At 61.0% G+C, this 100,492-nt stretch carries 74 protein-coding genes, 1 other RNA gene and 14 pseudogenes; 42 read left to right on the top strand and 47 right to left on the bottom strand.

Going from position 1 to position 100,492, the window contains the following annotated elements; all coding sequences use genetic code 11:
- The 8 genes from MFF40_RS15590 to MFF40_RS15555 form a co-directional block, all read right to left on the bottom strand.
- Nucleotides 1-1,247 (bottom strand): family 16 glycosylhydrolase (locus MFF40_RS15590; RefSeq protein WP_238261228.1); only part of this gene is annotated, 1,247 nt, incomplete at its 3' end.
- An 877-nt stretch (nt 1,248-2,124) separates the two neighbouring features.
- On the bottom strand, nt 2,125-2,391 hold the full coding sequence (locus tag MFF40_RS15585; protein ID WP_238261226.1) for a hypothetical protein: 267 nt from the start codon (nt 2,389-2,391) through the stop codon (nt 2,125-2,127).
- A gap of 155 nt (nt 2,392-2,546) precedes the next feature.
- On the bottom strand, nt 2,547-3,221 hold the full coding sequence (locus MFF40_RS15580; protein WP_238261224.1) for a DedA family protein: 675 nt from the start codon (nt 3,219-3,221) through the stop codon (nt 2,547-2,549).
- A gap of 128 nt (nt 3,222-3,349) precedes the next feature.
- Nucleotides 3,350-4,387 carry an NAD-dependent epimerase/dehydratase family protein gene (locus tag MFF40_RS15575; RefSeq protein WP_238261222.1) on the bottom strand — a complete coding sequence of 346 codons (1,038 nt, stop codon included), beginning with the start codon at nt 4,385-4,387 and terminating at the stop codon, nt 3,350-3,352.
- The gene (locus MFF40_RS15570; RefSeq protein ID WP_238261220.1) at nt 4,384-5,067 is read right to left on the bottom strand and encodes a hypothetical protein; all 684 of its coding nucleotides are present in this window, start codon (nt 5,065-5,067) and stop codon (nt 4,384-4,386) included. The genes MFF40_RS15575 and MFF40_RS15570 overlap by 4 nt, the downstream gene beginning before the upstream one ends.
- Before the next feature lie 329 nt (nt 5,068-5,396).
- Nucleotides 5,397-7,781 carry a glycosyltransferase family 2 protein gene (locus MFF40_RS15565; RefSeq protein ID WP_238261217.1) on the bottom strand — a complete coding sequence of 795 codons (2,385 nt, stop codon included), beginning with the start codon at nt 7,779-7,781 and terminating at the stop codon, nt 5,397-5,399.
- Between the two features lie 98 nt (nt 7,782-7,879).
- Nucleotides 7,880-8,365, bottom strand: a complete 486-nt coding sequence (locus tag MFF40_RS15560) for a hypothetical protein (protein WP_238261215.1) — start codon at nt 8,363-8,365, stop codon at nt 7,880-7,882.
- A 455-nt stretch (nt 8,366-8,820) separates the two neighbouring features.
- The gene (locus MFF40_RS15555; protein ID WP_238261213.1) at nt 8,821-9,930 is read right to left on the bottom strand and encodes a DegT/DnrJ/EryC1/StrS family aminotransferase; all 1,110 of its coding nucleotides are present in this window, start codon (nt 9,928-9,930) and stop codon (nt 8,821-8,823) included.
- Nucleotides 9,931-10,319: 389 nt separating this feature from the next.
- On the opposite strand from MFF40_RS15555, the gene MFF40_RS15550 reads away from it, so the two are divergent.
- Nucleotides 10,320-10,556, top strand: coding sequence for a hypothetical protein (locus MFF40_RS15550; protein WP_238261211.1), 237 nt, complete (start codon nt 10,320-10,322; stop codon nt 10,554-10,556).
- A gap of 69 nt (nt 10,557-10,625) precedes the next feature.
- On the opposite strand, the gene MFF40_RS28855 is transcribed toward MFF40_RS15550, so the two are convergent.
- Nucleotides 10,626-10,760 (bottom strand): hypothetical protein, encoded by a 135-nt coding sequence (locus MFF40_RS28855; RefSeq protein WP_283206107.1) that lies wholly within the window; start codon nt 10,758-10,760, stop codon nt 10,626-10,628.
- Nucleotides 10,761-10,857: 97 nt separating this feature from the next.
- Here MFF40_RS28855 and MFF40_RS15545 point away from each other — a divergent pair, with 97 nt between their 5' ends.
- Nucleotides 10,858-11,094, top strand: coding sequence for a hypothetical protein (locus MFF40_RS15545; RefSeq protein WP_238261209.1), 237 nt, complete (start codon nt 10,858-10,860; stop codon nt 11,092-11,094).
- Nucleotides 11,095-11,276: 182 nt separating this feature from the next.
- On the opposite strand, the gene MFF40_RS15540 is transcribed toward MFF40_RS15545, so the two are convergent.
- Complete coding sequence (locus MFF40_RS15540; RefSeq protein ID WP_238261207.1) at nt 11,277-11,936, bottom strand: acetyltransferase; 660 nt, start codon at nt 11,934-11,936, stop codon at nt 11,277-11,279.
- Nucleotides 11,937-13,034: 1,098 nt separating this feature from the next.
- A pseudogene (locus MFF40_RS15535) lies at nt 13,035-13,393 on the bottom strand (IS630 family transposase); the annotation flags it as partial.
- Between the two features lie 353 nt (nt 13,394-13,746).
- On the opposite strand from MFF40_RS15535, the gene MFF40_RS15530 reads away from it, so the two are divergent.
- Both MFF40_RS15530 and MFF40_RS15525 read left to right on the top strand, forming a co-directional pair.
- On the top strand, nt 13,747-14,415 hold the full coding sequence (locus MFF40_RS15530; protein WP_238261205.1) for an FkbM family methyltransferase: 669 nt from the start codon (nt 13,747-13,749) through the stop codon (nt 14,413-14,415).
- A 703-nt stretch (nt 14,416-15,118) separates the two neighbouring features.
- Nucleotides 15,119-15,934 carry a glycosyltransferase family 2 protein gene (locus MFF40_RS15525; protein WP_238261203.1) on the top strand — a complete coding sequence of 272 codons (816 nt, stop codon included), beginning with the start codon at nt 15,119-15,121 and terminating at the stop codon, nt 15,932-15,934.
- A 376-nt stretch (nt 15,935-16,310) separates the two neighbouring features.
- Here the strand turns inward: MFF40_RS15525 and MFF40_RS15520 are convergent, their stop codons facing one another.
- The 3 genes and pseudogenes from MFF40_RS15520 to MFF40_RS28920 all read right to left on the bottom strand — a co-directional run.
- Nucleotides 16,311-20,105 (bottom strand): rhamnan synthesis F family protein, encoded by a 3,795-nt coding sequence (locus tag MFF40_RS15520; protein ID WP_238261201.1) that lies wholly within the window; start codon nt 20,103-20,105, stop codon nt 16,311-16,313.
- Between the two features lie 784 nt (nt 20,106-20,889).
- Nucleotides 20,890-24,720, bottom strand: coding sequence for a glycosyltransferase (locus MFF40_RS15515; RefSeq protein ID WP_238261198.1), 3,831 nt, complete (start codon nt 24,718-24,720; stop codon nt 20,890-20,892).
- Nucleotides 24,721-24,972: 252 nt separating this feature from the next.
- Nucleotides 24,973-25,629: pseudogene (locus tag MFF40_RS28920) on the bottom strand (glycosyltransferase family protein); the annotation flags it as partial.
- Between the two features lie 24 nt (nt 25,630-25,653).
- Here MFF40_RS28920 and MFF40_RS15500 point away from each other — a divergent pair.
- Entirely contained in the window at nt 25,654-25,797 is a 144-nt protein-coding gene (locus MFF40_RS15500; RefSeq protein WP_238261197.1) for a hypothetical protein, read from the top strand.
- Between the two features lie 66 nt (nt 25,798-25,863).
- Here the strand turns inward: MFF40_RS15500 and MFF40_RS15495 are convergent, their stop codons facing one another.
- Entirely contained in the window at nt 25,864-27,270 is a 1,407-nt protein-coding gene (locus tag MFF40_RS15495) for a glycosyl hydrolase family 28-related protein (protein WP_238261195.1), read from the bottom strand.
- Nucleotides 27,271-27,812: 542 nt separating this feature from the next.
- Here MFF40_RS15495 and MFF40_RS15490 point away from each other — a divergent pair.
- From MFF40_RS15490 to MFF40_RS15475, 4 genes are all read left to right on the top strand, one after another.
- A complete protein-coding gene (locus tag MFF40_RS15490; protein WP_238261193.1) occupies nt 27,813-28,016 on the top strand; it encodes a hypothetical protein in 204 nt (67 codons plus the stop codon).
- Nucleotides 28,017-28,020: 4 nt separating this feature from the next.
- Entirely contained in the window at nt 28,021-28,206 is a 186-nt protein-coding gene (locus MFF40_RS15485) for a hypothetical protein (protein ID WP_238261190.1), read from the top strand.
- 313 nt (nt 28,207-28,519) lie between these two features.
- Complete coding sequence (locus tag MFF40_RS15480; protein ID WP_238261188.1) at nt 28,520-28,657, top strand: hypothetical protein; 138 nt, start codon at nt 28,520-28,522, stop codon at nt 28,655-28,657.
- A gap of 227 nt (nt 28,658-28,884) precedes the next feature.
- Nucleotides 28,885-29,898 (top strand): STELLO glycosyltransferase family protein, encoded by a 1,014-nt coding sequence (locus tag MFF40_RS15475; protein WP_238261186.1) that lies wholly within the window; start codon nt 28,885-28,887, stop codon nt 29,896-29,898.
- On the opposite strand, the gene MFF40_RS15470 is transcribed toward MFF40_RS15475, so the two are convergent.
- Complete coding sequence (locus tag MFF40_RS15470) at nt 29,883-31,349, bottom strand: glycosyltransferase family 2 protein (protein ID WP_238261285.1); 1,467 nt, start codon at nt 31,347-31,349, stop codon at nt 29,883-29,885. The two genes, MFF40_RS15475 and MFF40_RS15470, sit on opposite strands and share 16 nt — an antisense overlap.
- A 9-nt stretch (nt 31,350-31,358) precedes the next feature.
- On the opposite strand from MFF40_RS15470, the pseudogene MFF40_RS15465 reads away from it, so the two are divergent.
- Nucleotides 31,359-31,610, top strand: a pseudogene (locus MFF40_RS15465) (IS630 family transposase); the annotation flags it as partial.
- A gap of 12 nt (nt 31,611-31,622) precedes the next feature.
- Here the strand turns inward: MFF40_RS15465 and MFF40_RS15460 are convergent.
- Together MFF40_RS15460 and MFF40_RS15455 are read right to left on the bottom strand one after the other, a co-directional pair.
- Complete coding sequence (locus tag MFF40_RS15460; RefSeq protein ID WP_238261278.1) at nt 31,623-32,627, bottom strand: IS481 family transposase; 1,005 nt, start codon at nt 32,625-32,627, stop codon at nt 31,623-31,625.
- A gap of 70 nt (nt 32,628-32,697) precedes the next feature.
- Nucleotides 32,698-32,877, bottom strand: a pseudogene (locus tag MFF40_RS15455) (IS630 family transposase); the annotation flags it as partial.
- Nucleotides 32,878-32,942: 65 nt separating this feature from the next.
- Here MFF40_RS15455 and MFF40_RS15450 point away from each other — a divergent pair.
- Nucleotides 32,943-33,953 (top strand): IS110 family RNA-guided transposase, encoded by a 1,011-nt coding sequence (locus MFF40_RS15450; RefSeq protein ID WP_238261184.1) that lies wholly within the window; start codon nt 32,943-32,945, stop codon nt 33,951-33,953.
- A 244-nt stretch (nt 33,954-34,197) separates the two neighbouring features.
- Here the strand turns inward: MFF40_RS15450 and MFF40_RS15445 are convergent.
- Nucleotides 34,198-34,988, bottom strand: a pseudogene (locus MFF40_RS15445) (IS630 family transposase); the annotation flags it as partial.
- A 256-nt stretch (nt 34,989-35,244) separates the two neighbouring features.
- Between MFF40_RS15445 and MFF40_RS28975 the strand changes: the two are divergent.
- The 7 genes and pseudogenes from MFF40_RS28975 (at nt 35,245) to MFF40_RS15415 (ending at nt 41,296) form a co-directional block, all read left to right on the top strand.
- Complete coding sequence (locus MFF40_RS28975) at nt 35,245-35,601, top strand: IS66 family transposase zinc-finger binding domain-containing protein (protein ID WP_368858853.1); 357 nt, start codon at nt 35,245-35,247, stop codon at nt 35,599-35,601.
- A 437-nt stretch (nt 35,602-36,038) separates the two neighbouring features.
- The gene (locus MFF40_RS15440) at nt 36,039-37,058 is read left to right on the top strand and encodes a glycosyl transferase family 90 (RefSeq protein ID WP_238261182.1); all 1,020 of its coding nucleotides are present in this window, start codon (nt 36,039-36,041) and stop codon (nt 37,056-37,058) included.
- A gap of 906 nt (nt 37,059-37,964) precedes the next feature.
- Nucleotides 37,965-38,660, top strand: coding sequence for a class I SAM-dependent methyltransferase (locus MFF40_RS15435; protein ID WP_238261180.1), 696 nt, complete (start codon nt 37,965-37,967; stop codon nt 38,658-38,660).
- Between the two features lie 416 nt (nt 38,661-39,076).
- Nucleotides 39,077-39,681: pseudogene (locus MFF40_RS15430) on the top strand (transposase family protein); the annotation flags it as partial.
- Between the two features lie 191 nt (nt 39,682-39,872).
- Nucleotides 39,873-40,085: pseudogene (locus MFF40_RS29070) on the top strand (IS66-like element accessory protein TnpA); the annotation flags it as partial.
- Between the two features lie 71 nt (nt 40,086-40,156).
- Nucleotides 40,157-40,959, top strand: a pseudogene (gene tnpC / locus MFF40_RS15420) (IS66 family transposase); the annotation flags it as partial.
- Nucleotides 40,960-41,002: 43 nt separating this feature from the next.
- A complete protein-coding gene (locus tag MFF40_RS15415) occupies nt 41,003-41,296 on the top strand; it encodes an IS66 family transposase (RefSeq protein WP_238261178.1) in 294 nt (97 codons plus the stop codon).
- 313 nt (nt 41,297-41,609) lie between these two features.
- Here MFF40_RS15415 and MFF40_RS15410 read toward each other — a convergent pair whose 3' ends face one another.
- The 7 genes from MFF40_RS15410 to MFF40_RS29065 form a co-directional block, all read right to left on the bottom strand.
- Nucleotides 41,610-45,389, bottom strand: coding sequence for a glycosyltransferase (locus MFF40_RS15410; protein ID WP_238261176.1), 3,780 nt, complete (start codon nt 45,387-45,389; stop codon nt 41,610-41,612).
- 4 nt (nt 45,390-45,393) lie between these two features.
- Nucleotides 45,394-46,167, bottom strand: a complete 774-nt coding sequence (locus MFF40_RS15405) for a hypothetical protein (RefSeq protein WP_238261174.1) — start codon at nt 46,165-46,167, stop codon at nt 45,394-45,396.
- A 97-nt stretch (nt 46,168-46,264) separates the two neighbouring features.
- On the bottom strand, nt 46,265-48,760 hold the full coding sequence (locus MFF40_RS15400) for an FkbM family methyltransferase (RefSeq protein ID WP_238261172.1): 2,496 nt from the start codon (nt 48,758-48,760) through the stop codon (nt 46,265-46,267).
- A gap of 243 nt (nt 48,761-49,003) precedes the next feature.
- Nucleotides 49,004-50,434 (bottom strand): mannose-1-phosphate guanylyltransferase/mannose-6-phosphate isomerase, encoded by a 1,431-nt coding sequence (locus MFF40_RS15395; RefSeq protein WP_283206106.1) that lies wholly within the window; start codon nt 50,432-50,434, stop codon nt 49,004-49,006.
- A 16-nt stretch (nt 50,435-50,450) separates the two neighbouring features.
- Entirely contained in the window at nt 50,451-51,431 is a 981-nt protein-coding gene (locus MFF40_RS15390) for an NAD-dependent epimerase/dehydratase family protein (RefSeq protein WP_238261170.1), read from the bottom strand.
- Nucleotides 51,432-51,435: 4 nt separating this feature from the next.
- Nucleotides 51,436-52,419 carry a GDP-mannose 4,6-dehydratase gene (gmd, locus tag MFF40_RS15385; RefSeq protein ID WP_238261168.1) on the bottom strand — a complete coding sequence of 328 codons (984 nt, stop codon included), beginning with the start codon at nt 52,417-52,419 and terminating at the stop codon, nt 51,436-51,438.
- Between the two features lie 214 nt (nt 52,420-52,633).
- Nucleotides 52,634-52,984: a hypothetical protein gene (locus tag MFF40_RS29065; RefSeq protein ID WP_438804100.1), complete on the bottom strand. Its 351-nt coding sequence runs from the start codon at nt 52,982-52,984 to the stop codon at nt 52,634-52,636.
- Here MFF40_RS29065 and MFF40_RS15375 point away from each other — a divergent pair.
- The 3 pseudogenes from MFF40_RS15375 to MFF40_RS28970 all read left to right on the top strand — a co-directional run.
- Nucleotides 52,928-53,845: pseudogene (locus MFF40_RS15375) on the top strand (IS3 family transposase); the annotation flags it as partial. The gene MFF40_RS29065 and the pseudogene MFF40_RS15375 overlap by 57 nt on opposite strands.
- A pseudogene (locus MFF40_RS15370) lies at nt 53,797-54,069 on the top strand (hypothetical protein); the annotation flags it as partial. The pseudogenes MFF40_RS15375 and MFF40_RS15370, both read left to right, overlap by 49 nt.
- Nucleotides 54,070-54,709: 640 nt before the next feature.
- Nucleotides 54,710-55,015: pseudogene (locus tag MFF40_RS28970) on the top strand (DUF11 domain-containing protein); the annotation flags it as partial.
- On the opposite strand, the gene MFF40_RS15365 reads toward MFF40_RS28970, so the two are convergent.
- Nucleotides 54,898-55,239, bottom strand: a complete 342-nt coding sequence (locus MFF40_RS15365; protein ID WP_238261166.1) for a hypothetical protein — start codon at nt 55,237-55,239, stop codon at nt 54,898-54,900. The pseudogene MFF40_RS28970 and the gene MFF40_RS15365 sit on opposite strands and share 118 nt — an antisense overlap.
- 28 nt (nt 55,240-55,267) lie before the next feature.
- On the opposite strand from MFF40_RS15365, the gene MFF40_RS15360 reads away from it, so the two are divergent.
- Both MFF40_RS15360 and MFF40_RS15355 read left to right on the top strand, forming a co-directional pair.
- Nucleotides 55,268-56,170: a Hint domain-containing protein gene (locus MFF40_RS15360; RefSeq protein ID WP_238261164.1), complete on the top strand. Its 903-nt coding sequence runs from the start codon at nt 55,268-55,270 to the stop codon at nt 56,168-56,170.
- A gap of 70 nt (nt 56,171-56,240) precedes the next feature.
- A pseudogene (locus MFF40_RS15355) lies at nt 56,241-56,845 on the top strand (transposase).
- A 134-nt stretch (nt 56,846-56,979) separates the two neighbouring features.
- On the opposite strand, the gene MFF40_RS15350 reads toward MFF40_RS15355, so the two are convergent.
- Nucleotides 56,980-57,507, bottom strand: coding sequence for a hypothetical protein (locus tag MFF40_RS15350; protein WP_238261162.1), 528 nt, complete (start codon nt 57,505-57,507; stop codon nt 56,980-56,982).
- Between the two features lie 1,163 nt (nt 57,508-58,670).
- On the opposite strand from MFF40_RS15350, the gene MFF40_RS15345 reads away from it, so the two are divergent.
- The 3 genes and pseudogenes from MFF40_RS15345 to MFF40_RS15330 form a co-directional block, all read left to right on the top strand.
- Nucleotides 58,671-62,597 (top strand): glycosyltransferase, encoded by a 3,927-nt coding sequence (locus MFF40_RS15345; protein ID WP_238261160.1) that lies wholly within the window; start codon nt 58,671-58,673, stop codon nt 62,595-62,597.
- Nucleotides 62,598-62,643: 46 nt separating this feature from the next.
- Nucleotides 62,644-63,438, top strand: coding sequence for an ABC transporter permease (locus MFF40_RS15340; protein WP_238261158.1), 795 nt, complete (start codon nt 62,644-62,646; stop codon nt 63,436-63,438).
- A gap of 391 nt (nt 63,439-63,829) precedes the next feature.
- Nucleotides 63,830-64,476 (top strand): annotated as a pseudogene (locus MFF40_RS15330) (IS5 family transposase); the annotation flags it as partial.
- A gap of 384 nt (nt 64,477-64,860) precedes the next feature.
- Here the strand turns inward: MFF40_RS15330 and MFF40_RS28850 are convergent.
- Together MFF40_RS28850 and MFF40_RS15325 are read right to left on the bottom strand one after the other, a co-directional pair.
- Nucleotides 64,861-64,992: a hypothetical protein gene (locus tag MFF40_RS28850; RefSeq protein WP_283206105.1), complete on the bottom strand. Its 132-nt coding sequence runs from the start codon at nt 64,990-64,992 to the stop codon at nt 64,861-64,863.
- Nucleotides 64,993-65,535: 543 nt separating this feature from the next.
- The gene (locus MFF40_RS15325; RefSeq protein ID WP_238261156.1) at nt 65,536-66,618 is read right to left on the bottom strand and encodes an SGNH/GDSL hydrolase family protein; all 1,083 of its coding nucleotides are present in this window, start codon (nt 66,616-66,618) and stop codon (nt 65,536-65,538) included.
- Nucleotides 66,619-66,721: 103 nt separating this feature from the next.
- Between MFF40_RS15325 and MFF40_RS15320 the strand changes: the two are divergent.
- Both MFF40_RS15320 and MFF40_RS15315 read left to right on the top strand, forming a co-directional pair.
- A pseudogene (locus MFF40_RS15320) lies at nt 66,722-67,118 on the top strand (transposase); the annotation flags it as partial.
- Nucleotide 67,119: 1 nt separating this feature from the next.
- Nucleotides 67,120-67,539 carry a hypothetical protein gene (locus MFF40_RS15315; protein WP_238261154.1) on the top strand — a complete coding sequence of 140 codons (420 nt, stop codon included), beginning with the start codon at nt 67,120-67,122 and terminating at the stop codon, nt 67,537-67,539.
- A gap of 141 nt (nt 67,540-67,680) precedes the next feature.
- Here the strand turns inward: MFF40_RS15315 and MFF40_RS15310 are convergent, their stop codons facing one another.
- Nucleotides 67,681-67,893, bottom strand: a complete 213-nt coding sequence (locus MFF40_RS15310; RefSeq protein WP_308447708.1) for a helix-turn-helix domain-containing protein — start codon at nt 67,891-67,893, stop codon at nt 67,681-67,683.
- Nucleotides 67,894-68,003: 110 nt separating this feature from the next.
- Here MFF40_RS15310 and MFF40_RS15305 point away from each other — a divergent pair, with 110 nt between their 5' ends.
- The 8 genes from MFF40_RS15305 to MFF40_RS15270 all read left to right on the top strand — a co-directional run bounded on the left by MFF40_RS15305 (nt 68,004) and on the right by MFF40_RS15270 (nt 77,721).
- Nucleotides 68,004-68,303, top strand: a complete 300-nt coding sequence (locus MFF40_RS15305; protein ID WP_238261150.1) for a hypothetical protein — start codon at nt 68,004-68,006, stop codon at nt 68,301-68,303.
- Between the two features lie 13 nt (nt 68,304-68,316).
- Nucleotides 68,317-68,541 carry a hypothetical protein gene (locus tag MFF40_RS15300; protein WP_238261147.1) on the top strand — a complete coding sequence of 75 codons (225 nt, stop codon included), beginning with the start codon at nt 68,317-68,319 and terminating at the stop codon, nt 68,539-68,541.
- A gap of 438 nt (nt 68,542-68,979) precedes the next feature.
- Nucleotides 68,980-70,197, top strand: a complete 1,218-nt coding sequence (locus MFF40_RS15295) for an HNH endonuclease signature motif containing protein (RefSeq protein WP_238261146.1) — start codon at nt 68,980-68,982, stop codon at nt 70,195-70,197.
- Nucleotides 70,198-70,224: 27 nt separating this feature from the next.
- On the top strand, nt 70,225-70,665 hold the full coding sequence (locus MFF40_RS15290) for a hypothetical protein (protein WP_238261144.1): 441 nt from the start codon (nt 70,225-70,227) through the stop codon (nt 70,663-70,665).
- Between the two features lie 667 nt (nt 70,666-71,332).
- The gene (locus MFF40_RS15285) at nt 71,333-73,480 is read left to right on the top strand and encodes a tetratricopeptide repeat protein (RefSeq protein WP_238261142.1); all 2,148 of its coding nucleotides are present in this window, start codon (nt 71,333-71,335) and stop codon (nt 73,478-73,480) included.
- A gap of 325 nt (nt 73,481-73,805) precedes the next feature.
- On the top strand, nt 73,806-75,233 hold the full coding sequence (locus MFF40_RS15280) for a phosphohexomutase domain-containing protein (RefSeq protein ID WP_238261140.1): 1,428 nt from the start codon (nt 73,806-73,808) through the stop codon (nt 75,231-75,233).
- A gap of 744 nt (nt 75,234-75,977) precedes the next feature.
- On the top strand, nt 75,978-76,658 hold the full coding sequence (cysC, locus tag MFF40_RS15275) for an adenylyl-sulfate kinase (protein ID WP_238261138.1): 681 nt from the start codon (nt 75,978-75,980) through the stop codon (nt 76,656-76,658).
- A 352-nt stretch (nt 76,659-77,010) separates the two neighbouring features.
- A complete protein-coding gene (locus MFF40_RS15270; protein WP_238261136.1) occupies nt 77,011-77,721 on the top strand; it encodes a hypothetical protein in 711 nt (236 codons plus the stop codon).
- A 253-nt stretch (nt 77,722-77,974) separates the two neighbouring features.
- On the opposite strand, the gene MFF40_RS15265 is transcribed toward MFF40_RS15270, so the two are convergent.
- The 3 genes from MFF40_RS15265 to MFF40_RS15255 all read right to left on the bottom strand — a co-directional run bounded on the left by MFF40_RS15265 (nt 77,975) and on the right by MFF40_RS15255 (nt 80,850).
- On the bottom strand, nt 77,975-79,219 hold the full coding sequence (locus tag MFF40_RS15265; RefSeq protein ID WP_238261134.1) for a KpsE/RkpR family capsule polysaccharide export protein: 1,245 nt from the start codon (nt 79,217-79,219) through the stop codon (nt 77,975-77,977).
- A gap of 646 nt (nt 79,220-79,865) precedes the next feature.
- Nucleotides 79,866-80,303 carry a response regulator gene (locus tag MFF40_RS15260; protein WP_238261132.1) on the bottom strand — a complete coding sequence of 146 codons (438 nt, stop codon included), beginning with the start codon at nt 80,301-80,303 and terminating at the stop codon, nt 79,866-79,868.
- 31 nt (nt 80,304-80,334) lie between these two features.
- Nucleotides 80,335-80,850, bottom strand: coding sequence for a GAF domain-containing protein (locus tag MFF40_RS15255; RefSeq protein ID WP_238261130.1), 516 nt, complete (start codon nt 80,848-80,850; stop codon nt 80,335-80,337).
- A gap of 927 nt (nt 80,851-81,777) precedes the next feature.
- Here MFF40_RS15255 and MFF40_RS15250 point away from each other — a divergent pair.
- Nucleotides 81,778-82,971 carry a flagellin N-terminal helical domain-containing protein gene (locus tag MFF40_RS15250; protein WP_238261128.1) on the top strand — a complete coding sequence of 398 codons (1,194 nt, stop codon included), beginning with the start codon at nt 81,778-81,780 and terminating at the stop codon, nt 82,969-82,971.
- Between the two features lie 805 nt (nt 82,972-83,776).
- Here MFF40_RS15250 and MFF40_RS15245 read toward each other — a convergent pair.
- From MFF40_RS15245 to MFF40_RS15235, 3 genes are all read right to left on the bottom strand, one after another.
- The gene (locus MFF40_RS15245) at nt 83,777-84,100 is read right to left on the bottom strand and encodes a hypothetical protein (RefSeq protein WP_238261126.1); all 324 of its coding nucleotides are present in this window, start codon (nt 84,098-84,100) and stop codon (nt 83,777-83,779) included.
- Between the two features lie 1,200 nt (nt 84,101-85,300).
- Complete coding sequence (locus MFF40_RS15240) at nt 85,301-85,561, bottom strand: hypothetical protein (protein ID WP_238261124.1); 261 nt, start codon at nt 85,559-85,561, stop codon at nt 85,301-85,303.
- Between the two features lie 7 nt (nt 85,562-85,568).
- Nucleotides 85,569-85,886 carry a hypothetical protein gene (locus tag MFF40_RS15235; RefSeq protein WP_238261122.1) on the bottom strand — a complete coding sequence of 106 codons (318 nt, stop codon included), beginning with the start codon at nt 85,884-85,886 and terminating at the stop codon, nt 85,569-85,571.
- A 285-nt stretch (nt 85,887-86,171) separates the two neighbouring features.
- Here MFF40_RS15235 and MFF40_RS15230 point away from each other — a divergent pair, with 285 nt between their 5' ends.
- Nucleotides 86,172-86,384: a hypothetical protein gene (locus tag MFF40_RS15230; RefSeq protein ID WP_147909739.1), complete on the top strand. Its 213-nt coding sequence runs from the start codon at nt 86,172-86,174 to the stop codon at nt 86,382-86,384.
- Between the two features lie 320 nt (nt 86,385-86,704).
- Nucleotides 86,705-86,947: a hypothetical protein gene (locus MFF40_RS15225; RefSeq protein WP_238261120.1), complete on the top strand. Its 243-nt coding sequence runs from the start codon at nt 86,705-86,707 to the stop codon at nt 86,945-86,947.
- Between the two features lie 598 nt (nt 86,948-87,545).
- Here MFF40_RS15225 and terL read toward each other — a convergent pair.
- From terL to MFF40_RS15210, 3 genes are all read right to left on the bottom strand, one after another.
- Complete coding sequence (terL, locus tag MFF40_RS15220; RefSeq protein WP_238261118.1) at nt 87,546-89,177, bottom strand: phage terminase large subunit; 1,632 nt, start codon at nt 89,175-89,177, stop codon at nt 87,546-87,548.
- The gene (locus MFF40_RS15215; protein ID WP_238261115.1) at nt 89,170-89,667 is read right to left on the bottom strand and encodes a DUF5681 domain-containing protein; all 498 of its coding nucleotides are present in this window, start codon (nt 89,665-89,667) and stop codon (nt 89,170-89,172) included. The genes terL and MFF40_RS15215 overlap by 8 nt, the downstream gene beginning before the upstream one ends.
- Before the next feature lie 342 nt (nt 89,668-90,009).
- Nucleotides 90,010-91,464 (bottom strand): DNA modification methylase, encoded by a 1,455-nt coding sequence (locus tag MFF40_RS15210; RefSeq protein WP_238261112.1) that lies wholly within the window; start codon nt 91,462-91,464, stop codon nt 90,010-90,012.
- Between the two features lie 496 nt (nt 91,465-91,960).
- Between MFF40_RS15210 and MFF40_RS15205 the strand changes: the two genes are divergently transcribed.
- Nucleotides 91,961-92,209, top strand: coding sequence for a FitA-like ribbon-helix-helix domain-containing protein (locus MFF40_RS15205; RefSeq protein ID WP_238261110.1), 249 nt, complete (start codon nt 91,961-91,963; stop codon nt 92,207-92,209).
- Nucleotides 92,206-92,631, top strand: coding sequence for a type II toxin-antitoxin system VapC family toxin (locus tag MFF40_RS15200; protein ID WP_238261108.1), 426 nt, complete (start codon nt 92,206-92,208; stop codon nt 92,629-92,631). The genes MFF40_RS15205 and MFF40_RS15200 overlap by 4 nt, the downstream gene beginning before the upstream one ends.
- Before the next feature lie 377 nt (nt 92,632-93,008).
- Here MFF40_RS15200 and MFF40_RS15195 read toward each other — a convergent pair whose 3' ends face one another.
- The 7 genes from MFF40_RS15195 to ssrA all read right to left on the bottom strand — a co-directional run bounded on the left by MFF40_RS15195 (nt 93,009) and on the right by ssrA (nt 99,473).
- Nucleotides 93,009-94,310, bottom strand: coding sequence for an LLM class flavin-dependent oxidoreductase (locus MFF40_RS15195; RefSeq protein ID WP_238261106.1), 1,302 nt, complete (start codon nt 94,308-94,310; stop codon nt 93,009-93,011).
- Nucleotides 94,311-94,350: 40 nt separating this feature from the next.
- Nucleotides 94,351-95,685, bottom strand: a complete 1,335-nt coding sequence (locus MFF40_RS15190) for an MmgE/PrpD family protein (RefSeq protein WP_238261103.1) — start codon at nt 95,683-95,685, stop codon at nt 94,351-94,353.
- Complete coding sequence (locus MFF40_RS15185; RefSeq protein WP_147856064.1) at nt 95,685-96,479, bottom strand: amino acid ABC transporter ATP-binding protein; 795 nt, start codon at nt 96,477-96,479, stop codon at nt 95,685-95,687. Before MFF40_RS15185 ends, MFF40_RS15190 begins: the two co-directional genes overlap by 1 nt.
- Before the next feature lie 17 nt (nt 96,480-96,496).
- Nucleotides 96,497-97,228 (bottom strand): amino acid ABC transporter permease, encoded by a 732-nt coding sequence (locus tag MFF40_RS15180; protein ID WP_238261274.1) that lies wholly within the window; start codon nt 97,226-97,228, stop codon nt 96,497-96,499.
- Nucleotides 97,229-97,275: 47 nt separating this feature from the next.
- On the bottom strand, nt 97,276-98,019 hold the full coding sequence (locus tag MFF40_RS15175) for an amino acid ABC transporter permease (RefSeq protein WP_147856062.1): 744 nt from the start codon (nt 98,017-98,019) through the stop codon (nt 97,276-97,278).
- Between the two features lie 16 nt (nt 98,020-98,035).
- Nucleotides 98,036-98,884, bottom strand: coding sequence for a transporter substrate-binding domain-containing protein (locus MFF40_RS15170; protein ID WP_147856061.1), 849 nt, complete (start codon nt 98,882-98,884; stop codon nt 98,036-98,038).
- A gap of 417 nt (nt 98,885-99,301) precedes the next feature.
- Nucleotides 99,302-99,473, bottom strand: a transfer-messenger RNA (tmRNA) gene (gene ssrA, locus MFF40_RS29060).
- A 229-nt stretch (nt 99,474-99,702) separates the two neighbouring features.
- Between ssrA and MFF40_RS15160 the strand changes: the two genes are divergently transcribed.
- Nucleotides 99,703-100,492: CHASE3 domain-containing protein (locus tag MFF40_RS15160; protein ID WP_238261101.1), on the top strand; the 790-nt coding region annotated here is incomplete at its 3' end.

Here is a 100,492-nt window from a genome sequence, read left to right as displayed (position 1 = left end):
CGGTCCAGAAAGAACCCGCTGCCCACCTGATCCAGCTGCGTCGCCCCAAACGCTTCAATGGTCTTGGGCACGACCCCGATCTGGCCGTCGTTGTTCAGATCCTGTGCGAAGCTCTTTTCCAGCCGGAGCAGGGACGGGTCCGAACCCGACACCATGTTGAGGGCCATTGCGGTGTAGTTGCCGTTCGCGTCGGTGTTCCACACCGTGAACTGGTCCGCGCCCGTCAGCTTAAAGGCCACCTCGTAGCCGGTAGCCGTCTTTTCCGCTCCAATCGGGGTCCAGCTGCCGAACTGAGCCGCGGTCACGGCAGATCCGTTAAGTTTAAGCGAGGGACCCGACCCCGTGCTGTCGTCCAGAAAGAACCCGCTGCCCACCTGATCCAGCTGCGTCGCCCCAAACGCTTCAAGCGCGTGTGAGTTTGCACTAGTTGCGCCGTAGAGGCCCGGATCAGTGCCGTCGGGAGCCGAAACGGTGCCCTGGGTGACCGCTACCGCGTTCGAGCTTTTGGAGTACGCCCTGATGTAATCGATCGAAGAGGAGATCGGCTTGCCCGCCGCGTCCGCATCACTCTGCGTGGCGAGGTTGGCCACCAGGTACATCGGGCCGGTCATGTCGCTCGGCGTGGCCTGCGAGCCGACGAACTGCCCGTCGACGTAGAAGCTGATTTTATCCTTCTGCCAATCCATCCCGTAGGTGTGATAGCCAGGCGCGTTCGCCAACTCGCTGTAGACTTGCCGGTTCTGCTGCCACGGAATGTTGGGAGTCTGATCTGTCGTGTGAATCGTGCTGTAGACGCCCTTGTCGTTGCCTCCGTAGTGCTCGACCACGTCGAGTTCTTGCCAGCCTGGTAGATTGTTGGGATTGGCAGCTGGCTTGTCGGGTAGCAGCCAGAACGCGTCCCAGGCGCCCTTCATGGCAGAGAAGTCGGCACGAATCTCGAAGTACCCGTAGGTTTGCGAGAAACTACCTTGTGTAGTGATCAGCCCTGACTCCCAGCTCCCGGGATAGCCCGAGGTAGTCTTATCGGGAACAGCGGTGATAGTCAGCGCACCGCCCGAGACCTTGAATGGATCGTAGCCAGAAGCAGAGTCGACGAACGAGGAGTGTCCGAACCCAATATCAGAATTTGCGTCGAAGCGCCACTGTGAGCGAATATCACCCCAGGTCGTGCTACCCGCTGCCTTCGAGATGCTGCGCGTGTTAAACTCGTCATCAAACGTCAGCTTGTAGCCTGTCAGGTCAAGCATTCGTGTCCCCATGACAACGCACTGCCAGCTTTATATTTTCGCAATTATTGGAGTAATGTAAATTTTCTTCGCGTCCGCAATGAATTAGTTCATGCATGTTAATTAATTGCTAACATCGCGAGCAATCAGCAATAGATATGCAAAGCTATATTTCGAGAAAGTTTATGCTTAAATTGAATTTTGTTTTTACAATAGAGCGGCATCCGAGCGGGATGAAGCGTGTGGCGAGCTGAAGGTTTGATCGGCGCAGGCGGGCGCCGATGTCTTTAGCTTTGTCCAACAAACTGCGTCAGCGCGTGGTTCATGCGGTCGAGACCGACGCCTCGCGACGCCAAGCAGCGGAACGCTCTGGGGTCAGTCTGGCAAGTACCCGTCGCTGGTGCAGGCAATTTGCTCGTGCGGGTCACGTCGCGACTAAGCTGATGTACGGCGATCAACGCTTGCACCGGATCGAGGCACAGGCCGACCTGATCGTCTCCCTCTACGAGGCGCAGCCCGGGATTTACCCTCGCGAGCAACAGACCACCCTGGCCGAGCCCAGCGTCTGCGTGGCGCAGAGCAACCTCTCGCGCTTTTTCAAGCGTCATGGCCGCTCGCGAACAAAACGTATGGCCCGCCCCGTTTGCAAGGTGGTCGATGGAGGCGTCCCTGTCCGGTCTGCACACACGTATCCAGCATGTCGGCGCAGTGGCCGCCGCCAAGATGGAGAGCCGCACGCCCCAAGCTTCATAAGCACGTTGGGCTCGAAGAGGCGCTCTTTTTGCCAGGCTTCTGGAGCGCTGCTCGACCGTCACGCCATCTTCACTGCCCTCCCGCTGACCTCACGGACCTGCGCCGGTCACTCACGCTCCGGTCAGGGCCGACCCGTTGCAGCGTCTCAGGCGCGGGCCAGCTCCGGCTGGCGCTCGAAGCTCACGCCTTTCCGCAGCGTCGCCCATGCTACCTGGGCGAGCTTTGCAGAGAGGGCGACGATGACCGCAATGATAGACCGGTCGCGTCCGGCGGCGAGACCTGCACCCGGTAAAGCTGTGTCGAAGAGGGGGTTCGGATTGATAGTCGAGGTCCAGCTCTCGGCGGCGTAGGCTGCCGTATCGGTGCCACGCCCCGCGCCGTAGCGCCGGACCACGGAGCTCGCGTCGAACATCCAGTTAAATCCAGATGTATGCCGGCGTCCGTCCCACTCGGCGAGCCTGATGACTCGGCACAGGGCGGCAGGACGTGTGGCCGCCCTGGCCGGCGCGCTCGAGGCCCGTTGAGCCTATGCGCGGCATGGCTTCTCGCATAGCGGGCCGGGCCTGCCTACCCCGTGACCGCCTGCGGTGCGATCGAGCCCTCGACCAGCGGGCCGGGGATCGCAGCCTCGGCATCGACCATCAGGCGCGCCTCGTGACGGCGCATGAACATCCACAGCGCCACGGCGCCGAACAGCACAAGGGCCAGGAGTGCGAGGCCCACGGGCCCCATGACGTTCTCGATGGAGCGTCCGCATAGATACGCGCCGAAGCCCATGATCGAGGCCCAGGCAACGCCGCCCACGGCGTTGAAGAACATGAAGCGGCGGGCATCGAGCTTGTTCACGCCGGCGAGGACTGCCGCGTAGGCACGCAGCATCGCGGTGAAGCGGCCGAAGAACACGATCTTCCCGCCGTGCCGGCGGAATAGGTACTGGCCGAGCTTGAGCCGGCCGTGATCGAGGCCGATCATATGACCCTTGCGCAGCAGCAGGGGCAGGCCCCAGCGTCGTCCGACCCAGTAGCCGGCGTTGTCGCCGAGGATCGCGGCGGTCGCGGCGATCGCCACCACGAGAGTGATGCTTAGGTTGCCAGTGCTGCCGGCATAGGCCGCCGAGGTGAGCAGGACCGTCTCACCCGGGAGCGGCAGGCCCGCGCTCTCCAGGGTGATGATGACGAAGATGGCGATGTAGCCGTAATTGGCGATCAGGTCGGCAATGGGCAGATCGTGCAGGAAGGACATGCGGTCTCCTCGCGGATCGGAGGTCTGCCCTGTCGGCGAGAAACATGGCCGCTCCGAGGCGAAGACGGGATCAAACTTTGCCGATCCGGCTCGTCGAGCCGGACGCGGTCCCGTCGGCGTGGTGCGTGTTAGGTTGGATGCGGTCCCGCGCCTTCAGGTCGGAACTCCGCCAGATGGGCGCGCACCCAAGCGATGGTGCCAACAAGGCCCTCGCGCAGGGCGACGCGGGGCTGCCAGCCCAGTTCGGACCGGATCAGTGCGGTATCGAGCACGTTTGCCGGCACATCGGCTGTGCGGCTCGGCTTGTGCACGCACCGCAGGCGCTGGCGCCCGAAGGCCCGCTCCAGCTCGGCGATGATCTGGTTGACGCTCAAGCCCGCACCGCTGCCGACATTCATTACCTTGTGCGGGCCGTCATACGCGATGGTGCTTAGGAAGGCGTCGCTGACATCGTCGATGTGAAGAAAGTCGCGCACGATCTCGCCGGTGCCCCAGACCTCGAGCGGTAGGTCGGTAAGCACGCGGTGGATGTAGTTGCCGATCAGACCCTGATGCTTATTGCCGAGTTGGAACCGGCCGTACGGGTTGGCAATCCGCAGGATCTGGTACTCGATTCCGTGGAGATGCCGGTACAGATAGAGCGACTTCTCGATCATCAGCTTGCTGATGCCGTAAGCCGAGATCGGGTCGGTGGGCGCCTGTTCCGGGATCGGGATGGCGTGCGGGATCCCGTAGATCGCACCGCCAGAGGACGCGAACACGAGCTTCCTGATCCGAGCCGAGCGGCAGATCTCGAGCAGGTGTAGAGTGGCAATCGGCGCGGCGGCGAGTTCCGCGGAGGGGTCCCGGTTCGAACTCTCTGGGATTGATCCGGCGATGAGATGGAAGACGACGTCCTGACGCTCGACCGCGTTGGCGATGGCGAGACGGTCGGAGAACTGTCCGGTTACCCGGGCGACGCGCCGGTCGAGGACCTCGGCTTGCGGGTGGCTGCGGCTGAAACAGGTGACCTCGGCGCCGGCTTGCGCGAGGCGGTTGCACAGGTTCAGCCCAAGAAAGCCAGCACCGCCCAGCACGAGGCAGCGAAGCCCCGCGAGGGCAGAGTTCGGTTGGCCGGATCCGGCGGGATCGAAAGGCGGTCCGTGATGCCCGTCGGCGCCGATCATGGTCGGCGCTCGGTCACGCCCGAGTTCGGCGTCGAGGCAACGGGCGCTCCGGGCGAGGACGCCTCGCGCATTGCGATCATGCGCTTGACCAGGGCGAGGGCAGCGTCCTGGAGCATGCGGCGCGTCGGCTCAAAGGGGGCTTTCCCGTAAGCCCGGGCCCCCGCGTAGGTGGCCGCGTAGGCGGCATCCCAGCCGGCGGCGAGGATCGGCGGACCCGCGGCTTCCAGAGCGTCCCGGACGGTGATCCAGGCGGCCTGCTGTGCGGCATCCCAGGCCGCCGCTCGGACCGCGGAACCGGTCTGCCGCAGGGTCAGGTTCGCGACCGCTGCCCGCTTACGCGCGCGTTTCAGGTGATCGCACAGGGTAGCAAGATCGGAGATGGCCTGCAGCTCAGGCAGGTCAGCGAGTTCGTCCGCCTCGACATTCAGCTTAGCGAGATGAAACCACGCCGGCAGATGGATGCGGACGAGCCAATCGGCGACCAGAACCACGCGCCGGCGCTCCAGCGCGTCCGAGCCGTGTGTGCCGACCAGGTGCGGGAGCAGGGGGAGGATCAGACCGTCACGCTCGGCCTGAGGCAGGCCGTCGCTCCAAGTGCGGATGAACGCCGCGATGCTCGGGGAGGCGCATTCCGGGTGGTCCGAGGGGGGCTCGCGCGCGATGTAGGCCACCGCCTCCATTGCGCACATCGCGCCGCCGCCCTCCGGGTGTCCGCCCGCGGCCAGGGTGACAATCTGAGCGAGGCGATCAGGATCGATCGCCGGACTAGCGCTCCGGACCATGGCCAGCCTCCCTTTACCTCAATGTCGGGCTTGTGAGGGATGGACGAACTTCGGGACCAAGCCCTCGCCCGACCGATCCCGCTGACCAACATCCCAGGACCTTCAATCAAGCCGATCAGTCCGGCGCATCCGAATAGCCCTGTGCCCGAACAGGCTACTGAACAGGTCCTCGCGACGTTGCGAGCGGAGCAAAGACGCGAATTGGCCAGCGTCTCTGAAGCGGCCTGCTAATCCGTCTTTTTCACACGGTGTGTCAGGATGATGGAGAGCCAGGGTACTACCGCGTGCGCGACCTCGATCTGCAACAGCACCTCGAGGTGCAGCGCGTAGGGAAGGACGAACTGGAAGCCACAGCGCGCTTCCTCCATCGTCGTCGGCATATCCCCCAGGACCGCCGCGATGACGTCCGGCCGATGGATGTCGACGGGGATGCGCAGCACCTCACCGCCGACTTCGGCGATGAGCGTCGCCTTGTCCCGGTTTGCAGCGACGATCCAGCCCGTGAACACGACCTGCCCATCCTGGATCTCGGCCCAGACCCGATCACGAGGCGATTCGAGATTCGCCCGGGCGAAGGAATCTGGCAGCTCGCCATCGAGTTCTGCGACGGTGCAGCCGACCTCGTATTTCTCGAATCCGCGCCCTTCCCCAAAGATCGTCGCAAACCGCTTCTGGTACTGGCCGACGAGGAGGTTCTTGATGGTCTCGTCAAGTCCGGACCACTGCCCCTTGGTCTGGATCGTGTAGACCGACAGGATCTCGCGCAGGAACGCGATGCGCCCCTTGTCGGCGATGTACAAGTTCATGAGCCAGTCGGCGGCGCCCTGCTCGTCGTAGAACGCTTCCGGGACGCGGCGGAGGGCGTCAGCCCGATAGAAACAGGCTGAGAAGTTCGCCGTGAGCGGCGCCCTGGCGAGCATCGGGAAACTGATTGTCCCGGTCTGGTAGCGGCCTTGCTCCTCGTGCGGCATGAAGGATCCGTTCGCGACGTGGTGCAGCAGGACCCAGTTGAAGCACATGTCGAGCGATGGATCAGTCCGCAGCATGCGCAGCTGCAGGCCGATCTTCCGATCGGAGATCCAATGATCGTCCCCCTCGCAGAACGCGATGAAGCGGCCCGTGCAGGCGGCGATGCAATCGCGCATGTTGTGCAGCATGCCGAGATTGCGGTCCCTGGATCGGACAATGATTCGGTCCGGATGGCGGAGGCGGTACTCCTCGATGATCTCCGCGGTGCCGTCCGTGGACCGGTCATCGCCCACGACCACCTGCATCCGGAACAGACCGCGCTGGCTGAGTACCCCGTCGAGGCAGCGCCGGATATAGCCGGCATGGTTATAGGCCGTGACGACCACGCTGACAGTGAGCTGATCCTCGATCCACACTCGCAGAGCCTCGGCGTCCTGCCTCGGCCGATCTGCGCCGTCGAGTCCCATCTCTTTTAAGGTCGCTTCAGCGATGTCCGGATGATCCGCGATCAGCTGCGCGAGGCGTTCCGGATCCTCCTCGTCGAGATACGCCTCGCCCAGGCGCCGGAAGATGCGCTTCTGCGTCGCCTCGTACTCGGAGGCGTAGCGGCCACCGAAGTGGCCGCGCAATTGCCGGTAGAACTCGATCTCCGACTTGCCGAGCCGCTTGTGACGTGCGAGCACGGTGTCGAAGGCGGCCCACATGCCGCCCGCGTGCTTGCGGTACACGGCCATGACCTGCGGGAGGAACCCGATCCGACCGACCTCCGCGTGCATCAGGTGGATGTACCAGTCGGCCGGAATGATGCCGCGGCCGATTTGAAGTGTCTCGCTGCCGCGATACCGCCAACGGTAGAAGACGCTGTTCGTTTGGATGAAATTGTGCGCGACGAGGTCCGACAGGGACGGATGTGGGTCGGGGTGCTCCGGGTACTGCTCCTCAACAGCCGGCATGTCCTCGTAGACGACCTTCACCGGATGGTAGCACAGCGTGTATTCCGGCCGCTGCAGCATGTAATCGAGCTGACGTTGCAGCTTGTCAGGGTCGATCCAGTAATCGTCGCCCTCGCAAATGGCGACGTACTCACCGGAGACGCGCGAAGCGATATCGTCTAGATTATTGACGACGCCGACGTTCTCGGCCCTCAGAATCGCGACGATGTTTGAGTGGCGCGCGGCGTACTCTGCGATGATTTGCGCGGTGCCGTCGGTTGATTTGTCGTCACCAACGATCAACTCGAACGGGAAATCGGTTTTCTGGCTAAGAATGGAGTCCAACGTCTGCCGTATAAACGCCTTTTGATTATAAGTGATGCATAGGATCGAGACGACCGGTCTGCCACTCTCCGTCCCGCCGGAGGCGTGATCTTGCTGGCGCAGCCAAGCCGCGAAAGGGTTGATGTAAGTCCCGTCCACTGCCTTGTCCGGCGTGCCCGAAAAGTCCGGCCGCGGCTGTCGCCCGAGCCGGGCGCCGTACTTGACGTAATGCTCGAGCGGCGACAGCTCGGTCAGGCCGACATCCGGGTAGCGCGCGGCGTACCAGAGGTGATCGAACTGCCCGCTGCGGTAGATCGTCGAGAAGTCGTCCTGCCATGGCTCTTGCTGAGGCGGAGCCGGGGCGGCGGTCTCAGCGGCAGTTTGCATCGATCGTGTCCTCGCACATGTCTCGGCTGTTTGCTGCCATAGATCGCGGCGAAAAGCCGATCAACGCGGCGCCGTCGGGAAAAATGCCTCGGACGGCGTTAGAGCGTGCAAGGCGGCCGTGCTTCGGCGTAGCCATGATTGAAGTAGTGCTGCATCGGGTCGGCCCCCGCGCTCGCAACATCACCATTGCTCTTGAGGTAGAAGTCGCGGTCGAATAGACCGGAAATCTCGAGCCACCGGAGCATCGTGTCCTGGCCAACCACTGGCGCGCCACCGGGTGCCGCCGCCGAAGCTTCGCGGTAGAGCTCGACAAGTCGGGCGATGCGAGCGGCCACGTCCTTGGCGGCCGGCCGACGAACCGACGCGGCAACCACGCTCGACGGCTCGCCCGGGCGCTGTCGCTGAAGGTCGGCCTCAGCGAGGCGAACAAGACGCGCCAGTTCACCCTGCGCCTCCTTCAGACGAGCCTTCGTCTCGGCGAGCTCTGTTCGTAGCGCCTTGACGTCCTCGCCCAAAAAACGCTCCGTCCCAATCACTGCGCCCCACGGCGCCGAAGCTTCGGTCGTGAAGCGGAGGCCGCTCACCGGACGTCGCAGCGGCGGGGCCACTCCATGCTGGGGTGATACGATCGGCTCGACAGCGTGGTCAACCCTTTCCGGAAGCTCGGCTCCGCAGGGGGAGGGGGCCGGCGTCCTGCGCTAGGATCACCGTATCGGCGGCAACTCCGTGAACGTGAAGACATGATCTCGGGTTGATGGGCGGGGGTGATCGACAGCCAGGGGACGACCGCGTGCTCCACGTCGATCATGAGGCAGGCCTCCAGGTGGCGATCATAGGGGAGCGTGAAGCGGAAGCCGCAGCGCGACTCATCCACCTGCGCCGGTGCACCGCCGAACAGGGCGTCGACCACGTAAGACCGCTGCAGATCGACGGGAAACCGGTGCGTCAGCCTGAATCGGGGTTTGCCCGAATGCCTTACCGATCATCGTCGACCGTTTGGGTGGGAACGGAACCGGGATCGGGCCTGTCGAGTGCGGGCTCAGCGGGGTGACACGACGCCCGCGACGCACCCACAGACCTGCGCGATCTGTTCCGACGCGATCGTCGGGAAGAACGGCACGCCGATCGCGGTCTCGGCGACGCCCGCCGTTGCGGCCAGGCCATCGTTGAGGCATGTGGCGAAGACTGGATGCTTGTGGCAGCCACCGCCGTACCAGCGCCGCCACTGGATCCCGGATCGGTCGAAAGCCGCAGTGATATCCGCGACGACGCCCGCGTCGAAGATCGCGTTGGCGGTCATCGTCAGCCAATCGTGACCGAAACCCGCCTGCATCGGCACCCCGATCCTTTCGAATCCCGCGACATAGGCCAGCGAGATTTCACGCAGCCGAGCGATGCGCCCGTCAAGGCCGTCGAGGGCGGCAAGACCCACGGCGGCGGCGTATTCGGAGATGCGGTAGTTCCCGCCACGCATTTCCGAGACGCGGCTGCCGGCCGAGAACCCGAACCCAGTCATCGCAGTGATCCCCGTCGCCATTGCGGCATCGCTCGTGACGATTGCGCCGCCTTCGCCGATTCCCAGCGCCTTTGTGGCGTGCAGGCTGACGCATAGGGGTTGCGCGCCGACATGCCGCAGATTCAAGGCGGCGGCGGCGGCATCGAAGATCACAGGTACGTCGTGCTCGGCCTCGAACGCTTCCCAGGCGGCGATGTCGATCGGAGCTCCACATGGGCTGACGACGATGACGACCGAGACATCACCGGGATTGGCTCTGAGGGCACGCGCGGCGATCTCCGGTGTCAGCGACAGGGTTTCCGGATCGACATCGGTGAAGTACGGCGTGAGCCCGACATTGGCCGCCGCATGGGCGGTGGCGATGAAGGTCCAAGACGGCATGATGCAGTATCGGCCGGGACGGCCCGCGCTGCGATAACGCAGGGCGAGCTCGATCGCCGTCGTGCCGTTGCTGGTGAGAGCCGCGTGGACCGGGCTCTCACCGCTTTGAGCGCTGATGAACTGACACAGCCGTGCCGTGAACTCGTTGGTGAGAGGCCCATAGTTGCTGTAGATGTGGGACTGGTCGATCCGGCGCAGGTAGGGGACGATCGCGTCGGTCTCTGGGAGGCAGGGGATCAGTACCGGGATCATCGCTCGACCACGCCTTGGCTCTCGATCGCCGTGATCAGGGTGCAATCCGACGACGCGGCCGGCTATACCTGCCCGCGCAGATGTACGGAAGGCGCGTGGTCTGAGGGGCGGAGGTAGGCGACGGGCGGGGACCACGAGCCATGCTGTAGCCGGCAAACACCCGTCCGCGACCGGGCATTGAGCGATCTGTCTACCAAGCTGCTTCAGTTTACGCACAGCGATCCGGGCCGGGTAGTCCTGGCTCGGGCACATGCTGATGGCAGGCACGGGCGCCTCCCTTACGCTCGACATTTGCGAGCGCGCGCGCCAATGGTCCGGCTCGAACATCGAGGGGACTGAACGTGTCTGACGAAATGCGATCCGGATTACCAATGGTGGTGCCAGAGGCCGTGAGCGAGGTCGACCAGCTCAATACGAAGTTGGCGGTGGCAGAGCAGCGCGAGGAAGCCGTCCGGATGGTGCTGCGTGCGCTAATTGCCAGCCTGCGCCCCTTCGGGTTCGACAAGAAGCGATTCAAGCGCTGCGTCTTCGAGGAAGGCCAGGATACGCCAGACGAAGGACCAGCATCGATCCGCCACTCAGTGCTGAACCAAGAAGCTCGACGAGTGCTGCGCGAGACGCGCTGACCGTCACCCATGGGCGCTTCCCGTCGCGAGGGCGGCTTGGACCCTTGACCACTTCCGGCGCTCCCGGCGTTAACGAGTGCGAGCAGACCGGGCCTTCAACAGCGCATCGTATTCGGTCCGCGGGTAGCCCATGGCCTCGCCCAGGCATTCGAAGGACTTGCTGTCGAGCGTGCCGTCGAGGATCATGTCGGCGATCTCACTCATGGCTGAGCTACTACGTGGCGGTACGGGCGACACCAGGCTTGGCATCAGTAGCGTGGGCGTCGAAAAGGACGGCCCAGTTTCAGACCGAGCAGGCCAAATGAACGACGCCACGCAAAACGTCTCCATTGAGCGCGTGAATTGGGTCCGACGAGAAGGTGGCGAGCTCGTCGTCAGCCTTGTCACCATGGGCCGTCCGCTGGCCTTTAGTTTCAAGGCGGATGCAGCGCAGGCGCTCCTGGAAGGCATCGTCGCAGCTCTGCGTGAGCAGGTAGACGAGGCAATTCCAGTCTCATCGGCCACTAGCGCCGAGTTCATCGGCCCGACTGTAGCCTGACGCGACGCAACCCAGCGCATGCCGTCGAGGGTGATCGGGCTAAGCTCTGACCGTGTGCGTGGTCGTGGCGCAGCCCTGAAGAACCTGTCCCATAACGCCTCCCGGTGTGCGGCGGCCTCAGCTAAACTGATGCCACCACACCGCGGGACTGCACACGTAGGCTGAAGCGGACGCTGGGCCGCTCAGTCGCGGCGCAAGATGCGGGCGGGATTGCCTACAACCGTATGTCCTGGGAGGACATCGCGGATCACGACCGCGCCGGCTCCGACTATGGCGTGGGCGCCAATGCGGATTCCCGGGATCACGGAGGCTCCGGTGCCGAGAAAGGCACCTTCCTCAACGATGACGTGCCCGGCCAAATGCACGCCTGGGCTCAGGGTTGCAAAATCGCCGATCCGATTGTCGTGCGCGATGGTAGTCCCTGGATTCACGAGCACATGGGAGCCCAGCTCCGCGTCAGCCGTGATGGAGGCGTGGCCGAGGATCATTGAGCCCTCACCGACGGTGCTGCTCGCGCCGATCAGCACGGCTGGATCGATGATCGAGGCGAAGCGCGCTCCGATCGACCGCAGGCGCTCGACCGCTCGTGCCCGAGCCTTGGGCTCACCCAGCGCCACGACGAAGCGGAGGTTGTCGTCGCCCGCAAAATTTTCGATGTCACGTGAAACTGGGCGATTGTGAAGGCAGACGGGGACCGCAATATCAGGGTCGACGAGGCAGGCGACAAACTCGATCTCCCGTCCCGCTGCATGCAGCCGCGAGAGAACGACCAAAATCTCGCGCGCCAGCGCCCCCGCGCCGTAGAGGACGAGCCGCTCTGTGGGTGACTGCGTCGGAGTCATGCGATGCCTTCGACGAAATCACGGGACACCGGCCTCATAGCTATTGCCTCATCTTTCTCTGCATCATCGATTTTCTAAGAGTCTTTCCTGATTGGCACTCGTGAGGCAAGCCAGTCCTGTTCGATGTTTTCTAGGCCTTGCTGTGTCGCTTCCGCAGGTCACAAGCTTTTCTTCATCTTCGGCGCGGAGGCGCTGCATGACGAGGCCAGAAATGCGAGTCGGCTCAATCTGGTTCGCGACCTGGATCACTCGCGCAGGTCGGCTCAAGGTTCTCGACGCGATCGCCTCACTCATTGTCTATCAGGGAACGATCCGAGTCACCAACGAGGGTGAAGTCCGATCTGCCACCTTCAGGTCCGATCAGGCAGGCTTATCTCAGTCATATGGCGGCCGCGACGATCGCCGCCGACTCCGCGCCGAAGCGGAAAGCGGGCTTGTCACTCCACAGCAGGGATTGATCCAAATCAAGTTCGTGAGCGACGGGAGACGTGCCGTCAAACACCGCTGCCGCAGAGCGATCGCCCGCACTCGCATCGCTTGGCCTTGGCGGATTATACAGCCTGGCAGGGGGCGTAGGCTAAGGCAAGATTGCCAAAGGTCAGATCGCGACGAAGGGAACGCCGCGTTCGAGCTCTTGCGCCCGCTGTGTTATCAGCCCCAATCGCCCATTCGGGCTTCGAGGCCAAGCACCATGCGCTCGCTTCTGTTTGCCTTTTCCCTGCTGCTCCTCCCCGTGCCAGCCTCAGCGCTATGTCGTTGCACCTGCGTTCGAGGCGTGATGAGACCGGTATGCCAGCAAACTGACATCATGGTGCCGATCTGCCAGGGTCTTTGTGAAACTGAGATCCGCCCCGAACGCGTGGTGACGCCTTTGGCTGGTGGCCGAACTGCCTTCGATCCAGTGCAGCCGTTCGATCCGGCGCCGCGCGCACTCGCTAATCCCGGCGAAAACACAGAGACTAATGCGAACGGTCAGCAACTGGGTACGCCGAATCAGCTCTCGGGCAGCGTCGGATCAAGCCTAGACGCGGGGGGCTCAAGCCTTTCCGCTGGTGCTGGTGGAAGTGGGCGTTAAGCCACGAGAATGCCCGCGTTGACGGCTGTCCTGCGCCCTACGGCTCGGTGCGTTTGGTGGCGGGCAAAGAGGAGCGATAGGCCGCTGTGCCGGTGCGCTCACCGTGCGCGGCCAGGATGTCGCACGACTCGCGCAAGCAGATTCCAGACCAAGCTTTATAGGTCGAGAGGATCAGATCGGCCTGCGCTTCAATGGTCGGCGAATGATCGTCGCCATGCGTTGGTTCTGGCGCGACTTAGCCTTCCTGCGCATACCGCGCCGATCGACGGCTTGCACTCGACACACTCACACCAAACCGGGCCGCGACCCGATAAAACGAGGCGCCCTCGGCTACGGCCGCCACAACCCGTTCCCACAGACCGACGAACAACGATAAAGGCATCGCTGGCACCTTCACCGGTCTACGTGGCAATCCCCCCTCCGTCGCAAAGCCTGCGGGAATGGCTCTAAGCAGCTTGGGAATCGCGCAACCGTTCGATAAATCGGTCAAGCAAACGGACGCGTGTGTCGACAGGGCACGGCGCGATCAATGCGACATCTCTCAATGCCTATCAATGCAGGAGCGTTCCGCCGCATCGCCAAGGCCCAATGCAGTAGGACTGTCAGAACGCTCGCTCCCGGTTCGGCACGCCCCAATACGCCGGATCAAAAATATTGCAGAAATGCCTGAAAGTGATTTAAGAGGGATATTCCTGCATTAGATTTTTTGTTAGCAACGAATGAGGGGATTCCTACATGAAGCGCGAAGGTTTAGAAGAAGCCGATATTCTCCGGCTCATCGACCGAGCAAATGCAACGATTCTTGATGTCGGTACAAATAACGGCGACATGAGTGATAATTTTTCCAAATGGTTTCAATATGCCCAAATTTTTGCGTTCGAACCTGACCCCCGTGCAATAAAAAAAGTGCTGGCTCGCAATCTCAATTCGCGCATACACTTAACTACAAAGGCGCTTGGCAGAAGCGTCGGCAAGGCAGTTTTTCATCAAAGTTCTGGTCAAAATCTCGGAGCTGGAGTGATAGATCCTGAGACTGGTCAAATTGAAGAATGGGATCAGTCTGGCTCGCTCCGACCACCCAAGGATCATTTGACAGTTTTTCCGTGGGTAAAATTTGACAGCAAAATAGAAGTTGAGATTACGACTCTAGATATCTGGAGCGCGGAACAAAAAGTGAAATATATAGATTTCATTTGGGCCGATGTACAAGGTGCAGAAGAAGACCTTATTGCAGGCGGATTGCAAACTCTGCGAAATACGAGATATTTTTATACTGAATATTCCGACCGCGAAATGTACGAGAATGCCGCAAAGTTACAAGACATTCTTGATATGCTACCGTCTTTTGAGGTTGTTGAAATTTTTCAGCACGACGTTCTCCTCAAAAACCGGGACGCTTGGTGAGCGCCTGCATCGATACTTGCCTTGCACACTTGGTCCCGCCACATCTTGCCTCTCGGGTCGCCTCGCGTACATGACCCCGCTGTGAGAAACGGCACCAAACCCCGCCAGCCCGTGATCAGATCGGCGGCGGGGCCGAGCCGGCTGGTACCCCGCCGCATTGATCCTCACGACTGACCGGCCGAGGCTTCACGGGCGGGCCGTGGGGAACTGGTCTACGATCGCCGGTCGTCGCGTGCTTGCCCGCTGTATGGCTTGCGATGTCGCCCCCCCCCCCCCTTAGGAACGTCGACGGGAAGAGGCAACTTTGTAGCTCGCCCTCCATCTCAAGGAGATGGCCTGCAGAAGCTTATCGTTCGTAACCTCGGCTGCGGAATCGGCGTTGCGCAGATGATGGGCGCAACTTATTAGGCAGTCGCGCTGCAATGCTTCGCCGACCAGCGTTGCCGCACGGAAAAGCCTAGCATTACACCAACCGATGCGACGAACCGGGCCCACGAATTTTGTCACGCTTCTGCTTCATGTGAGTTGCTGGTTTGATCGTGCTTCTCGAACATCAACTCAGGCCAGACGAACACAGACCGGTTGCCGAAACAACCTTCCGTGTGCTCTAATGGTCAAAATCCAAATTTGCGCTGCTGATATGATCAAAATAAAATCAGGTGCGCGCGAAATCGAATGACTGCATTCAATCGAGACGCACAAAATGGGATGCACACTAGTTGCAATTGCTAGAAATGAAAGTGACTACCTCGCGGAATGGCTCGCATTTCATATTACGGTTGGCTTTGATAGCATCATAGTATTCGATCATGATTCCAGCGACGAGACTGCGGCAGTGGTGTCTCGGTCTGCTGCCTGCACTCCAAATATCTCGCTTCGCAGCTTTATCGCACGCCCAGGAGAATCGCCTCAGCTTGCTGCCTACAGAACTGCACTTTCTTTGGTGCGCACGCCGTGGGTAGCTTTCTTCGACGTCGATGAGTTCTTAGTCCCGTGGCAAGACGGCTCGGTCGACGCCTACCTTAACCGCGTGCCCGCGGATGTATCGGCCGTACACGTCAACTGGCGTTCGTTCGGCTCGTCTGGATTGATCGAGCCTAGCGAGGGCTTGGTCACGGAGACCTTTCTCCGCTGCGCAGAACCCGATTGGGCCTACCAAGGCCATTACAAAACGTTCGCCCGCACTGAGCGCGTTCGCAATGTGCAGGTTCATGAGGTCGTTTTGTCTGGAGGGCGGCGCACACTTTCGGACTTCAGCGACATTCCTTTCGATACGACAGGAATGACCAACCGCGTCGTTTACGCGGGCATCCAACTCAATCACTACCAGACTAAATCCCGAGCCGAGTTCGAGCGGCGTATGCAGCTGCCTCGCGCTGGGGTAGCTCAGGGCGAGAGTGTCAACAGGCTGGCCGATCGAGAATGGCGCTTTGCGCTCCTCGATCGAAATGAGACTGAGGACCGGCACGCCCTCATGTTCCAGGCGGCCGTCAGAAGGCAGCTAGCCCTCATCAGTTAGGATCCTTGTGAAGGCGATGGCGGTAAACTGATTGATGTCTTTTACCGATCGTATACTGCCCACCTGCAGACCCTCACCGCATGGCTCTACCCACGCTACAACCCGGGCGAATTCGAGAATGGCCTGATCAGTCGAAGTCATCCGCTGCTCACCAACTGCCCTTCGAAAGTTCGCATCCACATCCAGTTGACGCCGCGGTTGCTGACCTGTGGGAAGACGCTGGCAATACCGACTAAAGGCGGCCCGGCTTCGACTCAGAATGATGGCCGACATCAAATTAGAACGCCGGACGGCTTCGCCATAGAACCGGTGCCCAACTTCCGTCGGAACTCGCACCCCATATCTGGGAGACGGGTAGCGCCCCTCGTCGATACGCCTACAGAGACAGGCTGTTATACACTCTATGAATCGGTAGACCGCAGAAATCGTCCTCGACGCCAAGCGTCTTCATCGGTTCCGAGGGGGTGGCGATCTGGCCCTCCATCAGCATGCGTAGAAATTCCTGCGGCCCCTTCAACGGGATGTCGGCCTGGAGCAAGCTCGGCCCATAAAGATCGAGAGTGTCGGTGATGTACTGCTCGGCGCCAGCGTGCAATTTGGCGAGGATGGCGTGCTCGGCCTGGGTACGCGGGTCCGCCTTGAACAACGGCTCGATTCGTTCGCCCGTCCTATCGTAGCCCACGACCTGTCCGTGAGCCGCCGTCAGGAACGCCTCGACGGCGAGGCCGTAATTTAGCACAGGCAGCGACGACGCCGTAGGCTCCTCGGTATCCGCGCTGAAGCAGCTGAAGGCGAAGCCTCCGTCTTTCTCCACCGCTTTCGCCTTGTCGAAAGCTGTCATGTAGAAGCCGATCAGCGGCTGGCCAAGCGCCAGCTGCATCATCTTCTGGATCGTAGCCGAGTAGCCAATATCGACCACCCCGCAGGACCCGCCGGCATCCAACTTCTCCTGCCGGGCGTAGGCACGAAACAGCTCGTTCGCGTCCGCGGCATATGCCGTAATCTCTGGCTCAAGGCTGGTCATGACGCGCTCGATTACCGGCGCGTCGACCGGGAGCCGCACCTCGAACCGATCCAATTCGAGGTGCGCCGGGGCCGTGAAGCCAGCCCTGTTCCAGAGAAGCCCCTGGATACTGCCCTCGTAGCGGCCGGCAGCTGTCACGAGTTCGGGGCGGAACCCCCCGCCGAGGGCAGCGGCGATCGCCGTCTGTCGGGAGACGTGGAAGTATCGGCCATCAGGCAGATGATTCAGGCCATAACGCCCACGGATCATCTGGTAGATCTTGACTAAGAAGTCGCCCTCTCGCGCGAGGAAGTATAGCCGCTCAACGTTGCTCAGTGCCGCGTGCCCAATCAGCCAGGACATAAATAGCAACATGAGCGGCCCGAACACGACGTAGCCCACATCACGTGTCGAGCCGAGCGACAGGTAAGGCGGAGCGGATCGGTTAAGGAATGGGTTGCGGCAAAGATGCAGCATGGCATGGCCGACGACGAGGTCAGCCGGCCACGTCACGACGAGGTCGCCCTCGTCTCGCGCGAATCCACTCTGGGCAAGGATCTTGGCCGGGTGCGCGACGTGGAGGTACGGGATGCGTCGGTCGCAAGCCGCCTGAATATCCGAGTGCTCGTTGTCGCCGATATGCAGCCAACGAGCGCGCGGCACCGCTTCGACCGTCTCGACGTAGTGCCACAGGTCACCCCGATCCTTGCGGGCGCCGACCGCGTTCGACACGTAGATCGCCTCGAACAGGTCGGCGATCCCAATGCCGGTCAGGACAGCACGGATATCGGGCTCCTCGTAGTAGGTGTCCGTCATCAGAACGACCCGCTTGCCGCGCTCATGCGCCGCTTTGAGCACGGCGATGACCTCCGGGCGCGGGCGCAGAGCGCCGAGGTCGATCCGCTTCTCCAGCGCATGCGCCCTCGCGACCACGTCGCGGGGGATCGTGCCGGAAGCAGTGAGTTCCGCGTAGATCTCCGATAGATTGACGTCGCCCTGGTGGTGCTTGCGGGCCCGAACCCGGTTCTCGGCAGCGCGGCGCTCCGCGAACAGCGGGATGGGGCGACCTGCCTCCGTCGCGATGCGGTGCTCGACGAGTTTAAGCACGGCATCTGGGCGCCGGGCGGGACGGCTCACAAGGGTGTCGAACAGGTCGAACGAGACGAGGTCGACATCGCTGAGCGCCAGCAGGGCTTGATCCTGGGAGCGAGCGCAATACTGATCCCAGTTGCGGGCGCTGCTGTCGTAACGGGCGATCCCTCGTCCGTAGTCGAAGCAGACGGCACGGTATCCTTGTGCCCGGCACACCAGGGGGATCACCCGCTCGATCGCATGGGCAAGCGTCCCGTCAGTTTGGCCGTGTTCCTCAGGGAAGTCGTGGAGCGTCAACCCCGCTGTCAGCAGTGGGCGCAGGGCGTCGACTCGTGCCCAGAACATGCCGCCGACGGGATAAGCGAGGTACTCGTCGAAGCCGTCGTAGGGCAGGCCAAGGCGAGCAAGCAAACCGTGACCGGTGCCAATGTTTGAAAGCCAAGTATGCGCCCAATAGACGATGTGCGCGCTGGTCTCCGGAAAGTACAGACCAACCTGGCGGTCCTCCTGCAACAGCGTCAGGGCGATAGCAGCGCAGGCGGCGTTCGCAAACAGCGTGCGATAGATTTCATCGCGCCAGCGCCCCTGCTCGACGCCGCTGAATAGCGATTTCTTGGTGTGGACGTGGAGCACATAGTCGTAGTGCAAGATGTCCTGGCCGAACACGGCGACGAGCGGTCCAAAATTGCGGCCGCGGTTTTCCACCAGCGCGACTCGACAGTGGTGGAGAAGCCCAGCGCGCGCCGCAGCCGCTTCGATCGCTCGCTTCTTAGCGGGCTGGTCTGTCGAGACCAGCAGATCGAATTGTGGGATCCCCCGCACGAGGTGCGGGAGGAGTTCCTCGAAGACGTCGACGTAGAAGGCGTGGATGACGACGACGATGCGTTCGGCCGTGTTCTCGCGCAGGACGATGGGACGGGTCTCGATCACGCAGCCAGCCGCGTCGCGCGCGTATGGGAGGCGGATTGGCCTCCCCTCCGCGCGACCGCTGTCGAGGTAATGCAGCAGCGGGTTCGAGCCAGCTCTGGCCACGTCGGGGTTGTTCCCAAGATACCACTCCCCATCGAACAGAGGCCCGGGCTTCATCCCGAGAGCTGCTCCTTCGTGGAGGTAGTGTCGTGCGGCTTGGTTCGAAACCAGATCGGGGACGTAGGACGTCCGGTACCATTCCGCGTCGAACAGCTCAGAACCTTCGATCCGCGCGAGCACCACTGGGTCGGCCGACGGACAGATCGGCCTGCCCTCTAGGCGGCCGTCGTTCAGGTAGTGCAGCAGGGGGTTCTGGCACGCTCTAGCCACGTCTGGGTTGTTCTCAAGGTACCACGGACCGTCAAACAGCGGGCTGGGGCTCAGCCTGAGCGCCACTCCTTGTTGCAGGTAGTGCCGTGCGGCCTGGTCCGGCGCGACGTCGGGTGCCTGGGTCGCCCCATACCACTTCGCGTCGAACAGCTCAGAGGCAGCGATCCGAGAGATCGCTTCTGGGTCCGTTATCGAATAAATCGAACGTCCTTCGGCGCGTCCGCTGTCGAGGTAGTGCAGCAGCGGGTTGAGGCCCGCCCTGGCCACGTCAGGATTGTTCTCGAGGTACCACGGACCGTCAAACAGCGGGCTGGGGCTCAGCCCGAGCACAGCACCCTCCTGTAGGTAGTGCCGTGCGGGTTGGTCGACCGCCATTTCAGGCACCTGCGTTTCGCGGTACCAATCGGCGTCGAACAACTCAGAGGCAGCAATCCGCGCCACCAACGATGGGGCGGCGTAGGGGCGGATCGGCCGCCCTTCGGTGCGTCCGCTGTCGAGGTAGTGCAGCAGCGGGTTGAGGCCCGCCCCGGCCACGTCAGGGTTGTTCTCGAGGTACCACGGACCGTCAAACAGCGGGCTGGGGCTCAGTCCGAGCACAGCACCCTTCTGCAGATAGTGCCGTGCGGGTTGGTCGAACGCCATTTCAGGCGCCTGCGTTTCGCGGTACCAATCCGCGTCGAACAAGTCGGAACTCGCGAGCTTGCGCTCGGCAATCGGGTCGCCGTCAACACCAAGGAGTTTGCGCAGGGTTCGGCGGAGCGCGTTGTGGCGTACCATACGGAGACTTTGGATTGAAACTTCGTGCATAGGGGAGCGACGGCATCCCAGAACTCAGCCAGCCCGTCGACGTGGGTCGTACAGCAAGGACGGGGCGGTTCGCAAATTGGCCGGTATGCCTTTAAGCGTGACTAAATTCAGCGGTACGCACACAGGGCGCATCCTCGCGGGTCACGGCAGCAAGCGCCCACCGTGGCAATAGGCTCGGTTGAACTTCTCACCGAGCAGCAGTGCCTCTCGCGTTCACGACAAGGTACCGCGCGGCGCCCGACTTATCTCGGTCCGTCAGGCTCAACTGGATCACTGCGCTCGCCCTTGCCCCCAGCAGATTGAGGCAGTCGAGGGCAACCGGCGACCAGGCGAGCCCAACCGTATCCTGAGAGTTCTCCAGCCGCCCACGGCGGAGCGCGGCTCACACGCCTGCGTAATAGCACCTGCCCACCTACCAACTCGTCTCGCCGCCGCACCCCACCTCAGACCGGCAAAGGTGCTTCCATTGCACGCCCCGCGCGCGACAACATGATATCCGCCAAAGCCACGCGATAACAAAGAGCTGGGCCATGCTCTCCCAACCCGCTCGCGCCTATTTCGTCCGCCGTTCTGGATTTCGCGCCTAAGCCGTAACCCGTCCGCACCACCTACAAAATCCAAACAAGACAGGAAGGCAGCGATCGACAAATCGACCGCTTCCATACCTATTGCCTCCTATTTTTTCATACCGATTGGGCTGACACTTCAAATTACGTACAGCTCATTGGCGGTCGAATAAGCACTTACCATTAAGCTACCCGCAACAATCCGACAACAATTCTTGTATTTTAGAAGCAAAAACCCTCGATGAGAAATCTCCAGCTCTGCATATAGCCGCTTGCGATATATTTTGTCGATCCGCCGCACTGCGCAAGAGCAAAGATCTTGTGCTCTCCACAAGAGTCTCGACAGAATCGTACAAAAAACCGTTGACGCCGTGCTCGATGATTTCACGTGGACCACCGGAAGCTAAGGCGAAGGGAATCGCGCCGGCCGACATAGCTTCAACGACACTGATTCCGAAATGCTCGGCCGCCCACGGTTCGGTGGTCAGATCAGCCTCGAGACCTGCTCCGTGCCAGTAGACTTCGGTCGACGCATACAGCTCAGTTAAGATATCCGGCCGGGCATTAAAATGAAAATGGATCGGAAGCCCCATACCCATATCTACGAGTCGCTCGACGTAATCCATGTGTTTTTTCTCAGGAATAGTTGAGCCAACAATATGAAACTCAACATCTTCCTCATACCGTTCCTTCAGAATCTTAAAGGCCTGGATGAGCAAATCGTGACGTTTCGCGTGCCCTCCCACAAAAAAGCGACCGACAGTCAAAATCGAATTAAAGCGCTTTGCAGAAGGTCGGATTTGAGCAACCGGCGGCGAGACCAGACAAACCGGAACGTCTGGCGCCTGTATGCTGTCGAGTTTCGTCTCAATATGTTTTTTTGCATACATTGAATAAGCCACATATTTATCATATCCCGCAATCCGGCTCCTTTTCTCTGCATCGACCGGACCATACATCGGGAAAGGAAACTGGCAAATATACAGATTCTTCTTCCCAAGCGCGCCCTGTCTCGGAACAACAAAATTATCCATGCTGATGAATATCTCAGGCCGCGTGGAAATTTTTAGATCTGAAAGAAGACGTACCTCAACGCAATCTAAGCTCAACGAAAGCTCTTTGGCAAGGTTGTTTAACCGAAATCTACTATACAGATTCGGGACCGCTAAGATTACACTGTAATTCGATGACAAAAACGAAGCAATCGAAAGAAGGTAAAGCTCCCCACCGCCGGGCGTAAGAGGGTAGGGGGTGTGCAGAATTGCAATTGGGCGATCCGATCCGGAATTACCCCGGGGGCGCAAGTCAGAGCGGACAATCTCCGAGCTCGTTTCTGGATCGAGGGGAATCCCATTCAAGATACCAGACCAACGATCAAACACCTTACGCCGGTTAAGCTCATTGATGTACTGCGCCTCTTCAAACGCGGCAGCCAGTCTAACGCCCGACATATTGTGTTGTTTGGCATAATCAAGATTAAAAACTTGACATCCAGCAGATATTACTTTCATCACGAGGTCGACATCCTCGTATGGACCGGGCTCGAAAGCTAGATCGAAGCCATTAACCTGCGAAAATACGGCGCTATCGAAGAGTAACAAATCGAAGAACTTGCCGCCGCGCGTTGGAGATCTGGAAAGAGAACAGGCAACCGCACCGAGGTCGAGCCTCTCCAAATTATACGCTGAACCTACTTCGCGGCTGATCCATTCAGCTCGACCGGGTAGCGTAGCAGATAATGACACGACCGCCTTTGCAGAGTCCCCGCTTTGCAGAAGCTCCAGAGCTGCAAACAGGCCTTCGGGCGGAACCTGATCGACGCCCGACATTATACAAAGCTGACTGCCGTGGGATGCTTCAGCCGCTATGTTATACGCCTCTCCGTCAAAGCGATCGCATCCGATCCTAATAAATTTGACCAAAGGAAAAATGAACGACAAAGTTTCCAGGTCATTCACGTCGCTACCATTGTCCGCCACTATTATTTCGTGCGGAATGCTATTAAAATTGGCGCTTATCCAGCCAACTGTCTGAATCACTCCGGCAGCCGAATCTTTATTGGCGATGAGAAAGGATACTTGAGGTGTCTCGAACCGATGAGGGACGGGAACGGCGTTGCCCTGACCAAGAGGGACGCCGAACCGTTGAGACATAAGCGCTTCCGCGGTCTCTACGATGGATCGAACCGTATCGGCCCAAGAGGTAGGTCTAAACTCGGATCGAATCTGCGATTCAGCGGAGAGTCGCTCCGCCGGACGGTAGAGAGCCCTCTCGAGCTGAGCCACGAGGCTCTGCTGCGACCATGGATCGAAGTACCAAGCAAGATCACCGGCGTGCGACCTTATTACCGCTAAGTTTGATGAAATGCAAAGTTTTCCATATGTAAAGCTCTCGACAACTGGAAGCCCGAACCCTTCACTAATTGATGGAAAAACGGTGAACAAGCATGCCCGATACAATGCAGCCACGTCGGCATCAGTAGCAAAATCAATAAAAACTATCTTCTTAAGCTCGACCAATCCAGAGAATCTCGGCTCCAAGGCAAGGCCTACGTCATCTCGACCGATCAATACAAGCTGAGGCAGACTGCCGCCATCTGGTCCATTATATAAATCAATCCAAGCCTCACAGAGAGATCTCTGATTCTTCCGTCGGTCAATAGTCCCCACACAAAGCACAAATTCCTGATCAATCAATTTTCTCAAATCGTCAGACAATGCTCTGTCAGACCGCAAATCACGTACCCCGAACGGGATTTCCTGAATGCTGATTTTAGGCGATAGATTCTTTTTTAGGAGCCACCTTGAAATCTCTTGCCCAACTATCGCATTTGAGACAAAAATAACGTTAGCGTTTTGTACCACCATCGAAAGCCAGTGAACGAAGGACCTTGCGTGAGAAATGCTTACAAGTTCAGGACTGGTAATAGGAATGATATCATGCACTAAAACACTGACCGTCACGCCGAGCTCTTTTAAGCTGGCGATCAAGAGTGCGTCTGATACGTTCCAAACTACGCCCGTGAATATAACATGATCGCCGCGTATAGGGCGGAAAGCGCCTAATTTGTCAGCAGCTGACGAATGATCGACGCCAGCGCCTTCGGTGATCTCGTACGCCGCAGCTTGAGCGATCTTCGATATAAGCTCTCGGTCAATGAGTCGCGTCAAACCTGTAGCTGTATGGTCTTTAACGCATGGAAGAAAGACTTCATCTCCCTCGAACAACCCTGAGAGCAAGATCTCCGATGTCACACGCCCGACACCGGTCAGATGAGAATGATGATTGAGCCATTCTATCGTGTCGCCAACGTAGTACCAACACAGCGGATCTCGATTGGCTTCCAAGCTTAGATTGGGCTGATGAGAACCGAGACGCGTTGGTCGATTTTCTGCATGTCCGTATTGAACGTAATGTTTGATCGGATCTGCACCCGCTAGCAAGACGTCGGGATTTAAAGACAGATACATGTCCCCGTCGAAATGCTCCCTGCCGAGTTGCGCAAAAACTGCACCTTCAGCAGCCGCGAGAGAGGGCGGGCGGCCTTCTGAAAATCCATATTCAATATAATGTGTAAGGTGATCCGTTCCCTCGCTGAGATCGGGGTTAATTTGCCCGTACCAAGCTCTGTCAAACACTTGATCGACGAATTTTTCTAATTCCCATACTTTGCGTGTTGGTGCGCAACCGGCAAGAAAGCCGTGTTCGACATAGTGCCTGATCGGATTTTTGACAGCCTCTGAAATCTCGCTGTTTTGGTCTACATACCATCTTGCATCAAACGTTTGACGTGTAAGCTCACCAAGCTCCCATATCTCTTGGGTTGCGGCTCGACCTTCGAGCCGCCCATGCACAATATAATGCCGCAAGGCTTCAATTTTATCACCACGTATATCGGTATATTTATTCAGGTACCACTCCGCGTCGAAGAAGCCGACACGCTCCAGGAATTTGGTCTGTCGCCGCAAATTAAATCGGCCGATCAGTTTATTTATAAAGTTCAGGCCAATAATGTGCACGGCACTTATCCACGACAACGGCATGTTGAAAAATTTTATGGCTTACCCGAGTGGCTTTTATGGGGAATTCAATTGCTGGCTCATATGCAGCAAGGAGGCTCGCGGAGCCAGGCCATAAAGGCATTGCATCCACACTGCTACTGCAAAATCGCGGCAGGCATGGTGCGCTCGTGGGCAACTTGTTGGGAGCGGTGCGAGAGACCGGCAGTTATATATCGCTGTCATTGGCCTTTGTAAGCGGAGTCGGAGCTCGCGACCGTAGACATCCTCGACCCGGATGATGGCCTCCTCGACCGTATACGAGCCGACCTGCACCTCGATCAGCTCCAGTGGGATCTAGCCCGGGTTGGCCAGCTGGTACATCGAGCCGATCGACAGGTACACCGTCTCGTTCTCGTGGACGAGCACGACCCTCTCGTCGATCGCCACCTCGGCGGTGCCGCGCACCGCCACCCACTGATCGGCTCGGGGATAGTGTTGCCTCAGCGACCGGCGCCCGCCCGCCACTGCCTGGATCCGCTTCACTTGGAAGCGCTTGCCCGTGTCGATCCGCTGGTACCAGCCCAACCGCCGGTACATGCGCAGATGTGCGTCCGCCTCTGCCTCACCTTGCGCCCTCAGCGCCTTGACCGATTGCTTTAACCTCGCCCGAGCGCGCTTTCGACGGCACCAGCACCGCGTCCGGGGTCGACACGGCCACCACATCCTCAAGCCCGACCACCGCGGTCAGGCCCTCGCCCTGGCTGCGCACCAAGCGGTTCTTCGTGCCGATCAGTGACACTCGGCTCCGCACCGCGTTGCCCTCGGCATGTGGTCCAGCAACTGCAAGACCGCGTCCCAGGGCCCGACGTCCGACCACGCCAACGACACCGGCAGAATCCCGGCCCGGGCCTTGCGCCCCATCACCGCGCCGGGAACGAGCGGTTGCGCTAGATGTTTGGTTCCGGCCAGGCCTCGAACTCCACCCTCTCTGAGCTCCGCAAGGTCGCCGAGATCGCCGACGACGAGATCAACGCCGCGACCGATGCGGTGCTGGCCGACCTCGCGACCGAAGCATATCTGCTCCCGAAGGGCTAGGTGCTCGACCTCGTCGAAACGCTGCGTACTAACGCCCTTGAAGCGTCGCGATCAACGCGGAGACCGCTATTTAACCGGTACGCTCTTGACCGACCCATGAGCCACGCACGCCTGAAGGGCGTTGCCGGCTGCGTTGAGTGAGAGTTCGCCCGGCGTGCAGGCCGCCGACGCGCTTCGCGTGACCACGGGAAGAATGATCGGCGCGTTCGACGCATCGAGCGCATAGTTGACAGCGAAGTTCGTGGCGAACTGCGGCGCAACTGCGGAGGGCGTGATTGTCCCCCCGGAGCCCAACTGGCGCACTCCGAAGGATCCACTGGCGCCCGTCCCGACAAACGTGTTCGTGCCGATGGCCAGCGACCCAGTCTTCCCGGCATACGCGATCTCCAGCAACCCGTAGAGGGCGACCCCCGTGCAGGCGTTTCCGGAGACCGCGCCCATCTCCGAGTTGTTGATCTGGATGCAGGTGTTCGCGCCGGTTGATGTGTTGCCCACCACGGCGAAGCGTCCGCCCCCCGGCACGGACTGAGACCCCTGCACCGTGCCGGAAGCCTCGACACTGATAGCTGTGTCGGTCCCGGTTATTGTGTTCCCGATGATCGTGAAGTCGTGGTTCGTCTCGGGCGTATCTGCGTATCGCGCGACCCGGATGCCTTGCCCGGCGGCGACGCCGCTCGCGTTCGGCGTGCCGGTGATCTGATTGTTGCTGATCTGCCAAGCGTGGCAGCGGTCCATCACGATCACAGGGACTTGTGGTTTGGCCGGCTGCGAACCTTGCGTAATGTGGTTGTCGTGAAAATTGAAGTTGTAACCGCCAATTGTGCAAACCAAGGCGCTGTCGCCAAAGCTGTTATTGAATGTTGAATTTCGGACTTCGACATTGTAGCTCGCATTCGAGAACGCGAGATTATCGCCGGATGTATTGATGATCGCGGAATGATCGACAAGCCAGTCATGGCCTCCGAAGACGAGCAGTCCTTGGCTGTAGGCAGCGGGCGACCCGAAGTCGCGGATCGTTGCGTTGCGGATCACGACGTTGGACGTGTTCTGGGCGATGAGGTTGGGGCAGGAGGTCTTTGTACAAGTCGAGGCCCTCGCCGTCCCGCCGCCCGCGAACGTGATCCCGTCGATCAGTATGTTCGACACGCCGTCAAACGCGATCCCGTGCGATTGGCCCCCGATGGGATGGCCCGTCTTCATGGCTGGGTCGAGGTAGATCGTCGTTTCGCTGCGGGAGACCCACCGGGTGTTGGATGGGGGGGCTATGAAGTTCAACAGCCGACACGTCCCTGCGGGGAACACGACATCGCGCCCGCCGAGCGTGACCGCCGCAACGTTGGTAGCCGCGATGATCGCGGCGGCGTCGTCCGTCGTCCCGTCGCACTTGGCGCCGTAGTCCACGACCTGAACCGCGTCTGTCGCGCGGGCGGCCTGCGTGCGCGCGACGCTGCCGCCGGTAGCCGTCACGCTCATCCCGGACAGGTCGCAGGCGGCACCCGGCGCGCAGGCGACGGCGGATCCCGACGAGGAGGACGGGTCCGCCGCAGAAGCAGGTCCAGCCAGGAGAGGCAGCGCTAGGATGAGGGGGCCGAAAAAATTCATGAGGTGGTTTACTTCACGCGGGTGATGATACCGCCATTGTTTCAGAGCGCCCCGACGGCAAGGCCGGCGCGATAACGCCCGGCGACATCTGCAATCCGCCGGAACGACTACCATCTCCGCTACTACCACCGCCACCTCCGACCTGGCCAACAGCTCAGGCGGCGACCTATCTGGCGGTCATGTTTCAGAGGAATAGGTTGGCCGAGACCTGGCCTGACATGAGCCCATATGCGCCTCTTTGAAGTACGAGGGGCCCGAGCTATTCACCTTCAAGTTCGGTCACTGGGTCGACATCGCCAGACCACTGAGATGCATCCGCAGACCAAGAACCTACTGACCGGCAAGGCCACCACCCCCGGCCTGCGCCGCACGATGGTGATGACCGCCGTCATCATGGGCTTCCCGGTCCAGGGATGAGCGACGGTCCCAACCCTGCGCATGAACACGCAGCGATCCAGCACATGATGCGGCGACTCGACGAGTTCGCGCGCGGGCTCGGCTTGGACGAGGCAACCACGCGGCAGATCGTCGAGAAGGTCGCCACGGGCATGGTGGATCAGTCGGACGAGGAGCGCATGATGGAGGCGCGGCAGCGAATGCTGATCGCGTCCGCATAGCCGCATGTTCGAGAATTCGGATCCGATCGCCGAGGCAGTGACCGTGCTCACGTCGCGCGGCCACGCTGTCGAGCCCGACGACGATTACGAGAACTGGCGCAAGGACGGCGGCGAATGGCTTACCGCTGGGGACGTGCGGGTCTGGGCTATCGTGCTCGGCCTGAACGGTGGCGTCGGCCGCCCGCAGTAGCGCGATGCCTCAAACTCTCGCCGGCTGGATCCTGATCGCCGCCGTCCTGCTGTCGGGCGCGGGCGGCGGTTTCATGGCCTCGAGGATGCTTACGGCGGCCCGAGATGGGCGGGAGATTGACCGCCGGGATGTTGTGGCAGCCGCGATCTTCTGTGTTGGGCTGGTAGCCTCGGCGGCCCTGCTCGTGTGGGTCGAGGGGCGCTAAGCCCTGCCGCCCGAACCACGCGCCCCAATCCGCGGCCGCGCGCTCCTGGCGCTCCGGGCCTGCTCCGGACAGCCGCCAGGGCTCCGGCGCCAGGCGTACCCGAGCTACATGCCGGTGCTGATCGAAATGGGCCTGGTCGAGGAGCGCCACGTGCGCGGAGTGGGGCGCAGCGACCCGTCGTGGTTCCTTACAGCGGCCGGGCGCGCGGTGATCGCGGATCTTGGGGCGGGCGAGACGCAGGAGTAGACGGATTTCGCTGTGAACTCCTAGATTGGTGGGCACATAGTTTGATCCGGTTTCGTCCGATAGCTGGAGAACCGCTCGAAGCCATTCAGGTCAGACCTGACTTTACGTCTTGGCGGGCCTTCCAGCCGTGCACGCCATCGTCTACACGGGGACGTGGCTAACGGATTTCGATTTCTGAGCTCAGTCAAGCTAGATCCGTACAGTCGAAGCGAGGGCGTGTGGGATCAATGTCGAATAAATACGCTGTCGTCGTCACGAGCATCAATCATCCGACGCGCGCAGTCGTCGAAATTGCCCGCGATGCAGCACTGCTCAATGCCCAGTTCGTAATAGTCGGAGATCACAAAAGCCCGCCGGAATTCACCCAGCCAGGGGCGACCTATCTTAGCCTCGACGCGCAAGCTCGGACGGGCTTTCGCTATGCGGAGATTGCACCCGCACAGCATTATGCGCGCAAGAACATTGGTTATCTTAACGCCATCGCGGCGGGTGCCACGATCCTGATCGAGACCGACGACGACAACATCCCCCGTCCTGAATTCTGGCAGCCCCGAAAAGCTACGGTCAGCGCCCGGGTTGTCGCGGCACCGGCCTGGACAAACGTCTACCGCTACTTCCACGACGGCCTCGTCTGGCCGCGCGGCCTGCCGCTTGATCAGGTCAACGCGCCCCTGCCCGAGCTCGGCGCCGCCGAGGCGGTCTATTGTCCGATCCAGCAGGGATTGGCCGACGACAATCCCGATGTGGACGCGATCTATCGGTTGCTTCTGCCCATTCCGTTCCGTTTCGATCAGAGCGAGCCGGTCGCTCTGCGGGGTGCGTGGTGCCCGTTCAATAGTCAAAACACGACTTGGTGGCAGGATGCGTTCCCTCTCCTGTATCTGCCGTATTACTGCTCGTTCCGGATGACGGACATCTGGCGCAGCTTCGTGGCCCAGCGAATTGCCTACGCGAATGGCTGGGGCGTGCTGTTCCACGCCGCCACGGTCTATCAGGAGCGCAACGCCCACGACCTCATGCGTGACTTCGCTGAAGAGGTGCCAGGATATCTGCACAATGCAGCGATCCGGGACATGCTTGAAAAAATCAAGGTGCCCGTTGGAATCGAGCAAATCCCGGAAGCTATGCGAATTTGCTATGAACGCCTCATCGCGCATGAGCTAGTTAGCCAGGGCGAGTTGGATTTACTCGGCGCTTGGCTCAATGACCTCGATTCGATTCAATATCACTCAGGTGCATGATTGATCTTCGCCATTAAAGTTGGCTGGATTGAGTCGCATTCGACGCCCCGCCAAGTAACGCCCGGGGTAAGCGCTCGAATTTCGACGCGACTTTTAGGTCCGTATGGAATGTCGAGCGCGACTGTGTGGATGCTACCTTGATCCGCACAAAGTTGAATGTGTATCGAGCGTTCAGCGAAGCGAATCTCGCATTGGCCACCATTCGGCCGGACGTGGAACGACAAGTCGCACTTGCCTCCAACAACATGGAAGATAATAGCGCTGCCTACGGCCAAGACTATATTCAGCGGGCCATAAACTTGTTCCCATCTGAAACTATAATCACCTTCCACAAAGCCAAAACCGCTCCATAAAATTTGGTGCGGGAAGTAGACAAATTTACCGCTAGAAACTTTGTGAATAGGTCCAATTAGATGCTCAATGCCTCGGGCCGTCAGCTCTTGATGATTGCGCACAAATCCAGCGAAGCTCTCATGCGGAAAGCCCGAAGGCTTGTCTTCTTTGCGCACCTCCCTGATTCCAAGAAATGACTCTAAATCCACATCGATATTTTTAGCCATACTTGGAATGGTCGCCAGAGATACAAATCCGGATAGCAAGAGAATAGCATCGTAGAACCAATCTGTTGATGTCGGAAAAGATTCAAACGCAATATTCGACGAGGCGCCCTCTATTTCTGGGCCACCTATCTCCCACAGTGTTGCAATATCTTTTCCTGTTATACCAGCAAAGGCAGTACGAATTTCACCGAAAGTCGCAGTTCTATAATATTGTAGAACTTTTTTAGCTGCGGCACGTGAAAACATCACCATGCCAGCACCCAGATTGATCATCACCGCATGATCAGGAAATTGGTAGAGAACGCGCTTGTTCAAGGTACGCGCCGACACAGCTCCAACGTGCAAGCCACGTTGCCGCCCAACCTCAAAAAGCTCGAGTAGACGCGGCAGCCAGCCCCGCTCCAGCAAAACATCGTTCTCGATTAGACACACATAATCGTACCCTTTATTTAGCAAATAGTTGAGCGAATACAGTATAGCCAAGTCTGGTCCGCCCACGATCCCATGATGAATTTCTATTAGGTTTTGATTTCTAGCGGCATATTCTGTGTAAATATTGATACCGTCTCTCGAGCTACTCCCATCCATCCAGTAAACATCACTATTAGGCTCATCCAGCACCATTGGAAATGTTTGGCGCGTGAGATGCGTTCGATCTTTGGTGCTGAAAGCGATGCCGACCTTGGCTTTTAAACGGACCCCGGATGCCCACGGAAGGAAGGTGCGGCTTTTTGGCTTCACTGATTTAAGGACCGTGATGTCAGGTGTCAGCTTCAGATGCTTCATTTGTCGCTCAACAGGAGTCAGCTGTTTCTTTGCAAGTGGTTCTACTCGACGCAATTTGCGCGGGGAAGGTTCAATTTCCGTGGCGCCGCAAATGGGCGACAGCATGGCCGCACCAACCTAACGGCCCACAAGTTCAAAGGCGTGCGCGAGCCGATCGAGGCAGTCGGTGCACGGCTGCTCTACAGCCCTGATCTCAATCCCATCGAACTCGCCTTCGCCAAGCTCAAGGATATCCTCCGATCGGCCGCAAAGCGTACCGTTGCCGACCTCTGTGACGCCATCCGGAATGCCTTCGCCGCCTTCAAACCCGACGAATGCCGGAACTACCTCACCGCTGCTGGATACGATGCCTATGAGCCAACCTGAAAGGGTACGGCTCTAGATGTTTGGTCCCGGCATGTGGTGTGACGGATCGAGCATGAAGCGTCCGGGCTCTTTCGTCCAGGTCTGGCAGATAAATTCGTAGGGGGTGAGGCCTCGCAGGGTCTTCAGCCGATGACCGTAGTTGTAGGCCTCCACGAACAGTTGCAGGTGGCGGCGCAGCTCGTCGTTGTCGGTGTAATGGTAGCGCTTGACCGTGGCGTCCTTGATGGTGCGGTTCATCCGCTCGACCTGGCCGTTCGTCCACGGGCAGCGTGGTTTGGTCAGGCGATGCTCGATCTTGCTCTGCTCGCAGGCCCATTCGAACGAATGCCAGCGGTACAGGCGCGGCCCGTCCTTGGTCGCCCAGTAGGCGGCCGCCTTCGCTTCGGCCTCCGCGTTCACCGGCTTGTTGTCGGTGAACTGAATGCCGTTGTCGGTCAGGACCGTGTGGATCGTGTAGGGCACGGCCGCGACCAGATCGCGTGGAAAGGCCGCTGCGATCCGCTGAGTTGCCTTCTCGTGAAGTTGAACGAAGGCAAATTTGCTCGTGCGGTCGATGGCAACGAACAGGTGGAGCTTGCCTTGTTCGGTGCTGACCTGTGCGATGTCGATGTGAAAGTAGCCGATCGGGTAGGCTTTGGCGCGCGAACGCTTGGGCTTGTCGCCGTCTATTTCCGGCAGTCGACTGATGCCGTGACGCTGGAGACAGCGGTGGAGACTTGAGCGGGTCAGGTGCGGGATGCTGGTTTGGAGCGCGTAGAGGCAGTCATCCAGTGGCAGCAGGGTGTGCCGGCGAAAGGCGACGATGACCGCCTCGTGCTCCAGGCTCAGGACGGTGGAGTGAGGCTCCTTCGGTCCCATCCGCGCATCGGTGCTGGTCGGACGTGACCGCCACTTCTGCACGGTGGTCGGGCTGATCCCATAGTGCTTCGCGGCGGCTCTCACGCTCTCTTTACGAGCTTGGATTGCCCGACGGACCGTCTCTGTCGTTGTGGCGCTGCCGTGGAGAATCTGTTCCAGAGCGCGTCCCTCCATGTGGCATCAGATGTATCACCACACGGCGGGACCAAACACCTAGAGCCGTGCCCTTTCAGGTTGGCTCATAGGCATCGTATCCAGCAGCGGTAAGGTAGTTTCGGCACTCATCCGGTCGGACGGCGGCGAACGCGTCCTCGATGGCGATGGTCAGGCCGGCGGCGGTCCGTGCTGCAGCCGTCCGGAGGAGGGCTTTGACCTTGGCAAAGACCTGCTCGATTGATGGTGTGGATGGCTCCTGCTCCCGGCGTTGCGTTGGGCATAGTCGGGATGTTGTCGCCTCAAGCTGAGGAGCCACCCATGTCCGAACTTGTTACGGTCGGTATCGACCTCGCGAAGAGCGTTTTCCAAATCCACGGTGTCGATGCGAGCGGTCGTGTTCTCGTGCGTCGCCAACTCCGTCGAAGCCAGCTGCTCGCGTTTTTCGGGAAGCAGCCGCGATGTTTGGTCGGCATGGAAGCTTGCGGGGGCGCTCACGACTGGGGGCGCAGGCTTCAGGAACTGGGGCATGACGTCCGGCTGATGCCGCCGTCTTACGTAAAGCCTTATGTGAAGCGCGGGAAGACGGACGCAGCCGACGCGGCCGCCATCTGTGAAGCGGTCACGCGTCCCTCCATGCGGTTTGTCGCGGTGAAGAGCGAAGCCTGCTCTGCGGTCCTGGTTCTCCACCGCACGCGGGATCTTCTGGTCCGCCAGCGCACGCAGATCGGCAACGCGATCCGCGCTCACATGACGGAGTTCGGCGTCATCGCAGCCAAGGGCGCGCAGAATGTCGATCGGCTGAGGACACAACTGCACCAACTGCCGGACGCGGCCCGATTGCCCGTCAGTCTGCTCTTCGAGCAGTTGGTCGACACCGATACGCGGATCGAGCGGTTGACGGGCGAGATCGAAGCGACCCACGCCCAATGCGAGACGAGCCAGCGTCTGGCGACGATCCCGGGGGTCGGCAAGCTCTCGGCGACGATCATCGCAGCGACGACGCCGGACGTCGGTAACTTCGACTGCGCGCGAGACTATGCCGCCTGGCTCGGCCTGACCCCCAAGCCGCATTCCACCGGCGGTAAACAGAGGATCGGCCGAATCTCGAAGATGGGTAACCGGTATATTCGGCGGCTGCTTTATCTAGGCGCCATGTCGCAGATCATGGTGAGATCCAGGTGCGGCCCGAGACAGGACTGGCTGTCCGACATGCTGGCCCGAAAGAAGACGAAAGTCGCCGCCATCGCGTTGGCACATCGCATGGCAAGAACGATCTTCGCTGTCCTCAGGGACGGCTCACGCTACCAGCCGCAGGCGACCACCGCCTGAACGGCTGAACGAACGGTCAGGGCGACGTGAGGTGATGGCGAACAAACGGAGAGGAAGAACCAGGACACCCCGATCAATCCGAAGCGCTTCGAGCGCGCTCGATTGAGTGGGACCTGTTCTCCAAGCGGACTTCATCAGGGCGCGCGGCGATCCCGCTGCAGATCAGACGCCGTATACATGGCCGCAACCGACCAGTTCACCCGAACCGATCCGACATCCTTGACCCGCAGGAGCCATCCATACACGGATTGAAGTCGGGACTGTAGGGCGGGAGGTATAGAACCCGTGCGCCGACCGCCTCGATGGCCTCGCGCACCCCGGCGACCTTGTGGGCGTTCAAATTGTCGAGGATGACGGTGTCACCGGGCCTCAGCACCGGAGCCAGGGTGTCGGTGACGTAGGCCCGGAAACGCATACCATTCGTAGCCCCATCGAAGACGGTCCTGGCGATCAGTCCCGTGGCGCGCAGGGCGGCGGTGATGGTGGTGGTCTTGTAGTGCCCGTGAGGCACGGCGATCCGGCAGCGCTGACCGCACGGAGCACGACCATAGCGGCGGACCATCTTCGTCGTGGCGGCCGTCTCGTCGAGGAAAACCAGGCGATCTGGATCCAGATCGGGTTGTCGCTCGAACCAGTCCTCGCGTGCAGCCTTCACATCCGGCCGCTCCTGCTCGGCCGCGTGGACAGCCCCTTTTTACGGGTGATCCCATGCCGGGCGAAGAAGCGCGACAAACTGCTCGTGCTCGCCCGGACGCCGCGGTCCGAGAGCCTGTCGCGCAGTTCCCGCAAGAAGGAGAGCGGGTGTTCTTCGTTGAGCCGAAGGATCAGGGCCGCCTGCGCTTCCAGACGCTGCGAGTTGCGGTCGCCGCCCATGGGCTTGGGCGCGATCTGCCCGTTCTGACGGAAGCGCTCGTACCAACGGACCGCGCTGGCCGCCCCGACCCCGAAGCGTTTGGCCGCCTGACGCCGCGATGCACCCGCTTCAATCGCAGCGACCACACGCTCGCGCAGATCCACCGACAGGGCTGAAGGCATGGCGATCCTCCATCACAAGCCCATCCAGTGAATCACACGCCAGCCAGATCGCCTACCCCGCGCGATTCAACCCGCCAGGGCACGGCTCTAGCGCAACCTGACCATCCAGCGTCACTGCTTCGGACGCCAGGCCGAGAACCTGCCCGAAGATCAGCTGTGCTCGGGCTGAAGGAGGGCGAGCAGGTCGAGGACGCAGGCTCTACCGCCGAGGGAGAGCGAGCCGGTCAAGAAGCAGGCGTGGCGGGCCGAGCGGCGCATAAACCGTGAGGCGCTGCCCGCCTACCTGCTGCGGGTCGAGTGCCTCGTCGACCTTGACAGCACCGCCTGTCCTCGCTGCTCAGATGCCCTGCACCGAATCAGCCAGGAGATATTCGAACGCTCCGACCTGATGACGGCACAGTTCCGGGTGCTGGTGATCCTCCGCCCGCACTATGCCTACCGAATCTGCGCGGGCGCGATCGTGCAGGCCCTGGCGCCGGCCCGGCTGATCGAGTGCGGACCGACGCTCTCGTCGCGCAAGTCCTCATCTCCACGTACGCCCACCACGTATCGCTTTTCTGGCAGGCACAGATCTTCGCCCGCCAGAGCGTCAACCTGGGCCGCTCATTACTGATCGACAGGATGAAACGCTCTGGCAAGCTGTTTGCCGACGAGACCACAAAGCCGGCGCTCAATCCAACACGCGACCGTACCAAAACCCGCCAACTCTCGCGTATGCGTGCGACGACGGTACCGTGGGGCGGATCGGACCCGTCCGGCATCGCCTGTGTTTACGCGTCCGACCGCACCCGCCGGACGACCGATCGCGCGTCTCTGCGAGTTTGCAGGCGTGCTCCGGGTCGAAGGCTACGCGTCCTAGGAACACGGGCCAAAGGGAGCGCAGCACGGCCGGCCGGCTGCCCACGCATCTCGCCCTCGACTCGGGACATCTCGGTGAGGCGCGCCGGCATCTTGCTCGTGATCCGGGCCGACAGGGATTAGGCCAGTCCGGAGAAGCGCCGCCGCACAGACGCCCTAGCCCAAAAAGAGGACTTGGTTTATGCCCTGGCCATGAGCTGGCAGGCCGCACCCCCGTCAATCCGCGATCAAAACGCTATGATTGCGTTTTTGATTGAACAACAGCTGCTTTCGTGGAAGGGCCGTTCCCTCGACAAAAATAACGTCGAAAAAGGCCTTTTCGAGCTAAATAATTATGAATGGGCATACGTATATAAAATATCCGGAGAGAAAGTATCGAAGTTAGAGAAAAATGGATCTTCTCCGACAAACCAAGCGTATGAGAATCGTTCAGACGCTTACCTCCGCTTGCTTCAAAAGGCGTTTGCAGGCGCCCCTACCCATCATGACTTTATGTTAGGCATATGCGTAAATGACTGCGCGCCTGATCTCGCGATGGTGCCCACATTTTCCTTCCAGAAAAGAGTGGATCAGTCAAGTATTCTTTTACCAGACATTGATTTTCTTACAAATGATTTTTACGAAAACTTCCCGAGAGACTCAATTCACTACGATGACAAGAACATAGTGGCATCTTTCGCGGGCGCAACGTCTGGCGGCGGGGAAATAACCGCCGAAACTATCAGAGCCAATCCCTTTCCCCGGCTACGAGCGGCGCGATTCTTCCGCGACTGCGATGAGGTCATCTTCCGCCTGCCGGCCCTTGTTCAGTGCGATGAGGAGGCTCGCGCCATTCTGCTCGAAGAAGGGTGGGGTCATGGGCATGTGAGCTGGGACGTTTCCTATAATTCGCGCTTTGGTATCTCAATAGACGGCAATGGAGCCGCATGCTCGCGGCCGGCTCTTGTTCTCGGCAGCAAATCCGTACTTATCAAATATGCTAGCGAACACGTTCTTTTCTATTTCCCCGCAATGATCGACGGTGTGCACTTCGTCGGAGTTCATAGCGACCAAGAGGTTCTTGATATTGTAAAACGCGAGCGAAGCTCGCCAGGAACATATCGTGAGATAGCGGGGAATGGGCGCGAATTCGCGCACTATTTGTTCGATCGAGCTTTTATGTATCGGTACACGAGGAGGTTGATGCATGAGTATTATTGCCTAATGCAATGAACGGATAACAACAATTAATGTTCCGGCACGTCTCCGCCCAGGACACGAAGTCAGGAAAGATATATCGTTGTGTTTCTGGAGAAACGGCCGGTCTAGCGCGGTGGAATGATATGCGGTCAGAGGGGTTTCCGCAGACGGGCGCGACGGCAGAGAGGATGATCCAGACGGGAGTTCGCGTTGAGAAGTGGATTGTGCTAAGGTACTTTGGCGCCGCACGTTTCATTACTCGAGCAACTTTTGGCACCGCCCGATCCCCGGACGAGTGAGGCAGAGCGCTAGCAACGAGTCGGTACATTCTTTCTAAGGAAGTTGTCAGTTGCTCTCGAAGGATGGCAAAAAACCAAGTTGAGGATTGGCCGCAAAGTGCATTTAGCCGCGATCGATCCGGATACAGCCTGCAGCCTAATCGCCTCGCATAAAGCAAATCCTTCTGGGGCCGTTGGGGTGTCGTTTGCGGGGAACACGGTCGGCTTCGCGGCGCTTATGCCGCCGCATGATGGGGTATCGCTGGAGAACCTTCCGTTGTGGGAAGCGCGCTCGATAGACCGGCCGGGCTCTAAAGATGCAACAGCCTAGGCGAAATAGTTGGCCTAGTCCTGGCAAGGAGGCCTCGACGCTTGAACGCGCGACAAGCTTAAATATTCCGAGGTCGGGCGATGGTAGCCTCCGCGCGGTAGGATTGGCCGGACGTCAACATGGCGTGCATAGCGACAGCCAGGTTGCGCGCGATCAGCACGGCGGTGCGCTCGAAGTCGAGCCGCTCAAGCAGCTCCAGCTCTCACAAAGACGCGAGCTTGATGGATCCGGTCGGACGAAATTTAAGCAGTCTCAAATCTTCATGCAAAAAGGGGCAGCACAATGACTCTCATCCCAACATCTCATGACGGGCTCGGCTACAGAGAGTTCATGTCCAGTTTGAGCAAAATGAGGGAGAGCAGCACGTATCTGGAAATCGGGGTGCAGGAGGGCAAACACTTCTCAGGAATACGCGCGAGTCATGCCATCGCTGTCGATCCTGCATTCAGAATCAATTCCAATATTACAAATGGCAAAGATACTGTCTATATGCATTGCGGCACGAGCGACTCGTTTTTTCAGTCTGATTACACAACATGCAATCTGATGAGAAAAATAGATCTCGCTTTTCTAGACGGTCTTCATCTGTTTGAATTTTTACTGAGAGATTTCTACAATACCGAGGCTTTGTCACGACCGGAAGGTTTGATTGCGATGCATGATTGTCTTCCGCTTTCAGCTGAAATGACATTGCGAGACGAAAAAGAAGCTGTGATTGCGAGCGAAAGTACGTCATTCCGCGGGGCCTGGACTGGGGACGTATGGAAAATCGTTCCAATTTTACATAAATACCGGCCGGACCTCAACGTCATTTGCACTAACGCTGCTCCAACTGGACTAGTTTGTGTTACCAATCTAGATCCTACATCATCCGTTCTTGAAGATAGATATCTTGATATAGTCTCAGAATTTGCCGCGATTCCTAATTCCTTGGAAAACATTGAGGAATTTTATTGCAACCTAAAAATTATTGATGCAGGCAAAATTTTGAATGGCTTCGACCATTCTCTGTACTTTAGAATCTAAAATACTGCCGGTTGTGAACTATCGGTTCACGTCTGATTAAGTCGCCCCCCGTAAGCGCCTGAGTGATCCAGGGTGATGAGACCGCCCGTCCGAACCCTCGCACCAAGGAGATTAAGCGCCCAAAGATTAGTTTTACTGCCCTTGCGAAAAATTGGTGGCTGCGGTGTTTGTAGGCGAGGATGAGGTCATTACCGTCGCCGTTGTCCGTGGGCTTACGTGAGCGCATCGCCGCAGCTGTGATCGCCTGACTCATAACTGATACAGATCAGCAAGAGCAGCCCCGACGGGTCGTTGCTTTAAAACTCGAATTGAACCAAACTTTTACCGCGTTTGCAGTTTTGTAAATCACGCCAGCTGCCCGCATCGTAATTACCCAGGCCCTTGCGCGGGTCGGATTTCGCTGACTCTCTCGTGAGCTGGGCCGCAGCGAACCGGAACGGTTGAGCCGCGAGGAGCTGATCGAGCTGATGTTGCGGCCAGAGAAGATGTCGCGCACGTCAACCAAGCCGCCCGCAACCGATCGCAAGGAGCAGCGCGCGCAGTCCAAGCCCGGCGGCGCCAAGCCCAGTCACGAGGGTCACAGCCGGGTGATGTGCGACGATCCGGATACCCTCATCGAGCATCGTCCAAGACGTGCGTATGCTGCGGTGGCCGCCTACACGTCCCACATTCGGCATAGATCTTTGGCGTCTCCGAGCAGATCGAGTTGCCCGCTGTGGCGCTGATCGTGACGCAGCCCCAGCGCCTCGCCATTTGTTGTCCGACCTGCGGGACGCGCATGATCGCGCCAGTGCTCGAGGTGGCGCGCGGCACCCCGTTCGGTCCTGGGCTGCATGCGGTAGCGACGTACCTCGAGATTTTTCAGGCGCTGTCCTACGAACGGCTGCAGGCGGCGCTCACCAACTTGTTTGGCCCGACATTTAGCCAGGGCGGGCCGTTGACCTGCTCCGCCGCGCAAAGCTGCTTCCATTCTGGGCGTGACGCCACCATCGCAGCCCTGCGCCGGGCTGAGGTCGTCGCCTGCGTATCCCTACGCCGAGGGCCGCCTTGTGGGGTGTGTCGCTAGCCGTTGAGAAAAGTGCGTATGGACCGCCATACGTACAGTGCGCGGCGCGTTCGGCGCCTTTAGATCGTTCAGACCAGTCGTAGTCGGCGCTGGTCGGAGACGATAAGCTCCGCATCGTACTTGAGAGCCTGCAGGGGCCGCGTCTGGTGTCGGCCACAGCGTTCCGGCACGGGATCTCGCGCTCGCTGCTCCTGATCTGGCGGCGCGCCTTCGCGGCGAGCCGGTCGGTGGCGGCGGAAGAGCCGGCCTTCGTGCCGGGAGTGGTTGTGCCCGAGCCGGAGGCCACATCGGAACGCGGCGGCTGCACGCCGATGTCGACCGCTTCGGGTCGGATGGTGATCGTGCTGGGCAAAGGCCAGCGCGTCGTCGTTGATGCCGGCGTGGATTCCGCAGCGCTCGCCCGCGTCCTCGACGTGCTGACCGGGGAGCGTGGGTGTACGTGCGCGATGACCTGCTATTCGGCAGCCGCGACCCGCCGGCGGCGCTGTTCCAGTTCTCGCCCGATCGCATGGGCGAGCATCCCGAGCGCCATCTCGATGGCTTCTCGGGCGTGCTGCAGGCCGACGCCTTCGCCGCGTTCAACCGGCTCTACGACACCGCGCGCCGTCCCGGACCGCTCGTCGAGGCGGCGTGCTGGGCACATGCGCTCAGCAGATTCTTTGTGCTCGCCGACGCCGCCGCCAGGGCGCGTAGCTGGTTGCCGGCGCTGGCCGCGCTCGCACTGGTACCAGCCCAGCGCATCGACGCGATCTTTGCCGTCGAGCGGGAGATCAATGACCTCGACGCTGCCGCCCATCTCATGGTCCGGTGCGAGCGCCTCGACCCGCGCGTAACCGAGCTGGAGGCCTGGATGCGGGCCGAGCGGGCCAGGCTCTTGCGCCATGCCGACGTAGCCAAAGCGACGGATTACATGCTCAAGCGCTGGCCGGCCTTCGAGCACGTCGTCCCCGACGGGCGGATCTGCCTGACCAACAACACCGCGGAACGGGCCCTGCGCGGCACCGCGCTGGGAAGGAAAGCGTGGCTGTTTGCCGGGTCGGTGCGCGGCGGCGAGCGCGCCGCGGTGATGTACACGCTGATCCAGACCGCCTGCCTCAATGGCGCCGATCCGCAGGCTTGGCTGCCGATGTGCTCGCGCGCATCAACGACCACCCCGCCCGCGACCTCGATACCCTGCTGCACTGGAACTGGCAACAACCAACCGGTGATCAGCCCATCGCCAATCCCGCCTGACGCGTCCTACCTATCTCGATCACAGCCATGCGGCCGAGGCCGGATGCTTACCCTGGCCACGTCGAGCCGCCGTGATCTGACCCGCGACCTACAGGCCAAGATCAGCCGCGCGCGCGATCAGCTCCTGGTGTTCCTCGTCTATCCTGGCCAGGTCGCGCCGACCAACAACGGTTCAGAACGGCTGCTGCATCCGGCCGCCGTGCAGCAGAAAGTCACCAACGGCTACCGCGCGATGTGGGCCGCTGAGGGCGAGGCCGCCATCCACACCGTCGTCGATACTGCCCGCCTGGGCGGTACCAGCCCGTTCGCCACCATCTTCACAAACGTCAGCGCCTAAAACGCCGCCGTCGTGGCCGTGGGTAAGTACCTCGCGACTCGAAAGCAGCGATGGCGCCCTGTTCTGACGCTCGGACGAGCAGTGAGCGGCGGTCGGTAAACAGTGTCTTCAGAACACCGTTTTGAGCGCTGGTGTTACCGAGTAGCCCGCAATCGTTCGGCTGAGACCATGCCCGGTCTGAGCGCGGAGTAATCGCCCACAGCCGTGATGACTAGAGCCTCCCACCCGCGCGCCGGCTGCAATCCGACACGGCCTCGCCGGCCTCATCCTCGGCCAGGACGACAACTATCTCTTGGCCCTCGAGAGAAGGCCCCTACGATTCGGCTCTATAAGCCGAAGCTTCGTTCATAGTTGTATGCGAATTGTCTAATCTGCATCCAAAAACTGTCTTCAGCAGTTGCTCGGAACTTTGAGCCCATGTCAATATCGAGATACCGACCGGAGATGGCGCGTTGTTGGCACTCAGCTCTTCAAGCCAAACCCTGAGGTCCTCAACAAGAGTGCTCCCAGACTCATCGAAATAGGCTGCGTGCACGCCCGCCACTTCACGGAAAACCGCGATGTCACGCGCGAAGATCGGAACTCCTCGTTTGGCGGCCTCGATAAGCGGAAGCCCGTAGCCTTCGGCATACGATGCTGCGATCAGGCCGGCGGATTGGTTATAGAAGCTCTCAAGCGCGACATCATCAGCGTCCGAGTACCAGAACAAGCACTTGCCTAAGAACGGATGAGCGTCGATCTTCGCAACGAGCTCATCGACAAGCCAGCCCTGCCGGCCTACCATCACGAGGCAGATGTTGCTTCCCTGGTTCCAGAGAGCCTCGAAAGCATCGATAATCTGCATATGTCCCTTGCGGGGCTCCAACGTCCCAACCATCAGGACATAGGATTTGCCCGCCAGGTCAGGCCGCGTCGGCGTCGAAACGTGCGAGTCCATAGATGCCACGTCAGGGTCACGGACCTCGTTGCCGAGGTGAAACCAATCAATTTTCAATCCTTCGCGATATTCCGCCGAGGAAGCTAATAGATAGTTTTTGAATTCGTTTGACACCGCACGCGAAATGCAAGCGATGCTGTCCGATACCTGCGCGATCGCCTTGAGCCACCGGGAAAAGTCATCGGCAGCGCCAGGCGCGAAAAATTCCGGCCGCAGGACGGGAATCAGGTCGTAGACGACGAAATGGATGCGCACGCCGCGGGCGCGCCAAGTCATATAGACACCTTCGTCAAACATCTTCGGAACAAGTATCGGCGCGAGGTCGAGCCCGATGAAAATATCGCCGTTCACAGGTTCGATCACCTCGTCTTCCCATTGGTCGTCAGCAAGGCCGAGGAAACGCGAAGTAAACCTTCGAGCAGAGCGATAGACCGCACCATTTGCATCACAGTGTGCATAGACCGGTTCGACGCGAAGGCCCAGCGGGGGATTTTGCAGTAGCTCAGGCAAGATGCCTTTTACGACGCGCTGGATGCCTGAATGCCAATCACGGACCACAAGCTCCGATACATCGATGTACAGTGCACCTGCTCTGCGCAGAGGCAGGTTTAAGTCGATACATTTGCTAACATTAGCTATATCGGCTGCCGTTGCCTGAGCAAAGTTCCTGTCTTGCACAGCCATCGACATCATCTGATGGCATCGCGCCACGGTTCCGGCCGAGCTGAATGTCTCAATGGCTTGCCAGTAGAGCTCTCCGACGCGCCGAGGCGAATGCGTGTCTCGGATCAATGTGATCGCGCCACGAGATAGCCTCTTGCGCTCCACTTCTTGAGTGAGCAACGCACGCAAGGCGCCCGTAATTTCCGAGACGCTTGGGTCCTCAGACAGCTTCACGACTGCATCCTCACCGATCTCGGCCATAGGTCCGTGCGCGTTGACGATCGTCGGGATCCCGTGCGCCAAGCAGTCGAGAACTGCTCCGGATGTCTCGCCCCGCGTGAAGGCCCGAAGCTGGATCGCTGTGTCTGCTGCAGCAAGGTAGGTTTGATAGGTCAGCTTATCGACGTAACCGGTAACTTCAACCTTCTCGGCCAGGCAGCTAAGAGCGAGAGCCCGGTCGAACCCCGCCCCATAGGAACCGGAAGCGCCTTGCCCGACGAACACCAGCTTAGTCTTCGCGAGATTTTCTCGGCTAAACTCTGCGAAGGCTTCGAGCAGCCGAAGGCTGTTCTTGTGTTTCCCGATACTTCCAAACGTACACAGAAGTCTCTCTCCGTCAGCAATCCCGAGGCGCTCGCGGGCTGCCGCTCGGTTTGGATGCGCAACAGCGCGCAGATGAGGGATACAAGCCACGGCGTCGGGTTCTAGGCCGGAGGCGCGCACTCCCTGATCGTTGAACGCCGAATGGACGATGACCCCCATTGCGGCTTCCAAAACGTCGTGATTGACCGGGTACCTCCAGATTGCGTCGTCAGGCTCGCCCTCCAGGTGATCGATCAAGGCGCGATAGCCGTGGCTCCGAACCAGCGACCGCGTGAAATGGCGCTGTTCCCTATGATGATGCTCCCGCCAAGCCTGAACCCCGCTCAAATAAAAATCATGAAGAACTACCACGCCGGGATGCTGACGTACCAAATCGAACATGTGGGTGTGGAAATCGGAATTTCCGAACTGGTATAAGATTCGGTCGAATCGATTGGGGTTTTTCCGAAAGTCTTCTATTGTTGTCTGCCGATAGTTAGCTTCCGCAAAGGAGTCGGAGAGTTCCGCCTGATCGGTCACGATCTCGATATCATAGAAGCGGTCGAGCTCTGGCAGTAGCTCGGCGCTATAATCGGCAATCCCCGTTTCCAGCGGTGGCATCGGAGAGACGAACGCGAGAGTAGGCTTCCGCGTAAGTGGCTTGCAAATCTGTGGGCGCCCGGAGGCACGCTCCGCGACTTGGTGGCGAATCGCAGTCAAGGTGCGCTCGGCAGTCGTTTGCCAGGAGAACGCCTGAGCCTGCCGAGCCGCGTTGGCCTTCAAGGCCTCGCGAAACCCCTGATCGTCCAGAACTTCGGCGATCTTACGAGCGATGCTGCTCGGGCTCCGCGCATCGAACATTGCGTCCCGAAAGCCGATCACCTCCACAATGCTGCTGTTATCTGCCCCGATTGTCGGTGCCCCACATGCCATGGCTTCCAGGGCTGGCAAGCCGAAGCCCTCGTGAAGCGAGGGAAACACGAAAACATCGCAAAGGTTGTAGAGGCTGACCAGATCGTCCTCGGGAACATAGCCCGTGAAGATTACGTCGTCCCCCTGCAGCCCCAACTCGGAAGCCAACGCCTCCAGGCGGGCCCGGTCCTGCGACTGGATCGAACACACGATCGCCAACTGGTGGCTGGGACGAAAGCGTTGGGCGATCAGTGCCCAAGCCTCGAGTAAGCCTTCGATGTTCTTCCGGAAATCGATTCCGCCCGTGTACATGACGAATTGCCGGCGGACGCCGTATTTTCTTTTCAGCGACGCCTCTTCGACGCGCGTGAACTCGCGCTTTTTAAAGACTTCGTCGACAGCGCATGAAATATTTACGACGCTGCTGGGCGCCAGCGAGAGATGATCAAGCGCTTCGCGGCGGCTTGATTCGGAGATCGCGAAGAGTACATCGGCACGCTTGAGCGACGCGAGTTTTTCGAAGTACCAGTTCCGTACAAATTTACGATCGAGATAGGCATCCGGATTTAGGAGCGGAATTAGATCATACAGCGTTACGCCGGTGGGAAATGGATGTGGCAGTCTGTTGACGGAGGTTACCGCGTCTTCAAGCAGGCCCTCGAAGAGGCTGCCGACTAGGACGAAATCCGGTTTGAGATCGGCGAAGAATGATTCGCGCAGAAGCTCGCCTGTTCGCCGCCGCCAGGCATTGCCGTCCGGCACGTGCGATGAGTGAGCCGGGACATTGAACAGCCGGATCCGCTCCGGGGGAACGAGATCTTCGAACTCTGCTCGAAGTTGGTCCGCCCCCGCGGCGTATCGCCCATTGAGGGCAAGCCAAATCTCCGTGCTGCCTGCGATTACCGCCATCTTTCTGGCTAGCGCAACAGAATAGCGCCCCACCCCACGGCGGCCGCTCGCCTCGGTTTGGGCTGCCTGCAGATCAATCAGAATGCGCATTCTGTTAGCCTAACGATTGACTGTGAGCGATTCCCGCGATGCGAACGAAGATGCCTTTTGCACGGGAAGTCAGCGGGATTGACGCTCCGAGGTCGAATGGCTCAAGATCGGCTTCATCAAAGCGGCCGGCTACCACGCGGCGCTGAATGGCCCCGATGCGGTCGCGAAGGGCGTGAAGTTCCGTCGCGGCTAGCGTGCACCACTCTTCGATCTGCTTCTTGCGCCATCCAGCCCGGCCCTCGGCATGGCCGCTGTCGAGAAAATGCCGCAGCGGGTTGATTTCAGCTGCGGCTACATCAGCGTTGGTCGCAAGATAGCCCGACGTGCTGAAATAATCGGATGGATCGCGGCCCTCCTTCCAGCCGATCTCGAAATAATGTTCAACGGGATCAAAGCCGCCGATGGCAATATCTGGATTATTCCTCAGATAATACTTTCTATCGAAGCCCCAGATGATCTCAGGCGCGCTCCGTTCTTCGGCGTGCTGCTTGCGCCATCCAGCCCGGCCCTCGGCATGACCACTGTCAAGAAAATGCCGCAGCGGGTTGATTTCAGCTGCCGCGACGTCCGGGTTCGCCGCAAGATAACCCGCCGTGCTGAAATAGTCCGACGGATCGCGGCCCTCCTTCCAGCCGATCTCGAAATAATGTTCAATGGGATCAAATCCGCCGATAGCAACATCCGGATATTCCTTAAGATAGTAATCCTTTTCAAAACCCCATACCACATCGCGTAAATTTCTCGTGTCGGCAGATGCAGGCCGAGGTCTATCCGCCATGTTGCGAGTCTCCCACTCGACATATCGTTTCATGCGAGCACTTGCTAGCACGTAATGACATCGCATCTAACAGCAATCTTAAAAAGGCGCAAGATCTTTAACGTCTGAATAGTAGGTCGCCCATATCACCTTTCAGCTTTTCCATGGCTTCGGCGCCAGATGCGACATCCACTAAGCCTTCTGGCTCTATGAAAAACGCTGAAAATCCGAGCGCGAGAAACCTGTCAACCAATTCTCGTGGATCTTTGTGGAGTCTCAAGCCGCCGGGCGTAAACTCCATTGAGAAAGCAAGCAGAGATGAGCTTGAAAATATGCGCTGGCCTCCCTCAATCACGAGGGCCTCTGCGCCTTCCACGTCCATTTTGATGAAATTCACTGGCTCAGAGCTAAATAAGACGTCGTCGATTTTCTCTGCTTGGACGTCAATGATTTGGGTAGTAGCTGAACTATTATTGACGTGGACAGAGCCGCCCCCAGAGTAAGCTCTTTGGAAACCAAATTTAAGCTGCGCCTTTTCCTTGTATAAGGCTACGTTGTATGTTCGAACGATGTCGCTAAGACCGTTCACAGATACTGATTTTTCCAACAGACGATGAATATGTGGGTTGGCTTCGAAAGCGTAAATTTTTCCTTGCCGCTGCATCTGGTTCGCGAACGACAGCGTGTAGTAGCCAAAATTCGCGCCGATATCGCAAACCGTCATGCCCGGCTTCAGCATCGGAAGGATTTGGCGCCCTATCCAGGATTCCCAATTGCCCTCCCACATAAGGTGAGTGCTGATACCTACGTCTGCGGTATCCACAAAAATTTTCATGCCATTGCTTAGGTGCGTTAGTGCGATTTGTTCTCCTAAATAGATGACTTTTCGCTGACCTGCATTGCTCTCGATTTTACGCAACATTGTGGTCATTTCATCTAGTTCCTGCTTGATTTGGCTAGCTACAGCCGCGATGGCGGTGGAGCTAAAAATCTGCGGAGCTACGGCAGCCGACATTTTTAATGAACGTAGAATCTTTGCCGCTTCTAACAAATCGGGATCGGCCCAGATTGCGTCTTCGAAATTAGCATACGCCTGCTCGGAATAATCGAGAGTTTTCACTAGCTGATAGCTAACGGAACTTACTTCGGGCCTGGCTGCAATTTCAGGCGCCAGCTCCCACCCCGTAGTTACAACGCGCGCGCCGCTCTGGGCCGCTTCTATCAATTGTAAGCCGTATCCCTCGCTACGATGCATCGAGAGATAAACGTCTATCAAAGCATAGAAATCGGTTAGAGGCAGATGCGACCCGGAGCCAACTTCGGCAATTATAACCCGCTCGTCTCTAGAAGCGTAATCTTTGAAATGATCCCAAAACTTTTGATGATGCGCACCATCTGCAACGCGCAGGATCAGTCTAACGTCTGGGTCTTCGGGGAACGAAATACGAAATGCGTCAATTGCTCCTATGGGATTTTTACGAGCGTAATTCGAGCCAAAAGAAAACGAATATCCGATAATAAAAAGGTCTGCGGCCAAGCTGTGGTTTTCTCGGATCGTTCTTTTTGCTTCAGCTGAAATTTTAGCAAATGGCTGAGAATCTACTGGGTGGGCGACCGTCTTGATCACCCCGTTGAAAGAAGGCAGATCCGCAATCAGCGTTTTTGCAACGAACGGGGAGGGCGCCCACAACTCGTCCGCGTATGACGCATCTCGAACCCAGCTGTCTGGAATCTTATTTAATTCCCAAGCCCAATACCCTACGATTTTGGAATTCATCAGAGTGTCGCGAGATAAGGCCGACAGCACCTTACCGAAGTTCGGCGGATTTAAATGTATGACAAGCGATTCAGCATCTATCTCATGGTCGTGCGTCAGGTTTGTGTATTCAAAATCAGGCTTATGGTTTATATTCGCCCCAAGTAATCTTGAGACACTTATGGCTCGCACATCGGAGCCACTCGCCCGCATCTTGTTATACATCAACTCGGCGCCACGTTGTAAGCCGCATACCGTCTCAAACAAGCCGACTATTGCTACGCGTCCAGGCCTGTCTACTTTATGATAAGATCTTACTGCATAGATTTCGTCTAAGCGCTGATGAAGAGTTGGCTCACTCCGAGCCTTCCTCCTTGTCACAAACTCTTGACTCTGCGTAAACCGATCCATGATTTCGCTTAGAGTCGCGCCGTTTTTTAATTCATGCGAATAGTATCGGACGGCTTCGGGCTCACCTTCTCGTTCTAAAACTGCGCTATAGAGCCATTTGATTTTTTCCTCGCGCGACCAGAGCGATTGAAACTCTTGGCTCTGTGTGAACCGGTCCAGGATGTCTTCAAGAGAGGCACCTCCTCCTATCTCATTTATATAGTATTGAATGGCGTCAGGCTCACCTTCTCGCTCTAGGACTGCGCTATAGAGCCATTTGATTTTTTCCTCGCGCGACCAGATTGGTTGACACTCTTGGCTTTGTATGAACCGATCCAGCATGTCTTCGAGAGTGACACCTTTTTCCATGTCATTCGCGCAGTATTCGATGGCTTCAGGTTCACCATCTCGTCCTAAAACTGCGCTATACAGCCATTTGATTTTTTTCTCGCGGGACCAGATCGCCATCTAGATGTTCCCTTCCTGCCTTCCGGTTAACTCCGGACTGAACATGGAATATTCACTGGGCTATTTGTCGGTGAGATCACAACAAGTGGACGGTACCGTCAATTCCGCTGTTAAAACCTCGCCTTTGCGCATCGATTTAATCAATTTTTCCTGGTCGCATTCAGACTCAGTAGAGATCAGCGCTTACGATTCTCGAACACGTGGTTGTGCGGTGCTCATTTGGTGTGGTTCCCTACTTCGCCCTCAGCGTCCATAGACGTCCTCGACGCGGATGATGTCGTCCTCGCCCGTATACGAGCCGACTTGCACCTCGATCAGCTCCAGCGGGATCTTTCCCGGGTTGTTCAGCCGGTGCATCGAGCCGATCGGCAGGTAAACTGCCTCGTTCTCGTGAATGAGCACCACCCGATCGTCCACCGTCACCTCGGCGGTGCCACGCACCACCACCCAGTGCTCGGCCCGGTGGTAGTGCTTCTGCAGCGACAACCGTCCGCCCGGCACCACCTGGATCCGTTTTACCTGGAAGCGCTCGCCGATGTCGATCCGTTGGTACCAGCCCCACGGCCGGTACATCCGCAGATGCGCGTCCGCCTCCGGCTCATTTGAGGCGCGCAGGGCGTTGACCAGCTGCTTGACTTCGCCCGAGCGGGCTTTGGACGCCACCAGCACCGCGTCCGGGGTCGACACGACCACCACGTCCTCGAGCCCGACCACTGCGGTCAGGCCGCCGCCCTGGCTGTGGACCAGGCTGTTCTTCGTCCCGATCAGCGAGACCCGGCCCCGCACCGCGTTGCCCTCGGCATCGTGGTCCAGCACCTGCCAGACCGCGTCCCAGGTCCCGACATCCGACCACGGGAACGACACCGGCAGCACGCCGGCCCGGGCGGTCCGCTCCATAACCGCGTAGTCGATCGAGATCTTGGGCGCCCGCGCGAAGGCCTCGGCATCCAGGCGCACGAAATCGAGGTCGGTCACGGCCGCGTCGAGCGCTGCGCGGGCGGCCTCGAGCACGTCCGGCACGAAGGCTTCGAGCTCGGCCAGCATCAGGTCGGCGCGGAACAGGAAGTAGCCCGAGTTCCACAGGGCGCCGTCCTCGATCTGCGCCTCGGCGCCGGCGCGGTCCGGCTTCTCGACGAACTTCTCCACCCGGGCGGCCAAGGGCGCTTCCGCGATCGGCGCGCCCCGGCGAATGTAGCCGTAATCGGAGGCCGGACGAGTCGGCTCGATGCCGAGCGTCATGGTGTAGCCGGCTCGCGCGCCGACGGCCGCCGCCCGGGCGGCGTCGACGAAGGCCTGCGTGTCGGGCACGACGTGGTCAGCGGCCATGATCAGGACCACGGCCTGCGGGTCGATCGCGGCGGCATGGAGGGCCGCCACCGCCACGGCGGCAGCGGAGTCGCGCCCCTGCGGCTCCAAGAGGATGTCGGCGCTGATCCCAAGCTGGTTGCACTGCTCGGCCACGATGAACCGGGCCTCGGCCGAGGCGATCACGGTGGGCTTGGCGAACACGGCCGTATCCGAAACCCGCGCCAACGTCGCCTGGAAGGTCGAGCGCTCCGCGTCCACCAGCCGGGCGAACTGCTTGGGCATGCTCTCGCGCGAGGCCGGCCACAGGCGCGTCCCCGTCCCGCCGCACAGGATCACCGGTAGAACCCGTTCGCTCCGATCGCCCACTTGTCTCTCCACAATCTTAGGATTCGGTGCCGGCAACTCGCGTCCTAGCGTCTTCCAAAATCCCGGCCAGAGACGTCATGGCATCGATCTTCGGCGCCCAGTCGGTCGCCCGCTGCAACTGACGAGCATCTCCGAACGCCAAGAGCACATCGGCTTGCCGCATTCTTACGGGATCGGGACGGATCTCAATGGGCACACGGGAAAGCCGGCGCAGGCTCGTCAGCATGCTTTCTAGGCTGCGGGGCTGACCAGAGCAGATGTTGAATATTCGCGGGCAGTCAAATCTGGCGGCGTATTGGAAGACCTTGACGTAGGCCGCCACGACGTCCGCGACGTCGAGGAAATCACGTTGGACGGAGAGATTGCCCACCTCGACAACAGGCGGGCGCCGCCCACTTTCGATCAGAGCGATCTGATGCGCGAAGGAGGCAATCGCAAAGGCTACGTTTTGTCCGGGGCCGATGTGATTGAACGGGCGCAGTACGAGTGGTTTAAGACGAGTTCCTTCGGCCGATTTGAGCAGCAGCTGCTCGCCCATCCACTTAGAATGGGCATAGGCATTCATCGGCTGCGGTAAAGTTCGCTCCGTAACAGGGCACTGTTCGAGAAACGCCCGGCCGTAGACTTCACCCGAGCTGACGAAAGCGAAGGTACAAGCCTCTCCGGTTCGCTCGACCGCATCGATCAGATTGTACAGTGCTCCGAAGTTGATGCGCCACGTGTCGAATTTGGACCTGTCGGCGCGCACGACCGACGCTTCCGCCGCAAGATGAAGCACCTGGGTCGGTCGGAAGGTGTAAACCCGGCGCGTCACCGCCGCAGGATCGAGAAGGTCGAGAGTATCATAGACAACCCCGTGCGGCACTTTCGATGAGGCGCGGCGGCCGACGGCCAAGATCTCAGCCGAGGCAAAGACACTGCGGAACGCGCGAAGGGCGTGGTTTCCCACGAAGCCTGACGCGCCGGTGATGAGGATGCGCTCGCCGGTTGTCTGCATCTATTTATGCGTTTGCACTGAGGCGTTGAATGTCAGCGTCGACCATCTCGGTGATCAGCGCATCGAGGCTGGTCGTGGCCTCCCAGCCGAAGATCGCCTTGGCCTTGGCTGGGTTGCCCAGCAGCACCTCGACCTCCGCCGGACGGAAGAACGCCGGGTCGATGATCAGGTGATCGTCGATGTTCAGGCCGACATGATTGAACGCGATCACGCACATGTCCCGCACCGTGGTGGTCCGGCCGGTGGCGATGACGTAGTCGTCCGGCTTGTCCTGCTGCAGCATCAGCCACATCGCCTCGACGTAGTCGCGGGCGTGGCCCCAGTCGCGCTTGGCGTCAATGTTACCCAACCGCAGCTCCTTCTGCATGCCGAGCTTGATCCGGGCCACCGCGTCGGTGACCTTGCGGGTGACGAACTCGACGCCGCGCAGCGGGCTCTCGTGGTTGAACAGGATGCCGTTCGAGGCGTGCAGCCCGAAGCTCTCGCGGTAGTTGATGGTCATCCAGTGCGCGTAGAGCTTGGCCACGCCGTAGGGCGAGCGCGGGTAGAACGGCGTCGTCTCGCTCTGGCGCTCTTCCTGGATCAGGCCGAACATCTCCGAGGTCGATGCCTGGTAGTACCGGGCCTGCGGGGCGACCGAGCGCAGGCATTCGAGCATGTGCACGGCGCCCAGGCCCGTCACCTGGCCGGTGAGCAGCGGCTGCTGCCAGGAGGAGGTCACGAATGACTGCGCGGCGAGGTTGTAGATCTCGTCGGGCTTGGAGGTCTGGACGATGCGCAGAAGGGCCGACTGATCCAACAAGTTGCCGTCCACGAGTTCGACATCGCCGAGGATGCCGAGCCACTTCAACCTGTGGTCGAAGACACCGGCATGGCTGGAGCGGCGCACGATGCCGGTGACCGTGTAGCCCTTCTGCAGCAGCAGCTGCGCCAGATACGCGCCGTCCTGGCCCGTAACCCCCGTGATCAGCGCACGCTTGCCCGTCATGAATCCGTCCTGTCTCGTTGCTGCCCGGCTGCTACGACCGCGGCGGTCTGCGCGTCAAGGTGAGGTTTCTGGCCGGATGCGATTCGCTCATGCGTGTAGAGACATCAGTGTATACTAATCCATAGAAAATGAGCCCACCCAACACTGGCCGGCAAAATGTTGTGGCGGATGTTTTATGTTAGTTACGCGTATTGCAATTTTATGACCTCGGCGCCTAGCGTCTTCCAATGAAATATACCAGCAGCCGCCCGAGGTGATGAGCACCGCAGCAGGCCTCCATCGCGATGACAAAAGCGGACAGCTTGGCCGTCAGGCCGACGGTCGTCTCACGCCGCGTGCAACGACGCAGAACCACCGTACCGGCGGGGTCTAAATCCATTAGGCTACAGCTTTTTTGCCGAAGACGATATCGAGTGTGGCGACCGAACTCTTTGCCATTCCGATCCCTCCAGTCCTCCAAGGCAGCAGCATGCCACCAACGGTTCGGTGAGGGGCGGGCCATCCCATAAGCGATCGGCATCTTCGCGGAGATGCCCAAGTGACGTTCGCCTTCATCGAGCAGCATGCGAGCACCTAGCCAATGCGTCTCATGGGCCGCGTGCTCGAAGTCTCCCCCGACGGCTACTACGACGGGCGGTCACGCCCCGAGAGCGCCCGGTCGGTATCGAACCCTCAGCTCCTCGACGACGTCCGGCGTATCCATACCGGACATCATAGGCGCTTTGGCTCACCCCGGGTGCATGCGGCTTTGCGCGCGACCCGGGTGCATGCGGCTTTGCGCGCGAAGGGCAGAACGGCCAGTCGCGGGCGGGTGGAGCGCCTGATGCGCCGTCAAGGCATGCGGGCTCTGGCTGGGCGTCGGTTCCAGCCCTGCACAACCGGCAGCCATCACGACCTGCCGATCGCGCCCAACCTCCTCAAACAGCCGTTCTCGGCTGCGATGCCCAACATGGTCTGGCTCGCCGATATCACCGACCTGCCCACGGTGAGGGCTAGCTCTACCTGGCTGCCGTGCTCGATCTCGCCACCCGCGAGATTGTCGGTTGGTCCATGCGCGATTATATGTGGACCGAACCGACGTCGGCTGTCCGGATGATGGCTGCCCAACGACAAAGATCGGTTACCGGCCACATCTGTCACTCGGATCTCGGCAGCCAATACGCCGCCGAGGCCAATCGCAGAACAGCTCGCCGACATGAAGGCGACGCTCTCCATGAGCCGGATGGGCTGCTGTTACGACAACGCTCTCATGGAAAGCTTCTTCCATACCCTCAAGGTCGAACTCGTTCACCAGCGACGATGGACGACCCGGGACGAGGCTCGCCGCGACCTTTTCGCCTACATTGAACGCTACTTCAATCGGCAGCGCATCCATTCGGCTCTCGGCTTCATCACCCCCGAACAGGCCGAGCGGAACGCGGATTAACCCCCGTGTCCGTAAAATCGAGGGAGGATCACCTGCGGCTCAAGCGGCTGCGCCGGCACGTCAGCGCGGCACACCGTGAGCGTCAGCCCGCCGCGCCGCGGCCGAACGAGCGCTGATCGATGGACTTCGTCTCAGACGCGCTGTTCGACGACCGCCGTCTGCGGGCCCTGACAGTCGTAGACGCTTTCCCGCGCCAAGCCCCGGCGATCGAGGTCGGTGCAGGGTGGCCGTGGCGAGGGGGACTCGTAGAGCGCAGCGTCGACTCGCGGCCAGTGATCGCCTAGTGCCGACGCGGAACATCGGGTTTAGGAACAGAAGCGCGGGCAAGCGGCTGTCATTGACCGGGACAAGGGCGCGTGTTCACCGCCAGCGCCTATCCTCCAGCGCCTATCCTGAAGGACGCGTAAGCGACCCAAGACCGTGCTGCCGGAGGTAGCGGTCGAGTGAGTCCTCAGGAGGTGATCCTTCCGTGGCGTGGCCGGGGGAACGTCATCACGGCAACCAGTGTAACGTTGCTGAAGATGGTGGATTGACTCAATACATTTCAGCAGTCGCAGCAGGCTTTAACAACGGCCTTGCCCTACGAGCTCACATTCTGCCGCTAGCATCCATCTCGCTCACAGATCAATCATCGCCTTCACAGATAGGGCTGTCATTTCCACCGCCCGCTGTAGAGAATTATAGTTATTGAGAAATGACCAATACTCAACTGTTGCGCCGGCGCAACGCTGCGTAACGCAATTGCATACAAATCAATTTCAGAGTGGAAGCTGCGGTTTTCAATAGGTAAACACCTATGCATACGACATATCGGCCGCTTTCGCCGGTCGAGTAATTGGCAATGATTCCGCACGGGATATCGCGATGGCGCAAAACGCAGATCTTTCTCTGACAAACGTACCCAGCACGACAACGCCAGTTGTCGGTGATAATGTGACTTTTTCAGTCACGCTCACAAACCCAGGCACTCAAGTTGCGGATCGACTACAAGTTCAGGATCTTTTCTCACCTGGCACGACCTACGTATCGAGTACTGTAAGCACCGGAACGGCCTACAATCCGACAACTGGTGTATGGAATGTCGGCTCTGTTAACGCGCAAAGCACTGCTACTTTGACTGTTACGTTGCGGGCTGGCTCGACGAATTCTGTATCAAACGTAGCCAATCTTTTGAATTTAGGAAGTACTTTCGACAATAATCCCGCGAATAATTCAGCAACCAGCACAGTTACACCAACAGCTGCAACCACGACGCCGCCGGCTACGACGCCGCCAGTCAGCACCACGCCGCCGGCTAGCACCACGCCGCCAGCCAGCACTACGCCGCCAGCCAGCACCACGCCGCCAGCCAGCACCACGCCGCCAGCCAGCACCACGCCGCCAGCCAGCACCACGCCGCCGGCCGATAACGCACCGTGCTACGTGACCGGCACACGCATCCAGGTTTTACGCGGGCATACCATCACTAACGTGCCAGTGGAGCTCCTGCAGGTGGGCAACCTAGCCATCACCGCCTCTGGCAAGCCTCGGCCCATCCGCTGGATCGGCACCCGCGCCTATCCCGGCCTCACTGCCCCGCAGGCTGACCGTCCTGTGCGCATCCGTGCTGGTGCGCTGGCCGAAGGCGTGCCGGCTCACGACCTCCTAGTCTCACCGGATCACGCTCTGATGGTCGACGGCCTGTTTGTTGCCGCCGGGCACCTCGTTAACGGCTCCAGTATCACCCGCGGCGAGGCAGTCCGGGATCTCACCTACTGGCACGTCGAACTAGACAGCCACGACCTGCTTTTGGCCGAGAACACCCCGGCGGAGAGTTTCCTGCCCGTCCCCGGTGTGCGCGCGGGCTTCGATGGCGTCCAGGCCCTCGACGCGGGCACAGCGCCTATGCCCTATGCCCCACGCACCCAACTCGACTCCGAGCTTGCCGCGCTGCGCGGGCGTCTAGCCTATCGTGCTATTTCGTCGGGCAAGGCCGCCAACCTGGGCCCCGTGCGGGCGTGGCTGGACCATTGCACGATCCAGGCGGACGGAACGCTGCATGTGGCTGGCTGGGCGCAGAGTGCTGCGCAGCCTGACGCTCCGGTTTGCCTTGACGTAGTGGTGGACGGGGAGGTGGTGGCGTTCGCTGTAGCGAGCGAGTATCGCGCGGACCTCTCCGCGGCCGGCGTGGGAGACGGCTGTTGCGGCTTTGACCTTGGGCTGGACGTACGGTTGACGCCAGGCGTGCCGCACGTCGTCGAGGTGCGCCGCTCTGCAGACGGGTCTCGGGTATGCGCCAAGCAGGTCGACGCAGCAGGGGCTTGGACGGCGCTGCTCGCGGCTTGAGTTATCGGTGGCTTTGGACCAGGCTGATTAAGAGCGTCAGACAAAACTGGCTATGGCGCGTCGGGGAGGGATGGCCAAACCGCTCCTTTCCGACCGCTCATGGGCGGTGATCGCACCGCTGCTGCCACCTGAATCGGCCAAGCCGAAGGTTGGGCGCTCGCGAACATCCGACCGCGCGGCGCTGACGGGCATCCTGTCCGTGCTGCGCTCTGGCACGCCCTGGGAGTTGTTACCACGCGAGATGGGCTGCGGCTCGGGCATGACGTGCTGGCGACGCCTGCGCGACTGGCAGACGGCTGGCGTGTCGGACCGCCTGCAGCAGGCGCGGCTCGATCGGCTCAGACCCCTGACCGGCATCGACTTCAGCCATGCCTCGCTCGACAGCGCCTCCATCACCGCAAATAAGAGAGCCCGGCGACGGGCCCGAACTCGACCGTTCGCTTCAAGCCGGGCGGATGCGCGGCGGGCGAGACAGTGCCACGCATCGCCCGCAAAAGCGTCAAGAGCAGCGAGAAGCTCGGGCGTCATCGCTTGGTCGTGGAGCGCACCTACGCCTGGTTCAATCACTTCCGCCGCCTGCCCATCCGCGACGAGCGCTGCAGCGACATCTACCTGTTTTTCACCACTTTTGCTGCGACCCTCATCACAATCAACCAGACCAAACAGTTCTGTTGAGCGCTTTAAAACCTTTGACTAGTTCAGGATCGCCCCCACCGCTTCTCCCGAATTCATACATATAAACAGGCTCACGCATTGGTAGCATGGCAACGCTTCTCCCGCCCGAACGCCCGCTAAAAAGCTGAATCCTCTTACTCCGCCGCTTCAGTATCGCGGTGGTCGTCATCGTCGGCCGAGGACTCGTCAGCCGGCTTTTCTTCCGAATCAGTCTCCTCTGATCCCACAGCGGCGGTGAAGAAATCGCCGTTCCGGACCGCCTCGCCGCCCGTAACCATCATGCTCAAGTAGGTATTGAGAGTGTTCGGCGCGACATCGGGCAACCGCTCCGCGATCTCGGCATGTGTCAATCCTTGTGGCCCCGCGTTGCCGAGGAGGGCCTTGAGACGTCCCTTGGCCGAATTCGATCGTGGACCCCGAGCTCCGCGCCGCCCACTCCGACCGGACGTGCCCTGATCCTCGGCCGACGATCGCTGATTGTCAGAGGAGAGAAGGATGGTCGTGTCCTTCAATGGGACGCCTTCCACAATCGCTGTCAGCGCAGCCTCCGCCGCACGCAGTTTGGTAAGTTCCGCGGCGATCCGGTCGTAGTCGCTTTGAAGTGCGGCTCTCCGAGCGCGCACATCGACCAGCGCCTTCGTCAGGGTATTGTCCTCAGCCATTGACGGCCTCGCTCCAAACTTCGTTCGTCGGCGGTCAATGGGCATAGGACCGCTGAAGGGTCAACAGTGCGTCGGGGCGTCACGCAAATTTCATATGAATTTTTTGTAGGGTCGCTTGAGTTGTGAAAAATGTGTCAGTCGGTTTGGAGAGGCATGGATCGTTTCTGGCAAACGTTGCTGCCTAGCGAAGGAGCTCACGCTCAACGGCCATGGCTTACTATATAGCCATTGCAGCTTGACCTTATCGAACTTATCCATAAAATTCACAAGCACATCGCCGAATCATTGAAATCAATGTTCTCAATTGTGTAGGCGATAAATTAATTTCATTATAACCCGTTGCTAAGTATAAAACCTATTACAAAACATCATTATTGATATCGTCGGCGCCCAAAATGATTGGGGTGGATGATACATCAAAAGCGACACCGATCATATTTACATAGGACAATGGCGCGATCCCACAGAAACATACATACTGCAATCGGATCGTGTTTCAAACTCGACGTTGGCAAGGATGTTAGGCTGGCGGCATTCAATAACTTTGTTGACCCGACATCAATGCTTCACATTGGAGACAGGACCGGCAGCACTGACTCAGTCCATCTCAAATCATTCTCAGCGAAAGTGATCGGAATCGGTATGAATTGTTCGATCGCGCCGGGGCTTGGACGACGACAGGCTATCATCACTCCTTCATCGACAGGAGGGGTGACACGCGATTAAACTCGGCAAAGTCCGTCCGCGTGGGCAATCACGTTTCAATCGCCAATCACGCCACACTCTTCAGGGTTCAACCATCGGTGACGACGCGATCATCGGGGCGCAGGCGGTCGTCACTGAAGTCGAGCCACCACATTGCATAGCCGCGGGCAGTCCCGCGCGCATCGTGCGCGAGGATTTTATTTGGCGGTTCGATCCGATCTAACTGCCGGCGTCGAGACGACGGGGCAGGGCGCCGACGGCCAGAACCTCATATTTACTGCGTACGCCTGTTCCGATAGGGCGAGTCCCGCCGGCGAAGCGCTCGCTCGGCGCGGAGATCCACCCTTGGTCACAGCTCTTCGCGAAGACATGCTTATCATAGTTAAATGCCTCGACACAGCCGCTGATGGACCGCTCGCCGGATCAAGCGCATCGGGCAGCAATGTGAGAGTCGCGCGTTGAAAACCCTCTATGGCCACTATTACCGTTGGGCGGGTTCAGCCGAAGCACGTTCGAGCCGCAACCCGCTGATACGGCTAGCAGCAAACGGCGCCCTGCCTGCGGCGAACGATGTTACGTCGGGGGCGGAACAGATTGCGGCGCTGGAACCGTATGTCGATACCGGCTTCTACGCGAGCTGGTACGGGATCACGATCGATCCAGTGCGCGACTACCTCACGATCGGCTGGCGCGAGGGCCGGGACCCGCGGCCCGATTTCTCCACCACCGACTACCTTTCTGCGCGCCCGTACCTAGCCGTCGCCGGCGTCAACCCGTTCCTGCACTGGGTGACGGCGCAGCGTGCCAAAGGCGGCACCCTGCCCAAGCCCGACACCAGGCAGGCCGAGCGCCTGGCCCGCCGCCTCGTGGACGGGGCGTTCTACCTCGCCCACAACCCCGACCTGCAGGCGGCCGGCGTCGATCCGGTGGCCCACTACATGGCCTCCGGCTGGCGCGAGGGCCGCGAGCCGGCGCCGCATTTCGACACCCTGGCCTACTGCCTGACCCAAAAAATCTCCTACGCGACCCAGAACCCGCTGGTGCACTACGTCCTGCACGGCGGCCTCACCCGGCCCGAGCCACAGGATCTGTTCGAACTCCAGGCCGAGACGCTCGCGCCCTATTTCGACGCCGCCTATCACCGCGAGGGCCTGGACGAGCGGGAAGCCCAGGTGCTCTCCGACCCGTCCGACGCGGAGTTGCTGCGGGCCTACGTGACCGGCGGCTGGCGGAAGATGCGCAGCCCGCGCCAGGATTTCGACCCAGTCGGCTTCGTGCAGGCACGCGCCGGCAGCCGGGCGGTGATCGGCGACCCGTTTTTCCGGTACGTGGCCGAGACGCTGCTCTCCGGCGGTACGCCGTTCTCGGGCCGGGACCAGCCAACGTTTCCTGCCGTGGACGAGGCTTGGTACCGGACGACCTACCCGGACGCGCAGGGGCTCGCGCCCTACGTCCATTTCTCACGGACCGGCTGGCAAGAGCTGCGGGATCCCGGCGCGGGCCGGTCGACGCTCGACGCGCTGCTGCACGTCTGCGGCCTGCGCCCGACGCATCCGCCGATTAAGGATACCGGCTGGCTCGGCGAGATCGGCCCTATGCCCCTGGACCGGGCAGCGTCCCTGGACCTGCAGGTCGGGCTGGCGGCGCTCCATTTCGACCACACCTTCTACCGGCAGCGCTACGGCCTGGCGGAGGACGCCGACGCGGTCCGCGACTATTGCGACACCGGCTGGCGCAGGGGTCGCAACCCGCGCCCCGACTTTAACGGCTGGGCCTATCGCGCCCATCATCCCTACGTGGAGGCGACGGGAATCGCCCCCTTCGTCCACCACCTCGCCACCGCGCTGCTGCGCGGCACCGACCTGTCGGGCGACGCCTTCGATCCAGCCTACGGCACGCCGCCCGCGGCGGAGGATGCGGAGTTGCTGGAGCAGGCCCGTCTGATCGAACCGTATTTCGACGCCGCCTGGTACCTGAAGCGCTATCCCGACACGCGCGGCTTCGAGAACGGCCCGGCCATCCACTTCCTGTCACACGGTCAGGAGGAGGATCGCGATCCGAGCAAGACCTTCTCGACCCGCTTCTATCGCCGCGCCTACGGGCACCTGTTCGCGCCGGCCGAGACGCCGTTCCTGCATTACGTTCGCACCGGCCGGGCCGCCGGGCTGATGGGCTGCCCGGAGGATCTCGGCAGCTGGCCGGCCATGGAGGCGCCCGAACCGCAGGACTGGGACGGTCTGCCCCACGCCCTGACGCTCGCCCAAGCCCGGGTCGTCGTGATCATGCCGGTCTACAAGGGCCGCGGCGAGACCCTGCGCGCCATCCACGCCTGCCTCTCCGCCCCGCAAACCACACCCTTCACCCTGCTCGCCGTCAACGACCGGTCCCCCGATCCCGACCTCACCGCCGACCTGAAAGACCTCGCCGGCCGCGGCCTGTTCCACCTGGTCGAAAACCAAAACAACCTCGGCTTCGTGCGCTCGGTCAACCGCGGCCTGTCCCTGCGCCAGGGCCGGGCCGTGGTCCTGCTCAACTCCGACGCCCAGGTGTTCGGCGACTGGCTCGACCGGCTCGTCGCCCACGCCGGGACCGCCGAGGCGGAAGGCCGCCCACCGGTCGGCAGCGTCACGCCGCTGTCGAACAACGCTACGATCTGCAGCTATCCGCGCTTCAACGCCAACAACACCATGGCGCTGGAGATCCCCCGGCCAGACCTCGACCAAGCCGCCAGCACGCTCAACCGCGGCCGCTCGGTGGAGGTGCCCACCGGCGTCGGTTTCTGCATGTACATGACGGCAGAGGCCCTCGACGCGGTCGGCACGCTAGACGAGGTCGCCTTCGGCAAGGGCTACGGCGAGGAGAACGACTGGTGCATGCGCGCCCGCAAGGCGGGGTTCTCGAACCTCCTGGCCGAGGACGTGTACGTCTACCATGCCGGGCAGATCTCGTTCGGGCTCGACCCGGGCGGCGAGTACGACCAGGGCCAGGCGGCGCTGCTGGCCAAGCACCCGGACTACCCGGCTTTGGTCGGCCAGTTCGTCCAGGCCGATCCGGGCCGGCGGGGGCGGGCGCGGCTCGACCTGCATCGACTGGCCCGGCACTTCCGTGGCCGGGCTTTGCTGTTCGTGACCCATAGCTGGGGCGGGGGCATCCAGCGGCACATCGACGACATGATCGCCCGGCTGAAGGCCGAGGGCACGGCCGTGGTGCTGCTCTCGGTCGACCGGGCCCGGAACATCCAGGTCAACGTCTCGTACCGTAGCCGCGAGTTCGTGTACCTGCCGAGCCTGGACAGCCTGTACCTGCCCCGCGATGCCGACGCGGTGTCGGCATTCATCGCGGAGCTGGCGCCGCTGCTGATCCACGTGCACTCGCTGGCGGGCCTGCGCTGGAACGCGGCCCGCGCCTTGATGGACCTCGTATCCGGCTCGGGGCGGCCCTATGCCTGGACGCTGCACGACTTCTCGCCGGTGTGCCACCGCAACCACCTGGTGATGCCGGACGGGCGCTATTGCGGCCTGGCGCCGGTGCCGGTGTGCCGGGACTGCCTGTCCTCGGACGCGGACGGCTACGAGGAGCCGGACCCGGCGGAGCGGCGGGCGACGTTCGGGCGGTTCCTGGCCGGGGCGGCGCGGGTGTTCGCGCCGTCGGCCGACACGGCGGGGCGGATCGGGGCGGTGTATCCGGAGCTGGCGATCACGGTGCGGCCGCACGTCGAGCACGACCGGAGCGTGCGCTCGACCACCCTGCGCCGGCCGGGCCGCGTCCGCCGGGTCGCCGTGTTGGGTGGAATTAGCATGCCCGAAGGCGGCTTGCTGCTGCAGGCTCTAGCTGAAGACGCTCGAATCCGAGATTTGCCGCTGCGCTTCGCAATCGTGGGCTACACCGATTCGGCGATCAAGAGCCATTTGCAAGGAGCTGGTGTTACCGAGACAGGTCGCTATTCGATCGACGATCCGACGCTCGATCGGGTTGCGCGGGCAGCCCTCCAGATAGCAGAGACCGGCCATCACTGGGAGGACGAGGAAACCCTCGAACTCCTGCCAAAGGTTTCAGCCGACCTAATCCTGGTGCCGGCGATATGGCCGGAGACCTACTCGTACACCCTAGCTTTGGGATTGCGGACCGGCCTGCCGGTGGCGACTTTCGATCTTGGCGCCCAAGGCGATCGGCTGCGCGCGGACCCGAACGGCCACGTGCTGCCCTACGCTCTCGCTAGTGACCCGGCGACTCTGAACGACCAAATGATGGCGATCGACATGTCAGTCAGTGCACCTCTCTCCGGTCCGGCTGAGACGGCCGAATATGAAAACCTGATGCACAATTACTACGCTATCGGCAACTTAAGATCGGCTCCTCCGGCACATCTCGGCAACGCACTTTAGCCCAGTTTCTCGTCGAAACAGGCGGAGAAACGCAGAGGCCAATCCGATGTCCGCTCTCCCCACGGCTCAAACACAAAAGAGCCCGGTCGAGTCCTACCTGCACGTCCTGCACGCCTTGATTCTCCGTGACATGCGCACACGCTTCGGGGCGTCGATATGGGGCTACGCCGTAGTGGTTTTATGGCCTTGCGTTCACGTCTTTATGTTGATCGCAATCTATACATTTCAAAAACTAGCCGCACCCCTGGGCGATAGCAGACCACTATTCTTCGCGACGGGAGCTGTTCCGGTACTAGTTTTCCAATATATATCTCGCGAAGTGATGAAATCAGTCATGATGAATAGACCGCTGACATATTATCCTCAGGTAAAAATATTTGACTTAGTTTTTTCTCGTATATTAGTTGAGATTGTTACTGGTTTTCTTGCCTTGCTTGTTGTAAGTTCAGTTCTAGTTGCCTCTGGTACCAATCCTATCCCAACCAATCCAATTGTTGCTGTCTCCGGCTACTTGGCCGCAATCATATTAGGGATCGGAATTGGAACGATCAATGTCGCGATTATAGGGTTCTTTCCCGGATGGATGATCGGCTACGCACTGTTTAGTATCATTATGTACGTGTCGAGCGGCGTTATGTTTTTGCCAAGTTTTATGCCCGATAAAGTCTATTATTGGATGAAATTTAATCCAGCCCTGCAATGTGCAGAATGGGTTCGGTCAGCCTACTATCCATATGCCGGCATTCAAGTGGACTATCTATACGTGATCATGTTTGGCTTAACTGCCGCCAGCATTGGACTTTTAACCATTAAGCATGTGGTTAGCAAGCTAAATGCCTGAGCATCGCTATGAAGCAGCCAAGAACTCAAGTTGTTTCAGCTTAAAAGTCGGAACATAAAGTATTTTGGGTGCTTGTGCTGTTAGGTGCATCGGGCGCGGATGAACAATTCGACGGCACGAATTGGAAGTGAGATAGGCAGCCCCCCTCCAAGATGCATCTAATACTAATCCTTATTGATCAGAACCCATGAGCCCAGGCGCGCAGTCCAATGGACATGATGCGCTAGGGTCAGTTGATGAGGGTATTCCAGGGCTCGCAGCAGTGGTCGAGGATGTCGGCGTAGAATTTGAAGACGCGATTGCCGAGCCCGTTGTCGCGCATGAACTGCCAAAAGTTCTCGACCAAGTTAAGAGCGCCTAACGAAACTGGCGGTTGGCGCGTTGGTCGGGCATGGCGAAGTTCCTCGTTCCCGACGATCTCTGGGCGGTGATCGCGCCGCTGCTGCCACCGGCGCGGGCGCGTCCGAAGGGCGGGCGGCCGCCGATCCCGGACCTAGCGGCGCTGACCGGCATCCTGTTCGTGCTGCGCACTGGTTTGCCGTGGGAGTACCTGCCGCAGGAGATGGGGTGCGGTTCGGGGATGTCGTGCTGCCGACGGCTGCGTGATTGGCAGAGGGCAGGCGTGCGGAAGGGCCTGCATAGCGCCTTGCTGGAGCAGCTGGACGGTGCCGGACAACTGGACTGGAGCCGTGCGGCACTCGACAGCGCAAGCCTTCCGGCGAAAAATGGGCGGCGACCGGTCCAAACCCGACCGAGTGGGGCAAGCCGGGCACGAAGCGCCACCTCGTCGTCAATGCCCGCGGCACACCGCTCGGTGTCGTCCTGACCGGGGCCACCACTCACGACAGCACCCAACTCGTTGCGACGCTCGACGCGATCCCGCCGGTGCGCTCGGGCCGCCGTGGACGCCCACGCCACAGGCCCGGCAAGCTGCACGCCGACAAAGCCTACGACCGCCGCCGTTGCCACCGAGAATGCCGGACCCGCGGGATCGTGCCCCGCATTGCGCGCCGGGGCGTCGAAAGCAGTCACCGCCTGGTCAGCTCTAATCTGCAAGCGTCCAATTTAGCCAAATGTCTGCACTACACCATCAAATAAGGAGGCCCAGCGCTACGAATTGTAAACGGGATGTCAGCGGTCGAGATTGATGGACAGCGAGATTGCATCCGCGTCGGCTCGAGATTTTCAGTGAGGCGGGAAGCCTCGGCCTGAGATACTGCAGTGCACGGCAGCTCCCGAACTCCCGACGGCACGTTCCACGGTCTCAAGATCGACGCCGATCTTGCCGCCATGCTCCCGTGCACCCGGGGCCAGTTATGGCAACGAGCCAGCGCTTCGATTCGGTCGACGCTGCAGCAGCAGTGCGCAGCGAGTTCTTCCGAGACGTCCCAATCCTTGGCCCGCGTGGATGTGTTTTTCGTGTCAATGCACAACCAGGCTGATCGCTGCACCAAACGATGCGATGCTGTCCCTCTCCACCGTTTCAACGAAGGCGCGATCAGCATCCCGCTCCGTCGCGAAGCGCTCCTGCCACTCGGTGCTGCCACTGGACATGTCCACGATCCCCAGCTGCCGGCGATCCTGCGTTCCCGCGGAACCGATAGATCTCCACGTCGACCCTCTCATCTTCGCGGATAAACGAACCAGATAGGACGGAGTGCTGAAAGTCCCGATCCTCATCGCCCAAGGTCGGCTCCATCAGGGTCCCTTAACATCACCGAGCAACTGGCTCATGTGCACCACCACCTCACTGCCGCTGGTCCCCGCCCCCGTGTCCCCCGGGGGGCCTTTTTCCCGGCTGGCGCGCTTGTCGATCTCCGTCAGGACCAGCTCCATTGACGATGCCAAGCCATACCATTGCCCTGAAACATCTAGGTGGCTTTGACGAACATTTGAAACTGCTTCGGTTATATCGGCATACTCGCGGCGTGCTGGTTTAGGATGTGGTCAACCAGCGTTGTCGCCAGCCCTGCTACCTCAGCCTGCTTTTCGGGTAGCGCGCCGGCGCCCCACACTGCAAAAATTCTTTTGGTGCTTTCGGTAAGACACTTCGACTTGCTTCTTCACGGGACGGTAAATTGAGGAAGCTTCCACGTATCACGCGGTACGCCTAAGGCGCCTAATTGCGTTGCGCATCCACCCGCCTACACCTGGTCTAGATTGACGAGCACTGCGTTTACCTACGGCATCGCTCACATGATTGGCGAAAAATTTAGCAACTGTCGCGGTACCCTCTCTGTCGTAGTGCAAAATATCGTAAAATTCGCCTGGCCCATTTTCGTTCAGCGCCCGGCTAGCATCGATGAGTTGTAAATTTTTGGGCAGTCGTAAAGCGCGAAGATCTGACAGGGATTTCTCGAAGCGATTATATTGCCTGGTCAAATAAGCGATCGCCTCAGGTGAAGCGAACCGAGGCTCACTTACGTCCGCATCTTTTTGCCGTACTACAATTGGCTCTAAGAAATAATAGACTGGTATATGCACGGCTTTAGCTGTGCGAGCAAGTTTTATCAAAGACCCTGTATAGCTCCGCGCTACCTTTTCTTCCCAGGATTCCGTCCCATAATCGACGCTTTGCCGAATTCTTGTATTGAAATCAAATGCATTGGCAACGACGTCATCATAATTAAGTCCTGACTGCCATGACTTATCATTGTTTTCATCGAAATAATGAGCATATAGATACTCGTTGATGAAAAAATTATACGGGAACCCTGGCCGCGGATCAAAACTGTATGGCTGAAATGCGTCAGTGCCACCACTGACCACAATGATAAAATCGGGATCAAGGTCCAGCAATCGGCTCCATATCAAAGAGCACATTTGCTCAGTATTAGAGGACACGACAGCAAAATTGTAAACATTAATCCGCCGCGACCATTCTTTTCTCAGAATTTCTTCAATCCTCTTAGGAACGGTATTCTCGAGCTCTGTGCCTGTCGCCATCGTGCTATCGCCGACGACAAAGATTCGAATTTCTTCTGGATCGGTACGAGGCCCTGTCGATTGTAAGTTTAGAAAACCTGTTGCATCGTAAGGGAGACAGTGAAGCTGGAAGCGATAACCGGGTCTACCTGTGAAACCGACATAAGGGGTGGGGTACCGACTTGCTGCATCGAAGAATTTGACATGATGTATAAATTTCTCACGTCGCGCGGCTTCATCATTGCTCAAGGACATAGACGATACCTATGATTGGCTTCTAGGGTATAAATCGCACTTAGCTGTTGCAAGCTTGATGATTATGTGATTCTAGGTTGCCGCGTGCAGCACGGAGACGGCGATAACGGACCCGTTCTGGCTCTCGGATGCGCAGTGGGCGGTGATCGAACCGTTCACACCGAAAGATCAGCCCGGACCGACGCGCAAGGACGACCGGTAGATCATCTCCGGCATCCTGCACGTGCTCACCTCCGGCTGCCGCTGGCGCGACTGCCTGGTGGCTGATGGCCCGCGCACCACTGTCTATAACCGCTTCAATCGCTCGTCACGGCGGAGCTTATGGAAGGCCATCCTGGCCGCTCTGAGCAGAGCCGGATGGTCGGGCGAGGCGACAGCCATCTACAGCACCTATGTGCGAATGCATCGCTCCGCCCACGGCGGAAAGGGGGGCGCGTGCGAGGCTGTCGGTCCCTCGCGCGGCAACCAGACGACCAAGATCCGCACTCACCGATATCCTTCGTGCCGTCCCGACACCTGCGCAGCCTGCCAGAGGAGGGACGGCCCTTCTCAATCACGCTGCTACCTGCCTTCCCGGTCGGAGACGCGTTCGAGCCGGTGAAGCGCTTCTGCTTCCTCCTCAAGCTGACCCATAACGAGATCGCTTTGCTCGTGAACGCGTTCGACACGATGCCCGCCAGCGGTCACACAGCGATCACATTGGACGTCCTCGCCGAGACGGACGAACGGGTCGAGACGGATCCACGAGGCGCGGGACCGAAGCTCGATACGGTGCTCTTTGCCTTCGAGCACTGCTACGTAGCCACGCAGGGCAATAGCCTCCTGATCCAGTACGCGGAACTCCGGCTCTGGGATCTCCGAGAACAAGAGACCCGGGTGGCAGAGATTTTTCCGGCCGGCGCAGTGGAGTTCCGGATCTAAAACGCCTTCCGCCGGGCGATGCTGATTCAGCGGTTCATGCGCGTCCAAGCAAAGTTTCCCCGCCAGAGATTGTGACCACCAATCAGCGCGGCATGGCTCGTACCTGCTGCCGTAGTGGTAGCTAAAACTCGGCAAGGTGCGTCACCGCGCATTCCGCTCCCGAAACCGGATCCCGGCTCCGCCGCCATTCTCAGGGATAAACTCCAGGCCGGCGGCTTCGAGAGCGGTTCGAATTTTCTCGACGCTGCTTAATCGAGCATCTTGGCCCGCCTCAAACCGATTGATCGTATTAGCGCCCACGCTGGCTTCACGTGCAAGATCCTGGGTGGTCCATCCGAGCGCAGCCCGGGCCATTCGGCATTGAAACGGCTTCATGTGGTGATTTTATTACCGAATGTGCTTGACTCCAAACAGGTGACGCAGTTACCGTTAGTGGTGATTTTTACACCACCAAGGCTTACCCTATGTCTCTCCAACGCCGCATCTCCTGGACCGCCGCCCTCCGCGACATTCGTGACGACCGCGCCAAGATCCCGGCCGGCCTACTCGCCGCCAAAGCGTCCATCAACCTGACCGTCCGCTACGACCGTCGCCCACTGGCCGTCGCAGGCAAGTTCGATCGGTCCGCCATCATGCGGGCTGCAGGCAAGGCCGCACACCTCCATCAGGCGCGGTACGGCTGCTCCTGGACCGACGCCATGTCGGTGGCGCTCAAGGCGGCCTGGGGCGCCGCCAAGCTCGCCCGTCACATGGCCGCACACTGAGGGGAGGGGGCCCATGAACCACGCACTTCCTCTGGTCCTGCGCTCGCCAACCCAGCGTCTCGCCCACGCTCGGGAGGATCACGCAACCTGTCTCGTCCTGGCCGCCGCGTACCGCGTCCGCCTCATCCGCGCCGACGGCGATCCCGCAGACCTACGCCAGCGTCACACTTGGGCCATCGACCACGCACGGACGCTCCGTACCCGCTTCCCCGGCGTTCTGAGCGCCTCGCAGGCCTAACCGGTCTCCGACCGACGCCACCTTCACCCTTACCTTCGACCGACCGCCACGAGCCCCATTCGGGGCGCGAACGATGACTTGTGCCCGCATTCCCGTCAGCCAGTCCACTGCGGGCCGTGGGACATGGCGGACGGCTCAATCCGCGGCAGCACGCTGACACGACAACTCGACCTGGCACGGGCAGCGAACCCGCACCCAGCGTCTCGTCCCCCAATTCAGCAGCGAGGCAAACCATGGCTCAGAAGAGACCGCGCCGTCGCGCGGATGACCATGCACGCCCAACAGTGGCGTCATTAGCCCTTCAAGTGAAGCTCGTCGCCCGGGAGGACGACGCAGAGCTGAGGGCCCTGATCGAACGCTATGAGCAACTCCTGTGGGATTGGGAGGGGCTAACGAATCGGGCGCTCAAAGCGCTCGCTGTCCGGCCGAACCCTCAAGATGGGCGTGGCGATGCCGTACGTCGTTCTTGAGGACGTCGGCACGACGCGACGCCGGTCCCTGTCGGGCCGCCGCAGGCTTCAGGCCTGGGAGAGGACTGGCGGCACCTGTGTCATCTGTGATCGGCGGATCGACGGCGTGCGCGAGCGCTGGATCGTCGAACACATCCGAGCCCTTGAGCTCGGCGGGATGGATGACATCGACAACATGGGCCCTGCGCATGAGGCTTGCGGTCAAGAAAAGACGCGTGATGATAACGCCCGGGCCGCCGAGGCGAAGCGGCAGAAGATCCGCCATTTGGGCGCCGCCGTCGTCGCTCGACCGCTGCCGGGTTCGCGGGCAGGCCCCCTCAAGCGAAAGGTCAACGGCACGGTGGTCCGTCGCGATCCGGCCGCTCATCGTTCCAGCAAGGCGAAGCTCGAGTCGGGGCCGGAGGAGGCCTTGCACTTCAATCCGACACCACTGTCAACGGTTTCGACGGTTGGGTCAGGTGATCGGCTTTGTGCTCGACCTGCACGCTCAGCTAAGGTTCACGGGGCAAGGACGAAAAGTCAGATGACGAATCAACCGCGGCTGCGCACACGTGAAGTAATTCCCAATCCGAATGTTGATGCAGCCGAATCAGGCGAAGTGAGGCCGGATATCCCTGCCCATCTCGCCTTCCTATTCGACGAGCGGCCACTCCTGCCGGGCGAAGTCACAGACCAGTACGACGCGCTCCTGCGCAGCATCGTCCAGCAGGTCAAGCCCGTCGATGTGATCGAGGCGATCTGGGTCAAGGACGTTGTCGACCTTATTTGGGAGGCGAAACGGCTTCGCCGCTGGCGCCGTCAAATTTTGGTGCAGGCTCGGCTGAAAGCTGCCGAGGAGTTGATCAGCCCCGCCCTGCAGAATGCGGACCCGATGGGCATAGATAAGATCATTGGAGCACCATCGGCCGATGCACTTGCCACAGGTTGGGTGATCAATAATGAGGCCAAGAAAAATGAGGTTGACGCACTGCTTCAAAAGCGAGGTCTCACGGCGGAGGATGTAACGGCACATGCCTTTATACTGAGCCTGCCAGCGATTGAGCGGATCGACAGGCTCGTGTCGATGGCTGACCAGCGCCGGGACGCGCTCCTACGCGAGATCGAGCGCAAGCGGGCAAGCTTCGCCCAACAGGTGCGCACCGCCACTGTCAGCGTTCTCGATGCAGACGACGCGGATATCTCATGACGTGCCGTTCCGAGGATTGACGTCGCGATGACCTCTGAGGCCGCCAAGCATGCCAATCGCCGCAACGCTCAGGCCAGCACCGGCCCCCGCACACGGGCCGGCAAGATCCGCTCAAAACAAAATGCGCGGAAGCACGGCCTCTCGGCGACGGACCTTAATCCAGAGACATCGAGGGAAATCGAGGGTCTCGCTCAGCTGATCGTAGATGAGCATCACGCCGGTGCAGCCGCTCTACTGGCTGCTCGAGAAGTTGCCGAAGCGCAGCTTCAGCTCCAGCGAGTCCGCGGATCTAAGACCGCGTTGCTACGCAACACCCCACTTGCTCTAGACGACAGAACGGGGGACGAGGATCGTCCAGCTGCCGAGCTTCTTCTCGAACTCTTCGAGCAGCTTGAAAAACTGGATCGGTACGAACGCCGGGCCTTGTCGCGACGGAAGTTCGCAATTCGTCGACTCAATGATTCATAGCTATTTTATCGTGACGATGTGTAAAGGTGAGAACGATTTTGACCACGTCGTCTGAATATTTGAATGACATGATAAATTTACACAAAGTTTTTGACGCACAACTGGTATATGGCGTTATATAAAAATTATCGGATGCACGCAACACCGGCAGTATATACACCCGGGGTAATTTTATCAATCACTTCTAGCATCTAACCTGACTCAAAACATTCGAACCCTAGTCCTTCCCCAAACGGATCTAATTGGCCAGCCTCCTAAAAGCTTTGTATCGCCAAACCAAATTAACACGAAATACAATCGCGGAGCACGTCTCAACTGTAACGCGCGCCGTATCCCACACCAAATCCAAACAAATACTCTAATCGACTTTACGCAACTTAACGACAAGGCTTCAAACGACGTCCATCTTCCTCGCTGTTTTTGGCAAAACGAACCCAGTTACCATTTGGTGCTTGAGACCGCGGGGATGAAGCGGACCTCAGCAAACTGCCCTGACTATCTTTTCGCTAAATGCTGATCTTGTAGCGCTCGGCATTGAGCTTGCACTTGTAGACCGTCAGGCACGGTGCAGTCGCAAGATGATCGCCTCGTTGCGCACAGAATTAACTGAGTTCATATAATGTTAACCTTCTTGCCGGAGAGTTGCGGATCAAAGAAGGGCTCAGGAATGCTCGATCATCACGGCGGACGAGCAGGCCGCTCTGCCCAAGGTGGCACGGCCCAGCGCTTTCTCGCGAAAGCACGTGACCACCGCGCCGCTGGCCGAAATGATCGGGCGCGCAACAACCTTAGCCGTGTGCTCGGCGCCGAACCGAACCACCCTGAGGCGCATTACGAGCTCGGCCAGCTCCTGGCCGCTAGCGCGCCTGAGAAAGCCGTCACGCACTTTATCACCGCACTCAGAGGCGCTCCCGAGAAGCCGGCTTATTGGCTCGCTTTGGCCTCGGCGCTGCTCGCTGGCTTGAGGCTGCCTGATGCACGCTCGATCCTGGAGAAATATAAGACCCAAACTTTCGGCTCAGAGTCGCTGGCGCTCACAAAAGCGTTCGTTGCGCGCACCGTCATGGCTGCGCAATCCCGCTACGATCTTGGCAAGTTCCAAGAGGCGGATGCACTGATTGACCTTGTCATTCTTCTCGATGAGCATCACGCATACGCGACCTATCTTGCTGGAGCAGTCGCTGCCCGGACGAATCGAGCTGAGCTGGCCTTCGACTTGATCAGCATCGCGATATACCGCGAGCCGAAGAACGCTCTGTTCTACAGTGGACTTAGCTCGGTTCTCACCAACCGTGGTGATCATGACGGTGCTATCTCTGCACTGGAGAAGGCGCTCGAACTCGATCCGGACCTGGCGATGGCACATGCCAACATCGCGGGCGTATATCAACGTCGATTCCGATACGGCGAGGCTCTGCGGCACGCTGAGCGGGCGATCGTCCTGGAGCCCGGAAATGCCGGCGCGCATAGCAACCGCGGCAGCGCCCTGCTGGCTCTCGGTCGCCTCGGCGAGGCGGTCGAAGCCTTCGACCGGGCGCTCGCACTCGATCCCTCCAAGCTGTTCGTCGCCTCCAATCGGCTTTTCGCCAAGCTCTATTCCGCCGATGTGCCGGCCGAGGAATACGCCGCGGACGCGCGGGCATTCGGCCAACGCTTTGCGGATCCGCTCCTGCGCCGACGGCCGTTCTCCAATGATCGCGATCCAGATCGCCCCCTACGTATTGGATTCGTCTCGGGTGACTTCTGCAACCATGCCCTGGTCCGCTTTTTTGAGCCCTACCTGCGTGCCGTCGACCGGGCGAGCTTCACGACTTTCGCCTACATGACGCACGCCAGCGAGGACGCTGTGTCAGAGCGGCTGCACCCTTTGTTTGATCGCTGGCATAACATAGCAGGGCTAGACGACGACGAGACTGCCGACCTGATCGAGCGCGACGCAGTAGACATCCTTGTCGACCTTTCCGGGCACAGCGCCGGCAACCGCCTGCTGGTGTTCGCGCGCAAGCCCGCGCCCGTTCAGGTCAGCTGGATCGGGCACCCCGCAACCACTGGACTGACAGCGATCGATTATCGGTTGTCTGATTCACTCATCGATCCGATCGGGTCAGCCGAGGCCCTGCACACGGAGAAACTTTGGCGGTTGCCGAAGGTTTGGGTAACCTACGGGAGTCCCGATTATCTGCCGCCGGTGCGCGAGCGAGCCCCCTCCGAGGATACTAGCTACGTCACGTTCGGGTGCTTCAACCGCCTGACTAAGATTAGTAATGAGGCACTGCAAACTTGGGCACGGATCATGGCGGCGGTGCCAGATGCTCGCCTGTTCATGGTGGTGGGAGACATCGCGGATCCAGATATCCGCAGAGCTGTCGAGGAACGTCTTAGCGCAAACGGGATGCCGCTCGATCGAATAATTTTCCAGCCGCGCGTCAATGCTGACTATTATGAACTTTACCATCAAGTAGACATCGCCCTGGACCCATATCCGTATAACGGAGGCACGACGAGTTATGACACACTATCCATGGGCGTGCCGTTTGTAACGTTGCGCGGCGGACATGCGGTGGCACGCCACGGCGTCTTAGTTCTCACGTCGGTCGGACTTCCGGATTTAATCGCTGATAGCCCGGACGCTTATGTTGCAATCGCTCGAGATCTCGCCTACGACCGCATTCGCCTTCGCTCGATCCGGAGTTGTCTACGCGAACGTATGCAGGCCAGTCCGCTTATGGATCACCGCGGCTTCACTGATGATGTCGGCTCAGCTTTTAGGAGCATGTGGCAGCGTTGGCTCACGGACAGTGCGCTTCAGCTGTGATATTTGCTAATCGTAGGGATAAAAACCTTTCCGCGCTATTCCTATGAACGCGGTGAGATAGCCGCATAGCGAGCACCTCCCTTTTTACCGATCCGTAGTGAGCACAGCACAGCTATCGCGTTGCGCTGACGTTGCTGGCATCTCGGATCGTAGCTTGCGTCGGGTCTTCATAGGCCGACAGTGTCTCTCGATTCCTCGCTCGATGCAGGATGTTTCCACTTGTCCGCGTTAGACTCCGCATACGTAGTTCGGACGTTGTGATGAAACGCGATACGCGGCATTAATCCACCGGGGCGCATCCGAGCGCCAGGTCGATGGAAATTCCGTGAGCAGTTTAAAATTCGGCACCAGTGGCCTGCGGGGCCTCGTGACGGACCTCGTGGGCTGGCCGAGCTACGCGTACGCCAGCGCGTTCTTCCGATCTGTCTCGGCAGACGGTGGCCCCCGCGCGGTCGTGATCGGCCGTGACTTGCGCGACAGCAGCCCAGGCATCGCCGCGACGGTGGCGAGCGCCGCAGCGGCCTCCGGTTTTACGGCGATCGATTGCGGTGCCCTCCCGACCCCAGCCCTCGCACTCGAGGCAATCCGGCGCGGTGCCTACGCCGTCATGGTCACGGGCAGCCATATCCCGGAAGACCGCAACGGTCTGAAATTCTATCGGCCCGACGGCGAGATCACCAAAGACGATGAGATCGCGATCCTGGCCGCCCTGGGCGACATCACGGCAGTTGGCCAGATGCCGACATCCGTCCCCGCAACCCCAGAACCCCAGGCGGTCGAGCGCTACCACCGGCGCTACAGCGATGCGTTCTCGCCCGAGACGCTGAAGGGCATGCGCATCGCGGTCTATCAGCAGAGCTCGGTCGCGCGCGACTTGATGACCGAGTTGCTCACGAGCTTCGGGGCGAACGTCGAGCCGATTGGCCGTTCGGACACGTTCGTGCCGATCGATACGGAGGCGCATCGGCCCGAGGATATCGCCTTCATCACCAAGGTCATGGCGTCGGGCGATTACGACGCGCTGGTGACCACCGATGGCGACGCGGACCGGCCTCTGGTGGCCGATGGGGCGGGACGGATCGTGCGTGGAGACGTGCTCGGGCTGATCACCGCGCGCTTCCTTGGCATCGACGCAGTCGTGGTACCGGTCACAGCCGGCTCAGCGCTGGAGCGGTCCGGCGGCTTCAGTCAAGTCGTGCGCACCAAGGTGGGCTCGCCCTTCGTCATCGCCGGCATGGAGCAGGCAAAGGCGGCCGGGGCAGGGGCCGTTGCCGGCTTTGAGGCAAACGGCGGGTTCTTGCTCGGCTCGGACATCACCATCGGCGGCGAGAACCTGGCCGCCCTGCCGACACGGGACGCGATGCTCCCCATCCTGGCCACACTCACCGCGGCGCGGGAGGCGGGCACCGCGCTGGCTGATCTCGTCGCATCGCTAGACGTGGGCGAGATGGCGAGCGACCGACTCCCGAACACGTCCTCCGAGCAAAGCAGCGCGTTTCTCGGCCAGCTCAGCGATGAAAGCTTCCGAGCCCAGTTCCTCCGACCAATCGGATCACCCCACGCGGTCGACCAGCAGGACGGGATCAGAATCAGCCTCGACGGCGGACGGACAATCCATTTTCGGGCCTCGGGCAATGCCCCTGAACTGCGATGCTACGCGGAAGCTAAGTCGGCACAAGACGCGCAAGCTCTCGTTCGGTGGGGCCTGACAGCGGCCGCCGCCACAATGTCGGAAAACGCTGGCCGATCCTGATAGCCAGGTGCCTCGACTGGATGCCGATGCGCCACCACGAGTCCGCCTCACATCGCCTTCGGCCCGAGCGAACATCGGGCCGAACCGCAGACCGGGTGCCAAGGCCACTCTTCCACCGCCCGCTAAGTTGCACACTTCGTACGTCCGTTGCGACATCACTGAATCCGACCGTACCATTTGATCGTGAGATCGAGGGAGATAGGTACAGCGAGGAAGCGGGCATCCAGCCGAACAAGCAGCCTGAAACCGGGGGCAAGTTACAACCGAGTGCTACGACGCGATCAGCTCGACGCCCGGTCGCTACACCGTAATCGAGCGTCGTAAAGCAGTGCTACATTCCTTCGTGGAAAGCGCGCGGGCACTGTAGGCCTTCGGCTAAAGATAGCGCTTTACGCTGGACGCCGCTACGTAAAAATTACTTATTCAATGCAAAGCCTATTTATTTAACTCGCAATTAAGATATTTAGACTGTGATCACAAAGCAAGTTCTTTTACATTTTACATAATGAGCGGGTCGATAGTACTATGTGATGATCAAGGCGGAGGGTATAGTTTCTTTCGTGCAGAGAGGCATCGGGGCCCTTGCATTGAACCGACGGGGACCGAGACCCGACTGTTTGACCCGTCGACGCTAAAGCGAGGCCACCACCTCAGAGCGAACAGTCACTCAACGTGACGTTGAGGCAACACTGCCTATCACGGTTTCGTGTAAGATCTATCTGGGGGTCGATCGAGGGGCGAACCGTGGGTTTATCATCCGACCTGGGCGGGGACCGCAATCTGACGTGGCACACGCTGCAGGCGCGCGAACTTCGCTGGCGCACGCTCGGACAACAACCGGTCATCGCATGGCTGACCGGTCTCTCGGGATCGGGGAAATCCAGCATCGCCAACGCTGTCGATCGGAAACTGACCCAGGCTGGTCGTGCCACCATGGTGCTCGACGGCGACAACTTACGGCATGGGCTCAGCAGAGATCTCGGCTTCACCGACGCCGACCGGATCGAGAACATTCGCCGGGCCGCCGAGACCGCCAAGCTGATGGCGGAGGCGGGGGTCATAACCATCGTGTCACTGATCTCGCCATTTCGCAAGGAGCGCGCGGCGGCACGAGCTGCTGCAGGCGATGTCGCGTTTCTCGAGGTCTTCGTCGATACGCCACTCAAAATTTGTGAGGCCCGAGATCCGAAGGGCCTCTATGAACGAGCCCGGTCAGGCACAATCCCGAATTTCACCGGCATCTCCGCCCCCTACGAGGCGCCGAATGAACCAGACCTAACGCTCGTGACTGAAGGACGAAGCATCACCGCATCAGCCATGCCGCTCATCAGCACGCTGATGCACCTCAGTGCGCAGAGATTCAGTCAAGATAGAAGATCTCAACCTGACAGTAGCGAGCGCTCTTTTTCTGAGATGCGCTGCTAAAGCTACCTTTTTTGCTGAACGAGCTGGCTTTAATTAAATCCCTGCCTTAACGCAACCAAAATAACTGCGCCTAAAACCTTCTGTGCACTCCACCCGATCGGAACGCACGTCGAAAAATGCTTTAAACATGCACAAAAGACTGATCATACATATCGGACCTCACAAAACGGGCACAACGTCCATACAACATATGCTCTCTAGATTTTCGCGGAGCGAAAATTCGAGCTTTTGCTACCCATGCCTGGAAACTAACCAATTCGCACACCACTCCCTGGCGGAAGCGATCTATAGATCCGACGCTGGCGAATTGAGCAGGCTCCGGACGGAAATCGAGAACTCTTCAACCACTTGCGTGCTTTCAAGCGAGGAGTTTTGCTATCTTCCACAAAGCGCGCTTATCAAATTCAAAAAATATCTAGGCCGCGCCGAGGTATCAGTCGTCTATTACGCCAGAAACTTCCTGCAAAGCTTGCATCCATGGTGGCAAGAGCAGGTCAAGCACGGAAGTACGCAAACTTTTATCGAATTCACAATCAATTGCCTCGCACATCCAAACAGCCTTCATCTCCTCATTCCGGGCGTGATGCTCAAAAATTGGGCCGAAGTCTTTGGCCGCGACGCCATTGAAATCTTTTTGTACGACACCATCGCAGACGTCGTACGTCAATTCGCCGGAGAGATACTTGATTTTACAGTCCCAGGCGACTTCGACACCAGCGCAAACTCATCCTACAATTACATCCAATCCGAAATAATGCGATTTTGGAATAGCATTGGCTCCCGAGGTAGCGAACTTATCCAGCATTCGCGAGCGCACGAGTTAACCGCAAATATCACCGCGGAGTCGAGAGACTACGTGAAACAATTTTCGTTAAATTACGAGATGTCGGGCTTCTCAGATTGTGAAAGGGTGCTACTCAAGGATTGGGGAGACCGCATTAAGCCCTCAGTCGGACAGCATATTTTTGAGAAAAGAGAGCAGTCATTCTCTTATCTTCATCCCGACTTTTGGATGTTGCGATCAGAGCTCGCTGAACAGCTACGCGCATTTACTGCTCGATAGCCGTTCAGATTCGCCAATTGATCTCATCCTGTCGAATCTGCCTTGGGGCGGGGAGCATCATTCCGATAGCATCTTTATCAGTTTAAACCATTTGGTTTTATCAGTGAATATTCAGCGCCTTGTCAAACAGGCATTACAATGAATGCGGCATGTGGGGTGGGATGACATGCCAAGCACATCGCGCGCTTGGCATGCTCCAATAAGACAGATCTATTTTACAGAAGGGCAGGGGATGAGTTTTCAGCTTTCGGCATCAACTCATCATCGTCTTCCGAGTGAACATGGCTGCCGCAAAGAAAACAGCAGCTCCGGCAGACACCAAGCTTATCATTAAAAGGCGCCGAGGCTCCGTGGCGGAATCCGCTTTGATTGGTGCGGTAATCATACTGAAGAACTGAGGTTGCCGAGCGACTAAAATCCGTGCTCGGTCATTCGCTTTACGAACCTCTTCGGCGTATTTGACTGCGCTTTTCCGCTCATGGTCGAGAGCCTCGAACCGCGTCAGCGCGCTTGCGAGCTGACGTTTCTGGTTCGGATCCTGACCGGTAGCTTGCCGTTCTATTCGAGCGATGTTGTCATCGAGATCTCTGATTTGCTGTTTGATATCGATCATCCGGCGGGATTCTGGACCGAGATCCCGCTGGCCGATCGACTGCTGAACGGCCAAGTTGATGCGGGCGCCTCGCAGCTCTGAGACGAGCTTGAGGTTGGCCTCGTTTGATTTTTGGGCATCGAGCAGACCCTCCCGATTGCGCAGGTCAGTCTGCGCGATCTCGAGCTTGGCGACACGTTCCTCGGCAATCTTCAGTTCGCGCCCGCTCTCGACCAAAGCATCCTCACGCGCCCTCAAACTGAGGTTGCCCAGCATCTGCTCGGCATCCTTCAGGATCGCTTGTGTGATCGCCAGGGACTCGTCCGGATCAAACGCCTCTACCGTCAGTCCCATAATGCCCGAGGCTGACTCGACGTCGATGGACACCCGCCGTTTCCAGTAGCGAAGGGCTTTCTCGATCGGCTTCTCAGGGTTGAGCCGGGACGCGTAATCGACGCTGTCGCGGCCGAACCACTCGCGGATCGGCAGTTGGGCCTCGATCTGCTCCAGCATCGGCCGGCTCAGGATGTACTCCTGGGTGATCAGCGTGTCTTGCGCGATCGTCGAACTCACCACGCCGACACTGGTGCCGACGGCATCGGGCGCCGCCTTATCGGCCGTGCCGACCGAGGGGCGGATGGCGAACTTCACCTCGGTCACGTACCGATCCGAGGCGATCAGGCCATAGTACAGCGCCCCAACCAGCGTCGGCACCACGAAGCAGACCACGAACAGGATCAGGATCCAGGGATCGCTTTTGACGTGGCTCTGGTAGGACGTCACACCCTTCTTGCGGTCCCGGAAGCTGGGAACGTTTGGTAACCGCTGCAGGACCTTGGCGATCGCTTTTTGGTTCTGAGGGGCGGCGATGGGCTGTCCGCCGGCCTTCCGAGCTTCCATATTCATGGACCAGTCCCTGACGCTGGCGATCCGCGAGGTTTCGAGACTCGGCCGGATACCGGCGACCTCAATGCGGCTGCGTGCATGGGCAGTCCCATCAGCTCGCGGCAAAAGCATGTCGGCCCTAGCGCGATCAGGTCCGCGCCGATCTCGATGGCGTGATGGATCTCCGGGATGGTCAGGAGCTCGCTCATGGATGTGAAACGCAGAGCGACATTCTCGCCGTCACCGTTTCCCAGGCATCCTGGTCCGAGACAATCCCTGCGAAGCCGTACTCGGCCGGACCCGATCGATCAGTACCTCTGCGGCCGTCGCGGTCAAAAGCTAGGCCTTCGCCCTCGGCCTCACCAGGGCCTACCGCGCCCTGATGTCGGGGAAGCCGCCCCCTTAAGGAGGGGTTGGCCAGTAAAATGCCGGGACGGCTCTCGAGGCGATGCAGGGCACGGACCGCGGCGACGCGTTGGTCGGCCATACCCGGGTCATTGGCGGTACGAAGATAGAAGCAGTACGGCAGCGTGTCGGTCGTGGTTCAGAAGCCCGTGCCAGAGACCAAGCTTGGCCCGCTCGCCTCTTGTAGCTCGCTCGAACGCGGTCATGAACCGAGGTGGACGTTGACGCGGGCAATTCGATTTCGCCACGAACGCCCGCTCGGCTAATCCATCACCACGACGGTCGGCCGTGAGTGATCCCACTTGCCGTGAGGAAACGCGTGCTTCCTCTCCACCGCAGCAGCGATCTGCGCGCTCAGATCGGCTGGCGTAAACGGCTTCAACAGCACGCCATCGACGCCGGCCTCGCCCGCCGCTTCCACCATCTCGCCAGTTCGCGAGGTGGTCATCACGAACGTCAGCGCCCGATTGTCCGTCAGCCTCCGTACCAGCATGATAAATGCGGTGACGCGCATCGGACCGACCCGCGCGTCGATCACCGCGATGTCGGGTGCGGTCGCCTCGATCTGCCCGCGTGCGGTGAGGGTGTCGAAGGCGACATCCGAATTCGTCAGACCGGCTGAGCCGAAAATTTTGGCCACGAGGCGCGCGACCGCCACCTGACCATCGACGATGAGAACACGTGCGTCCGAGCGTAGCATCGCTCAAGCCTCCTGTGGCAGCGGGGCGAACTCAGACACGCTGATGTTCAGCAGAACGCGCGGCTTGCCGGACCCAAATCTCGCCCGCGACCCGGTCAGCCAAATGTCGCAACGTGGGGACGTCGATCTCATTCGCGGTGCGCGGGCGCTGATCGATGATGCACAGCGCACCGAGACGGATGCCATCTCCGTAGTAGAGCGGAGCCCCCGCGTAGAACCGCACGTGCGGTGGTCCGACCACGAGCGGATTCGAGGCAAACCGCGAATCTTGCCGCGCATCGGGAACGATCAAGACTACGTCCTGTGCGACTACATAATTGCAGAATGACGCGTCTCGCGTCGTCTCACAAATGTCCAAGCCGACGCGAGACTTGAACCACTGCCGCCGCGCGTCGAGCAGTGTGATAAGTGCGACCGGCGCGTCGAAGGTCAGGGCGGCTTCTCGGCAAAGATCGTCAAAAGCGGGATCTTGCGGCGTATCGAGTAGGTCGAGATTTTCCAAAACGGCGAGGCGTTCAAGTTCATTAGCGGGAACAGGATACGTCATGCTGCAGTACTCGAACCGCGATCGTGCTCGACCGATTCTGAGCCAATAGGGATAAGAATCAGTTAGGCGTTCCGAGGCGGCGACCTCGGCCTAACGACACACTGATCGACGACGTCAATCAGGACCTCGAGCGACAGATGACGGAGCCTGAGGGAGGTCTGGAGGCCAAAAACCACTGATCACTGCCGACAAGCGCCCGGCCTTTATTTATCCAGGATCCCATCGGAATTGCAGTGACGGGGGCTTTTTCATCCCGGCGACGGAGGCCGAACTCACCAATCGTCGCCTGAAACGCCGCTCGTGGTTGTGATGTTAAGTTTGACGCAGACGATAGCTGATGCGGTTCAGACGAGGTGGGCGTTGCGGCACACCCAGGTCCTTCGTCAGGCGCCTCGATACCCGCTTTTGCCGTTGCCCTTGGTACTCTCGTGCTGCGGCTCCTCGTACTCCTTGTCGTCAAAGGCACCCATATCACCGGGCTCGGACTCGCCGGGCGATCGAGGCCCCTGCGGTCGCACGGCGACGTCACTCGGGGGATAGGGGCGAGCGTTAGAAGGAGCCTCTGTGACTACCTCTTGAGCTGGGGTTGGTTCGGTACGACTCATCGCACGCTCTCGATCCATTGCGCTCCAGTTTGAAAAAGGAACTCAGGGTGACGTGGTTCCGAAACGGCAGATGGCTGTCAGCCGTAATCCGGCGCACCTTTGCCCTCGCCTTACGGGACCGCGGGCACCAGCCCGCGATAGCGGCGCAGCTCCTCCAACGCCATCGCCCGAGCAGCGATCGAGGGAGAGAGGTCCGTACAAGCAGCACCTCGATCTCCTCGGACCATCGAGCGAAGAGTTTCTTGAAGTGCCACCGCAATAAGATTTCATTCATCCTATCGTGCAAAAAAGCAGTGCACGCTCAATGATGGATGCGTAACTAATGTCTTCTAGCGTCACGCTTACCGCGGCCACCCGCCAGAACCTGCTCTCGCTGCAGGATACGGCTGCGCTGACCGCGACCACCCAGAACCGGCTCTCCACGGGCCTGAAGGTCTCCTCGGCCCTCGACAACCCGGTCAACTTCTTCACCTCGCAGTCCCTCAGCCAGCGCTCGGGCGACCTCGGCAACCTGCTCGACGGTATCTCGAACGGGATCCAGTCGATCCAGGCCGCCAACCAGGGCATCACCTCGATCCAGAAGCTGGTCGATCAGGCCAAGTCGGTCGCCAATCAGGCGCTGTCCACCCAGATCACCACCACCGGCACTGCCTCGACCGCCTACTCGGCCCCGGCCGCTGCAACCACCCTGAACCTCTACGTCAACGGCTCGGCGACCACCGTCGCGCTGGCCACGGCCGACACCCTCGACCAGGCCCTGACCAAGCTCAATGCCGCGGTCGGCGCCGGCAGCTTCTCGAAGAGCACCGACGGCACCAAGATCGTGATGAACGCGTCATCCGACTTGGAATTCAAGACTTCGGCCGACCAGACCGCGCTCGGCTTCTCGGGCGGCACGGCCTCCTCCGGACCGACCTACGGCACCACCGCCGCGGCCGGACAGAGTTCGGACCTCAGCGTGTCGGGCGTCACAGCCCGCGCGACGCTCGCGACGCAATACAACAGCCTGCTGACGCAGATCGATCAGCTCGCCGGCGATTCGAGCTTCAACGGCACGAACCTGATCAACGGCAAGAGCGACAACAACAACCTGACGATCAACTTCAACCCGAAGGGCAACTCGAACCTCACGGTCACCGCGACCGACGAGACCTCGGGTGGCCTGGGGCTGACCTCGATCACCAGCACCTCGACGAAGACGTCGACGATCGGGCAGGGCAACTTCCTGCTCAACGCCGACATCAACACGACCCTGAACAAGCTCACGACCGCCTCCAGCCAGCTGCGGACGGACTCGTCGACCTTCGGTTCGAACCTGTCGGTGGTGCAGAACCGTCAGGACTTCACTAAGAACTTGGTCAACGTGCTCGACACAGGCTCATCGAACCTGACGTCCGCTGACTTGAACGCTGAAGCTGCGAACTCGCAAGCCCTGTCCACCCGTCAGTCGCTGGGCATCTCGGCCCTGTCGCTGGCGAACCAGGCGCAGCAGGGCATCCTGCAGCTCCTGCGCTAAGCGTCCGCTGCATCGTAGACGTCGCGGCTGGGGTCATCCCCCAGCCGTTTCGCGTTGCGTGCGTGCTCGTATCGGCCCCTCGGCGTGGCGCATCTCGATAGGCTGTCCATTGAGGTGGGTACTTGGACGGCGCTCAGAAGGTCGCCGACGTGGACCTGGAAGGGAGCCTAATCCCGTGCCATGAAGCCGGTCGGCAACGACGAGACCGACGGCAAGTGGCGCGAGCGGTTCAAGCACGCACAGGTGTCTTGGCTGCGCGTGTGGGCACCGAGCCGCGACCTGGCGGCGGTGCCGCGGGTCCGGCACCGCCCCGGATCAGGAGCCGCCGGGAATCTGCATCCAACCTTCGGTCGCGTCTTATCCGTGATCTTTGCCGGTCGCCGCGGAAGCGTGCGTGGGAATGTCTCGCGGCGCTACCACCGTGCTTGCTGTCCCGAGGAATGCCATGCCGAGGCAGGCGAACCCCAATGCCTTCATGCGGCGAGAGGGATCTCGAACCGCGCGTTCGTGAGCTAGCACGTCGTACGCTGCAGCCCGATTTGAGTTGGCACGATCGTTGAGCATGACGCCCTCCGTCCACCCCGCAGAATTACGGGCTCGGATGGGGGCTAAATGGTCTGACCTACAGGGCGATGTCCTGTTTGTTGCAGCCGAAATCCATCCGGCCAAATCGTCTGTTGCGGCAACCCGCCGGGCGATCCGCTTCGAGCTGCGCCCCCTCGAGCAGCGGGCCAGCAGCATGCCTGAGCCCATAATGATCAGCGCGGGACCATCGAGGTCGATCACCCCTCGCGGGTGGACCGCATCACTGGAGGGAACGTCCCTCCGGTGCCATTGAGCGTCCGGCATCGATAAGAGCGCGAACCTTGCGCATCGCATGCAGCATGATGTCGGGGTGGGCGACGTCGCTCGCGTGCTCAGCGGCGAAGCTGTCCAGCGCTTCCGTGATTTGGTCCTCGATCTCGTCCATCAAGGCGAGACCGTCCGATCCCTCACGACGCAGGTGCGCCCCCGCGAGCGTCAGGTAGGCCGCGCTGGCAAGGAGAAACGCCACACCATTCGCCTCCTGTGCGGCGGCCGAGGGCGGCTCATCGCAGCTTGTATTGTCAGCCGACCGGTCATCAATCATCGAAATGCACCCCTAGTCGTTGTTCAGAGAGCGTATACGCTCATCACCATGCTGCACGCAGCCGTGAATATTGCGCAAACAATCGATATCTATTGACGTCAATACAATACAAAGGCTCATGCCTGCCTTCGTAAGACATCTTTTGGTTGTGGCGACGAAGTTGTGGGCGCGGGGTTAGTTCGTCGCGGCGGAAGATGCCAGCAGCTGAGACCTTCAGCGCCGCCGACCCGGCCGATTGCGCTGAGCGAGAGGTCCGCCAGCGGCTACGCGCTGATCCTCGACGGGTCGAGATCGGACGCAGGACCCAGCAACTTGCCGACTGCTACAGCGCGATCATGCACGCGATCGTGGAAGCTCCGTGCGGAGGCCGACTGCGAGGACGCGAGCAAAGACGTGTTGGCGCCTTGCCAGGGGTGAACCCGTGACTTCGGTTCCGCTCCGCTACTGCAGATGGACGCGTGCGAGGGCCATCTGGTGCGCCCGGCATACTGCGGTCGAGAGTGGTCCGGGCCGGTCATCTCGGACGCTCACCAACGACCGATCGCGTGCCGCAGCCAAGGCATCGAGCGCTGCCGACGCAGATGCCATCAAAGCCAGGGCCAGAGCCGAACCGACGGAGATCAAAGCAAAGACCGTTGCGAGGGTTTGGGGAGCTGTCATGGCGAACCTCCTCAGTTTCCAGTGAGTCGCCCTCAGTATTTGGGATGTGAGAAGCCGTAACGCCGTGCGGATCAGCACTCGTCTCAACCGCCGCGCAGACGCTTCGCAAAACGGGTGCTTTATTTTCGTCACGGCCAAGGGGCTCGACATCGCGGCGGCGGCATGAGCGCGACGACTGACTGATGGCGAACTATAGCCGCCCGCATGCGCGCCATTTGACAGGACGGGGCTGATACGACTGGCGACCCGAAGGCAATCTAATCGTGCGGCCTAGCAGACGCTTGGGAGTCGTTGAACAACGCCATCGTTGCCCGAAATGCGGGGCGTCGTGTCAGGAGACTATCTCCTGATCGCACGCCGGTAGTCAGCCGACACGTCGGTCGCGATGGACCGCAGCATCTCCGAGATCTGGACCGTCGTCCGGCGCTACGGTGCCGGCGAGTTCGCCCACATCGCCAAAAGGGATCGCCCCCATCGTTATGACGACGCCGTGGAGATTCCGTACCGAATGCGCGCTCCATCATGAAGCGGCCGATAGGGTCAGTGCACCACCCTGCTGATGCCCGGGCCAAACGCTGCCAGACCGTCCCTCTCCACGACCCCCATAAAGGCGCGGTAGGCATCCCGCTCGGTTGCGAAGCGCTCCTGCCACTCCGTGCTACCGCTCGCCATGTGGACGACCGCCAACTGCCAGGGATCCTGCGTCCCAGCCAACCGATAGATCTCCACGTCGACGGTCTCACCGCCACGAGTGAACGAGCCGGACATACCCGAGTGCTCGTACTCGCGATCCTCGTCCACGGCTTTCTCAGGTCCGTTTAACGTCGCCGACGAACCGGCTCATGTGCACCACGACATCATCGCCGTTGGGCCTCACCCCCGCGCTCTCTGGATGCACTTCAGCCTGCTCAACGCGCTGAGCGATCTCCATAAACACGATCTCGACCGAGGGCGGCCAGGGCACATCGTTGTCTTGGAGCATCTGGGTGGCCCTGACCAGCATATGGAATTGGCTGGGCTGGATCGATGTGCCGGCAACGTGCTGATCGAGGATCCGGTCGGCCAGTGCTTTCGCCAACCCGGCGACCTCCGCGAGCTTGCTGGGCGGGGCGTCAACGTCTGTCATCTCAAGTAGCCCCTCGCTTCCATCGGCTTGGAACTCAGCTCAGGCGCGCCCCTTCAGGCAGGCTGCGCCCTGTATCCGCCAGCGAATCGCCCCCGGCCGACCCGTACTAGCTCGTGGAGGGGGGAGCGGCGCATTCATCGTGCCGCATTCAGAATCACTCCCGCCGATTTCGTACTCCGGCGGCCGCCCTGCAGCTGCTCAGGCAGATCTATCAAAATGACGGGATCTACGAAACCCGATCCTCATAGGTTCCATGGTCCACTTTCCGGCGAGGAGGCCAGAGCCATGACGATCACCGCCTCGATCAATACCGTTGGCGTCATGCGCGCGACGGAAATGCTGCAAACGGCGCGCACGGATGCGGCGCTCGCTCATCGGGAAGGACCGCACACCGTCTCGGTCGAAATCGCACGCTCCAGCGAGACTGGGGCGCAGCAGCGGGAGGGTAGGCACCTGTCTCCACCATCGCAGAGGCGGGTCGTAGATATTCAAGTCTGAGATTAGGCAGACCTGCTGCCAATCCCGGCTTGATGAAACAATCTTCTACGAGCTAAGATCATCAGCTCAAAGATCGGCAAGCTTGATATTTGATGTCCATGCAGCCGATTCGCCAAAAAGTTTTAAATCAATTTTCCTAGTAGCTAACGGGCAACCGCGATTAATCGAGCCTCCTTGATTGATCCGCCCGTAGATTTAGGAAAATGCGTCGACATAATCGGCTCCCCGTGGCCGTGCTGCGACACGCATGCCATCGCCGCATTTCCCCTGTCCAAATTGTAATGCAGCTTTACATACCAGTAGAGCAAAAAGAGCGGCCAATGACATCGGCCATCAGCATGCGCGATTTGCAAAAACTGTCGGCCAGCGCGATCCAAGCATTACCCCACGCTGTCCCGATCAAGAATGGCACGGCGACGGTCGGCGTCTTGGTACCCATGCATACGCTCTCCCGCAGATATCTGACCAAGGTGTTGGCCGATATTGAAGCGGCAGCGGAACGGCGCTCGCCCGAACAGGAAGCGGCGATCGACGAGTTGTTTGCCAAACGCGGCGCCGAGTGATGCAGGAAGACGCGCGGACTGGACCACGCGCCCCGCCCTCGATCCTCGTCATCGACGCCAATATCATTCTGAGTGTCGTTCGCGGCCGCCGATCGCGACCGGTTTTCGCCGAAGGGATCGCCGCCCGCAGCATCGGGACCTCAGCTTGAGCGGCCGAAGAGATCCATCATGTCCTACGTTCGTTCCCGAGATTGTCGCCGGAACCCCCGATCTCGCCGAAGCGCTGGTGGTTGGAATCGAGGTTGTGCCGCAGATCGTCTAAGTTGACCGTCTCGAGATCGCATCGCGCGCGCTCACCCATGCGGTCGCATCGCGCAACGGGTCGACAAGCGACGCCCATCTTCTCGCCCGTGCCTGGATGTTCGACGCCGATATTTTGGAGCCATGATCGCGATTTTGCCGGCACGGGCTGGCCGTCTTGGTCGAATGCCAATCTGCGCCACGCGATTGGGAGAGAGCCGGACGAAAACCCAGCCCGCTCGCCTTTTACAGCCTGACGGGCGGTCGTCCGACCATTGACGGCCTTAAATTGAGGCGACGGCATCCGGGTGTGCCCACTCGTTAGCTCTCAGTTGGGTCGCCGACCGAGACACCTCTCTCAGCTCCGGTTACGCACGGAACGGCGGGTCGTCTGACCGTTCGAGCTGCGCGGCGCGTCCTGCACCGGCATCGGCGTCGAGGCCGGGACGTCGATGACGCGGCATCCATTCACCAAACGTACCTTCGCGCCCTCGGGAATCTGAGCGTCGGGCTCGGCCGCTACGATCTCCGGGTCGATGGCTCGGCGGCGCGAACTCAGCGGCCGTATACTCTCCCGACTGCGCCGGACTGGCGGCCGAGCCCGCCGCAACCAGTCCGTTAGGTAGTGCAGCGCGTAGCTCGTCGCATCCACCTGATCGTCGTGACGCCCGTTTGGGAAGGCCAACAGCTCAGACAGGTAGACGCCAAGCCAAGGCGCCTCGGCGGGTAGGTGCACGCGCCCCTCCTCGAACCGGGCCGATTGCGCCTCGCAGCGCGCGACCTTGTCGAGGCGCGCCGGCAACAGGATTGGTCTGAGAGGGCTGGTGCGCCGCAGATCCTGGAGCAGCGCGTGGCCGAGGGCGGTCTTCTCGATCAGCGTGACGTCGGCGTCCCAGTCTGCGTGCAACTTCAGCACAGCCCGCCGCAGCTGTGGGAACTCCAGACGCTGCCTGACGACGTTGAGCAGGTAGAAATCTTGGTCACACACGCCCCAGACCTGACCCACCGACCAATCGCTGGTCTCGCCCAGGGTCGAGGCCGTGTCCCAGGTGACCACGACCCGGCTGAAGGCGGCCGGCCTCTCGCTGTAGGCTCTCAGCCATTCGCGTCGGATCAGGTTGCCGCTCGCCGGTGTTGGAGTCTGTTGATACTGCGCCTCGAAGGTGCGCGAGCCGAGTTCGCGCCGCAGACCGTCGAGCAGCTCACACGGTTCACGATCGGCTTGAAGCGCGTCGCCGCAGAAACGCCGATGCACGTGACCCGGACGATCGCTGAGCCGGAACTCACCGTCCTCTATGGCGATGGCTGGGAGATGGACGACCTCCCAATCCTCGGGAGCGCGTGCGAGCAGATGGCCGCACAGGTCGGCCTCGTGCAAGCGTTGCATGACCAGCACGATGGCACCACGCCGCTTATCGTTCAGGCGCGAGACCAGCGTCCCCTCGTAGTACTCGATCGCCCGCCGCCGATCGGCTTCCGAGGTGGCGCTCGAGGCCTTCATCGGATCATCCAGGATGATCACATCGGCGCCCCGCCCGGTCAGCGCGCCGCCGAGTCCGAACGACAGGCGCCCGCCCTTGAGGGTGGTCACGAGTTCGGTGTCGCGCTGGCGGCGGGCGACGAGCTCACAGCGCGGAAACAGCTCCTGAAACCACGCGCTGTCCATGATGTGGCGCGTGTCGATCGCGTGCTTGCGCGCGAGATCGGCGGCGTAGGAGGCACACAGGATCCGCTTTGTCGGATCGCGCCCCAGGAGCCAAGCCGTAAAGGCGACCGAGACCGTGATCGACTTCATCGAGCGCGGCGGCACATTGATGATCAGCCGACGCACCTCGCCCCGGGCGACCCGGTCCAACTGCCAAGCGAGATGGTCCAAGTGCCAACTGTGACAATACGGCGTCCCCGGCTCCAAGGCATGGAACGTCTTCTGGGCGAAGGCGGCGAGGTTCTGGCGCAGCAAGGCGCGCAAAAGACGCCCGTGATCACTCACCGTCCTCTCCACCCTCGCCGATGAACGATCCCGGACGGGTCTCCTCACCATCGAGCAGACCGGTGGCATGCGTACGCAGGATGGCTTCGTCTTCGGCAGCAGTTTCTTCAGCGATCCGCGGAGCAGGCTCCTCGACAGCAGCAGAGTAGACGAAATTGATACTGTCGTTGATCGCTTTTGCGTCACCCTTAATTGCCAGATCCCCTTGCTTCTTCAAAAGAGCGAGGAACCGCGGGATGTGACGCTCGCGTCCACCCTCGATGATCTTGATCGATTCTTCAAACCACACCTGGTGCACCATCGCGCGGATGGTCGAGCGGTTGAGGCTTCCCTTCGGTCTTCCCTCGGGATTGCCACTCTTGCCCTTGACAAAGCGCGTCCGCTTTGGCGGGCATTTGTAGCCGACGCGCTCTCCATCCTTAGGAGGTTTAGGGGGTGAGTTCGCCTGACCGAGCTCAGCAGGCTGCTCATCATCATCGTCGTACGTCATGGCCCCCTCCAGCAACTCGCCACGCCTTCCCGTCGAGGAAGGACACAACCGTGCCGGAATGCCGCTCGCTTGAACGATGACGACTGACCCGCGCTGAGGCGGAGCGTCTTCCCGGTTTTTTGATCGATCTAAGACACATCTCACCGATGCGCACCAACCTTATTGCCAACGACGAGGCAGTTCGTCAATTCAAAAAAATGAATTTCTAGAATTATTCTCTGAACCAATCAATCTATAATTTAGGCACGACGGGGCTATTACTCGAAGCGAAATGCCTTGAGCCATAACCCCGTCTTCTTGATCACGCCGGATCCAGTCGGTGGCGTAGGGTTCGTCGCGCCGCTACGAACCCTTTGGTTTGGTCCGCTCGCGCACCCGTGGCCTGGCCGCCGCCGCCGAAGGTGATGCCACGGGGGAAGTCGGGCGATCTGCCGCAGTACCCTGCAGCCCCTCGGCGAGCCGGCTTTCGGCCAGCTGCGCCAAGCTCAGCCCGGTCTCGAGGTGCATCGCTTCCCGGCCGGAAGCCTCCTCGAAGCGCCGGATCGCGATCTGGGCGTAGCGCGGCTCGTACTCGATCGCCCGAACGCGGCGTCCGACCCGCTCCCCGGCCAGGACGGTGGTACCCGAGCCCACGAAGGTATCGAGCACCACCGCGTCGCGCCGGCTGACGTCCTTGATCGCATCGACCACGAGCTGGATCGGCTTGACTGTGGGGTGATCGTTGAGATCATCCACGCGCCCGGCGCGAAACCCATTGCCGCCGGGATAGGTCCACACGTTCGACCGATTGCGCCCGAACCGACCCATCTGGACGTTGTCGCGATGGGGCGTATCCCCGACCCGGAACACGCCGACCAACTCGTGCTGATTGCGATACAGCCCACCTTGCCCGGCGTTGGTCTTCACCCAGGTGACCAGGTTGAGAAAAGCGCCGTAGACGCTCTCACCGGCCTCGACGAGGTCGCGCACGTGCTTCCAGTCCATGCACACGAAGTGTACGGCCCCGGGCGCCGAGACCCGGGCAGCGTTACCGAGGCTCGCCTCTAAGAAAGCGACGAACTCGACGCGGCTCATCTCGCCCGACGCGAAGGCGAACTCCGGATGCTGGGTTTGGCCGCGCCCGCCTGTCGCGCGCACCGGCACATTATAGGGAGGATCGAGAAACGCGACCTCCGCCCGCTCGCCCGCCATGAGCCGGTCGAGGAGATCGGCATCCCGGGCATCGCCGATGGCGAGCCGATGCACCCCGAGACTGAAGATATCGCCGTGCCGTAAACACGTCTCCGCCCCCAAGAGCGCCGAACCGATCGCATCGCCGGCGTCTCCTGCACCGTCATCGAAGTCGATCACGAGCGCGTCGATCTCGGCGACCTCGAAGCCGGTGTCGCTCAAGGTGAGGCCGGCCTCCTCGAACAGCAGCGTCAGCTCGGGGATCTGGCCGGCCAGCGCCTTGCGGTCGAGGCGGGCATCGAGGCCGACGCGATTGTCGCTGAGCAGGAAGGACCGCTTCTGGGCTTCCGACAGGTTGAAGACCTGGACCACCGGCATGCTCGCGAGACCCCGCCCCTGGGCAGCGGCGAGCCGGGCATGGCCGGCCAGGATCATGTAGCGCTCGTCGATGATGGCCGGCGCCAACTGCCCCACCCCCTCGATGGCACGGCTCAGCTTGTTCACCTGCCGCGACGAGTGGACCTGTACGCGGTGGGGATTCTCTACGAGGATGTTGAGTGGAGCGAGCCCGTAGCGCCCTTCGAGCCCTGGCCCGACGGAGACGCGCGGTGCCTCGTCGAGGGCCATCGCGTTGGCGCCGACGCCGGGAGGGGCCAAGCCTTCCGGTACGGCGAGCGAGCGTTTTTGAGTTTGTCTCGGCATAAGTGCCTCCAAAGCTGACTGCGATGGAGACCGATGCTGGCTTAAAAGGCAGACGAGCAGCACACAGTCATCAGCTGGCGCACGACCGACTAGGCCGTACGTCCCAAACCGATGCTGCTCAGGGCTGAACCGCCCAATGCTGCTTCGAGATTTCTGCGGGCTGCCGATCGCCTCGCGGCTGTGATCGGCCCCCGTGCGCCAAAGCGAGCTTTACTCGACTCAACCCTGGCACAATCTTTGATGCCGCACCTTCAACCCAAATACAATAGCTTTCCGAACTACGACGGTACGAAAGCTGGCGTCGGAGCCTGCCAGCGCTGTGGCCGCTTCTTCAAAGGCCAGCTGCACCCATTCGACAGGGATACCTTGTCTGCCCCTTCAGCAGACGCTAATTTGCAGTCAATGACTAACGGAGTTTGCCATGGCGGTGATGACCATCCGCAACATCGACGCGGCGATTAAAACCCGCTTGCGGGTCCGCGCCGCCATCAACGGCCGCTCAATGGAGGACGAGGCCCGCGATATCCTTCGCTCGGCGCTCTCAACCGAGATCCCACGCCCCACGAGCGTTGGACAATCAATTCATGAGCGCTTCGCCGCGATGGGAGGGGTCGATTTACCGGAGTCACCGCGGGAGCCGAGCCGTGAGCCCATTGGATTCGAAGAGTGATCATCCTCGATACTAACGTCCTCTCAGAATTGATGCGATCGAAGCCAACAATACTCGTCCTAAAATGGTTTGCGGCTCAACCCTCGGCCGGCTTGTTCACCACAACTCTCACGCAAGCGGAGATCTTCTACGGCCTATCGTTGCTACCGGAGGGGCGCCGTCGCGACGATCTGTTCGCAGCAGCTCAGCCGATTTTCGAGGTCGAGTTAGCCGGACGTATCCTGAGCTTCGATCAAGATGCGGCTATGGCCTACGCGGACATCGCGGCCAGCCGACGCCGAGCTGGGCAGCCAATCTCGCAGATTGACGGTCAAATCGCTGCGATTACCGCCTCCCGCGGCGCGCGTTTGGCGACCCGTAACGTGCGAGATTTTGTCGATTGCGGGATCGTTGTTGTAGATCCATGGATGATGCCGAATTGAGCCATTCAGCGCACCGCCACGAACCCGTCCCACTCCCATTGGATCCGCGAGCGATGAAACGGGGAAATAGTCGGCGGAGCCGCTATTCGGCTGGGGTCTTTCGGCGATCGTAGGGTATTGCAGGTTCGTGTGGTCAGCGCTTGATAGCGTACGCTGTCAGGCCCAAAATCCCTGTACTTTTCCCTCGTGCAGGGAAAATGGTATCGAGGCGTATCGCGCTACGGCGCATCGCCCCCTCGAATCAGTCTTGAGCTAACCGGCCGCGGCAAGGCGTCGACCGCGGAAGCGGTGAGACTCGCCGAGCGTTCGCGGCTCACCCGTAGGTAGCCGACGCGCTTGCAAACGACGGGCGCGGGCCGCAAGCGCACGGATCGGATTCACCGCGCCTCCGGCCTCGACAGGCCGAGATGCCCGCGCAGGGTGGTTCCCGTGTACTCCGTCCGGAACAGGCCGCGCTCTTGCAGCAGCGGAACCACCTCGCGGACGAAATCGCTCAGCCCCTCGGGGAAGAAGGGCGGCATCACGTTGAAGCCGTCCGCGGCCCCGCCCTCGAACCAGGCTTGCATGCGGTCGGCGACGTCCGTCGCCGTGCCGACGATCATGTGGTGGCCGCGCCCCGCCGCCACCCGCAGGGCGAGCTGACGGATGGTCAGGTTCTCCCGGCGGGCCAGCCCGGTGAGGAGCTCGGCGCGGCTGCGCAGCTGATCCGAGATCGGGAGGTCCGGGAGCGGGCCGTCCAGATCGTAGGGTGCCAGCGAATGGCCGAGACGCTCCTCCAACAGCGGCATCGCCTTGGCGATCTCCGTCCACCGATCGAGCTCGATCAGCTTCGCGCTCGCCTCCTCCAGCGTCCGACCGATGACCGGGAGGATGCCCGGCATGACCGCCACGGTCGCGGGATCGCGGCCGAAGCCGGCGACGCGCTGCCGGAGGCTGGCGTAGAAGGTCTGCGCCTCCGCGATGGTCTGCTGGGCGGTGAACACCACGTCGGCCCTGCGGGCGGCGAGATCCTGGCCCGGACCGGACGAGCCGGCCTGGATCAGGATCGGGTGGCCTTGCGGCGAACGTGGGATGTTGAGCGGGCCCTTGGTACGAAAGTAGCGGCCGACATGGTCGAGCACCCGCACCTTCGCGGGGTCGGCGTAGATGCCGCGCGCCTTGTCCTTCACGAAGGCGTCGTCGTCCCAGCTGTCCCAGAGGCCGCAGACCACGTCGACGAACTCCTCGGCGACGGCGTAGCGCTCGTCATGCGCCGGATGCTCCTTCGAGAAGTTGTCGGCGGTGCGCGCGTAGGAGGTGGTGACGACGTTCCACGCCGCCCGTCCGCCGCTCAGATGGTCGAGCGACGCGAAGGCGCGGGCGGTGTGGTAGGGCTCGCCGTAGGTGGTCGAAGAGGTCGCAGCGAGGCCGATGCGGCGCGTCACCATCGCCAGCGCGCTCAGCAGCGTCAGCGGCTCGAAGCGGGCGATCATCGACGGGTGGGCATCCACCGCGCTGGTGAGGCCGTCCGCGAGGAACACCATGTCGAACTTGGCGTCCTCGGCCATCTGCGTCACCCGCCGCAGGAGGTCGAAATTCTCGCTGCCGGCCTCGGCGCGCGGGTGGCGCCAGCCCGAGACGTGATGGCCGGCTCCCTGCAGGAACAGGCCGAGATGCATCTGTCGCGGGGTCGTCGTCATGGGCGGGCTCACGGATGGAGTTCGGGGGCGGCCGGGATGCTTACGGCTGCCGCGGTTGCGCGAGGAGGCCGAGGAGGCGGGCGAGATCGTTTCCGTCGTGCATGCTGCGCACGAGGTCGGGCACCGGACGGAAAGCCTCCGAACCGGCGGTCGCGTCCCGGAACTTGTCGTCGGGATCCGTGAGCCCGGGCAGGCCGTCGATGCGCCGGCTTCGCGACTGGCCCTGACCGTCCGTGATCTCCACCACGACGAAGCGCGTGCTCGGGTCCGAGGAGAGGCGGCGGGCGGACGGATCGTGCCGGCGCTCGACCCGCGCCGCCAGCGCCGCGAGGTCGGGGCGGACCGGACGCGCGTCGAAATGATCGATCCGCACCGCCCCGTCCACCAGGGCCGCGGCCAGGATGTATTCCGGGCTGAACCGGGCCTCGATGCCGGTGCGCGGCGTCCGGACCACCAGGGCGGCGTCGCCCCCCGGCGGGAAGATGATCGTCGCCCGCGCCAAGTCGCGGATGCCCTCGCGGTGGAAGGCGAGGCCGGCCACCGCCACGGGATGGGCCGCCGTGCAGCACGGGAACGCCTTCAGGGTCAGGCCGGGGCGGACGATCTGCCAGGGGGCGCCCCAATCCTCCAGCACGCGCTCGGGCGCCGCCTCGCCGAAGCCGTAGGCCTGCAGGAACCCGTTCGCGCCATCGAGGCCGTCGTCGGCGCCGGACAGGCCGGCCTCGGCCAGGCGAGCCGCCGCCAGGCCGTTGCGGGCGGCGAGCCCGGCATGGAGCGGCTTCGCGTCGGATCCGAATTGCAGCCGCAGCCCGGCGGCCTGCGTCGCGCCGAGCCCCAGGGCGATCGCGGTCGTCCCGGGGGTGAAGCCGCACAGATGCGCGACCGCGGCGGCCGCACCGAGGGGACCGAGGGTGGCGGTGGCGTGGAAGCCGCGCTCGTAATGGGCGGGGCCGATCGCGCGCCCGAGATGCGCCATGGTCTCCAACCCCACCAGGTAGGCGGCCAGGAACGCGTCCGCGGTGGGGAGCGCGTCGGGGCCGAGGGCGGCGAGCAGCGCCGGGACGATCACGGTGGTCGGGTGGCCACGCACGCCGGCATGCACGTCGTCGTAATCGAGCACGTGGCCGGCATGGCCGTTGAGGAGGGCGGCCAGGAACGGGTCGGCCGGCTGAGCGGCGCCGATCACCAAGGCGCGGCCGGGCGCATCGCCGAAGACACCGCGCAACGTCGCGAGCGACGGGTCGGTGCTGCCGGCCAGAGCGCAGGCCAGGAAGTCCACCAGCGCGACCCGCGCAGCCATCATGGCGGCGGGATCGGCGTCCGGGCGGGCGGCGACGATCGCCTCGGCGAGGGCGGCGGTGCGCGGGTTCGGCATCAGATCCCCTCCCGGTCCTGCACGGCGTCCCGATAGCCCTGGAAGCCGCCGATGAACTGGCGGATGCGCGGATTGCCGGACCGGTAGAACAGCTCGGCCGGCGGCGCCTGCGCCACGATCCGGCCGTTCTCGGTGAACGCGATCGTGTCGCTGATCTCCTCGGCGAAGCGCATCTCGTGGGTGACGAGGATGCTGGTCAGCCCGTCGCGGACCAGCTCCCGGATGACGGCGAGCACCTCGCCGACCATCTCGGGATCCAGGGCGGAGGTGACCTCGTCGAACAGGACGAGGTCCGGCCGCATGGCCAGCGCCCGCGCGATGGCGACGCGCTGCTGCTGGCCGCCGGACAATTCACCCGGATAGGCCGCGACCTTGTCGGCGAGGCGGACCCGGGCGAGCAGGTCGCGGGCCAGGGCCTCGGCCTCGGCCCGTGGCACCTTGAGGATGCGGGTCGGCGCGATGGTGATGTTCTCCATCACAGTGAGGTGCGGGAACAGGTTGTATTGCTGGAACACGATGCCGATGCGCTTGCGCAGGGCGATCCGCTCGGCCTCGGTGCGCAGGGTGTCGACCCGGGTGCCGGCCACCGTGATCCGCCCCGCCTGCGGCTGGGCGAGGCCGTTGATGCAGCGCAGGATCGTGGACTTGCCCGAACCGGACGGGCCGATGATCGAGACCGCATCCCCCTTCGCCACCGTCAGATCGATGCCCTTGAGCACCTCGGCCGCCCCGAAGGACAGGTGGACGTCCTGCAGTTCGACGAGGATCGGCCGGGGGGTGGAATCCTGTGCCATGGGGCGGCGATCGGCTTTCAGCGCGGGGCGAGGCGGCGTTCGAGGCGCCGCGTCAGGCGCGAGATCGGGAAGCAGAAGAGGAAGAAGGCGGCGAGCACCGTGAGGTAGACCGCGATGGTGAAGTCGTCGCGGCGCACCGCCGTGCTCGCGTCGGTGGCCGCGTGCAGCAGCTCGTGGACGCCGACCAGGGAGGCCAGCGCCGTGCTCATGGTGATCGAGGCGTAGAGGTTCATCCAGGGCGGCAGCGCCCGGCGCAGGCACTGGGGCAGGATGATCCAGCGCAGGGTCTGCCCGCGGGACATGCCGACGCCCTTGGCGGCGTCCCACTGCGTGGTCGGGACCGACTGGATCGCCCCGCGGACGATCTCGGCCACGTAGGCGCTCGCCGGGATCGCGAGCCCGAACACCGCCTTCAGCCAGTCGGGAAAGGGCAGGTAGGTGCCGGCCACCACGATCTCGAACGGAAAGATGTAGGTGGTGGCGAAGATCAGCACGAGGTGCGGCGCGTTGCGGAACACCTGCACGTAGGCCACCGCCGGGGCTCGCACGAGCCGCGCGGCCGACAGCTCCATCGCCCCCAGCGTGACGCCCGCCAGCGTGCCCGCGCCCATGGCGAGCACGCTGATCAGGATGTTCATGGCGAAGCCCGAGGCGAGGTAGGGCAGCCAGTCGAGCAGGTCGCGGGCGAGCCGCGCGTCGAGCACGAACCACAGGAGGAAGCCGGCGGCGGCGAGGCCCAGCCAGGCCAGGGCCGGACCGAGGGTGGCGCGGCTTCGCGCGGGGAGCGCGGCGGTGCTCACACGCCGTATCCCGGGACGGCGAGGCGACGCTCCACGTACCGGCCGACCTGCGACAGCACCGTGTTGATCAGGCCGAAGAACAGCAGGATCACGATCATCAGCTCGAGGACGTTGTCGCGCTGCGTCCAGATCATGATCGACGCGTAGGTCACCTCGCCCACCGCGATCGCCGACCCGATGGTGGTGAGCTTCACGAGGTTGACAAGGTTGTTCACGAGGGCCGGCATCGCCGTGCGCAGGGCCAGCGGCAGCGTCACGTAGCGCAGGACCTCGAAGGCGGAGAAGCCGATGGCGTGGGCGGTCTCGACCATGGCCGCCGGCACGGCCTCGATCCCGCCGCGCAAAGCCTCGGCGTGGAAGGCGGCGATGTGGAGCCCGGTCACCGCGACCACCCAGAAGAACGGCGTGAACGGGTTGTTCGCCGCGCCGCCGAGCGCCTTCGACAGCAGCATGTTGAGCGCGAAGAACGCGAACATCAGCTGGACGAGGGTCGGGGTGTTGCGGGTGAGCTCGACATAGGCCCGCACCGGGCCGGCGAGCCAGGGCCGCCCCGAGGTCAGGGCCGCCGCGAAGGCCACGCCGGCGGCGAGGCTCAGCGGGATCGCCAGGAGCACGAGCAGGAGCGTCGTGCCCATGCCGGCGATCCAGGGCCGGACCTCGGACGCGCTCAGGAGGAAATCGTAGTGCAGGCCGACCTCGCCCGCGAGGGCGATGAAGGCCCGGACGGCTTGGTCGATCATGCCGGCAGCGACGCGGTCAGGGCTTGGCGGGCGCGGCGTACTTGCGCCGCGCCTCCTCCAGGAAGGTCGGATCGACCAGGCGGTTCGCCTTGGCCATCTCCAGCATCGCGCCCGAGGCATGGAGATCGCGCACCGCCGCGTCGAGCGCCGCGCCGGTGTCGCGCTCGCCCTTCCGCAGCCAGATCACCGAGTCGGCCGGCTCCAGCTCGGTCGGGATGACGATGGCGTAGTCCTTCCATTCGTTCGGGCGGTCGGCGAGCAGCAGCTTGATCGTCGGCGCGACGTGGACGGCGACGACGCAATTGCCGCCCTGGAGCGCGAGCATCGATTCCGGCTGGCTCGGGATGCCCTTCACCTCGGCGCCGTAGGTGTCGGCCAGGGGCTGCGCGTAGTTCGAGCCCTGCGAGATGCAGACCGGCTTGCCCTTCAGGTCCGCCCAGTCCTTGATCCCGCTGTCCTTGCGCCCGAGGGCGGCACCGCCGGCCCGGTCGTACGGGGTCTGCACGTGATCCATGATCTTCGCGCGATCTTCGGTGAACTGCATGTTGGCGATCAGGACGTCGACCTTGCCCTGCTGCAGGAACTGCACGCGGTTGGGCGGCGTGACGGTGACGAGCTCGACCTTCACGCCGAGCTTCTCGGCCAGCGCCTTCGCGAGATCGATGTTGAAGCCCTTCTCGGCCCGGCTCTGCGGATCGATGTAGCCGAAGGGCGCACCCGACAGGATGATGCCGACCGTGAACTTCTGCCGCCCCTTGATCCGGTCGAGCGTCGCGTCCGCCTGCGCCGTCCGGCTCGCGACCATGCCGAGGGAGGCTAGGGCGAGCATGCCGAGACAGGATTTCAACGACGAGGTGCGCGCCATGAGGGCTCCGGTGTGATGCGCGAGGCGGGCTCATCCATACGGGGGACGTGGACGGGCGAAAAGCCGGAATGCGCCGAGCCGCCGAAGTCTCGCCCGCGCCCGGACGAGTCTTCACTGCTGCCGGCGGGGCGTGATCCGGGCGTCCGGACGCGCGTCGACCGCCCACGGCCTGGCCACCGAGCGTCGTCGATCGTCGCGAGGAAGGAAAAAGGTGGGCCCCGGGGCCGAAGCCCCGGGTTCTGTTTCTACGGCTGCCCTGCCGCAAGATGCTTACGCCGCGAGGCGGGCATCCATGACAACGTTATCGTTGGCATTTAGAGTTTTGGTCAGGTGCCCGGAACAGGGGTTGCCTGCGCCGAACCGGTCGAGTCCTTACCGAAGATCGCATCTTATCCTGCCGAAACAGGGTAGAACTCGCGGTCCCTTTACCGTCCAGTCGAACCTAACTTCGCCCCCAGCAGAAACACCATGGCCGCAATCGGCGCCCGATGAGGGCCGTCTGCGCTACCCCGTGAAAACCACCGGGCAGGATGTTTCTGGTGGAGGCGCCGGGTACCGCCCCCGGGTCCTGAAACGTTATTATGAACCGGTCATCAACCTCACGGCCATTCTACCGCGTGTGCGCCGGAAGGTCCACTGGTTCGTGCGGGATCTCGGCCCGCCGCGCCGATGTACCGGGGGCAGCCCGCCGGGGAGGGCGGCGCGCTGTCTCCGCCGGTCGCTCGCACAGGCGGGGTTTGGGCGTTATGGGCTTACCCGCCATCGCTAGCCGCGGCCGCGCGCGGCCGTCCGCAAGCCCGGGCAGGGAGCAGTCGAGCATGCCGAACACGTTGGGCCTCAACCGCACCCTCGGCGCCGCCATCGGCGTCATCGCGCTGGTCTCGGTGCTCAGCAGTGGGGCGGTCCTGGTCACCCGCGGGCAACTGCAGGACGCCAACGACGTCCTCGACCGGTCGAACCAGACGATCCGCGGCCTCGACGCGTTCCGCAACGCCATGCTCAACCAGGAGACGGGGCTGCGCGGCTACCTGATCACCGGGCGGGATGGCAGCCTCGAACCCTACCGGCAGGGACGGCCGGCCCTGGACGCGGCGATCAACCGCCTCGGCCTCCTGATCGGCACTGACGCGACAGCGTCGCGGCTCCTGGCCGACGCCGCCACGGCGGCGCGCACCTGGCAGACCGAGATCAGCGAGGCGGCGATCAAGGGCGCAGCCGACCCGGCGACCCGGCCCGAGGCGATCCGCATCGAGGCCGAGGGCGCGGGCAAGCAACTGTTCGACACCTTGCGGGCCAAGCTCGGCGCCATCGAGACCGCCGAGGAAGCCCGCCGGGTCGCCTTGAAGCTGCGCGTCGCCCGGGCCGAGCGCAACGAGAGCCTCGCCCTGTGGGGCGGCACCCTGATCACGCTCCTGATCTGCGCCGGGATCGGGATTGCCATCAACCGCCTGATCGTCCGGCCGCTCGGGGCCGTGATGGGTTTCGTCGAGCGGGTCGGCGCGGGCGATTTGTCCGACCGTCTGCGCTCCGGCGGGCGCGACGAGATCGCGCGCCTGGGGCGGACGCTGAACGCGATGGTGGACAACCTGTCCGACCTCGCCCGCACGA

This window comes from Methylobacterium mesophilicum (genome assembly GCF_022179445.1).
Classification (GTDB): domain Bacteria; phylum Pseudomonadota; class Alphaproteobacteria; order Rhizobiales; family Beijerinckiaceae; genus Methylobacterium; species Methylobacterium mesophilicum.
This window is presented reverse-complemented; position numbering and strand designations above follow the sequence as displayed.

What these genes read in the sequence shown, in the direction of transcription:
- MFF40_RS15585 (WP_238261226.1), bottom strand. Translation starts at nt 2,391, where the DNA reads ATGTTCGACGCGAGCTCCGTGGTCCGGCGCTACGGCGCGGGGCGTGGC.
- MFF40_RS15580 (WP_238261224.1), bottom strand. Translation starts at nt 3,221, where the DNA reads ATGTCCTTCCTGCACGATCTGCCCATTGCCGACCTGATCGCCAATTAC.
- MFF40_RS15575 (WP_238261222.1), bottom strand. Translation starts at nt 4,387, where the DNA reads ATGATCGGCGCCGACGGGCATCACGGACCGCCTTTCGATCCCGCCGGA.
- MFF40_RS15570 (WP_238261220.1), bottom strand. Translation starts at nt 5,067, where the DNA reads ATGGAGGCGGTGGCCTACATCGCGCGCGAGCCCCCCTCGGACCACCCG.
- MFF40_RS15565 (WP_238261217.1), bottom strand. Translation starts at nt 7,781, where the DNA reads ATGCAAACTGCCGCTGAGACCGCCGCCCCGGCTCCGCCTCAGCAAGAG.
- MFF40_RS15555 (WP_238261213.1), bottom strand. Translation starts at nt 9,930, where the DNA reads ATGATCCCGGTACTGATCCCCTGCCTCCCAGAGACCGACGCGATCGTC.
- MFF40_RS28855 (WP_283206107.1), bottom strand. Translation starts at nt 10,760, where the DNA reads ATGAGTGAGATCGCCGACATGATCCTCGACGGCACGCTCGACAGCAAG.
- MFF40_RS15545 (WP_238261209.1), top strand. Translation starts at nt 10,858, where the DNA reads ATGAACGACGCCACGCAAAACGTCTCCATTGAGCGCGTGAATTGGGTC.
- MFF40_RS15540 (WP_238261207.1), bottom strand. Translation starts at nt 11,936, where the DNA reads ATGACTCCGACGCAGTCACCCACAGAGCGGCTCGTCCTCTACGGCGCG.
- MFF40_RS15530 (WP_238261205.1), top strand. Translation starts at nt 13,747, where the DNA reads ATGAAGCGCGAAGGTTTAGAAGAAGCCGATATTCTCCGGCTCATCGAC.
- MFF40_RS15525 (WP_238261203.1), top strand. Translation starts at nt 15,119, where the DNA reads ATGGGATGCACACTAGTTGCAATTGCTAGAAATGAAAGTGACTACCTC.
- MFF40_RS15520 (WP_238261201.1), bottom strand. Translation starts at nt 20,105, where the DNA reads ATGGTACGCCACAACGCGCTCCGCCGAACCCTGCGCAAACTCCTTGGT.
- MFF40_RS15500 (WP_238261197.1), top strand. Translation starts at nt 25,654, where the DNA reads ATGTTTGGTTCCGGCCAGGCCTCGAACTCCACCCTCTCTGAGCTCCGC.
- MFF40_RS15495 (WP_238261195.1), bottom strand. Translation starts at nt 27,270, where the DNA reads ATGAGCGTGACGGCTACCGGCGGCAGCGTCGCGCGCACGCAGGCCGCC.
- MFF40_RS15490 (WP_238261193.1), top strand. Translation starts at nt 27,813, where the DNA reads ATGAGCGACGGTCCCAACCCTGCGCATGAACACGCAGCGATCCAGCAC.
- MFF40_RS15485 (WP_238261190.1), top strand. Translation starts at nt 28,021, where the DNA reads ATGTTCGAGAATTCGGATCCGATCGCCGAGGCAGTGACCGTGCTCACG.
- MFF40_RS15480 (WP_238261188.1), top strand. Translation starts at nt 28,520, where the DNA reads ATGCCGGTGCTGATCGAAATGGGCCTGGTCGAGGAGCGCCACGTGCGC.
- MFF40_RS15475 (WP_238261186.1), top strand. Translation starts at nt 28,885, where the DNA reads ATGTCGAATAAATACGCTGTCGTCGTCACGAGCATCAATCATCCGACG.
- MFF40_RS15470 (WP_238261285.1), bottom strand. Translation starts at nt 31,349, where the DNA reads ATGCTGTCGCCCATTTGCGGCGCCACGGAAATTGAACCTTCCCCGCGC.
- MFF40_RS15450 (WP_238261184.1), top strand. Translation starts at nt 32,943, where the DNA reads ATGTCCGAACTTGTTACGGTCGGTATCGACCTCGCGAAGAGCGTTTTC.
- MFF40_RS15440 (WP_238261182.1), top strand. Translation starts at nt 36,039, where the DNA reads ATGAGCTGGCAGGCCGCACCCCCGTCAATCCGCGATCAAAACGCTATG.
- MFF40_RS15435 (WP_238261180.1), top strand. Translation starts at nt 37,965, where the DNA reads ATGTCCAGTTTGAGCAAAATGAGGGAGAGCAGCACGTATCTGGAAATC.
- MFF40_RS15415 (WP_238261178.1), top strand. Translation starts at nt 41,003, where the DNA reads ATGCTTACCCTGGCCACGTCGAGCCGCCGTGATCTGACCCGCGACCTA.
- MFF40_RS15410 (WP_238261176.1), bottom strand. Translation starts at nt 45,389, where the DNA reads ATGCGCATTCTGATTGATCTGCAGGCAGCCCAAACCGAGGCGAGCGGC.
- MFF40_RS15405 (WP_238261174.1), bottom strand. Translation starts at nt 46,167, where the DNA reads ATGGCGGATAGACCTCGGCCTGCATCTGCCGACACGAGAAATTTACGC.
- MFF40_RS15400 (WP_238261172.1), bottom strand. Translation starts at nt 48,760, where the DNA reads ATGGCGATCTGGTCCCGCGAGAAAAAAATCAAATGGCTGTATAGCGCA.
- MFF40_RS15390 (WP_238261170.1), bottom strand. Translation starts at nt 51,431, where the DNA reads ATGCAGACAACCGGCGAGCGCATCCTCATCACCGGCGCGTCAGGCTTC.
- gmd (WP_238261168.1), bottom strand. Translation starts at nt 52,419, where the DNA reads ATGACGGGCAAGCGTGCGCTGATCACGGGGGTTACGGGCCAGGACGGC.
- MFF40_RS29065 (WP_438804100.1), bottom strand. Translation starts at nt 52,984, where the DNA reads ATGCTGCTCGATGAAGGCGAACGTCACTTGGGCATCTCCGCGAAGATG.
- MFF40_RS15350 (WP_238261162.1), bottom strand. Translation starts at nt 57,507, where the DNA reads ATGGCTGAGGACAATACCCTGACGAAGGCGCTGGTCGATGTGCGCGCT.
- MFF40_RS15340 (WP_238261158.1), top strand. Translation starts at nt 62,644, where the DNA reads ATGTCCGCTCTCCCCACGGCTCAAACACAAAAGAGCCCGGTCGAGTCC.
- MFF40_RS28850 (WP_283206105.1), bottom strand. Translation starts at nt 64,992, where the DNA reads ATGTCCAGTGGCAGCACCGAGTGGCAGGAGCGCTTCGCGACGGAGCGG.
- MFF40_RS15325 (WP_238261156.1), bottom strand. Translation starts at nt 66,618, where the DNA reads ATGTCCTTGAGCAATGATGAAGCCGCGCGACGTGAGAAATTTATACAT.
- MFF40_RS15310 (WP_308447708.1), bottom strand. Translation starts at nt 67,893, where the DNA reads ATGGCCCGGGCTGCGCTCGGATGGACCACCCAGGATCTTGCACGTGAA.
- MFF40_RS15305 (WP_238261150.1), top strand. Translation starts at nt 68,004, where the DNA reads ATGTCTCTCCAACGCCGCATCTCCTGGACCGCCGCCCTCCGCGACATT.
- MFF40_RS15300 (WP_238261147.1), top strand. Translation starts at nt 68,317, where the DNA reads ATGAACCACGCACTTCCTCTGGTCCTGCGCTCGCCAACCCAGCGTCTC.
- MFF40_RS15295 (WP_238261146.1), top strand. Translation starts at nt 68,980, where the DNA reads ATGGGCGTGGCGATGCCGTACGTCGTTCTTGAGGACGTCGGCACGACG.
- MFF40_RS15290 (WP_238261144.1), top strand. Translation starts at nt 70,225, where the DNA reads ATGACCTCTGAGGCCGCCAAGCATGCCAATCGCCGCAACGCTCAGGCC.
- MFF40_RS15285 (WP_238261142.1), top strand. Translation starts at nt 71,333, where the DNA reads ATGCTCGATCATCACGGCGGACGAGCAGGCCGCTCTGCCCAAGGTGGC.
- MFF40_RS15265 (WP_238261134.1), bottom strand. Translation starts at nt 79,219, where the DNA reads ATGAATATGGAAGCTCGGAAGGCCGGCGGACAGCCCATCGCCGCCCCT.
- MFF40_RS15260 (WP_238261132.1), bottom strand. Translation starts at nt 80,303, where the DNA reads ATGCTACGCTCGGACGCACGTGTTCTCATCGTCGATGGTCAGGTGGCG.
- MFF40_RS15255 (WP_238261130.1), bottom strand. Translation starts at nt 80,850, where the DNA reads ATGACGTATCCTGTTCCCGCTAATGAACTTGAACGCCTCGCCGTTTTG.
- MFF40_RS15250 (WP_238261128.1), top strand. Translation starts at nt 81,778, where the DNA reads ATGTCTTCTAGCGTCACGCTTACCGCGGCCACCCGCCAGAACCTGCTC.
- MFF40_RS15245 (WP_238261126.1), bottom strand. Translation starts at nt 84,100, where the DNA reads ATGATTGATGACCGGTCGGCTGACAATACAAGCTGCGATGAGCCGCCC.
- MFF40_RS15235 (WP_238261122.1), bottom strand. Translation starts at nt 85,886, where the DNA reads ATGACAGACGTTGACGCCCCGCCCAGCAAGCTCGCGGAGGTCGCCGGG.
- MFF40_RS15230 (WP_147909739.1), top strand. Translation starts at nt 86,172, where the DNA reads ATGACGATCACCGCCTCGATCAATACCGTTGGCGTCATGCGCGCGACG.
- MFF40_RS15225 (WP_238261120.1), top strand. Translation starts at nt 86,705, where the DNA reads ATGACATCGGCCATCAGCATGCGCGATTTGCAAAAACTGTCGGCCAGC.
- MFF40_RS15215 (WP_238261115.1), bottom strand. Translation starts at nt 89,667, where the DNA reads ATGACGTACGACGATGATGATGAGCAGCCTGCTGAGCTCGGTCAGGCG.
- MFF40_RS15210 (WP_238261112.1), bottom strand. Translation starts at nt 91,464, where the DNA reads ATGGCCCTCGACGAGGCACCGCGCGTCTCCGTCGGGCCAGGGCTCGAA.
- MFF40_RS15205 (WP_238261110.1), top strand. Translation starts at nt 91,961, where the DNA reads ATGGCGGTGATGACCATCCGCAACATCGACGCGGCGATTAAAACCCGC.
- MFF40_RS15195 (WP_238261106.1), bottom strand. Translation starts at nt 94,310, where the DNA reads ATGACGACGACCCCGCGACAGATGCATCTCGGCCTGTTCCTGCAGGGA.
- MFF40_RS15190 (WP_238261103.1), bottom strand. Translation starts at nt 95,685, where the DNA reads ATGCCGAACCCGCGCACCGCCGCCCTCGCCGAGGCGATCGTCGCCGCC.
- MFF40_RS15185 (WP_147856064.1), bottom strand. Translation starts at nt 96,479, where the DNA reads ATGGCACAGGATTCCACCCCCCGGCCGATCCTCGTCGAACTGCAGGAC.
- MFF40_RS15175 (WP_147856062.1), bottom strand. Translation starts at nt 98,019, where the DNA reads ATGATCGACCAAGCCGTCCGGGCCTTCATCGCCCTCGCGGGCGAGGTC.
- MFF40_RS15170 (WP_147856061.1), bottom strand. Translation starts at nt 98,884, where the DNA reads ATGGCGCGCACCTCGTCGTTGAAATCCTGTCTCGGCATGCTCGCCCTA.